The sequence below is a fragment of the Luteimonas sp. A649 genome (assembly GCF_054072735.1).
The window spans coordinates 54686-165964 of record NZ_JBSVRQ010000003.1 but is presented as its reverse complement, the minus strand read 5'-3'; the positions used below and the strand labels follow the sequence as shown (position 1 = coordinate 165964).

The window sequence follows — 111279 nt, the reverse complement described above, 5'->3', positions numbered from 1 at the left end:
GCGCCCCGCGCCTTCGCGCGCTCGTATTCCTCGATCACCAGCACGCCGGCGCCATCGCCCATGACGAAGCCGTCGCGGCCCTCGTCCCATGGACGCGAAGCGCGCTCGGGATCGTCATTGCGGGTCGACAGCGCCTTCATGGCGCAGAAGCCGCCCAGCGACGTCGGCGTGGTCGCGAACTCGGCGCCGCCGGCGATCATCGCGTCGGCATCGCCGTACTGGATCATGCGCATCGCCAGGCCGATGTTGTGCGTGGCCGTGGTGCAGGCGGTGACCGCGGCGATGTTCGGGCCCTTGGCGCCGGTCATCATCGACACCTGGCCGGCGATCATGTTGATGATCGTGCTGGGCACGTAGAACGGCGAGATCCGGCGCGGGCCGGCCTCGTGGTACTTGATCGCGGTTTCCTCGATGCCCTTCAGTCCGCCGATGCCAGCACCGATGGCGACGCCGATGCGCTCCGGATCGTCGGCCGCGACGTCAAGGCCGGCGTCGGCCAGCGCCATCATCGCCGCCGCCACGCCGTAATGGACGAAGGGATCCATCTTCTTGACGTCCTTGGCCGCGATCCACTTCGTGGGATCGAAGCCCTTGACCTCGCCCGCGATGCGCGTGGCGAAGGCCGAGGCGTCGAAATTGGTGATCGGGCCGATGCCCGAACGGCCGTCCACGATGCCCTGCCATGACGAGGCCAGGTCATTGCCGAGCGGCGACAGGATGCCGAGGCCGGAGATGACGACGCGACGCTTGGACATGTGGACTCCTGGACGGTTGTGCACGCCACGCGCGGCGCGCCGGAAACGCCCGAGGCCGCGTCAGCGGCCCCGGGTTTTGTGCTCGGTGCGGCGCCATGCGCCGCCTGGCGACTCAGGCCTTGACGTGGGCCTTGACGTAGTCGATCGCCTGCTGCACCGAAGTGATCTTCTCGGCTTCTTCGTCCGGGATCTCGCACTCGAACTCTTCTTCGAGGGCCATCACCAGTTCGACGGTGTCGAGGGAATCCGCACCCAGGTCGTCGACGAACGAGGCGCTGGCGCTGACCTCGTCTTCCTTGACGCCCAGTTGTTCGACGACGATCTTCTTGACGCGCTCTTCGATGCTGCTCATTGGTATTTGGCTCCGGTGGAGGCTGTTGCGGTGGGTAGTGTAAGGGATTCGCGTGGGGGTGGTACGGGCCGATTCCGTCCCTTTTCATTCAAGGACTTGGCGGCCGTCTCGCTTTACGGCATGTACATCCCGCCGTTGACGTGCAGGGTTTCGCCGGTGATGTAGCCGGCATCCGGACCCGCCAGGAACGCGACCGCCCGGGCGATGTCGGCAGGCTCGCCAAGGCGGCCCAGCGCGACCTGGCCAACCAGCGCGGACTTGATGTCGTCGGACAGGTCGCGGGTCATGTCGGTGGCAATGAAGCCGGGGGCGACCACGTTGACGGTCACGCCGCGGCTGCCGATTTCCTTCGCCAGCGACTTGCTGAACGCGATGACGCCGGCCTTGGCCGCCGCGTAGTTGGCCTGGCCGGCATTGCCGGTCACGCCGATCACCGAGGCGATGTTGATGATGCGGCCCCGGCGGGCCTTCATCATGCCGCGCATCACCGCCTTGCTGCTGCGGTAGACGCTGGTGAGGTTGGTATCGAGGATGGCCTGCCAGTCCTCGTCCTTCATGCGCATCAGCAGGTTGTCGCGGGTGATGCCGGCGTTGTTGACCAGGATCGAGATCGCGCCGACGTCCTTGCCGATGGCGTCGATCAGGTCTTCGATCGCACCGGCCGCGGCGACATCGAGCACGCGGCCATGGCCACCCTGCCCCGCCAGCCGCTCACCGATCGCCCTGGCACCGGCGTCGCTTGTCGCGGTACCGACCACCGTCGCGCCACGCGCGGCCAGCTCGTCGGCAATCGCCGCGCCAATGCCACGGCTTGCGCCCGTAACCAGCGCGATCTCGCCTTTCAGTTCCTGGGTCATATGGTTCTACCTGTGTCAGTCAAAGCTTTTTTGCCACGGATTTACGCGGATCTGGCCGAGGCAAGATTGTCACCGCAAATCCTTCCGTAAAAGAAGCAGATGCGGAGCGCGGTATTCGGACTGGCCTCGCTTCGATCCGCGTAATCCGCGTAAATCCGTGGCCAAATCAGCTTTTCCACTCCGCCAGCGCCGCGTCGAAGTCAGCGACGGTGCCCAGCGCGCGGGCTTCGAGGGATTTTTCGATGCGGCGGGCGAGGCCGGTGAGGACCTTGCCGGGGCCGCATTCGGCGATGCGGGTGGCGCCGCGGCCGGCCAGGGCCTGGACGCAGTCGGTCCACTGCACCGGCAGGTACAGCTGGCGCACCAGCGCGTCGCGGATGGCGTTGACGCCGTCATGCACCTCGGCGTCGACGTTCTGCACGACCGGCAGCGACGGTTCGCTCCAGGCCAAGCCGGACATCGCTTCGGAGAGGCGGTTGGCGGCTTCGCGCATCAGCGGCGTGTGCGAGGGCACGCTGACGGCGAGCTTGACCACCTTGCGCACGCCCTTGGCGGCCAGCAGCTCGAGTGCACGGTCGACGGCGGCGGCGTGGCCACCGATCACCACCTGGCCGGGGGAGTTGAAGTTGGCCGGCACCACCACCTCCTCACCCGAGGCTTCAACGCAGGTCTCGCGCACCAGCGCATCCTCGGCGCCGATGACCGCGGCCATGGCGCCGGTGCCGGCGGGCGCGGCGTCCTGCATCAGCTGGCCGCGCAGGCGCACCAGTCGCGCAGCGTCAGCCAGCGGCAGCGCGCCGGCGGCGACCAGCGCGGAGTATTCGCCCAGGCTGTGGCCGGCCAGCACCGACGGCATCGCCCCGCCAGCAGCCTGCCAGGCGCGCCATGTCGCCACGCCCGCGGCCAGGAGGGCCGGCTGAGTGAATTCCGTGCGATCCAGGCGACGGTCGACGGCGTCCTGCGACAGCCCCCAGAGGTCGACGCCGGCGCCGTCGGAGGCTTCGGCGAAAGTGTCACGCACCACCACATGCACCTCGGCCAGGTCGGCGAGCATGCCTTGCGACTGCGAGCCCTGGCCGGGAAACACGAAAGCGAGGTGGGAAGTGGTCAAGCCGGTGATCCAAATGGAAAAAGCCGGGCGATGATAATGGTGAACGGCCCGCTGCGTCTGTACCCGCCCGTATTGAGCCGTGCCCGTGCGCCGGGCACGCGGCCTACATCTGCAGCGCGGGCTCCCGCGGTGCGAGTGCCTGGGCTTCGCGTTGCTGCCCCGCCTGCAGGCGGTCCTGTGCCAGCTCCCGGTCACCGGCCTGCGCGAGCCACCGGCCTTCGTCGGATCGCGCGAACTCGCCGGCGATCCGGTCCACCTGCTCCGTATCACCCGCCATCACCGCCGCCAGGTAGCCATCGACCATCGGGTCGCCGAACACGGCCGGGTGGACCCCAGCCAGCTCGACCTCGCGCGCGGGCTCGCCGGCGGTGGATGTGAGCACGTACTGCCAACGGTCCTGTTCCGGATTGGCAGTGACCTCGCGTATGAAGCGGTCGTAGTCCTCCGGGTGGATGGTCTGGCACCCCGCCGAGTCTGTGTTGCGGCGCGAACCACTGTGGATCTTGAAGGTGTTGTTGAGCGCCTGGACGCCGTTGACGTCCGCCGCGTCGAACCAGCCATCCGCATTGGTATCGCGCTCGACGAGGGTGGCACTCGCGGGGTCGTCGATCTGGGCCAGCGTGGGCCGCAGCGAGAAGTCCGTGGCGCGCCCCCTCGCGGGATGGGTGGTCCGCAGCATCTCGATGCTGCCTTCGGCCAGCCGCCCGAGGTCGCGGTAGGAATCCGCGTTGACGTCCTCGCCCTCGATCTTCCGCCGCGACACGTCTTCGTACCCCGGGCTGGGGTCGAGGTCCCGGCGCTCCCGCCCACCGTCGCCGAAGGCCCGCGTCCCGTCGCTGCCGGCATGATGGTCGTACTGTGCGGTGGGCTCGGTGCTCGCACGATCGGCGATGAACCAGTTGCGCTCGCCGTCGGGCCCCTTCCGCAGGACCACGATATGGTCGTCGTACACGCCGGTGCCGCGGCGCGCATGCGCATCCGCCGAGGCCAGCGTGTGGGTCTCCGCGCGCAGTCCCAGCAGCACGGCATCGCCGTCATCGAGCGCGGCGCGCGCCGCAGTGCTGCCGCGCGCGGCGACCATGCTGGCGTAGACGTCGTAGGTCTGGGCATCGGTCAGGCCGACCAGCTCGTTGGGCTGCGCCGCGTCGCGCGCGTCGTAGTCGGGCTTCCTGGGCGCCGCCGTCGCCTGTTGCAACCGGTCCAGCACCGCGGAGGATGCCGACATGGTCTCCGCCATCTCCAGGCCACCAAGCCGGGTGAGCTCCTCCCTTGCGCCGGCGGCCACGTACCGGTCCAGCGCCTCCTGGACGACCGGGTGCTCACCGGCCCGATCCCGCTCGAGGCGTTCGAGCGCTTCCACCGCGCGACCGGTCTGCAGCAGTTCGATCACGGCATCGGCCGAGGCGCGGATGTCGATGGTGGTGGCTTCCACCGGGTGCGGGTTGCTCATCGGGTCGTCCCTGATCCGTCGAGGTGGAGATAGCGGTCGACGGTGACGTCATGCCCGGCCGCGCAGTTGTGGCCGTCGTGCCGCACGGTGCGGCAGGGCCATAGCGTCGCGGACACCTCATCCTGCAGTTCGAAACGCTCTCCATTCCAGACGAGGAAGCCGAAATGCGCCGCGCGCGCACGCCAGTCGGAATCCTCATAGGCGCGCGGGTCCGAGGCCGGCATCGCGGGGGGTTCGTAGTCGCCGTAGTCGACAGGCCTGAACACCCAGCGCAGCACGGGCACGTAGGCGAGCCGGCTCACGTCCAGCTTCACGTCCGTGCTGCGCGCGGCGCCCTCCGCGGCCAGGTAGCGTCCGTACCTGCGCTGCTCGTCCGGCGTCATCCCCGGTGCAGGTGGGGCGAGCTCGGCGGTCACCTCTTCGGGTGGTCCGCCCCGGTGGACGCGATACAGCACGACGTCGCGGAAATAGGCGTCATCGGAGCGGCAGATCCTCCGCGCAGGGTCATCGGGATCGCGACGGCCCGCGTCGCAGTCGGGCCCGTAGACCATGTAGACGGTGGTGTCCGGATCGGCGCCTTCGAACGAGCGGATCCAGAACGGGCTGAGGTGCTCGATCATCGCGACAATGTCGGGACGCCGGCCGTTACCCGGCACGGCCTTGTAGATCTGCGGGGCGCGGGCGGCGGCACGCTCGGCGGCCCCGACGAAACGGTGGCTGTCCGGAAGGCGTTCGATGAATTCCGCGACGTGCGCGGGGAGCGGCCCATAGCAGGCCGTGTCGGCGAGCGGAGGATCGGTGACGAACGCGCTGCGGCAATCCGCACCCATCGCGCGCTCGAGCTCGAACCATTCCGGCGCTTCGGCGCGCAAGGCCGGCGTACACGCCGGCATCGCGGCCAGCACCAGGGCCAGGACCAGTGCCGGGAACGCGGCAAGTGGACTGCGGGGCATGTACGACCTCCTGTCGAAACACCGACTCCAGGGCGGAGCACGCCACCGCCAACGCCAGTCTACAAGCGCGTCCACCCGTGCGTCTGGCTGCAATCCGTGCTGTCGGGCACAACTTGGCTGATCGATGGCGTCCCGGAATGGCTCCGCGGGCACCACCCGGGTGTGGTCCCGCGGATCAGCTGGCAGCCAACGAAAAGGCCGCGGAATTCGCGGCCTTGGTCCATCCGGGTACGGTCGCCTCAGTAGCGCAGCAGCGCCGAGCCCCAGGTAAACCCGCCGCCGAAGGCTTCCAGCAGCAGCAGCTGGCCGCGCTGGACCTTGCCCGCGCGCACCGCTTCGTCCAGCGCCAGCGGCACCGAGCCCGACGAGGTGTTGCCATGCCTGTCGACGGTGACGATGACGCGCTCCATCGGCATCTCCAGGCGCTTGGCCGTGGCTTCGATGATGCGCAGGTTGGCCTGGTGCGGGATCAGCCAGTCGATGTCGTGGCGGTCGATGCCGTTGGCTTCGAGCGTCTCCTCGACGATGGCGTCAAGCGCGCGCACCGCGTGCTTGAACACGTCGCTGCCGGCCATCTGGATGCGGACGCCGGCGTTCTTCTCGTTTTCCTTGAACCCGACCGACACGCCCACCGGGTTCCAAAGCAGTTCCTTCTTGGCGCCGTCGGCGTGCAGGTGGGTGCTGAGGATGCCGGTCTCGGTGTCGGCCTTGAGCACGACCGCGCCGGCGCCGTCGCCGAACAGCACGGCCGTGGTGCGCTCGCTCCAATCGACCATGCGCGTCAGCGTTTCCGAGCCGATCACCAGCGCGGTCTTCACCGAGCCCGAGGCGATGAATTTCTCGGCCACGCCCAGCGCGAAGATGAACCCCGAGCATGCGGCGTTGACGTCGAAGGCCGGGCAGCCAGCCACGCCCAGGCGCGCCTGCACCAGGCAGGCGGTGGACGGGAAAATGAGGTCCGGGGTGGTCGTGCCGACGATGATCAGGTCGATCTCGGAGGCATCGGTGCCCGCGGCTTCCAGCGCGCGCAGGGCGGCATGCACGGCAAGGTCGCCGGTGGTCTCGCCCTCGGCGGCAACGTGGCGCTGGCGGATGCCAGTGCGCGCGGCGATCCATTCGTCCGACGTATCGACGAACTTCGCCAGGTCGTCGTTGGTCAGGACCTTGGACGGCAGGTAGCTGCCTGTCCCTGCAATGCGCGCATAGATGCGCTGTGCGGCGGACTCACTCATGACTTGGGACGGACCTCGCGTGTTGCTGGGCGCCGATCATGGCACCTGCGGGCGCGCGGCGCACGGGGCGCCACGGCCAGGGCATCGTCCGTCACGAGGACGGACGCGCGGGGTCAATCTTCCTCGACCACCTTGCTCTTGGGCACGATGACCTGGCGGCCACGGTAGAAGCCGTCGGCGGTCATGTGGTGGCGGATGTGGGTCTCGCCCGAGGTCGGGTCGGTCGACAGCTGCTTCGCCGAGAGCGCGTCATGCGCACGACGCATGCCACGGCGGGAGGGGGAAACGCGGGACTTCTGTACAGCCATGGGATTGCTCCAGCAACGGAATGGGGTAGCTCAAACGTTCTTCTTCAGCGCCGCCAACGCCGCGAACGGGTTGGCCTGCGCTTCTTCGTCGGCGGCGACCGGCCAGTCGCGTTCGACGCTTTCCGACCCTGGCGACACCGGCACCACCGGCACGGCCAGGATCAGCTCATCTTCGACCAGGTCGACGGGGCGGACGGTTCCGTCGTCGGCCACGGCCAGGGCTTCATAGCCCGGCGGCAGCGCGGCTTCGGCAACCTCGTCCCCGTCGTCCTCGGCCCGCAGCAGCCCCAGCCGCTGCACCAGCGACACCGGGAACACGAAGCGCTGCAGCGTGCGCTGGCAAAGCAGCGGCAGCTGCGCTTCGATTGCCAGTTCGACGTAAGGCACCTGCAGCGCGTCGCGATCGAAGGACAGCGTGAACGCCACCTCGCCCGCGTCGTCGACCAGTGCCTCGCGCAGGCGTGGCAAAGCGGACAGCGGCAGGCGTCCAGCGAACTCTCGCCGGGCCGCAACCATGCGCCAAGCGTCCAGTACCTCGGGCACGTCTGCGGACATAAGCCGCGGAATGTTAGGCCTCGGATCGCCCGCTGTCAAACCGCCCCACGCCGTAAAACCCTCGCCGTGGCGGGCAATTTGCCTCGGCGGCCGGCCCCCCGGCAGACTGCGGGTCCACGAAGCGAGGCCTCCAGGTTGACCCCGACACTGCTCCTGATCGCTGCCGCCGGACTGGTCGCCGGCTTCATCCTGCACCGGCGCCGCGGCCTGCACCGCCATCAACGGGCGATGGCCGGCGTCCTGGACGCCGCCGACGCCCTCGAATCCAGGCTGCGGACCGCGCGCAGCGAGATCGAGGCCGTGGCCGGCGAAGGCCAGGACCCCGTGCGCGAGGCCCTGCAGGAAATGCTGCGCCAGCGGCTGTGGCTGCAGCAGCACGGCGCTACCGCCTCGCCCGACCAGCTCGACGCGGTGCGGGCATCGATCGACGGCGCGCGCGCCCGCATCGACCAGCAGCTCCAGCGCATCGAACGCGCCCGGGCGCCGCTGGCGTGAGCGCCACGCCCGGCCTGGTGCTGGCCTCGACCTCGCCCTACCGCCGTGAACTCCTCGCCCGGCTGCGGCTGCCGTTCGATACCGTGCGCCCAGAGGTGGACGAAGCCGCCTTCGCCGGCGAAACCCCGACCGCCCTCGCCCTGCGCCTGGCCGTGGCCAAGGCCGAAGCCGTGGCCGCGCTGCGCCCCGGGGCGCGCGTGATCGGCTCCGACCAGGTCGCGGACTTCGATGGCGTGGCCGTCGGCAAGGCTGGCGGACGGGCGGCCGCGATCGCGCAGCTCGAGACCATGTCCGGATGCACCGTGGCCTTCCGCACCGCGGTGGCCGTGGCATCGGACGGATCCGTTACCAGCGCACTGGACACGACCGTGGTGCGCTTCCGCCGCCTCGGCCGCGCCGAGATCGAGCGTTACGTCGACCTCGAGCAGCCCTTCGACTGCGCCGGCAGCTTCAAGTCCGAGGGCCTGGGCATCACCCTGTTCGAATCGATCGAAAGCCGCGACCCCACCGCGCTCGTCGGCCTGCCGCTGCTGGAAACCATCCGCCTGCTGCGCGCGTCCGGACTGGTCCTGCCCTGAGGCTCAGGGTCGGGCAGCGGTGACGACGATGCGCTGCTCGGACCAGTCTTCAACGCTGCCGTCTCGGCCATGCAGGCGCAGGCCGAGCCAGTGCGCGCCGGCGCTGCCCGGCGGCAGCGCGACGGTCGCGGAGAAACCGACGCGCGGATGGCTGGCATCGGTGGAGATGTCCCAGTAGTCGGCCACTCCGGGGCTGTGGATGCCGTAGTCGGCTTCCGCCACGACGCGACCATCCAGCGTCACTTCCACGCGCTCGATGCCGACGCCGTCCTTGAACGCCCAGCCTTCGACCGCGAAGGTCCGGTCGAGCCGCGCACCGGCCGCGGGGGTGTCGAGCCAGGCCATCGCCGGGAGCGTGCACGCATCACCGTCGGTACGGGCCTCGCTCGCATCCATCGCGAACAGCAGGAACCGCGTGCGCCCATGGTCGACGTTCAATACGCGGGGCGGTGGCAGCGGCCCGAAGCGCCTGCACAGGGCGTGGTAACGCAACAACAGGTGCTTGTATTCGACTTCGCTGGCGGCGACGACCAGCAGCACAGGCCCACCCGGGTCGGTGGCGCCCGTCGCCTCCAGGCCCCAGAGGCGCAGCTGTGGCGCGCGGCCATGCTGGCGGTTCACCGGATGCTCGAGCACTTCGATCGCGGGGTCGCCCAGCGCGAAACCGAGTTCGGCACCGACCTTGAAGTTGTCGGCCACCAGCCGCGTGCCTTCGGGCATGCCCTCGCGCACCTCGCGCACGCCATCGGCCAGCACGTCCCAGCCTGCGAAGTTCGACGGGTACCACTTCAGCGATGCGGTCCGTGCGCGCAGCTCGGGCACCGAGACCAGCGCGTAGTAACCGAGGACGGCTGCCAGCCCGGCGCCGGCGGTGGCCCAGGCCAGCACGCGCAGCCAGCGCGGCCAGCGCTGCAGCAAGGCGGGCAGCAACGGCAACAGCGCCACCAGGCCCGGCAGCGGCCAATGGAAGCTCACCCGCTCCGTGTCGGCGAAGAAGCCGAGCACGAAGAAACCGAGCACCACCAAGCCACCTGACAGCGCGATGAAGCGCACCGGCTCGGACTTCGCGAAGGCGCCGCGCCAGCCGGCCCACAGCAGGCCCGCGAACAGCAGCGGCGTGGCCAGCAGCGTCTGGATGGCGATGAACCAGGCGCCATCGGCCTGCCATGCCCAGGGGTGGCGATCAACCAGCTGGAAGCGCAGGCCGGCCTCCGCGTTCTCGAAGTTCCAGGCCAGCAGCGGGGTCCATGCCGCGGCACCGAAGGCGATGGCGATCCACAGCCGTGGATCGCGCAGGGCCTGCCGCCCCTGCGGCAGTATCAACAGCGCAAGCGCGCCCACGCCGATCACCGCCGCGAAGCGATAGTGGCTGAGCGCGCCGATGGCCAGGCCCATGGCAAGCTGCAGCGCGGCGCCATAGCCGACCTTGCGCAGCAAACGCGTGCCGGCATCCAGGCACAACAGAGTGGCCACGACCATGGGCGCGTCCGGGAGCGCCATCAGCCCGAGCGTGCCCGACAACGGCAGCAGCAGCGCGGCGATGCCCGCCAGCCAGCCCATCCGCTCGCCGTACTCGCGCGCGGTGATGCGCACCACGAGCCACGGCACGAGCGACGCCAGCAGCAGGAACGGCATGCGCAGCGCCAACGCGTCGTCGCCGAAGACCGAGGTGCCGATGCGGATCAGCCACGCCGTCAGCCCCGGCAGGTCGGAGTAGGCCCAGGCCAGGTGCCTGCTCTCCTGCCAGTAAAAGGCTTCGTCCACGAACAGTGGCAGGCGCGCCGCCACCACTGCCTTGAGCAGCAGCAGCGCGCACCACAGGGCGACGAAGGTCGCACGCGCGTCGATCTTTTCCCGCATCCGGCAACGACCTCGTTACACTTCGATGGACCCTCACGGAGCACGGCATGACAGCCCAGTCCGCAAACCCGGACATGCTACCCGACCCCCTGCGCAATGCCCTGCATGATGCGCAGGACCAGGTGAACTCACTGGTACTGGGCAAGGCGCAGGCGGTCCGGTTCGCCTTCACGGCGCTGCTCTCGGACGGCCACCTGTTGATCGAGGACCTGCCCGGACTGGGCAAGACCACGCTGGCGCATGCGCTGGCCGCGACGCTGGGCCTTGGCTTCCAGCGCGTGCAGTTCACATCCGACCTGCTGCCCTCCGACATCGTCGGCGTCTCGGTGTACGACGCGCAGGCCGCGCGCTTCACCTTCCATCCCGGCCCGGTGTTCGCGCACGTGCTGCTGGCCGACGAGATCAACCGCGCGCCGCCGCGCACGCAGAGCGCGCTGCTCGAAGCCATGGCCGAACACCAGGTCACCGTCGACGGCACCACGCACGCGCTGCCCGATCCGTTCTTCGTCATCGCCACCCAGAACCCGGTCGATCTTGCCGGCACCTATCCATTGCCCGACTCACAGCTCGACCGGTTCCTGCTCCGGCTGCAGCTGGGCTATCCGGACGCGGATGCCGAGCGCGCCCTGCTGGCCGGCATCGACCGCCGCGACCTGATCGCGCGCGCGATGCCGGTGCTTGGCGCCGACGAGGTGCTGCGCCTGCGCGAGGCGGTGATGGCAGTGCATGCCAGCGACGCGCTCGTGCGCTACGTGCAGGCGCTGCTCGAGCGCAGCCGCCACCACGCCGGGATCCGCGTCGGCCTGTCGCCGCGCGCCGGCATCGCCCTGCTGCGTGCGGCGCGTGCGCACGCGTTGCTGCTCGGGCGCGGCCACGTGCTGCCCGATGACGTGCAGACGCTGTTCGCCGCGGTCGCCGCGCATCGCCTCGTGGCCGATGCCGACGCCGGCGACGAAGCCGGACTGGCGCAGGCGATCCTGCACGCCGTCGCGGTCGACTGAACATGGTGCTCGGGTGGCTGGCCGGCCTGCGCGCGCGCCTGGGGTCGTTCGCTCGCCCGCGGCGCCCGGAGTCGCTGCCGGTCACCTTCGACCGCCGCCGCATCTACGTCCTGCCGACCGCCTTCGGCGCGTTCTTCGTCGCCCTGCTGGCGGTGATGCTGCTGGGCGCGCTGAACTACAACAACAACCCCGCCCTGCTGCTGGCCCTGCTGCTGGCCGGTGCCGGCAATACCAGTCTGTTTGCCGCGCACCTGCAGCTGTCCGCGCTGCGCGTGGTTGCCGTCGACGCCGAGCCGGTACCGGCGGGTGCGCCGTTGACGCTGCGCGTGCACCTGCGTGCGGATCCGGCGCGCGCGCGGCGCGGCCTGCGCGTGGCGGTGGGCGGCGTGGAGACCTTCGCCTCGCTGGTCGACGGCGCCGGCGAGGCGCGCCTGGCGCTGCCCACCCGGCAGCGCGGCTGGCTGCGGCCGGGACGCATCACGATCTCGACGACGCGACCGCTCGGCATCGCCCGCGCCTGGGCCTATGCCTGGCCCGTGGAGCCACTGCTGGTGTATCCGCGACCCGAGGCGGAGGCGCCGCCGCTGCCGCACGGTGCCGGGGATGCGCCCCAGGCGCGGCTGCATCCGGCGGGGGATGATGTGCACCACCTGCGCGCCTACCGCCGCGGCGACTCGCGGCGTGCGATCGCCTGGAAGCCGTCCGCGCGGCGCGGGGCATTGCTGGTGCGCGAGTACGAGCAGCCCCAGGGCGCCGACGTCGTGCTGGACTGGTCGCAGTTAACGCTTGCATACGAAGAACGCATCCGCCGCCTGGCGCGCTGGGTCGACGACGCCGAGCGCGAAGGTCGCCGTTATCGGCTGAAGCTGCCGCGGCAGGCCATCGGCCCCGGTCGCGGTGCCGCGCATCGCCACGCCTGCCTGCGCGCGCTGGCGCTGTTGCCCGCAGCGACTGACTCGGAGCCCGGCCGTGGCTGAGGCACGCCGCAGCATGGCGCTGGATCCGCAGGCGCGGGCGTGGACCCTGGGCGCGGCCGCGACCTGCCTCCTGTCCCTGCTGCTGCAGTTGCCGGGGCCGCTGGCCGCCGGCCTCGCCGCGGTCGCAGTGCTGGTCGGCGCGCTGTCGTGGCGGCGACGCCTTCCCGGTGCGCTGCGCGTGGTGCTTTCGGTGGCGCTGGTCGCGCTGGTGCTGGTCCAGTCGGGTTTCGGTTTCGGCCGCGACACCGGCTGCGCGCTGCTGGCGGCCATGCTCGCGCTCAAGCCGATGGAGCTCAGCACGCTGCGCGACGGACGCAGCCTGCTCGGCTTTGCACTGTTCGCGCCGTTCGCGACCTTCCTGCTCGACCAGGGGCCGCTGAGCCTGGTGCTGGGACTTGGCGGCGCACTGGCGGCGCTGGCCGCGATGCTGCGCCTGGCCGAACTGGAAAGCGACGAGACCCGCACCCTGCCCGCGCGCGAGCGCCTGCGTCGCGTCGCGGCCATGGCCGCCATCGGCCTGCCGCTGGCGCTGGCCGCATTCTGGCTGTTTCCGCGCATGGCGACGCCGCTGTGGGGCGTGCCCGAGCGCGTGATCTCGTTGCCCGGCCTCTCGGACAGCATGGCGCCCGGCCAGTGGCTCGACATGATGAACGACGACAGCCCGGCGCTGCGCGTCAGCTTCGACGGCCCTGTCCCTCCGACATCGGAGATGTACTGGCGCGGGCCGGTGCTGTGGAACTACGACGGCCGCGAGTGGACGACTTCGCGCTGGTTCAGCGCGCTGCCGGCCGCCACCGTCGAGCACGGCGCGCGACGCTACAGCTACGAGGTCGAGGTCGAACCCACGGAGCGCCGCATGCTGGTCGCGCTCGAGCTTCCGGTCGACGTGCCCGACGGGGTCGAGCGGACGTACGAACAGGTCCTGTCCACGCGACGCCCGCTGTCATCGGTCACGCGCTGGCGGATGACCTCGGCCGCGCCGGTCGTGTTCGAGCCCGAACTCCGGCCGTTCCTGCGCAGCGCGGCGCTGCGCCTGCCCGACGGCTTCAATCCACGCACGCTGGCCCTGGCGCAGGTCTGGCGCGCCGAGACCGGCGAAGGCGCGGCAGCGGACGCGGCCATCGCCAACCGCGCGCTGGCGTGGATCCGCGCCGAGTTCGGCTACACGCTGGGCACGCCCCTGCCCGGGCGCCACGCCGTGGACGAATTCCTGTTCGACCAGAAGCAGGGCTTCTGCGAGCACTTCAGCCAGGCCTTCGTGGTGCTGATGCGCGCGTCCGGGATTCCGGCGCGCGTAGCCACCGGCTACGTCGGCGGCTACCGCAATCCGGTCGGCGACTACTGGATCGTGCGCAACTCCGACGCCCACGCCTGGGCCGAGATCTGGCTGCCGGAGCGCGGCTGGGTGCGCGTCGACCCGACCGCGGCCGTGGCGCCCGAGCGCATCTACGACACCCTCGCCGACCGCACCGGGCGCAGCCCGGCCGGTCTCCGGGCGCTGGCCCCGATGATGGACATCGGCGACTGGATGCGGCGCGGCTGGAACGACATGGTGCTGGGCTTCGATGCCGATCGCCAGCAAAGCATCCTGCACGCAGTGACCGGCCGCGACCTCGACGGCGTCCAGCTGGCGCTGCTGTTCGCACTCGTGGCATGCGTGGCCCTGGCCGGCATGCTCTGGCTGGTCGCGCGCGGCGAACGCGAACGCGATCCGGTGCTGCGCGCCTGGCACCGGCTCGGGGCGCGCTACCGGCGCCTCGGCCTGGGGCGGCAGCCGCACGAGACCGCGACCGCATGGGCGGCGCGCGTGGTGGAGCTGCGACCCCGGTCCGCCGCGCTCACGCCCCTCACCGCGCGCTTCAGCGATTGGCGCTACGCTCCCAAGCAGGAGGACGAAGCACGCGCGCTCCTGCGCGACCTGCGCGCGCATCGCCCCTGACACCGGCACGCCGGCATCGCATCGGCACCCCATCCAACGGAGACCTCCATGCGCATCCGCACCCTGCTTGCACTGGCCGCCACCGCGCTGCTGGCGGCCTGCGCCACCCACCCGCAACCGCTGCAGGGCGACTACGCGCCACTCACCCCGCACGACGCCGCCGAGGTCGACGCCACCGGCAGCCTGGTGCGCTGGGGCGGACGCATCGTCCAGGTCGAGCCGCGCGCGGACAGCACCTGCTTCGAGATGGTCTCCACGCGCCTGGACCACTTCGGCCGCCCGTACTGGGCCGACAGCGACACCGGCGGCCGCTTCATCGCCTGTCGCTCCGGGTTCTACGATCCCGCGGTGTTCGAGGCCAATCGCGAGGTGACGTTCACCGGTCGCCTGAGCGGGCATGAGAGCCGCAGCATCGGCGGCTACAGCTATCGCTTCCCGCTGCTCGACGCCGACGTCGTGTACCTCTGGCCCGAGCGCCAGCGCGTGTTCTTCACGCGCCCGGCCCCGTGGCCATGGTGGGGCTACTGGTAGGCGTCAGGCAGGCGTCCCGAAGCGTCCCAGCGGTGCACCGGCGAGCAGGTGCAGGTGGATCTGGAACACGGTCTGGCCGCCGTCCTCGTTGCAGTTCATGACGATGCGGTAGCCGTCTTCGGCCAGGCCTTCGCGCTTGGCATACGCCGCCGCGGCCAGCGCCAGGCGGCCGACGGTTTCTGCCTGGTCGCCCGACAGGTCGTTGAGCGTGGCGACGTCCTCTTTCGGCACGAACAGCACGTGCACCGGCGCCTGCGGCGCGATGTCGCGGAAAGCGATGAGGTGCTCGTCCTCGTAGACGATGTCGGCGGGGATTTCGCGCCGGATGATCTTGTGGAAGATGGTGCTCATGGACTCTCCTAGGCCATCTCGCCGCGGCTGCCGAAGGCATGCGACAGGGTGCCGCGGTCGACGTATTCGAGTTCGCCGCCCAGCGGCAGGCCGTGCGCGGGGCGGCTGGGGCGCACGCCGTGCTGGCGCGCGAGCTGTGCCAGGTAGTGCGCAGTGGCCTCGCCCTCGACGGTGGGGTTGGTGGCGATGATCAGTTCCTGCACCTCGCCCTGCGCCAGGCGCTCGCCCAGCAGGTGCAGGCCGAGCTCGCGCGGGCCGATGCCGTCGAGCGGACTGAGCCGACCCTGCAGCACGAAGTACAGGCCGCGGTACCCGGTGGCCTGCTCGATCGCGAGGCGGTCGGCGGGCGACTCCACGGCGCACAGCAGCTGCGCGTCGCGCGAAGCGCTGGCGCAGGTCGCGCACAGCGGGGTTTCGCTGAAATCGCGGCAGCGCTCGCAGTGGCCGATCTTCTCCACCGCTTCGCCCAGCACCTCGGCCAACCGCCGGCCGCCATCGCGCCCACGCTCGAGCACGTGGTAGGCCATGCGCTGGGCAGTCTTCTGGCCAACGCCGGGAAGGACCCGGAAGGCCTCGACCAACTGTTCGAGCAGGGGAACGCTCACCGTGTGACGGACGCCGGGCGATGCCGGATCAGAACGGCATCTTCATGCCGGGCGGCAGCGGCATGCCGGCGGTGGCCGCACCCATCTTCGTCTGCGACTCGGCGTCGATCTTGTTGCTCGCGTCGTTGAAGGCGGCGGCGATCAAGTCCTCCGCCATCTCAGGATCCGACAGCACGCTCGGGTCGATGCGCACCTTGCGGCACTCCTTGCGGCCGGTCAGGGTGACTTCGACCATGCCGCCGCCGGCGCTGCCGGTCACTTCGAGGTTGGCCAGCTCGGCCTGCGCCTTCTGCAGGTTTTCCTGCATCTTCTGCGCCTGCTGCATCATCTGGGCGATATTTCCGCGCATGTCAGTGCTCCTGTTCCTGTATGGGTCTGATCGAATCCGGGACTACGCGCGCGCCCTGCTCCATCAGGCGCTGCACATGCGGATCCTTGTTGAAGGTGTTTTCGGCCGCGCTCTGGCGCTCGTCGCGCACGCGCTCGTTGCGCGCATGCAGGGTGTCGCTCACCGCGATGCCCGCTTCGAAACGGATCTGCGGCGGCGTGCCCCATGCCGTGCCCAGCGCGTCGGCGAACTGCTGCACCAGGAAGGGCGCGCGCAGATGGTCGTCGGACTCGGGCAGCGACAGGCGCAGCACGTCGCCGCCAAGCGCAACGAAGGCGCAGCTGGCCGCGAGCTCGCGCACCGGTCCGCGCAGCTCGAGTCCCGCGATGAAGTCCGGCCACGAGCCGGCATCAACATCGACTGGCGCCAGCACGCTGGTACGCGACGCCGGTGGCGGGGCGACCGGTCGCTCCGGGACAACAGGGGCCGGCACGGCGTCCTGGCGCCGTGCTTCGACGGGCGGCACGGGCATATCCATGTTCGGCGAGGGAGACTCGAGCCACGGCGGCGCGTCCTCCACCGCGGTGGTCACCGCGGGTGCCGTGGGCGCCATCATTCGAGGTGGTGCAGCCTCCTGCACTCGCTGCGGGGCCCGGGCCGGAGGCGGGGGCTGCGGCGCAGCGGTCGGCGGCACCGGTGCGGCTCCCTCCAGCGCCGCACGCGCCGCGGCCGCGGCCGAGCGGCCACCACCCTGGCCGGCAGCCGTGGTGCTCGTTCCGCCACCGCTTCCAGCCGCCGCCCGGCCCTCGCCGGGCCGGAACGCGAGCATGCGCAGCAGGCTCATCTCGAAGCCCACCCGCGCGCTTGGCGCGAGGTTGATGTCGCGGCGTCCACCCACCGCCATCTGGTACCAGAGCTGCACCAGCTCGGGCCGCAGCGTGGCGGCCAAGTCCGTGACGTCGATGCCGTCGGCCTCGGTCCCGGCGCCCGGCACCAGCTGCTTTACCTGGATGCGGTGCAGCGCTTCAGCCAGCGCGTCGAGCACACCGGCCCAGTCGGGCGAAAACCCCGCGAGCACCTCGATCGTGGCCATCAGCGCATCGCCGTCATCGTGCGCCAGCGCCGCCAGCAGCGCCGCGACCTGGGTCCGGTCCACCGAACCGAGCATGGTCGCCACCGCCTGGTCGGTCAGCGCGACATTCGCGCCGGCGCCGCTGTAGCCGATGGCCTGGTCGAGGAGCGACAGGCCATCGCGCATGCTGCCGTCGGCGGCCTTGGCCAGCTGGCGCACCGCGCCGGGCTCGGCCGAGATGCCTTCGGCAACAAGGATCTTCGCGATCTGGCCGCGGATCTGCTCTTCCTCCAGGCGCTTGAGGTTGAACTGCAGGCAGCGCGACAGCACGGTCACCAGCAGCTTCTGCGGATCGGTGGTCGCGAACAGGAACTTGACGTGCTCCGGCGGCTCCTCGAGCGTCTTCAGCAGCGCGTTGAACGCCGCCTTCGACAGCATGTGCACCTCGTCGATCAGGTACACCTTGTAGCGGCCGCGCGAGGGCATGTACTGCGCGTTGTCGATCAGGTCGCGGACATTGTCGACGCCGGTGTTGGAGGCGGCGTCGATCTCGAGCAGGTCGATGTAGCGGCCGGCGTCGATCGCCTGGCAGGTCTCGCACTCGCCGCAGGGATCGCTCGAAGCCCCGCGCTCGCAGTTGAGGCTCTTGGCGAAGATGCGCGCGATCGTGGTCTTGCCGACGCCGCGGGTGCCGGTGAACAGGAAAGCGTGGTGGACGCGGCCGGAATCGAGCGCGTTGACCAGCGCGCGAACCACGTGTTCCTGGCCCACCAACTCGGCGAACCGCTTGGGGCGCCACTTGCGGGCGAGGACGAGATAGGACATGGCGCCATTCTGCCACGTGAAGATGTGGGCGATGGCTGCGGAGGCGGAGGGCGCGCGGGGTACTCCGCCGGCGGCCTGCGGCACGGCGTCGCAAGGCGGGCTGGGGGGTGCGCAGTGGGCATAAAGGCCCGCGCAGCGGGACAGCCCACGGAGCACCCACCAGCCCGCCGTCCCGCGCGCCCACCCGCGCCCTCCCGCGCCCTCCCGCGCCCTCCCGACGCCCCCGACACCGATGTTCCTTGTCGACGCAACCACGGGAAGGCTAGAATTGCGGGTCCCGTGCGGCCGCGCCAAGGCAGGCATGACGCACGGGCAGGTGCGGAGAGGTGTCCGAGTGGTTGAAGGAGCACGCCTGGAAAGTGTGTAAGCGTCTAAACCGCGCTTCGGGGGTTCGAATCCCCCTCTCTCCGCCAGTTCCAAAGCGCGCCACGCAACGGGCCCGCTCGCAGGTTTCCATGGTGGCCCCGTCGGCCCCTCGCGACGCTAGATCGAAAACCCCGCCAGGGCCGGAAGGCAGCAACGGTATCGATCGACGCGGGTGCCGAGGCAAGTTGGCGGGGCTGCCTCCATTCAGGGCGACAGCGCCTGATGCGGCACCGGCTCGGCCAGCGCGAACGCCTCGCCGGGACGGGCCACGCGGTGCCCGCGCGCGCGCAGGGCGTCGCCGTCGGCCTCGCTGGCGTAGTGGTAGAGCACGCAGCGGGCCAGCAGCTCCGGCGTGTATTCGCGCTCCAGGTCGTCGATGCCGGTGTGCGAGGGGTTGCCGTGCAGGCCGCAGTCGTGGGCGATGAGTTCGCCCTGGTCGGCGGCTGCCGCCAGCACCTCGGGGATCGGGCGGGTGTCGCCGGTCCAGGCCAGGCTGCCCCGCAGCCGCAGCCCGAAGGCGGTGCGCGGCCAGTGATGGCGCGCTTCGAACACTTCCAGGCGCACGCCGTCGTGCCAGAAGGCATCGCCCACCGGCACCACGCGGAACGCATCCCAGAAATTGGCGCCGCCCTCGGCGAGCGCATTGGGATACGCGGCCACGCGCCGGTGCAGCAGCGGCAGCACGTCCACCGGCACGTACAGTGGCATGCGGCCGCGACGCGCGGGGTCGAAATAGTTCGCCACGAACAGGCGCTCGAAGCCGGCGACGTGGTCGAGATGGACGTGGGTGATGAACAGTGCCGGCGGCGGCGCGCCATAGCGTGCGAGATAGGCGGTCAGGCCTTCCGCGCCGCAGTCGATGGCAAGCCACGGCACGCCATCGCGCTCGATGGTGGCCATCGGGGAACCCAGCGACACCGCCGACGCGCTGCCCACCCCCTGGAACCGCAGCGCCCAGGCCATGCTCAGATACCCCGCTCCCAATGCTTGTCGTAGCCACGGCGCAGGCGGGCGAAATCCTCGCGCACCTCGGCCTCGCTGCGCGCGCCGCGGACCTTGAGCAGGGAGCGCTCCAGGCGCGACAGGTTGCGTGCACGCCAGCCGGTGGCCGGGATCTGCATGCGGCTGCGGTCGAAATCGATCAGCCAGCCGCGGCCGGCGTCGTCATAAAGGATGTTGTGCGCATTGAGGTCGGCATGGTCGAGCCCTTCGCGATGGAAGCGCGCGACCAGGCGTCCGGTGTCTTCCCACGGCACTGTGGCCGGATCGCCGGCCGCCATGTCCGCAAGCGAGCGCACATCCATGAGGCGCTGCATCAGGATCGCCGCGCGATAGGTCGGCCCCTCGCGCACATAGGAGGCCGCGATGGGCTGCGGCACCGGGAGTTTGCGCTTGCCGAGCTCACGCAGCAGCCGGAACTCGGCGAAGCTGCGCACGCGTTCGACGCCGCGCCACAGATGGCGGTCGCGACTCACCGCCGCGGCCATGCCGCCCCGCAGGTAATGGCGCAGCACGCAGGGCCCGTGGCTGGTGTCCTGGATGAACCAGGCGCCGCCGCGGCCGCTGCCCGACACCGGGACGGCACGCGGCCCCCAGGCGTCGGGGTCGAACCAGCGGGGGTCGGCTTGCCGCAGCTGCGTCTGGTCGAACAGAATCGAGCCGATACCGCGCCCGCCAGGTCCGGCGCGGAACGGCGTCAGGCTCTCGGTGGCGTCGAATTGTGCCATCCGCCGGAGTCTAGCAAGCTTGTCCAAGTCCGATAACGATCCACCGCGTGCCATCTGCCTGCTGCGCCTGTCCGCGCTCGGCGACGTGACCCATGTCCTGCCCCTGGTGCACACGCTGCAGCGGGCCTGGCCGGACGTCGCGCTGACCTGGATCATCGGCAAGGGCGAGCAGCGCCTGCTTGAAGGCCTGCCCGGCGTGGAGTTCGTGGTCTACGACAAGAAGACCGGGCGCGAGGGCATGGGGGCACTGCGCCGGGAGCTTGCCGGGCGCGACTTCGACGCCCTGCTGCTGATGCAGCTCGCGCTGCGCGCCAACCTGCTCTCACGCACGGTGCGGGCGCGGCGGCGCATCGGCTACGACCGCGCGCGCTCCAAGGAGCTGCACGGGCTGTTCGTCAACGAGCGCATTCCCGCCGATGCCGGGAGCCATGTGCTGGACGTGCTCGGCGCGTTCGTGCGACCGCTGGGCCTGCGCCAGGACCGCATCGAGTGGAACCTGCCCGTGCCCGCGGACGCCCGCGCATGGGCGCGCGCGCAATGGCCCGACGACGGCCAGCCGACGCTGGTGGTCTCGCCCTGCTCCAGCCACGCCCTGCGCAACTGGAGCCCGGAGCGCAACGCCGCGGTCGCCGCACATGCCGTGACGCAGGGCTGGCGCGTGGTGCTGTGCGGCGGCCGCAGCGAACTGGAGCGGAACACCGCCGACGCCATCCTCGCCGCGGCCGGGGTGCCGCTGCTCGACCTGGTGGGCAAGGACACGCTGAAGCAGCTGCCGGCCCTGCTCGAACGCGCCGACCTGGTGATGACGCCCGACTCCGGGCCCACCCATATCGCCAACGCCATGGGCACGAAGGTGCTGGGGCTGCATGCGGCGACCGACCCTGCCCGCAGCGGCCCGTACTCCGACCGCCGCTACTGCGTGGACCGTTACGACGACGCCGCGCGCCGCTTCCTGGGCAAGCCGTCGGCCCGGCTGCGCTGGGGCACGAAGATCGAGCGCGAAGGGGTGATGGACCTCATCACCGTGGATGAGGCGATCGGCGCGTTCGAACGCTACCGCGCCGAGCATCCGGGCTGAAGGGCACGGGCCGCGGCACGGTGGCCGCCAATGCTCAGCCGCCGGCGCCGTAGTCCTGGTACGACTTTTCCTCGACGTAGCTCGAGCCAAGCGCGAGGTTGATCGCCTTCTTGATCCGCGCGCGCTCGTCGTTTTCCAGGTAGACGCTGCGCGCCAGGCGGACGAAATCGTCGTCGAAGGCCTGGGCCTTCTCCTTCAGGCGGACGTCGTCCTCGATCTCCCAGAGCCGCTCGTTGACCGCCTTCAGGTCCGCGCGCAGGCGGGCGATGTCGTTGCCGGCGGCCGGGTGCGCCATCCAGGTGTTCTCCAGCGCCGTGAGTTCGCGGCGGACGTTGGCCAGCTTGGCTTCGTCGCTCATGCGCTCGGACTTGATCTGCAGGATCGAGGTCTTGTCGAGCAGCTCGCCAAAGGAGACGGGAACGATGATCTCGGACATGGATGCGGCCGCGGCGTCTTCGGGGCCGCACAGTGTAGCGGCTCGTCTTGTGGGCCCCGCCCCATCGCCGTATCATTGCGCCCCCGGCCCTCGTGGCCGGGACCACCGGAGAGGTGGCAGAGCGGTTGAATGTACCTGACTCGAAATCAGGCAGGCGTTTATAGCGCCTCGGGGGTTCGAATCCCCCCCTCTCCGCCAGTTTATGACTTAACGTATTGATCTTAAAGGCCATTCTTCGGAGTGGCCTTTTCGTTACTTACTTTATTCCCAACGTCCCGCACCTCGCGCTTCTAAGCAAGCCACGATTCGAGCCAGCTTCCAATTTCTCCCGCTGGGGTGCCGAGACGGAGGAAGTCCCTCTTGTCCCGGTGATGACGCGCGGAGACCGCGCCGGGGTCGAAGATCAGGTCGTAAGCAGTCGTAAGCTGCGATCACCGTGACCATGACCGCTAGCATGGCTGTTGATCCCGCAGGGCCGCCGACGCTGGATGCTACAGCGCCGCTGCCACACAGCACGGTCAAGAATGAACCGCTTGTAGTAGTTCGCCTTGGCCAGGTAGCTAAGGGCGAAGTGGAGGTTGCCCCACTTCGCATCGTCACCGCGAGCAAACGTACCAGGCCCGCGCGCGTGCAGGACTTCTTCTGCAAATTGCAATTGAAGTACCTACCGTCGCCGCTGGTAACCGTTTCCTTCCAATACTCTCCGATAATCGTTCCTAGCGTTATATCCTGCCGCACCTTCTGCCCATCGAAGAACGCGGCAAGGTGGAGGTGGCAGCCCTTCTTCAATCCTGAAATTGCAACGTCAGGACGAATTTTCAGACCTTCCCTATATCAGATCGAGCGGTTTCACCATCAAGCGAAATTGCCGCGCTGTCCAATTATGGTGTAGAAAACGCATTCGGAAGTTCCACTGCCAAGGAGCATGGCATGAAATATCTAGTCACGACTGTTGCATTGTTGCTATTCACGATTCCACCGGTCGTCTCCGCAAGCGACTCGGGTCTAATTTACGCCTCGTCAGACCCCTCCAGCGAACAGTTGTACGTGGAAATGCAGGGAGGAGTGAGCCTGCTGATAGACAAGACGACTGACCGCATCTACTTGAATCGGCCTGGTGAACCTGAGGCTTCACTAACGTTCGAGGAAGCAATAGCTGGCACCTCAGATATCCCGCAGGTTCGCGCGGCAAATCTTGTTAAATTGAGGAGCACACTCTCAGATCCTGATTTCCTTTTCACCATAACAGCCCCACGGGTCGCAGTTGACGACAGCATTTGGCAATTGCCAGAGCCCGATATGTGCGGCGATTTCATTTGCATAAGTCCGGATTCCGCAAAGTGGCATGAGGCAGACATCGAAGCTGGCTTCAACCCGGGGAATGGCGTCGGCAAACGCATGTGCGAACACTATTTGTGTCCTGTTCTACCGATGCCGTGTGAACTCGGACCTTGCGGTGTCAGTTCGTGGGAAAGTAACCTGCTCTTCTACTCAGGCTGGGGTGCCGGGTGGGGTGGCTCGGAAGGTGGCGGGTCGATCACCCAGCAGGAGTTGATTGCCCATGATCGCCACAGCTTTGAGAGATCGCGCCTCGACGCATGCGACAGGGCTAATCTAGCCACCGCTTCCTCGGCACTGGCGGGGACTGGAATGGTGGCTGCATGTGCTACATCTCCAAGCGGGGTCGGGCTTGCCCTTTGTCTAGCCGCCGGCGCGAGTTTCGGGCTCGCCATGGGTGAGCTGTCATCGACCAGTAAACAATGCAAAGCCGAGTATCCTGGCTTGGATAATTGGTGATTCCATGAATTTCTGGGTCCTAGCAATCCCCGCTGGATTTATTATCGGGGGCATCATCGCGGCCTACGTGCGATTGAGACGACCGGACTGGGCATGGCCCATCGCCTACATTGTGTTCGGCATGGTTTCGGTGATACTAGTCCAGCAGCTTGTGCGGGTGATGTCCGGATGAACTTTCCAGCAGCGCGTGTTTCTGAATCGACGAACTTTCGATTCCAGTCACTGACCGAAACTGGATTCTTTTCGTCATAGCTCGTTAGCCTCATCCTGCATTCAACCCTGGCGCTCTCGGGCGGACTTGACCTTCGGTGTGGGCGGTTCCAATGCTTGCAGATCAACAAGCCAACGGTACCCCGACATGCCTTGTCGGGGTACCGCTGGCCTTCTAGCTATCCCCAACCCTTTTAGCAGTCTTGGCCAGCCTTGTGCCGGTAGTGAGGATGTTCCAGTGGCTTGGCTCCCCACTTCGCGTTAGTCTCGCGGCCGCAGCTTTAGGTAGGCGACATCCTTGCGCTCAGCCTCACGCCTACTTTCCCCCGGAACGCGATGCGCCAGATACGCAAAGGCCCCCGCAAGGGGGTTTTCGCGTATCTGGCGGAGAGGGGGGCAGCTCGATTCAACCCTCCGATTCGACCCGAAGGCGCGCAGCGCCGAAGGGCGCCCGGCCGAAGGCCGGACAATCCCCGCAAGACGCCCCGGGCACCCACATGACCCCAGGGCTTTCCGCCATATCCACCCGACCAAAGGCCAATCCCCACACCCCCTCCACTCGCCGTATACCATCCTCTCCTCTCCTCGATCCGCGCAAAACATTCCACACCGCATGCCAGCTGACCTCTCCCGCCTGCCGCCTCCGTTCTCTCATGCAGCCCTTCTGGGAAACGCGGCAAGCGCATGATCGAGTTCGGCCATCTCACGCACGTCGGCCTGCGCCGCGAGCTCAACGAAGACACCTACTACGGCGACAGCGAGCTGGGCCTGTGGCTGGTGGCCGACGGCATGGGCGGTCATGAATATGGCGAGGTCGCCAGCGCGCTGGCGCGCGAGGCGATCGTGCGCGAGACCCGCCAGGGCACGTCGCTGGCGCAGGCGATCCGCATCGCCGACGAAGAGATCATCAGCGCCTCGCGCAAGCGCCAGGACGCCCTGCCCATGGGCACCACCGTGGTCGCCGCGCGCATCAGCGGCAACCGCTTCGAAGTGGCCTGGGTCGGCGACAGCCGCGTCTACATCTGGCGCGATGGCAAGCTGGCCCAGCTTTCGCAAGACCACAGCTACGTCCAAGAGCTCATTACCCAGGGCGCGATCAGCATCGACCAGGCCCGCAGCCACCCGCACCGCAACGTGGTGACCCAGGCGCTGGGCGTGACCGATCCCCAGGCGCTCAACGTCGAGACCATGTCCGGCGAGCTGGCGCCCGGGATGCAACTGCTGCTGTGCAGCGACGGCCTGACCGAGGAAGTCGACGACCGCGGCATCGCCCGCGTGCTTGCGCACAACGAATGCAGCGCGCAGGAATGCGTCGACGGGCTGGTGGCCGCGGCACTCGACGGCGGCGGCTCTGACAACGTCACCGTGGTGCTGGTGCGCCGCCACTGAGCGCGGCGCGCTTCTGCCTCAGGCCGTGATTGCGGCCTCCTCCACCGCCTCGTCCCACAAGGCCCGTCCCGCGCGGCTGCGGATCGCATCCACGCGTTCGCGGTGCGCCTCGAGTTCGGTCGCCGGCACCATCACGCGTGGGCGCGGACCGAGCGCCTCCGGACGCGGCCGGGCGAGTCGCGACGCGGCCGTTTCGGGCACGACAGGCCCGGCGAGCCCGAGCTCCGTCTGCCCGGCCGTCAGCGCCAGATAGACCTCGGCCAGCAGTTGGGCGTCGAGCAGCGCGCCGTGCAGCTGGCGGTGCGCGTTGTCCACACCCAGTCGGCGACACAGGGCATCCAGCGAGTTGCGCTGGCCCGGGTAGCGCTGGCGCGCCATTTCAAGCGAGTCGAGCACCGACGCGTGGTCGCGGATCTTGCCGGGACTGACGGGCAGCAGCGAAAACTCGTTGTCGAGGAAACCGACGTCGAAGGCCGCGTTGTGGATCACCAGTTCGGCGCCGGCGATGAACTCCAGGAACTCGTCGGCGATCGCCGCGAACTTCGGCTTGTCGGCGAGGAAGTCCAGCGTCAGGCCGGTGACCTCCTGCGCGCCGGGTTCGAACTCGCGCTCGGGGTGGATATAGCGGTGCCAGGTCCGGCCGGTGGGCCGGCGCTCGACCAGTTCGACGCAGCCGATCTCGACGACGCGGTTGCCCTTGCGCCATTCCAGGCCGGTGGTTTCGGTGTCGAGGACGATCTGGCGCATCTGCATCTCTGGGGTGGCGTGACGGGGCGTAGCGGTCGGGACCGGGCTCAGCGGGCGGCGGCCTTGAACTTGATGGCTTCGTTGCGCGCGAGCTCGTCGACGCGCTCGTTGTCGGGGTCGCCGGAATGCCCCTTCACCCAGCGCCAGTCGATGACGTGGCGGCCGGTGGCGGCATGCAGGCGCTCCCAGAGGTCGCGGTTCTTCACCGGGTCGCCGCCGCTGGTCTTCCAGCCGCGCCTGACCCAGTTGCGCATCCATTCGGTGATGCCCTGGCGGACGTACTGCGAGTCGGTGTGCAGGGTGACCTCGCACGCCTCGGTCAGCGTCTCCAGCGCCACGATCGCCGCCATCAGCTCCATGCGGTTGTTGGTGCTCAGCGCTTCGCCGCCGACCAACTCGCGCTCGCGCACGCCATAGCGCAGCAGCGCCGCCCAGCCGCCGGGACCGGGGTTGCCGAGACAGGCCCCGTCGGTATGCACCTCCACCGCCTTCATGCGGGAGCCGCTCCCGTCGCCACCGGCAGCAGGCGGTGCTGCCGCACCGGCGTCAGGGGCTGGCTGCGCCGCTCGGCGCGCACCAGGTAGGCGGCGCGCAGGCCGGTCCCACGCTGCAGTCGCGGATCGAGCACCGGTTCCCATCGCGGGCCCATGCCTTCCGACACCGCGTCGGGTTCCAGGCCCGCCCGGCGCAGCAGGCGACGCCAGGACAGGGGTTCAGCCGCACTCAGGCCGTGGCCCCGCCAGCGCCAGCGATAGGGAGACAGCGGATTGAGCGCGAACAGCAGGACGCGCCCGCCGGGCACCAGCACGCGCCCGACCTCGTCGAGCAGCTCGGCGCCGCGGGCGTCGGGGGTGGCCACGTGCTGCAGCACCACGGTGCCGAAGGCGCCGCTGGGCAGGGGCAGGGGCAGCGCACACGACACCTCGCCGCCGAAGCGTTCGCCGCGCGCGTACAGGGCCAGGCCGCGGCTGCCCTCGGGTCGCGCCTGGGGCAGCGGCGCAAGCCACAGCCAAGGCTGTGCAGGGCGCTCCTGGAGCGCGTGTTCGACGACGTCGCGCTCGCTGCCGAGCAGCACTGCGCCTTCGCTGGACGCGAACCAGGCCTGGGCTGCGTCGGGTTGACCGGGGCGGGAACGGAGCGGCATGGTCGCCATTCTAGACGCCCAGCCCCCGACCGGGGTCCCGCATATGACCCCGACCCTGCTTGCACTGCCCGCATTCGCCGACAACTATATCTGGCTGCTGCCGCCCGGGGACGGGCGTGGCGCAATCGTGGTCGACCCCGGCGACGCGGCACCGGTGCTGGCCGCCGCCGACGCCGGCGGCTGGCGGCCGCACGCGGTGCTGCTGACCCACCACCACGACGACCACATCGGCGGCGTGGCCGCGCTGCGCACGCGCTGGCCGGACCTGGTCGTGGTCGCGCCCGGCGATGAACGGATCCCGCTGGCGAGCCGGCGGGTCGGGGATGGCGACCCGCTCGAAGTCGCCGGCCATGCGTTCGAAGTCCTCGCCGTGCCCGGCCATACCGTGAGCCACATCGCATTCCACGGCCATGGCCTCTTGTTTTGCGGCGACACCCTCTTCAGTCTCGGCTGCGGTCGCCTGTTCGAAGGCACGCCGGCGCAGATGCTGGCGTCGCTGGACCGGCTCGCGGCCCTGCCCGGCGACACCCTGGTGTGCTGCGGGCACGAGTACACGCAGTCCAACGCCGCCTTCGCTCGGGCGGTCGACCCCGACAACCCGGCGCTGGCGCGCCGCAGCGAAGAGGTGGCCGCCTTGCGCGACGATTCCCTGCCCACGCTTCCCGTCACGCTCGACCTCGAGCGTGCCTGCAATCCCTTCCTGCGCGTGGACGCGCCCGCGATACGCGCGGCGGTCGCCGCGTGGTCGGGTGACGACGGCCTCTCCCGGGTCGGCACCTTCGCCGCACTGCGGCGCTGGAAGGACGGATTCCGCGCATGAGGGCGCGCACGTGTGCGACGGCGCTGGCGCTGCTGCTGGCGATCTTCGCGGGGCCGGCTGCCGCGGGCCAAACCGGGCAGGTCGCCGTCGACGAAGGCAGCGCTGCTGCCTCCGGAAGCCCGACCGGACCGCTCGCCATCGAGGCGGCCGGAGCTAAGCCAACTCCGGCCGCGCCCACCTCGCCCGCGCAGTCGGCGGTCGTACCCGCACCCGCCGGCGCCACGAACGGCGTGACGATCTACGAACGCTTTGTCGACGGCCTCGCGCAGCCCGGCTGCACGGACGCCAGCCCGCGCTGGCGGCAGCACTTCGCGCACGTCCCCGGCCAGCTCGTCGCCGGCGACAGCGAGGTCCTGCCGCTGTTCGGCTACGTGGTCGAGGCGCTGCGCAGCGCCCACCTGCCAACCGAATACGCGCTGATCCCTTTCGTCGAAAGCGGCTATCGCCCCGGCGCGCGCAGCAGCAGCGGACCTGCAGGCCTGTGGCAGTTCATCGCGGTCACCGCGCGCAACCACAAGATCCCGATGCGCGGCGGCTACGACGGACGCCTTTCACCCGTCGACGCCACCCGTGCGGCGGTGCGCTATCTCAAGACCCTGCACGGCATGTTCGCCGGCGACTGGCGGCTCGCGGTGATGGCCTTCAACGCAGGCGAGTACCGCGTGCTCGGCGCCCTGCGGCGCCATGACCAGCGCGCGGCCGCCGCGGATCCGGAGGCCCTTGAAAGCCTTTCCGGCATCACCCGCGCCTATGTGCGCAAGCTGCATGCACTGTCGTGCCTGATGGTGGAGGCCGGTGAAAACGAGGATTGGCGGCAGGCGCTGGACCGGCCGATCGCGCCCCTCGTGGCGATCGACCTTGCCGAGGAGCCCGCCGGCCTGGACGGCTACGCCCGTCGCACGGGCATCGATCCCGCGCGCCTCCGGCGCCTCAATCCGGCGCACGGCTCCGCAGGCGGCACGGCTGGTCGCCAGGCGCTGGTGCCGGCGGCCGCGGCCCCTTCGGTGGCACCCGTGGCAAACTAGCCAGCTCCCTTCCATAGAGTCGAACACACCATGGGATTCCTGCAGGGCAAGCGCGCACTGATCACCGGCATCGCCAGCCAGCGCTCCATCGCCAACGGCATCGCCGAAGCGATGCATCGCGAAGGCGCCGAGCTGGCCTTCACCTACCAGAATGAAAAGCTCAAGTCGCGCGTCGAAGACGTGGCCGGGCGCCTGGGCGGCGGTCCGGTCTTCCCGCTGGATGTCTCCGACGACGCCCAGATCGACGCCCTGTTCGCCGACCTCGGCACGCACTGGCCGGACGGCTTCGACATCCTGATCCACGCCATCGCGTTCGCCCCGCGCGAGGCCATCGCCGGCCAGTTCCTGGACGGCCTGTCGCGTGAAGCATTCTCGATTTCGCAGGACATCTCCGCCTACTCGCTCGCAGCGCTCGCCAAGGGCGCGCGGCCACTGATGCAAGGACGCAAGGGCGCCGTGCTGACGCTGAGCTACCTGGGCGCCGTGCGCACCCTGCCCAGCTACAACGTGATGGGCGTGGCCAAGGCCAGCCTGGAAGCCACCATGCGCTACCTGGCTTACAACCTGGGGCCCGAGGGCATCCGCGTGAACGCGATTTCCGCCGGGCCGATCAAGACCCTGGCCGCGGCGGGCATCGGCGGCTTCCGGAAGATCCTCGGCCACGTCGAATCGCATGCGCCACTGCGGCGCACGGTCAGCATCGAGGACGTCGGCAACGTCGCCGCGTTCCTGTGCTCGGACCTCGCTTCGGGCATCACCGGCGAAGTCACCTACGTCGATGCCGGCTACAACATCGTCAGCATGACCGGTCTGGAAGAGCCCGCGGGTGACGCCGCCGACTGAGCGGCACTGGCGGAAGCCTGCGCGGATGCCGCGCAGGCCCCGAACGGAAGAAGCCCGGCATGGCCGGGCTTCTTCGTTTCCAGCGAGTGCGGCGGCCGCCCCGGGTTACAGGCGCGCCTCGATCGTGGTGACGCGCACCTGCTTGCGCAGGGCGCGCAACAGGGCCATCGCGTCCTCGTCGCCTGCCAGGCGCGCGAGCTGGCCCGCGATCATGCTGCGCTCCTCGGCGCTGGCTTCGGCCACGTCGCCCGGCACCACCCTGGTCACGGCATAGATGACGATGCTGCCGTCGTCCTGCACCACGCGACCGACGGACACGCCGCCTTCCGCCGGCTCCGGGGCGGCAAAGATGGCCTCGTTGGCTTCCGCGGACGGCATCGGCATGCCGCGGCGCATGCCCGGCAGTGCCATGTGCTGCCAGCCGCGGGCCTCGGAGAGCTCGGCAAGCGCCTTGCCACCTGCAATCTCGGCCACGACCGCGTCGGCCTCGGCCAGCGCTGCCTGGCGGGCACGGTCGACGCGGATCGAGGCGACGACCTGGTCGCGGACTTCGGCCAGCGGCCGCTCGCGCTCGGGCTGGTGCTCGGTCACACGGATCAGCACGCTGTGGTTGGTACCGAGCTCGATCGGATCGCTGACGGTGCCGTCCTGCACCAGCGCGTCGGAGAACGCGGCGCGCTGCACCGCCGGATTGGCAGCGACGCCTTCACCGCCGCCGCGGACGAAGGGACCCGCCTTCTGCACCGGCAGGCCTGCCTCGCGAGCCGCCGGCCCCAGCGAGCTGGGGTTGCGGTAGACCTGGTCCACCAGGCGGCCGATCAGCTCGTTGAAGCCGCGCTCGCGGTCGGAGACGGCCTGGGCTGCGGCAAGTTCCTCGCGTGCGTCCTCGAACGGCACGTCCCTGCCCTCGCGGACGTCGCGCACGAGCAGCACGTGCCAGCCGAAGTCGGTCAGCACCGGATCGCTTGCGACGCCGGGCTGTGCCGCCTTCACTGCGCTGTCGAAGGTCTCGCCCATGATCCCCTGCTCAAGCCAGCCGAGGTCGCCACCACCGGCCTTGGAGCCTTCGTCGTCGGATTCCGCGCGCGCGATGGCCGCGAAGTCTGCGCCATCGGCGCGCGCCTGGGCCGCGAGGCCCTCCGCACGCACCTTGGCTGCATCGCGCGTGGCGGCATCGGCGCCGTCGGGCACGCGCACCAGGAGGTGCGACACCAGGTGCTGCGACGGCTCGACGAAGCGTGCCTTCTCCTGCTCGTAGCGCGTCCGCAGCGTGGCTTCGTCGGCCGCGGCCGGCTCGGGCACCGCGTCGCCGAGGATCTCGACGAACTCGATCGACACTTCTTCCGGCGCGCGGTAATCGGCGCGGTGGCTGTCGTACCAGGCCTGGATGTCGGCGGCGGCGATCGCACCGGCGTCCGGCGTGGGCGCCGGGATCATCGCCATGTCGACGTCGCGCTGCTGGCCGAGGAGCTGCATGGTGCGCTCGACCTGGCCGGGGCTCGCGAATGCGGTGCCGGCCACGCGGCTGGGCAGCAGCAGCATCTGCAGGCGCTCGCGGATCTCTTCCTGGTGCTGGAGCGGCGACTGCGCGGGCACGCGGGACTGCAGCAGCATCTGGTAGCGCTGCGGATCGAAGCGCCCGTCGACCTGGAACTCGGGCATCGACGCCACGACCTCGGCCACGCGGGCATTGCCCACCGCGACGCCGGCGCTGCGCGCGGCCAAGGCCAGCACGCTGCGGTCGACCACCTGGTCGAGCACGCGCAGCTTGTTTTCCGTCTGCTCGAACGCGCGCGCATCGAAGGCGTCGCCCTCGGTGGCCCGCGCCTGCTGGCGCGCGAGCTCGAACTCCGAGCGGAACTCGTCGACGGTGATCTCCTGCGACACCCAGAACGCCTTGCGCACCGGCCAGATGTCCGGCGCGGAGCGCCACCACGACGGCGGTGCCTCGACCTTGGCGGCGTAGTTCGCCGAGTTCTGGAACAGGTATTGCTCCATGCCGAAGAAGGCAAAGGGAATCGCCAGGATGATGACGATGACCAGTGCGATCCAGCCGGAGGTTTTTTCTCGGAGTGCTTGCAGCATGTCAGGGCACGCGTTGGACGTAGCCCGGCAGTTTAGCGCATGCCCGGCAGGCGCGGCCCCGTAGGGCCCAAAAGAAGAAAGGCGCCCTTGCGGGCGCCTTCCTGGTGTGACTGGCGGAGTGGACGGGACTCGAACCCGCGACCTCCGGCGTGACAGGCCAGCATTCTAACCAACTGAACTACCACTCCGCGTCGTCGAACCTGTTGCGAACGTCAGCCCTGACTGGTGGGTGCTGAGGGGATCGAACCCCCGACCCTCTCCGTGTAAAGGAGACGCTCTACCGCTGAGCTAAGCACCCAAGCGGGCCGCTTAGTTTACAGCATCCTTCAGCGCCTTGCCAGCCTTGAAGACAGGATTTTTCGAGGCGGCGATCGCGATCTCTTCGCCGGTGCGCGGATTGCGGCCCGTGCGGGCAGCGCGCTCCTTGACCTGGAAGGTGCCGAAGCCGACGAGGGCCACGGTGTCGCCCTGCTGCAGGGCCTTGCCCACCGAGGACAGCACGGCATCGACGGCACGTGCGGCATCGGCCTTGGACAGGTTGGCCTCTTCGGCAACGGCCGAGACCAGATCGTTCTTGTTCATGTATTCGGTGCTCCTGCGCGACCGACGGGTCGCTCGAATTGGTGGCGGGCCAGCGGGCGGCGTGACCGCCGCGGCTCCGGGATCGCGTGCGGCCCCAGGCCGTGATGCGAGCGCGAATTTATACCAGCGCCCCCGGTGGCACGCAAGAAAAACGCTGCGCCATCAGTGCTTGACATCCGCCCGCGGTGACGTCTTGCGCGACGGGCGACGCGCCACGTTCTCCACCGGGACAGGCGCCGGCAGAGGCGGAAGCGGCCGCTCGAGCGCCAGGTCGAGCACCTCGTCGATCCACTTCACGGGAACGATTTTCAGGCCCTGGGTCACGTTCTTCGGGATGTCGGCGAGGTCCTTCCGGTTCTCCTCCGGGATGATCACGGTGGTCACGCCGCCACGCAGCGCGGCCAGCAGCTTTTCCTTGAGGCCGCCGATCGCGGTGACCTTGCCGCGCAGGGTGATCTCGCCGGTCATCGCCACTTCGGCGCGCACCGGGATCCGGGTCAGCGTGGACACCAACGACGTCGCCATCGCGATGCCGGCGCTCGGGCCGTCCTTCGGCGTGGCGCCATCAGGCACGTGCACGTGGATGTCGCGCTTCTGCAGGAAGTCGAGCTCGAGGCCCAGTCGCTCGGCGCGCGCGCGCACCACCGACAACGCAGCCGATGCCGACTCCTTCATCACGTCGCCAAGCTGGCCGGTCAGCGTGAGTTGGCCCTTGCCCGGCACCAGCGTCGATTCGATCTGCAGCAGGTCGCCACCGACCTCGGTCCATGCCAACCCCGTGACCAGGCCGATCTCGTTGTCCTGTTCGGCGCGCCCGAAATCATAGCGGCGCACGCCCAGGTACTTGTCGAGGTTCTTCGCGTTGACGTTCAGCGCGCGCGCCTTCTTGGCCTGCGGCCCGGCCAGCGCGACCTCCTTGACCACCTTGCGGCAGATCTTGGCGATCTCGCGTTCGAGGTTGCGCACGCCGGACTCGCGCGTGTAGTAGCGCACGATGTCCTGGATCGCGCCCTCTGCGATCTTCAGCTCGCCGTCGCGCAGGCCGTTGGCCTTGATCTGCTTGGGCAGCAGGTAGCGCATGGCGATGTTGATCTTCTCTTCCTCGGTGTAGCCGGGGATGCGGATCACTTCCATGCGGTCGAGCAACGGCCCGGGGATGCGGAGCGAGTTCGAGGTCGCGACGAACATCACCTCCGACAGGTCGAGGTCGACCTCGAGGTAGTGGTCGTTGAAGGCGTTGTTCTGCTCGGGATCGAGCACTTCAAGCAGCGCCGAAGACGGGTCGCCCCGGAAGTCCATCGACATCTTGTCGATCTCGTCGAGCACGAACAGCGGGTTCTTCGTGCCTGCCTTGGTAAGGTTCTGCACGATGCGCCCCGGCATCGAGCCGACATAGGTCCGGCGGTGGCCGCGGATCTCGGCCTCGTCGCGCACGCCGCCCAGCGACATGCGCACGAACTTGCGGTTGGTGGCCTTGGCGATCGACTGCCCGAGCGAGGTCTTGCCCACGCCCGGCGGCCCGACCAGGCACAGGATCGGGCCCTTCATCTTCGACACCCGCGTCTGCACGGCGAGGTATTCGAGGATGCGGTCCTTCACTTTCTCCAGGCCGTAGTGGTCGGCGTCGAGCGTTTCCTGCGCGGCCTTGAGGTCCTTGCGGACCTTGCTGCGCTTCTTCCACGGCACGCCCAGCAGCCAGTCGAGGTAGTTGCGCACCACCGAGGCTTCGGCCGCCATCGGCGACATCTGCTTGAGCTTGTTGAGCTCGGACTTGGCCTTCGTCTCCACGGGCTTGGGCATGCCGGCGGCCGCGATCTTGCGCGCGAGCTCCTCGAGGTCGTTGGGCGCGTCGTCCATGTCGCCCAGTTCCTTCTGGATCGCCTTCATCTGCTCGTTGAGGTAGTACTCGCGCTGCGACTTCTCCATCTGCGACTTCACGCGGCCGCGGATGCGCTTCTCCATCTGTTGCACGTCGATCTCGCCGTCGACCAGGCCGACGAGCATCTCCAGGCGCCCGGCGATGCCGAAGGTTTCCAGGAGACGCTGCTTCTCGCCCAGGCGCACGCCCAGGTGCGCGGCGACGGTGTCGGCCAGGCGCGAGGGCTCGTCGATACCGGCAAGCGTCTGCAACAGCTCGGGCGGCAGCTTGCGGTTGGTCTTCACGTACTGCTCGAACAGGCCCATCAGCGAACGTGCGACGGCCTCGACTTCGCGCGGCTCACGGTCCTCGACCGGCTCGACCACGCTGCAGATGCCGGCCAGGGTGCCGTCGACTTCGCGCACCGCGTCGACCGTCGCGCGGGAAACGCCTTCAACCAGCACCTTGATGGTGCCGTCGGGCAGCTTCAACAGCTGCAGCACCTGCGCCACCGTGCCCACGGGATGCAGGTCCTCGACGCCCGGGTCATCGGTCTCGGCGGATTTCTGCGCGACCAGCAGCACCTGCTTGGCGCCCTCCATCGCCAGGTCGAGGGCGCGGATGGACTTGTCGCGGCCCACGAACAGGGGGATGACCATGTGCGGAAACACCACCACGTCGCGCAGGGGCAGGACCGGCAGGTCGAAGGTGGCGGGCTGGGGGGTGCTCATCGGAACTCCTGGACATGGCGGGCGGCAGGTTGGGCGCCGCATGGGTCAGGTTATGGGGTTCCGCGGCGGTGGATGCAAGCACTGGAACGGGGCGGCCGCAGGATGCTGCGGCGCGTGCTGCGTTCAGGCGGGAGCAAGGCCGCGATGCGGCCTGTCCGGGAAAGTGTCCAGGCCCGCGAGGGGCCCGGAGCGCGCCTTGGCTCAGTCGCCCGAGGCGGCCTTCGCTGGCGCGGCGGGAGCCGATTCGTAGATCAGGTAGGGCTCGGACTTGTGTTCGATCACCGACTCGTCGACCACGACCTTGCTCACGTTTTCCTGCGACGGCAGGTCGTACATGGTGTCGAGCAGCACCGATTCGACGATGGTGCGCAGGCCGCGCGCGCCGGTCTTGCGCTTGAGCGCCTTGCGCGCGATGGCAGCCAGCGCGTCGGGGCGGAACTCCAGCTCCACGCCCTCCATCTCGAACAGCTTGCGGAACTGCTTCGTGATGGCGTTCTTGGGCTCGGACAGGATCTTCACCAGGGCCGCTTCGTCGAGCTCCTCGAGCGTCGCGACCACCGGCAGGCGGCCGACGAACTCGGGGATCAGGCCGAACTTGATCAGGTCCTCGGGCTCGACTTCGGCCAGCACCTTGCCGACTTCGGCCTTGCGCTCGCTGCTCTTGAGCTTGGCGCCGAAGCCGATGCCGCCGGCCTCGGTGGACCGGGCCTGGATGATCTTGTCCAGGCCGGCGAACGCGCCGCCGACGATAAACAGGATGTTGCGGGTGTCGACCTGCAGGAACTCCTGCTGCGGGTGCTTGCGGCCGCCCTGCGGCGGCACGCTGGCGACGGTGCCTTCGATGAGCTTCAGCAGCGCCTGCTGCACGCCCTCGCCCGACACGTCGCGCGTGATCGACGGGTTCTCGCTCTTGCGCGAGATCTTGTCGATCTCGTCGATGTAGACGATGCCCTGCTGCGCCTTCTCGACGTCGTAGTCGCACTTCTGCAGCAGCTTCTGGATGATGTTCTCGACGTCCTCGCCCACGTAACCGGCTTCGGTCAGCGTGGTGGCGTCGGCCATCGTGAACGGCACGTTGAGCATCCGCGCCAGGGTCTCGGCGAGCAGCGTCTTGCCCGAACCGGTGGGGCCGACCAGGAGGATGTTCGATTTGGCCAGCTCGACCTCGTCGTTCTTCTGCCGGCTCTCGATGCGCTTGTAGTGGTTGTACACCGCCACGGCGAGGGTCTTCTTGGCGCGCGACTGCCCGATGACGTACTGATCCAGGACGTCGAGGATTTCCTTCGGCTTGGGCAGCGAGCTGCGGGCGCTCTGCGCCTTCTCCTCCAGCTCTTCGCGGATGATGTCGTTGCACAGCTCGACGCATTCATCGCAGATGAACACGCTCGGGCCCGCGATCAGCTTGCGGACCTCATGCTGGCTCTTCCCGCAAAACGAGCAGTACAGGATCTTGCTGCTGTCGCCGGAACGGCCTTGTCTATCTTCGGTCATGCGTTCGCCAATCGGTGTATCGGGGGGTCGGGGTCGAGAATAGCACCCGGGCCCCGGGTCGCAAGGGCGACGGGCCCGGACTGCCGCGGCCATGGAGCCGCGGGCGGGGGAATCCGGCGATGCCGGCCTGTTCAGGCAGGCTGGATGGACTCTTCCGGACGGCGCTCGAGGACTTCGTCGATCAGGCCGTACTCGCGCGCGGCTTCCGCGCTCTTGAAGTTGTCGCGCTCGGTGTCGTGGGCGACCGTTTCAATCGCCTGGCCGGTGTGGCGGGCCAGGATGGCGTTCAGGTTGTGCTTCATCGAGAGGATCTCGCGGGCGTGGATCTCGATGTCGGTCGCTTGGCCCTGGAAGCCGCCCAGGGGCTGGTGGATCATCACCCGCGAATTCGGCAGCGCGTAGCGCTTGCCGGCCGCGCCGGATGCCAGCAGCAGCGCGCCCATGCTGGCCGCCTGGCCGACGCAGATGGTGCTGACGTCGGGCTTGATGAACTGCATGGTGTCGTAGATCGCCATGCCCGCCGTGACGATGCCGCCCGGCGAGTTGATGTACAGGTTGATGTCCTTCTCGGGGTTTTCGGCCTCGAGGAACAGCATCTGCGCCACGATCACGTTGGCCACGTGGTCGTCGATGCCGCCGACCAGGAAGATCACCCGCTCCTTCAACAGGCGCGAATAGATGTCGTACGCGCGCTCGCCGCGGCTGGTCTGTTCGACCACCATCGGCACGAGGTTCAGGGCCTTGGTCTGGATGCTCATTTCAATCCCGTGTCAGCGGAGGCGTCACGCCTGCGGCGCGATCGCTTCCTGGAAGGTCAGCTGCGTGTCTGTGTGGTCGGCGCGCTCGGCGATCCAGTCGATCACCTGCTCCTCCATCACCCGGTTCTGCAGTCCACTCATAAGCTGGGGATCGTTGCGATACAAGTCAATGACCTGCTGCGGCTCCTCGTAGGTCGAGGCGATCAGGCGCAGGGTCTCGTCCAGGCGCTTGCGGTCCAGCATCAGCTGGTGCTTGCTGGCCACCTCGCCCACGAGCAGGCCCACCAGCACGCGCTTGCGCGCGGGCTCCATGAAGTTCTTGTGCGCATCCGCCGGCGGCTGTGCCGGACGGCCCTGGCGGCGCGCCTGCTCCGCCACCTGGGCGACCAGTGCGTGCGCTTCCTGTTCGACGAGGTTCGGCGGCAGTTCGACGTGGGCATACGCCTCGACCAGCTGCTCGCCGACGGCGCGGCGCAGGCGATTCATCAGCGCGGACTTGAGCTCGCGCTCCAGGTTGGTGCGGATGTCGGAGCGGAACTGCTCCATCTCGCCGCTCTTCACGCCGAAGCTGCGGATGAACGCGGCGTCCGCCTCGGGCAGCACCTCTTCCGAGACCTGCTCGGCGCGCAGATGGACGTTCACGGTCTTGCCGGCGAGCTGCGGCACGCGCCAGCCTTCCGGGAAGGTGACCTCGATCGCCTTCTCGTCGCCCTTGGACATGCCGACCAGCGCCGTCTCGATGTCGGCGAACATCGCGCCCGAGCCGATCACCGACACGCCACGCTCCGCGCCTTCCGCGGGCAGCCGCTGGCCGTCGACCTCGGACCAGGTCTCGACGTCGACCGCGTCGCCCACCTTCGCCGGGCGCGTCACCGCGCTCCAGCTGCGGCGCTGTTGGCGCAGGTTTTCGATCATCCGGTCGATGTCTTCCTCGGTCACCTCGGCCACCGGGCGCTCGACCTTGAGGCCGGTCACGTCGATCTCGCCGAAGTCCGGCACCACTTCGAAGGTGGCCACGTAGGCGAGATCGTCGGAACCGTCCTTGTCGGCGGGCTCGATGTGCGGGCGGCCAGCGATGCGCAGCGCGTTCTCGCGCACGGCGCTGTCGAAGCCTTCGCGCAGCAGGCCGTCGAGCACTTCGCCGCGGACCTGCGGGCCGAAGCGCTGCTCGATCACCTTCGCCGGCACCTTGCCCGGGCGGAAACCCTTGATGCGCGCGGTGCGCGCGATCTCGCGCAGGCGGCCACCCACCTGGTCCTGCAGGCGGTCGGCCGGCAGGCGGAAGGTCATCTTGCGTCCGAGGTTGCCGACGGTCTCGACTGAAGCTTGCATACCCACTCCTGCAACCGCGGCCAGGGCCGCGGGCGTTGGTTGTCTGGTTTGGCCGGCCTGCCGGGCAGAGCCCGCGTCCGGCGACGGAACGGAGCATTTTGACGGAATACCGCCGCTGCCGCCAGCGCCCCTGCGTTGACACCGCCGGAGGCGGTCCCGACAATGCCCGCGCCGACCCGTCGCGACACCGCGGGCCGCCGCAGTCGGGGTATAGCGCAGTCTGGTAGCGCGCCTGCTTTGGGAGCAGGATGTCGGGGGTTCGAATCCCTCTACCCCGACCAGTCCCAGCGCCCGTAGCTCAACCGGATAGAGCACCGGCCTTCTAAGCCGGTGGTTGCAGGTTCGAGTCCTGCCGGGCGCGCCACCCCCGCCGCGGACACGTCGCACTATCGTCCCGACCGCGCTACAATGCGCGCCCCACCGGCCCAGGCCGGCGCGGAACCCCCAATGGTGGATGTAGCTCAGTTGGTTAGAGCACCGGATTGTGATTCCGGGGGTCGCGGGTTCAAATCCCGTCTTCCACCCCAGCTTCCCGCGTGGCATGCAAGTGTTGATCCGCAGGCCCTCGCTTTGCTAAGATTTCCCGCTCGGGGCCGTTAGCTCAGTTGGTAGAGCAGTTGACTCTTAATCAATAGGTCCAAGGTTCGAATCCTTGACGGCCCACCAAACCCGAAGCGCCCGGCCCCGCCGGGCGTTTTTTGTTGCAGGATCGGGTGCGTGGCAATGCGAAAGTGGCGGAACTGGTAGACGCCCCGGCTTTAGGTGCCGGTGCCGCAAGGCGTGCGGGTTCGAGTCCCGCCTTTCGCACCATCCCCGCACGCGCGCGTCGCGTGCCGCCGTGTATCCTCCCTCGCTGGCACACGCACACCGACCCTTGGGGGGAATCCATGCGCAGCGGCAACCCGGTCCTGTCCGAATCCACCTTCCTCGACCTTGGCAGCGGCACCGTCGTGTCCCGCGACGCCGGGGCGATGACCATCAACGGCACGGTCAACAAGACCGCCTTCCTGCTGTTCCTGACCGTCCTCACCGCCGCCTTCGCCTGGAGCCGGGCCTTCACGCCGGCCGGCGAGATCGCACCCGGCTTCTCCGTGTACATGTGGGGCGGCCTGATCGGCGGCTTCATCCTCGCCATGGTCACGGTGTTCAAGAAGGAATGGGCGCCGGTCACCGCGCCGCTCTACGCACTGGTCGAGGGCTTCTTCCTCGGCGCGATCTCGGCGCTGTACAGCCACATGTACGAGGGCATCGTGGTCCACGCGGTGATGCTGACCTTCGCCACCCTGTTCGCGATGCTGTTCGCCTACCGCTCGGGCTGGATCCGGGCCACCGAGAAGTTCAAGCTCGGCGTGGTCGCGGCCACCGGCGGCATCTTCCTGGTGTACTTGGCGACCATGGTGTTGGGCTTCTTCGGCATCAACATCCCGATGATCCACGACAACGGCATCATCGGCATCGGCTTCAGCCTGTTCGTGATCGTGATCGCGGCGCTGAACCTGGTGCTCGACTTCGACTTCATCCAGGCCGGCTCCGAGCAGGGCGCGCCGAAGTACATGGAGTGGTACGGCGCCTTCGGCCTGATGGTCACCCTGGTCTGGCTGTACATCGAGTTCCTGCGCCTGCTGTCCAAGCTGCAGTCACGCAACTGACGTTCGGTTCCACGCGGCACGCATCAAGAAGGGCGCCCCACGGGGCGCCCTTCGCGCATGTGGCGTTCGTGGCAGCCAGGCCAAGAGCTTTTTTTGCCACGGATTCGCACGGATTCGCACGGATTCACGCGGATAGAGCAAATGCAGGGAGAAAGCGGAAGCTTCAGTCCCGCCACGTCCCATCCCCGCCCCTGTTCTATCCGCGTCCATCCGCGTAAATCCGTGGCACAAAAGCCGTGGCCCTATCCGCGTGAATCCGCGGCAAATCCGTGTGGATCCGTGGCAAAGGCTTCTGCTTTTTCGCAGCTATAGCTGCTCCTGCAGTTCCATCGCTACGGCGCGCGGGAGCCGGCCGGCTCCGCCGCAAGCGCGGGGGCACGCCGCGGCCAGGCCATGAAGCCGATCGCCACCAGTGCCAGGATCCAGCAATAGAACACGGTGCCCGACAGCGACAGTGGCGACACCGATGCCAGTCCCGCGGCCAGCAGGATCTGCGCGCCATAGGGCAACAGCCCCTGCGGCACGCAGGCGAAGATGTCGAGCACGCTGGCCGCGCGCCGCGGGCTGATGTCGTGGCGCTGCGCGATGTCACGCGCGACATCGCCGCTGACCAGGATCGCCACGGTGTTGTTGGCGGTGAAGACGTCGGCGGTCGCCGACAGCGCCGCGATGCTGAACTCACCGGTACGCCGGCCCTGGTGGCCGCGCGCGACGCGGGCGATCGTGCGGGCCAGCCACTCCAGCCCGCCGGCGGCCTTCATCAATGCGCCCACGCCGCCGATCAGCAGCGACAGCAGCAGGATCTCGGTCATGCCCTCGAAGCCGGTCCAGATGTCCCCGGCGTACTGCACCAGGTCGTAGTCGGGCGAAAGCGCCAGGCCGAAACCGCCCGCCAGCGCCAGCCCGATCCCGAGCACCAGGATCACGTCGAGCCCGCTCAGCGCCAGCGCCAGGACCAGCACATACGGCAGCACCAGCCAGGCCGAGACCGCCTCATCGGTGGTCACCGGCGCCGGATCACCCAGGAAGGCCAGCAGCACCATCGTCGCCAGCGCGGCCGGCAACGCGATCTTGAAGTTCTCCCGGAACTTGTCGCGCATCTCGGCGCCTTGGCTGCGGGTCGCGGCGATGGTGGTGTCCGAGATCACCGAGAGGTTGTCGCCGAACATCGCACCGCCGATCACCGCGCCGATCACCAGCGCGCGGTCGAGGCCCGAGGCATCTGCCACGCCAAGCGCGATCGGCACCACGGCCGCGATCGTCCCCATCGAGGTACCGATGGCCAGCGAGATCAGTGACGCGACGACGAACAGCCCGGGCAGCAGCAGGCTGGACGGCACCGCACCGATGCCAAGCGCCACCACCGCATCGACCGCGCCGATCGCCTGCGAGACATAGGCAAAGGCCCCTGCCAGCAGGAAGATCAGGCACATGGTCATGATGTTCGGGTCGCCCATGCCGCGCAGCAGCACCTCGCCGGGCTTCACGCCGCGCCGGTACGCGATCCACGCGGCCAGCGCCAGCGCCGGCAGGATCGCCACCGGTGCGCGCAGCTGGTAGAAGCCCATCTCTTCGCCCTGCAGGGTGAAGTACAGGCCGCTGCCGAAGAACAGCGCCAGGAACAGCAGCAGCGGTGTCAGCGCCAAGGCGCTCGGACGGGAATCCATCGCTTTATCCGCATGAAAGGATCAGCGATTGTGGGGCCCGCTCCGGGTGCTGTCGAGCGCACCGTCCGAAACAGCAATGTTCCAGAAACAAAACGGGCGCCGAAGCGCCCGTCAGTCGAGTACCGCCCGGCTCAGGCCGCCAAGCGGCTCGCAATGGCCCGGGCGAAGCCCATCGTGGTGCCGTTGCCGCCGAGGTCGGGGGTCAGCGAGTCCTTCGCCTCCAGGGTGGCGACGATGGCGGCGCGCAGCTGCGTGGCCTTGTCCGCCATGCCGATGTGCTCGAGCATCTGCGCCGCGCCCAGCAGCAGCGCGCAGGGATTGGCCACGCCCTTGCCGGCGATGTCCGGCGCCGAGCCGTGCACGGCCTCGAAGATCGCCGCGTCCTTGCCGATGTTGGCACCCGGGATCAGCCCCAGGCCACCGATCAGGCCGGCGCACAGGTCGGAGATGATGTCGCCGAACAGGTTGGTGGTCACGATCACGTCGAACTGCTCGGGGCGCATCACCAGCTGCATGCAGGTGTTGTCCACGATCATCTCGTTGCACTCGATGTCCGGATATTCCTTGGCGACGTCGCGGGCGGCGTTGAGGAACAGGCCCGAGGTCGACTTCAGGATGTTGGCCTTGTGCACCACGGTGACCTTCTTGCGCCCGGCCTTGCGTGCGAGTTCGAAGGCGTAGCGCACGATGCGCTCGGAACCCTTGCGGGTGTTGCGGGTGACCGAGACCGCCCAGCTGCCGTCGGGCGCCGTTTCCTGGCCCTCGGCGCTGTAGGCGCCCTCGGTGTTCTCGCGCACGGTAATCACGTCCACGCCCTCGGTGAAGCGCGAGCGGGTATTGGGGAACGAAGCCGCTGGACGCACGTTGGCGTAGAGGTCGAAATGACGGCGCAGCTGCACGTTGATCGACGAGAAGCCGCCGCCGACCGGCGTGGTCAGGGGGCTCTTGAGCGCGATCTTGTTGCGGCTGATCGAATCCAGGGTGGCCTGCGGCAGCAGCTCACCGTGCTTCTCGAGCGCCACGAGTCCGGCGTCGGCCTCTTCGTAGACGAGTCCGGCGCCCAGGGCGTCGAGCACGTGCAGGGTGGCGTCCATGATCTCCGGGCCGATACCATCGCCGCGGATGACCGTGATTGTCTGGGTCATTGTGTGGGGTCCATGCTGGGGGTGACGCCGGGCGCGTACGCGGGGCGTCTGGGGGGACGGGACAGCGGCCAATTATGCCAAACGCCGCCCTTTCCTGCCCGGACCCGAGGATGAACGCTGCGATCCTCGCCCTCAGTCGTGCGCGTGCTCCGCGGGGGCCGGCGCCCCGGCCTCGAGCTGGTCCAGGAAGTCCACGGCGCGCCGCAGGTGCGGAATCACGATGCTGCCGCCAACCACCAGCCCGATCGAGAACGCCTCGAACATGGCATCGCGGCCCACGCCGGCCTCGCGGCAGCGGGCAACGTGGTAGCTGATGCAGTCATCGCAGCGCAGCACCAGGGAGGCCACCAGTCCCAGCAACTCCTTGGTGGCCACGTCCAGCACGCCGGCCTGGTAGGCCTGGGTGTCGAGCGCGAAGAAGCGGCGCACGACCTGGTTGGGCTCGGCGAGGATGCGCTCGTTCATGCGCTCGCGGAACTCCGTGAAGTCCCGGATGCGGTCGCCGCCCTCGCCGCTGCCTGCGGCGCTCATGCGCCCCGGCCCGACAGCAGCGGCTCGAAGCCACCGGCGCGATGCAGCGCCATCAGGTCGTCATAGCCGCCGACATGGACATCGCCCACGAAGATCTGCGGCACCGACGTCCTGCGCGCCAGTGCGACCATGCGCTCGCGCTCGGCGGGGTCGGTATCGATGCGCACCTCGGTCCACTCCAGGCCCTTGCTGCGCAGGAAGTTCTTGGTCGCCACGCAGTACCCGCAAACGGCGCTGGTATACATGGTGATCTGGGGGGTGGCTTGCTCGTTCAATGCGGTCTCCGGAAACTCTTGCGGCCTGAGGCCGTCAATTGTGGGGGTCCGGCACACCGATTTCAGCAGGCATGATCGACCCGCTGCGTTCGACTGGTCGGATTAACGCGGTATTCACGCCCTTGGCACCCGCCACCCCCATGCTGTTCATGCGCGCCCGCGCCCCGGACCGATTGGATTTCCAGCCCCGAATGCGACTGCTTCCCGCCATCCTTGCCCTCGCCCTTGCCGTGGCCATTGCTCCGGCACCGGCGCAACAGCGGCTGCCGGATATCGGCTCGTCCGCAGACACCCTGCTGGGTCCGAGCCAGCAGCGCGAGTACGGTCAGATGCTGCTGGCCCAGCTGCGGCATTACGACTACGTGCTCGACGATCCGCTGGTCGATGCCTGGCTGCGCGGGCTGGGCAACCGCTTGGCCGCGGCCAGCGACCAGCCCGAGCAACCGTTCACCTTCTTCATGCTGAAGGACCGCTCGATCAATGCCTTCGCCACCCTGGGCGGTTACATCGGGACCAACGCCGGGCTGGTCCTCGCTGCCGAGAGCGAGGACGAAGTAGCGGGCGTGCTCGCCCATGAAGTCGCGCACGTCACCCAGGCCCACGTGCTGCGGGGCGCCGAACGTGCCCAACGCGACAGCGTCCCGATCCTGCTGGCGATGCTGGGCGCCGTGGCGGTGGCGTCGCAGACCGACAGCAGGTCCGCAGGCAACGCGGCCCTGGCCGCGATCACCAGCGCGCAGGGCCTGATGATCCAGCGCCAGATCGACTACACCCGTTCCAACGAGTCCGAGGCCGACCGGCTGGGCATGCGCACGCTCGCGCGCAGTGGTTACGACGCAGGCGCGATGGCAAGGATGTTCGAACGCATGCAGGCCATGTCGCGTACCAACCAGGGCGGCGAACGCGAACGCATGCCCGACTACATGAGCACGCATCCGGTCACCACCACGCGCATCGGCGAGACCCGCCAGCTCGCCGAGCAGTACGCCGGTGGCCAGGGCAACGCATTCGCCACCACCGGGCTCGCCGGCAACAACCCCCTGCTCCCGCCCGGGTTGCGCCCCGACGGCCTGGGCGCCGGTGCCAGCGGGACGCAGTTCGGCTGGGCGCGCGAACGTTTGCGCGCGCTCAGCGCGGACACCCCCACCCAGGCCATCACCGAGTACGGCCGCCTCGCCCGCATCGCGCCCCTGGACGATGCACAGCGTTACGGCCTGGCGGTGGCCCAGCTGGAGGCAGGCAACGGGGCCGCGGCCGCGCGCGGTTTCGAGGCGCTGCTCGATACCCACCCCGGCGACATGTGGCTGCAGCTCGGCTTCGCCCAGGCCGAGGCCCGCCGGGGCCGCCACGCGGCCGCCGACGCCGCCTTCGAAGATTTGGTCCGGCGCATGCCCCGCAACCGCGCGGTGGTGCTGGGCTATGCCGAGGCCCTGGTCGAACGCAAGGATGCCGACGCGGCGCGGCGTGCCCAGGACATCCTGCGTCCGTTGATGGCCGGCTCCACGGAAGACCCCGTCTTCCACCGCACCTTCGCCCGCGCCAGCGAGATCGCCGGCGACACGGTCCGTGCCGGTGAAGCCTGGGCGGAGACCGCCTTCCTCAACGGCCGCGCGGAACAGGCGCTGGTGCAGCTCAACACCCTGCGCAAGCGCGACGACGTCGATTATTACGCCCGCGCCCGCATCGACGCCCGCATCGCCGCGATCACGCCGACCGTGCTCGAACTCCGCCGCCAAGGCATCCGCGATCCGGACCTGCGCAAGTAGCCTCCTGGCGCGTGGGCGTTCGGTGACACTGTCACCAAAACGTCACCAAACCGTCGTCTAATGGCTGCGGTACCCCGGAACGAGCGCTGAAAGCGTGCAGAAACGCATCCTGATCGTCGACGATGAACCCGCGATCCGCGACATGGTGGCATTCGCCGTGCGCAAGGGCGATTACGAGGCGGTCCACGCCGGCGACGCCCGCCAGGCGCAGGAAGCCATCGCCGACCGCGTCCCCGACCTGATCCTGCTGGACTGGATGCTGCCCGGCACCAGCGGCATCGAACTCGCCCGCCGCTGGCGCCGGGAAGCGCTGACCCGCGACATCCCGATCATCATGCTGACCGCGCGCGGCGAGGAGAACGACCGCGTCGGCGGCCTCGAGGCCGGGGTCGACGACTATGTGGTCAAGCCCTTCTCTTCGCGCGAACTGCTGGCCCGGATCCGCGCGGTCATGCGCCGCTCGCGCGATGACGACGAGGACGGCAGCGTGACCCAGGGCGACCTGCGCATCGATGGCGCGGCGCACCGCGTGTTCGCCGGCGACGAGCCGGTTTCGATCGGGCCCACCGAGTACCGGCTGCTGCACTTTTTCATGACCCATGCCGACCGCGTGTACTCGCGCTCGCAGCTGCTCGACCACGTCTGGGGCGGCAGCGTCTACGTCGAGGAACGCACGGTCGACGTGCACATCCGCCGCCTGCGCAAGACCCTCGAACCCTTCGGGCTCGACGGCATGGTGCAGACGGTGCGCGGCGCCGGTTACCGATTCTCGGCCTCGGTCTAGACTGGCGGCATGCCGCCGACTCCCAAGACTTCATGGCAGCGGACCCTGGCCACGCTGGCCGCGGTCCTTGTCCTGGCCTTGCTGGCCGGCCTCGCCGTGGGCCAGCCCTGGCCGGCCCTCGCACTGGCGTCCCTCGCCCTGCTTGCAGCGCACCTGCTGCGCCTGCGCCGGATCATGGGCATGGTCGACGCCCGCATGCGTCTGCCACCACCGCCCGCGGGCGGCGGCGCCTGGGCAGGCATGGAACGCCTCCTGCATCGCGGCCGCAACGAGGTCCGCGGCCGCGAACGGCGGCTGGTGGAGATGATGCGCGCCTACCGCGCGGTCGCCACAGCCCTGCCCGACGCCCTGGTGGTCGTCGATCGCAACACCCAGCGGGTGATCTGGTGCAACGCCGCGGCCGACAGGCTGCTCGGCCTGAACTATCCGCGCGACAAGGGCGCGAGCCTCTGCGAGCGCCTGCAGCCGTTGCCCATCGCCCACTGGCTGAGCGCCGGCCGCCATGCCGAACCGATCGTGGATGCCGCGTCACCCGCTGATCCGGCGATCCGCATCAGCCTGCGCCTGATCCCCTATTCCGACGCGCTGTGGCTGATGGTCGCCCGCGACGTCGGCAAGCTGATGCGACTGGAGAAGATGCGCCGCGACTTCGTCGCCAACGTGTCGCACGAGCTGCGCACGCCGCTGACCGTGATCCACGGCTACCTCGACATGCTCGAGCCCGAAGAAGACACGGAGTGGGAGCCGATCATCGGCGAGATGCGCCGCCAGTCGCAGCGCATGACCCAGCTGGTGGAAGATCTGCTGACCCTGTCCCGGCTCGAGGCCCAGGACACCATCGAAGAAGACGACGTGGCGATGGCACCGATGCTCGCCACCCTGCGCCGCGAGGCCGAAGCGCTGAGCCAGCAGCGCCACGAGGTCACCGTGGAAGACACGGCCGGCGTCGACCTCCGCGGCTCCACGCGCGAGCTGCACAGTGCGTTCTCGAACCTGGTCGCCAATTCGGTCCGCTACACGCCGAGCGGCGGCCGCATCACGGTGCGCTTCGCACCCGGCGAAGGCGGCGGCGCGGTGCTGTCGGTCGAGGACAGCGGCTACGGCATCCCCGAGCCGCACCTCGTACGCCTGACCGAACGCTTCTACCGCGTGTCGAGCAGTCGCACGCGCGAAACCGGTGGCACCGGCCTCGGCCTTGCCATCGTCAAACACGTACTGCAGTTGCACCAGGCGCGGCTGGACATCGCCAGCGAGGTCGGCCGCGGCAGTACCTTCTCCTGCATTTTCGGGGCGGAGCGCATCATCGAGCGCCTGGCCGACCCGCATGAAGAGCCACATGACCAGACGCACACCGGCGAAACCGCCTGAGACCCCGGCTCCGCGCAAGGCCGCGGCACGGGCAGGCACGCGCGTAGCCGCCACCTCCGACGCCGCGGGGGAATCGCTCAGCGACCCCGGGTTGTACCTCAACCGCGAGCTGTCCCAGCTCGACTTCAACTTCCGCGTGCTGGCGCAGGCGCAGGACGCGACCGTGCCGCTGCTCGAGCGGCTGCGCTACCTGTGCATCTCCTGCACCAACCTCGACGAGTTCTTCGAGATCCGGGCCGCCACCGTGCGCCATGCCCAGGACTTCGATGTGCCCCTGCCGCCCGACGGCCTGTCGCCGGGCACCGTGCTGCGCCGCATCCACGAGCGCACCGCCGAACTGGTCCAGGGGCAGTACGCGTGCTGGAACGACATCCTGCGCCCCGCACTGGCCGACGCCGACGTCCGGGTGATGGGCCGCGAGACCTGGAACACGCGCCAGCGCCGCTGGCTGCGCGCCCTCTTCCGCGAGGACATCCTGCCGGTGCTGTCGCCGCTGGGCCTGGACCCCTCGCATCCGTTCCCGAAGATCCTCAACAAGTCGCTCAACCTCGTGGTCGTGCTGAAGGGCAAGGACGCGTTCGGCCGCAGCGGCCACCTTGCGATCGTCCGCGCGCCGCGCTCGCTGCCGCGCATCATCCGCTTGCCGCCGCGGGTCTCCGGCGGCGAGCACGACTTCGTCTTCCTCTCGGCGATGCTGTCCGAATTCGTGGAGGACCTGTTCCCGGGCATGCAGGTCGAGGGCGCGTACCAGTTCCGCGTCACCCGCAACTCCGAGCTGATCCTCGACGAGGACGAAGTCGAGAACCTGGCCCTTGCCCTGCGCGACGAGCTGCTGGGCCGCGGCTACCTGCGCGCGATGCGGCTGGAGATCGCTGCCGACTGTCCGGAGCCGATCGTGCGCGGCCTGCTGCGCAACTTCGACCTGCCGGAGAACGCGGTCTATCGCATCAACGGGCCGGTCAATCTCAACCGCGTCATCCACGTCTACAACGAAGTCGATCGCCCCGAACTGAAGTTTCCGCCGTTCCAGCCGCGCCAGCTGCCTGGGAGCGACGCGATGTTCGACCGCATCGCCGCCGCCGACGTGCTGCTGCATCATCCCTTCGACAGCTTCAGCCCGGTGCTCGAGCTGCTCAAGCAGGCCGCGACCGACCCCGGCGTGCTGGCGATCAAGCAGACGCTGTACCGCACCGGGCGCGATTCGCCGATCGTCGAGCACCTGGTGCAGGCCGCGCGCAACGGCAAGGACGTCACCGTGGTGGTGGAGCTGCGCGCGCGCTTCGACGAGGAAGCCAACCTCGGCCTCGCCGACCGCCTGCAGGACGCCGGCGTGCAGGTGGTCTACGGCGTGGTCGGCTACAAGACCCACGCCAAGATGCTGCTGGTGGTACGGCGCGAAGGTCGGCGCCTGCGCCGCTACGTGCACATGGGCACCGGCAACTATCACAACGGCACCGCGCGCGCCTACACCGATCTCGGCCTGATGACGGCCGATCCGGACATCGGCAGCGACGTGCACCAGATCTTCCAGCAGATCTCGGGACTGGCGCCGGCGATCCGCCTCAAGCGCCTGCTGCAGTCGCCGTTCACCCTGCACGCCGGGGTGCTGTCGCGCATCCGCCGCGAGGCGCAGTTCGCGGCGGCCGGCCGACCCGCGCGGATCATCGCCAAGATGAACGCGCTCAACGAACCCCAGGTGGTGCGCGCGCTGTACGCGGCCTCGCAGGCCGGCGTGCAGATCGACCTCATCGTGCGCGGCGCCTGCACCCTGCGTCCCGGTGTCCCCGGTGTGTCCGACAACATCCGCGTGCGCTCGATCGTCGGGCGCTTCCTCGAACACACGCGCGTGTACTGGTTCGCCAACGACGGCGCGCCCGAAACCTGGTGCGCCAGCGCGGACTGGCTGGAACGCAACCTGCTGCGCCGGGTTGAAACCTGCTTCCCGATCCTGGATCCGGTGGTGGCCGCGCGCGTGCGCGACGAAGCGCTGGAGACCTATCTCGCCGACAACTGCAACGCGTGGGAACTGCAGCCGGACGGCAGCTATCGCGAACTTGCCCCGGCCGCGGGCGAAACGGCGCATTCCGCGCAGTGCGCGCTGCTGGCCGGGATCTGCGGATGAGCCCGGTGCCTGCGCCCGCCGCGTCGCAGAGCCAGCCGTTGGTCGATGGCGACATGCTCGCCGCGGTCGACCTCGGCTCCAACAGCTATCACATGGTCGTCGCCCGATACACGCTGGGCCAACTGCGCGTGGTGGACCGCCTGCGCGAAACCGTGCGCATGGCCGAAGGCCTCGATGGGCGAGGCGGCCTGGATGCGGAGGTGCGCCAACGCGCACTGCGATGCCTGGCGCGTTTCGGCCAGCGCATCCGCGACATTCCGCCGCACCGCGTGCGCGCCGTCGCCACCAACACCGTGCGCCGACTGACCGCGCCGCAGGCGTTCCTGATGCCGGCCGAGACCGCGCTCGGCCATGCCATCGAGATCGTGTCCGGGCGCGAGGAGGCGCGCCTGGTGTACCTGGGCGTGGCCCACGCGCAGCCGCCCAGGGGTGGCCAGCGCCGGCTCGTGGTCGACATCGGCGGCGGCTCCACCGAATGCATCATCGGCCGCGGCTTCGAAACACTTGAACGCGACAGCGTGCAGCTCGGCGCGGTCGCCGGCACCCTGCGCTACTTCGGCAACGGCAGGCTGTCGCGGCGGAAGTGGCGCGAAGCGCTGATCGAGGCCTCGGTCGAGTTCCAGCAGTTCGCGGCAACGTATCGCAGCCTCGGCTGGCAGGAAGTCATCGGCGCCTCGGGCACCAACAAGGCCATCGGCGAGATCTGCGCCGAGATGAAGCTCACCAAGGGTGCGATCACCGCCGAAGCGCTACCGGTGGTGCGCGATCAGCTGCTGCGCGCCAGCAGCATCGACGACATCAAGCTGCCTGGCCTTTCCGACGACCGCCGCCCGATCATCGCCGGCGGCCTGCTGGTGCTGGAGGCTGCATTCGCAAGCCTGGACCTGCAGCGGATGATGGTCAGCAAGGCTGCACTGCGCGAAGGCGTGTTGTACGACATGCTCGGCCGCGCCGGCGACCAGGATCCGCGCGACACCTCGGTCGACGCCCTTGGCCAGCGCTACGGCATCGACCGCGCGCAGGCGCTTCGCGTCGAAGCGACCGCCTGCCGCCTGTTCGACCAGGTGGCCACCGCGTGGCAGCTGTCGCAGGACGACCGTGTGATGCTGTCATGGGCCGCGCAGCTGCATGAGCTCGGACTGACGATCGCGCACAGCCAGTACCAGGTGCACGGCGCCTACATCCTCGCGCAGTCGGACATCGCAGGCTTCTCGCGCCAGGAGCAGCAGTTCCTCGCCGCCCTGGTGCGCGCGCATCGGCGCAAGGTGCCCAAGAGCGTGTTCGAGGCGCTGCCCGACCGCCTGCTGCCGGCGGCGCGGCGGCTGTCGATCCTGCTGCGGCTGGCGGTGGTGCTGCACCGCGGCCATGACGATCCCGACATTCCCGGCCTGGAGGCGCGCGCCGTTGGCGACGCGCTCGCGCTGCGGCTCCCGCCGCGCTGGATGGACGAACGCCCGCTGCTGCAGGCCGATCTGGTCGGCGAGCCTGCGGAGACCGGGGCTCTTGGCATCACGCTGCACTTCGACTAGAAGGCAGGCGGGTCGCCGGAGCGGCCCGCCTCGGGTTCAGGGCGTGCCGATTTCTTCGGAGAAGATCACGCGCGAATCGTTGATCGGACGCCCGGCGCAAGTGCACAGGAAACGCTGAAAAGTCCAGCGGGAAAAGGGCCGGAGCACCCGGGAAACCGACCGCATTCCACCGCATGACATTCTGGGCCCCGGAGGCGGGCAACAGCACCGACTTGACGATGTAATGAGTTGCGCCCGTACCGGTCTGGAAGCCGCTGACGCCGGTACAGGAGAGCTCCACAGCTTCCGAGGCGTTGTTGAACCACATCTCCACTGCGCTCGGGTTCCTGGGGTCGGCAGCCCAAGCGCCCTGCGAGGTGAATGAACACGTGACGAAGGCGTTCGACGTTCCTTCGTTCTGCACGGCCAGCGGACGCTTGCGGTCGCGGTTTCAAACCAGGCAGCGCGCCCTGGCACATGCCCACCGGATCGCATACGCACCCTGGCGGGTGCGGAACAGCTGGGCGATTCGAATCCACCTCTCCCGATCCAGCAACGGCTACGCTGGCCTCAAGCGGCCACGCGCCGGATCAGGAACCCGCGACGACACCGCCGGAAGCGACTACCCCTTCGCGCGGTTGGAGTAGATCCGGACCTCGGTGCCGCCGCCCGGCTTGGGCACGAACACCATCTGCGTCTGCGACAGCACGTTGCCGCCGGCAGCGGTGATGTAGAACAGGCCCCAGTCCTGGGCATCACCCATGCGCTCGAAGCTGCCCACGATGCGGCAGCTCGACTGCTTGCAGGCGATGTCGACATTGCTCGGGCGCAGCCCGGTGCCGGCCATCGTCTCGCCGGAAATGGTCTCGACAAGAAGGTTCTCGGTGTCCGGGCCGGACACGGGATCGGGCACGTCGCTGGCGAAGCGCGCTTCGAGTTCACGCAGTTGCCGGTCACGGGCCGCGGCGATCTGCTCCGGGGTCTGAGGCTCGCCGAGCGCGCTCCGCGAATCGCCATCCGCGCCGCCACCAGCGCCAGCGTCGAACGGGCGAGCCGCCATCGCCCGCCCGCGCGGCTGCACGGGTGCTGCTTCGATGGCGTCCAGGCGCTCGGTCAGCCGGACCAGCGCCTCGTCGGCCGCGGCATCCTCGGCCTTCCTGTCCCACGCCAGGTTCGCCACCAGGGCCACCACGGCGATCGCCGCGATCGTCCATGGCAGGCGTTCCCTGAATCCCTTCCCGTTCTGACTGGCGCTCATTTCGACTCCATGGATACTGATGACAGCACTGTAAACGCTATCCGGCGACGATCCACGCCATGCAGACCAGACCATCCGCCACCGTATCGAGCGATGCTATGCTCGACCGAACCTGATGGGAGGCAGCAATGGGTCGTCGAATCCTCACACTTGTGGCCATGGTAACGGTCGTTCTGGTCGCCGCGTGCTCGAGCGGTCCGGTCCGCAGGATCTCGGAGCCCGCCGCCAGCATCCAGGAGCTCGCCGTGCAGGCCGATGGCAGCTGGCTGGTCAGCCTGCGATTGCAGAACTACAGCAGCATCCCCATGCGCTTCGAAGCGGTCGACATCAAGGTGACGGTCGGCGGACAGGCGGCCGGCGCGCTGCAGCATCGTCCGGGCCTGGAGATCGGGCCGGAGTCGGCCGACGTGGTGTCGATGGAGATGCAGCCCGAGTCGAGCGCACGCATGTTGATGGCCGATGCCCTCGCCGGCGGCCGTCGCGTGGACTACGCGTTCGACGGCACCATCGATGCCGCGCCAAGCGACCGTGGCGCGTCGCGCAGCTACAAGGTGGAGCGCAAGAGCGCACTCAGCCCGACGCCCGGCCTTCCCGGCGTGCTGCGCTGAACCCCGTACGCGCACCCGTCCCAATGCAGGAGCAGCCACGGCTGCGACCGCACAGCATCGGCAAACCCAAAGGACACGTTCCCGCACATGAGCCAGTACACCGCCCCGCTCGATGACATCCGCTTCATCCTCGACGACGTGCTCGACGCGCAGTCGCAGTTCGCGCGCCTTGGCTACACCGACGCCACGCCTGACGTGGTCGACGCCGTGCTCGATGAGGCCGCGCGCTTCGCCGGCAGCGTGCTCGCCCCCCTCAATGCGGTCGGCGACCAGCAGGGCTGCCGCCACGACCCCGCCACCGGCGACGTCACCACGCCGGAAGGATTCAAGGCCGCCTACGCGCAGTTCGTCGAGGGTGGCTGGCCCGGCCTGACCGCCGACCCGGAGTTCGGCGGGCAGGGGCTGCCGCACCTGGTCGGACTGTCGATGAGCGAGATGATCAACGCCGCCAACCTCGCCTGGGGCAATTTCCCGCTGCTGTCGCACGGCGCGGTCGAGGCACTGATCCAGCACGGCGAGGACTGGCAGCGCGAGGTCTTCCTGCCGCCGCTGGTCGAGGGCCGCTGGACCGGCACCATGTGCCTGACCGAACCGCACTGCGGCACCGACCTCGGCCTGCTGCGCACGCGCGCCGAACCCGCGGACGACGGCAGCTACGCGATCACCGGCACCAAGATCTTCATCACCGCCGGCGAGCACGATTTCACCGACAACATCGTGCACCTGGTGCTGGCCAAGCTGCCCGACGCACCGCCCGGCGCCAAGGGCATCTCCCTGTTCGCGACGCCGAAGTTCAAGGTCGCCCGCGACGGCAGCGTCGGCGAGCGCAACGCGGTGCGCTGCGGTTCGATCGAACACAAGATGGGCATCAAGGGCTCGGCCACCTGCGTCATGAACTTCGACGGCGCCCAGGGCTACCTGGTCGGCGAGAAGCACGGCGGGCTCAAGGCGATGTTCACCATGATGAATTCCGCGCGCCTGGGCGTGGGCCTGCAGGGCCTGGGGCTGTCCGAGCGCGCCTGGCAGAACGCCCTGCGCTATTCGCGCGAACGCCTGCAATCGCGCGCGCTGACCGGCCCGAAGTTCCCCGACAAGCCGGCCGACCCGATCATCGTGCACCCCGACGTGCGCCGCATGCTCCTGTCGACCAAAGCCCTGACCGAAGGCATGCGAATGCTGGCGATGCACGCCGGGTACCTGCTCGACGACGCCGCGCGCGCCTCCCATCCCGCCGTGCGCGAGCGTGCCGAAATCCTTGTCAGCTTCCTCACGCCGATCTCCAAGGCCTGCCAGACCGAATGGGGCATCGAGAACACCTACAACGCCCTCCAGTGCTTCGGCGGCCACGGCTACATCGCCGAGCACGGCATGGAGCAGTTGGCGCGCGATGCCCGCATCACCACGCTGTACGAAGGCACCACCGGCATCCAGGCGATGGACCTGATCGGACGCAAGACGGCGTTCTCGAGGGGCGCGGGGCTGAAGCTGTTCCTGGCCGAGGTCGAGGCGTTCTGCGCGGCCCACGCCGATGACGCGGAGCTCGCCGCGGATGTGGCCACCCTGCGCGCCAAGTGCGTGGAATGGGGCGCGCTGACGACCGAAGTCCTGCAGGCGTCGGCCGCCAACCCCGACGAGCTCGGCGCCGCCGCCCACGACTACCTGTTCTATTCCGGCTATGTGGTGCTGGGCTACTGGTGGCTGCGCGCGAGCGTCGCCGCGCGCACGTCATCGCGTCCAGCCGCATTCAAGGACGCCAAGCGCGAAACCTCACGCTTCTACTTCGCGCGCATCCTGCCCCGCACCCTGGCGCACGCCGCGGCGATCCGCGCCGGTGCCGGGTCACTGATGGACCTCGAGGCCGACCACTTCGGCGGCTGAGGCCGCGTCGCTACACAAGCCGTCATCGGGAGCGTATAAGCTGTTGTTCCCATGGAACCAGACAGAGCGCGGCTTCGCCTCGTCAGCGGCATGGAACCCCCGGCAGCGCCGGTGGACCGGCACGTGGCCGGCACGGGGGTCCCGGCGCTTGGGCGCGTGCGCCTGCTGGCCCTGGATGCCCACGGACGCGCACTGGACTGGATGAGCTGGCAGGAAGCGACCTGCCTGTACGTGCGCGGCGCGGTGGCCTGGACCCTCGGCGACCCCTGTCTCGCGGTCCGCGGTGGCACCAGCCGGGCCACCGGCCAGCGCAGCCTGGTCGAACTGCACCCCATCGTGGCCGCGCGCGGCCACGCCGGCACGCGGGCCCTGGACCCGACACCGGCGCTGACCAATCCGGCGCTGTTCGCCCGCGACCGGCACCTGTGCATGTACTGCGGGCAATCGTTCCCGCGCCAGCGGCTGACCCGCGACCACGTGCAGCCGGTCTCCCGCGGTGGGGTCGACACCTGGGAAAACGTGGTCGCGGCCTGTTTCTCCTGCAATTCCCGCAAGGGCGGTCGCAACCCCGCGCAGGCATCGATGCCGCTGCTCGCGATCCCGTACCGGCCCAGCTGGATCGAACACCTGATCCTGTCCAACCGCAATATCCTCGCCGACCAGATGGCCTTCCTGTCCAGCCAGCTGCCCAAGCGGCGGCGTCACTGAGGCGGCGAAGCACCGGCAGCCATCGCAGGGCAAGCGCGACGGGCGTCACCAAACGCCTCGGGTAGTGACGCAGCGCAGCCGCAAGTGCCGTCCTGCGCGCGTTGACGGCAATGGCGCGCTCCGCAACACTCGGCGTCTTCACACGTCCGGAATGCTGCGCGATGTCGCTGACCCTCGGCCTGACCGGGATGGATCCCGCCACGGAAACCGCACTCAAGGCCGCGTTCGTCGCCGCCAACGCGCGCCTTGGCGCGCGCTGGTCGCTCGTGCACGATGCCGAGGCCGGACACGTCATCGTCGACATGGACAGCATGTACGGCCCGATGAGCTGGCTGCGCCTGCACGCCGCCGGCCGGCGCGTGATCGGCCTGACCTCGGCGCCTCGCACGCAGACCGACTACAGGCTCGGCCGTCCCTTCGATCCCGAACAGCTCATGGACCTGCTTGCCGAGGTTGCACGCGCCGAGGGCATCGAGCTGCAGGCGGACGTCGTGGAAGCGGCCGCCCCGACGCCTCTCCCGCGCGCGCCGGTGCCGGTGCCCGAACCCGTTGAAGCCGTGACGCCGCCTCCGGCAGCGCCTGTCGTGGATCCGGTCGCTGCCGCGGCGCCCGCGCCCGCCGCAGCAGCGCCGTCCGCTGCAGCGCTCCTTGTGACCGGGGATGCCAACACGCCTGTCGAAGAGGCAGCCGTCGAAGAGGCAGCCGTCAAAGAGGATGTCGTCGAAGCGTCACCTGTCGCGGCCGCCGCGCCGACGCAATCCACCGTACCCGCAGCCATCCCGGGCAAGGACACCCTGGCTGCGTGGCTGCAGCCCGGCGCCCTGTCCGGCCGTGTGCGCTACCGCCGCAGCGCCGGCCCCACCCTGCTCATCGACGCGTCCGCGGAGACCTGGTTCGGTCCGACGCCGCTGAAGCCCATCGCGGGGTATTTCGAAGGCCGCGTCGCACGGTCCGACTTCGAACCCGTCGACCCCGAGGCCTGGGCGCGGGACACCGCATCCGCGGGCGCGCCCCAGCCACTGTCGCGCCTGCGCTGGCTCGGCGGCCTGCTTGCCGGCAACGGCACGCTGCTGCCGGGGCTTGATCCGCAGGAGCACTTCCAGCTCCTCAAATGGCCGCAGACCGAGCGCGAGTATCCGCGCCACTTCCGCATCGCCACCCAGATGATGAAGGGCCCGGCGACCGTCGCCGAAATCGCCCAGGCCAGCGGCGTGCCCGAGCCCGACGTCACCGACTTCGTCAACGCCAACCTGGCCACCGGCTTCGCCACGCCGGCGGTGGAAACGTCTCCCCAGGCCGAGGAATCCGCCAAGCCCCGCGGCGGCCTGCTGGGGCGACTGCGCAGTCGCTGAACAGGGCCGCCGCGCGCGGCCCCTTGGTACATGCGCCGCGGTACGCCGTGGCGTCTTACAATGCGCGCATGATCGACTCCACGCGCTATCCGCGCCTATCGCGCATCGACACACCGGCCCGCCTGCGGGAATTCGACGAGGCCGAACTGCCGGCGATCGCCGACGAACTCCGTGCCTATCTCATCGAGTCGGTGGGCAAGAGCGGCGGCCACTTCGGCGCCGGCCTGGGCGTGGTCGAACTGACCGCCGCCCTGCATTACCTCTACGACACGCCGCGCGACCGCATCGTGTGGGACGTCGGGCACCAGGCCTACCCGCACAAGATCCTGACCGGCCGCCGCGACACCATCCACACGGTCAAGCAGAAGGACGGCGTCGCACCGTTTCCCAAGCGCGAGGAAAGCGAGTACGACACCTTCGGCGTCGGCCATTCCTCCACCAGCATCTCGGCCGCGCTGGGCATGGCGGTGGCCGCCGCCCGCGCCGGCGACGACCGCAAGGTCGTGGCGGTGATCGGCGACGGTGCAATGACCGCGGGCATGGCATTCGAAGCGCTCAACCACGCCGGCGGCATGGAGCCCGAGCCCAACCTGCTGGTGGTCCTCAACGACAACCGGATGTCGATCAGCGAGAACGTCGGCGGCCTGACCAAGATGCTGGGACGCGCCACCGGCAGCCACACGCTCAACGCGCTGCGCGAGGGCGGCAAGAAGCTGCTGGGCGACAAGAAGAAGACGCCGGCGCGCTTCGTCCGGCGCTGGGAAGAGCACTGGAAGGGCATGTTCGTGCCCTCCACCCTGTTCGAGGAAATGGGTTTCCACTACACCGGCCCCATCGACGGCAACGACATCAGGGCGCTGGTCTCCGCGCTGAAGCTGGTGCGGACGCTGAAGGGCCCGCAGCTGCTGCACGTCATCACCACCAAGGGCAAGGGTTACGAGCGCGCCGAAGGCGACCAGATCGGCTACCACGCGGTGTCGCCCTTCGACCCCACCCAAGGCCTGGTGCCGAAGCCGGGCGCGGTGAAGAAGCCGACCTATACCGATATCTTCGGCGACTGGCTGTGCGACATGGCCGCCGCCGACGACACGCTGATGGGCATCACGCCGGCCATGCGCGAAGGCTCCGGCCTGGTGCGCTTCAGCAGGGAGTACCCGGAACGCTACTTCGACGTCGCCATCGCCGAGCAGCACGCGGTGACGCTGGCCGCCGGCATGGCCTGCGAGGGCGCGAAGCCGGTGGTGGCGATCTATTCGACCTTCCTGCAGCGCGGCTACGACCAGCTCGTGCATGACGTCGCCCTGCAGGAACTCGACGTGCTGTTCGCGATCGACCGCGGCGGCGTGGTGGGGCCCGACGGCGCCACCCATGCGGGCAACCTCGACCTGAGCTACCTGCGCTGCGTGCCGAACATGGTGGTGATGGCACCGGCCGACGAGAACGAGTGCCGGCAGATGCTGAGCACCGGCTTCCGCCACCGGGGTCCTGCGGCGGTGCGTTACCCGCGCGGCAGCGGCACCGGGATCGCCGTGCAGCCCGCGCTCGACACCCTGCCCGTCGGCAAGGCGCAGCTGCGCCGCCAGGGTGCGGGCATCGCGCTGCTGGCCTTCGGCGCCACCGTGCCGGCGGCCGAAGCCGTGGGCGCGGAGCTGGGCTTGACGGTGGTCAACATGCGCTTCGTGAAGCCGCTGGACCGCGACCTCGTGCTCGAGCTGGCGCGCAGCCACGAAGGCTTCGTGACCATCGAGGACAACGTGGTGATGGGCGGCGCCGGTTCGGCTGTGTCCGAGTTGCTTGCCGCCGAGGGTGTCCTGCTGCAGGTACTGCACCTGGGGCTGCCCGACGCCTTCCAGCACCACGCAAGCCGCGAGGACCTGCTGGCCGAAGCGGGGATCGATGCCGCCGGCATCCGCGGCGCCGTGCTGGCGCGGTGGCCGCGGTTCGCACCGGAAGCGGCGACCGCCGCGCGCACTGCCGCGGGCTAGGAAGCCCGGGATACACGTAGACGACGCCTATACTCACGCCAGGTCGGCATGCGCCAGCCTTGTCCGCACAGGGGGACACCAGCGTTGCAGGAACCAGGCACAGCCGACGCGCCGCGCGCGCATGTGACGATACTCGGCTCCGAGCGCGCGCGCGCCGCACTGCCCGGGCGCATCTATCGCTATCGCATGCTCGGCATGGGACTGGGAGCGCTTGCGATGGCGATGGTGCTGCTCGAGATGCGCGCCGGCCCGGTACGCTGGACGCTGTGCGTACTCACCGGCCTGGCCTGGCCCCAGCTCGCCTACCAGTTGGCCCGGCGCAGCGCGTCACCGTTCCATGCCGAGCAGCGCAACCTGATCGTGGATTCGGCGATCGCCGCGCTGTGGGTGCCGCTGCTGCACTTCAACCTGCTGCCCAGCGTACTGCTACTGGCGCTTTCAGCCGCCGACAAGATCAACACCGACATCCCGGGGCTGTTCCGGCGCAGCTTGCCGGTCTCGCTGGCCGCCCTGCTGGTCGGTGGCCTGGCCACGGGTTTCGCCTTCCAGCCCGAGTCGAGCACGGCGGTGATCCTGGCCTGCCTGCCGATGCTGCTGATCCACACGCTGGTGGTCGGCCTTGCACGCCTGCGGCTGGTGCGGAAGGTCATGGAGAAGAACCAAGAGCTTGACCGGCTCGGGCGCACCGACATGCTCACCGGGCTGGGCCTGCGCAGGCACTGGGAGCACCATGCCGCCGTCGCGCTGCACCAGGTCCATGCGGAGGCGCGTCCGGCGACGCTGGTGCTCATCGACATCGACCGCTTCAAGCAGACCAACGACCGCCACGGACACCTCGCCGGCGACGCCCTGCTGCGCGAGGCGGGCGCCGTACTTCGCGGCGTGCTGCGTCCCGGAGACATCGCCGGGCGTTACGGCGGCGACGAGTTCGCGGTGGTCTGCCCGGGCACGGGACTCGAAGATGCGCTGGCATTGGCGGAGGCCTACCGTGCGGCGGTCGAAGGCATCTCGCTGTCGCAGGCGCCGGGGCTCAGCTACTCGGTGAGCATCGGCATCGCTCCGGCGCAGGCGAACCACGCGCGTATCGAGGACTGGATCCACGCCGCCGATGCGGCGCTGTACGAAGCCAAGCGCCGCGGTCGCAACTGCCTGATGGTGGCTCAGGGCGACTCGATCGCGTAGCCGCGCGCGGCCAACGTCGCCAGCATCCCGTCATCGCCAAGCAGGTGGTGCATCGGCAGCAGCGCGAAGCTTGCGGGATGCTCGGCCAGGGCCTCCTCCACGTTCGACAGCCAGGCCTCCTTCGCGCGACGCGGCAGGTCGTCGATGCCCAACCTCTGCGCCAGCGCACTGCCGGTCACCGCGTCCTGGCAGGTCGCGTAATGGTTTTCCCAGGGCAGCGCACGCAGCCCCTCGATGTCCCCCACCGCCCAGGCATTGGCGCGTGCACGCATGTTGTCGAGGTCGGTTTCGATCCTGTCCAGGGTGCCCGCGAAGCACTCGCGGTCGGCGAGGTCGCTTTCGTTGAGCTCCTTCAGCACGCCTTTCGGATCTTCCAACTTCAGGCGGACCGTGGTGTCGACCAGCGGCACGCCGGCGGCCTTCCGCGCCTTGGCCACCACGGGTCCCACCACGCCGGCCATACGTAGCCCGGACTTGCGCAGCGCCGCTTCGTACAGCTCCTGGGCCGCGAGCAGCGGGCGGCGCTTCTCGACGCCGCGGTCGCGGCCCATGTAGCGCGCCTTGAGCACCTCCCAGCGCGCGTACAGCTCCGGGGACACCATCTCGCGCAGCGGCCGCTTGCCCGGGTTGTTGCGCGCGCGCAGCATCGATGGCAGCAATGCCATGCCGCGGAAGATGCCGATGTCGGCATCCACCACCACCGCCGGCGACGAGATCACCACCCTGGCATCCGCGATCACGGCCTCGACATCGTCCGACATCCACTCCATGCGCCGCGGCAGCGGGGACACCGTGCCCAGGATGTAGAGCACGTTGTCGCCGCTGGAGACCTTCCACATGCCGGGACCGGGCTGTGCGCCGGAGACGACCATGGCTTCGAGGTCGACGATGCCGTCGTCGGCCTCGGCCGCGACGGGGACGGCTTCCGGTTCATCCATTCCAGCGGCGGCAGGAACAGCCACCAGCGCGGACAACAACAGCGTCGCAACGATTGATCGTGCCGGCTTTGCAAACATGCAGCGCCCTCCCTCGGGTACGCGGTGGATGATCCTTGGAGCGTGATGCGTGCGCTTTGTTCCCCTGTTGCGGAGAAGCGAAGCTGGCAACGGGTTTACCACCATTGCCGCAAGAAGAAGGCCCCCGGAATACGGGGGCCGCGAGTGGAGCAGACGGGGCCGTGACGTCAGGCCCCGTCGTCAACTACGGGGGCGCTATTCCTCTTCTTCACCGCCCTGGCCCTTTTGACCCGGCTGGTTCTGCTCGCGCTGGCCGCCTTGGCCTTGCTGGCCTTGCTGGCTCTGCTCGCGCTGGCTGCCTTGGCCCTGCTGGCCCTGCTGGCCCTGCTTTTGATCGTTGTTGCCCATCTGAGCCTCTCCAATCCGACGATGTGTCGGGAGTAGGTTCAAGGTGCGCGCCGCGCCGTCAAGGTGATGTCACATATTGCTGAATGTGCACAACGAAAAAGCCCCGGTTTCCCGGGGCTCTTCGTCTGGATGATCTTGCACCATCCTGGTATTTGGTCGGGGTAGCCGGATTCGAACCGACGACCACTTGTCCCCCAGACAAGTGCGCTACCAGGCTGCGCTATACCCCGGTCGGAGAATTATAGCGGCAGCGGCCGCACTTGGGGAGGTTCAGCGCCGCAGCAGCTGCAGCACTTCTTCCAGCTCCATCCGCACCTGGCGGATGATCTGGCTGCTGAGCGCGGACTCATCCTTCGCGCCCTCGCCCTCCAGGCGCAGGCGGGCGCCGCCGATGGTGTAGCCCTGCTCGTACAGCAGGCCGCGGATCTGGCGCACCATCAGCACGTCGTGGCGCTGGTAATAGCGGCGGTTGCCGCGGCGCTTGACCGGACTGAGGCTCGGGAATTCGGTTTCCCAATAGCGCAGGACGTGCGGCTTCACGTCGCACAGCTCGCTCACCTCACCGATGGTGAAGTAGCGCTTGGCCGGGATCGGCGGCAGTTCGCGGTTGCTTCCGGGGTCAAGCACGGCTGACTCCTGCGTAGGCCTCGACGCGCTCCTTGAGCTTCTGCCCCGGGCGGAACGTGACCACGGTGCGTGCGGAGATCGGGATCTCCTCGCCGGTCTTGGGGTTGCGGCCGGGGCGCTGGTTCTTGCGGCGCAGGTCGAAGTTGCCGAAGCCCGAAAGCTTGACCTGGCGTCCACCCTGCAGCGCTTCGCGCAGCGCAGTGAAAAACGCATCGACGAATTCCTTCGCCTCGCGCTTGTTCAGGCCCACCTCTTCGTACAGCCGCTCTGCCATTTCCGCCTTCGTCAACGCCATGCCAGCCCCCTGGTCAGCTCCTGATCCGTGCGCCGTGCGCACCCGCGACCGCGTCGGTGACCGAGGCCACGACCGCATCCACATCGCGGTCTGTCAGCGTGCGCGAATCATCCTGCAGAATCAAGCCCATGGCGACACTCTTGAATCCCGTTTCCACGCCCTTTCCGGCGTAGACATCGAACAGGCGCAGGCTGCGCAGGAACGGTCCGGCGGCCGCGGAAGCGGTGGCTTCAAGCGCACGCCACGCGACGTTGTCGGCGACGATGAATGCGAGGTCCCGACGCACCGACGGAAATTTCGAAAGCGGCTGCGCACGCGGCAGGTCGCGCATGACCAGCGCGGCCAGGTCGAGCTCGAACGCCACCACGGCGTGATCCAGGCCAAGCGCCTGCTGCAGGCGCGGATGCAGCTCGGCGATCGCACCGACCACGACGCCGTCGCGCAGCACGTCGGCCGCGCGACCGGGGTGCGCCCAGGACGGCGCGGCCGGGCGGAACTCGAGCCGTGCACCGGACAGCGCAGCGAGCGCCTCGAGGTCACCCTTGAGATCGTGGAAGTCGACGCGCCGCGCGGCAATGCCCCACTGCTCGGCGACCACGTCGCCGCTGGCGACCGCGGCGATGCGCGGCGTCTCGCGCGGGGCGTCGCCGGCGGTGTCGGCCTTGGCGAACACCTTGCCGAGTTCGAACAGGCGCACGCGCCCCTGCTGCCGGGCGGCGTTGCGCGCCAGAGCGTCGACCAGCCCGGGCAGCAGCCGCGGCCGCATCACGCCCAGCTCGGCGCTCAGCGGATTGGCCAGCGGCACCAGGGCCTCGTCGGCCTGCCAGCGTTCGAGCAGGCCGGCATCGACGAAGGCGTAGTTGATCGCTTCCAGATAGCCGCGACCGGCCAGGGCGCGACGCAGGTCGTGCTCGGGCACCTTGCCTTCCGGCGGCGACACCAGGCGGGTGGACCCGCCCGGCAGCGTCGTGGGCACGGCGTCGTAGCCGTGGATGCGCGCGATCTCTTCGATCAGGTCTTCCTCGATCGCGAGGTCGAAGCGGCGGGTCGGCGCGGTCACCGTCCAGCCATCGGCGACGGCCTCCACGCCCAGGCCCAGCGCGCGCAGGATGCGCTCGACTTCGGTGTCATCGACCTGCACGCCCAGCACGCGCGCGAGGCGGTCGCGACGCAGCATGATAGCTGCAGGCACGGGCAGCGCGTCGGCCAGCACGGCCTCGGTGACGGGGCCTGGCGTACCGCCGGCGATGTCGAGGATGAGACGGGTCGCGCGTTCGATCGCGGTGCGCGGCAGTTCCGGGTCCACGCCGCGCTCGAAGCGGTGGCCGGCGTCGGTGTGCAGGCCAAGGCGGCGGCCGCGGCCGATGATCGCGGCCGGGGCGAAGTGCGCGGCTTCCAGGAACACGCTGCGCGTGGCGTCGGTGACGCGGGTATCGAAGCCGCCCATCAGGCCGGCCAGGCCCACCGGGCGATCGGCGTCGGTGATCACCAGGAAGCCGTCGTCGAGCGCGGCCTCGCGGCTATCGAGCAGCAGCAGGGATTCACCCTTGCGGCCGCGGCGCACGCCCACGGAACCCTTGAGCAGGTCGCGGTCGTAGGCATGCATCGGCTGGCCGAGTTCGAGCATCACATACTGGGTGACGTCGACCAGCAGCGACAGCGGCCGGATGCCGCTGCGGCGCAGGCACTCGGCCATCCACACCGGCGTGGCTCGGGTGGCGTCGATGCCCTCGATCACGCGACCGAGGTAGCGCGGCGCGTCGGCACCGGCACCGGCGTCGAGCATCACCTCCACGGTGGCATCGCTGGCGGCCGGCACCGGCGCGGCGTCCAGGTCGGCGACCGCGCCGCCGCAGGCCGCGGCGACGTCGTAGGCGATGCCACGCACGCTGAAGCAGTCGGCGCGGTTGGGGGTGAGCTTGAGCTCGAAGCTGGCGTCGGGCAGGCCGAGGTAAGCGGCCAGCGGCGCGCCCACCGGCGCATCGTCCGGCAGTTCCAGCAGCCCGGAGGCGTCGGCGTCGATGCCGAGCTCCTTCGCCGAGCACAGCATGCCGTTGGACTCGACGCCGCGCAGCTTCGCGGCCTGGATGGTCAGGTCGCCCACCTGCGTGCCGATGGTCGCCAGCGGCGCCACAAGGCCCGGGCGCGCGTTGGGCGCGCCGCAGACGATCTGCAGCATGCCCGCGGCGCCGGCGTCGACCTGGCAGACCTGCAGGCGGTCGGCCTCGGGATGCTTTTCCGCCGACACGATGCGCGCGACCACGACGCCGTCGAGCGCGGCACCCAGCACCACCACCTCTTCGACCTCGAGGCCGATCGCGGTCAGGGTCGCGGCGAGCTCATCGCGCGTGGCCCCGGTGGGGACGTGCTGGCGCAGCCAGTTCTCGGAGAATTTCATCGATCGGGCCTCAGGCGAACTGGCGCAGGAAGCGCAGGTCGTTGTCGAAGAAGCTGCGCAGGTCGTCGACGCCGTAGCGCAGCATCGCGAAGCGCTCGACGCCCATGCCGAAGGCGAAGCCGGTGTAGCGCTCGGGGTCGATGCCGACGTTGGCCAGCACCTGCGGATGCACCATGCCGCAGCCCAGCACCTCCAGCCACCGGGCGCTGCCGTCGGGCTGTGCCCAGGCGATGTCGACCTCGGCCGAGGGCTCGGTGAAGGGGAAGTAGCTCGGGCGGAAGCGCATCTCGAAGTCACGCTCGAAGAACGCGCGCACGAACTCCGTGAGCGTGCCCTTGAGGTCGGCGAAGCTCGCGCGCTCCTCCACCAGCAGGCCTTCGCACTGGTGGAACATCGGCGTGTGGGTCTGGTCGGAATCGCTGCGGTAGACCTTGCCCAGCGCGATCATGCGCAGTGGCGGCGTGCCGCCGGCAGCGAGCAGGTCCTGCATGTAACGGATCTGCACGCCCGAGGTGTGGGTGCGCAGCAGGCGGCCATCGCCAAAATAGAACGTGTCGTGCATGGCCCGCGCCGGATGGTGCGGCGGGAAGTTCAGGGCCTCGAAGTTGTGCCAGTCGTCCTCGATCTCGGGGCCGTCGGCGATCTCGTAGCCCAGGCGCCCGAAGATGTCGGCGATGCGCTCGATGGTGCGGCTGACCGGGTGCAGTCCACCCGCGTCGCCATTGCGGCCGGGCAGGCTCACGTCGATGGTTTCCGAAGCCAGCCGGGCCTCCAGCGCCGCGGCATCCAGCCCCGCCTTGCGCTCGAGCAGCGCGGCTCCAAGGGCGTCGCGGGCGCGGTTGATGGCCTCGCCGGCCGCCTTGCGCTGGTCGGCGGGCAGCCCGCCAAGCGACTTCAGCTGCGCGGTCACGCTGCCGCTCTTGCCGAGCAGGGCCACGCGCAGCGCCTCGACGGCATCGGGCGTGGCGGCGGCGGCAATGTCGGCGAGCGCCTGCTCGCGGATGTGTTCGATCTGGGTCATCGGGGCACCATCGAAGGCCAAAACGAAACATGGGGAAGGACTTGCGCCCTTCCCCATGCGTGTATCGCGATGTCCGCCTGGCGGCGGTGCCCAGGGCACCGCGCACCGGCGACACGTCTTACGCTGCGAGCGCGCCCTTCGCCTTCTCGGCAAGCGCGGCAAAACCCGTCGCGTCGTGCACGGCGATGTCCGCCAGCACCTTGCGGTCAAGGGTGATGCCGGCCTTCATCAGGCCGTTCATGAAGCGGCTGTAGCTCAGGCCGTTGATGCGGGCCGCCGCGTTGATGCGGACGATCCACAGCGAGCGGAAATTACGCTTCTTCTGCTTGCGACCGATATAGGCGTACTGCAGGGCCTTGGTGACGGCCTGCTTGGCAACGCGGAACACCTTGCGGCGCGCGTTGTAGTAACCCTTGGCCTGCTTGAGGACCTTCTTGTGACGGCGGCGCGCCTGCACGCCACGCTTTACTCGTGCCATTGTTCAGTCCTCCTCAGAGATACGGCAGCATGCGATCGAGACGACCGCTGTCGCATGCAGGAATGTGGTTCGTCTGGCGGAGGTTGCGCTTCCGCTTCGTCGCCTTCTTCGTGAGGATGTGGCTGCGGTTGGCATGGCCCGCCTTGTACTTGCCGGAAGCGGTCTTCCGGAAGCGCTTGGCCGCGCCCCGATGCGTCTTGATCTTGGGCATTGCTGTGTCCTTGTCGGTACGTCTTCTACTGGCCCGGGCGGTGGCCTGCGCCACGCTTTCCGTCCTGCCCTTGCCTGTTTGATGGCCCCGGGTCCCTTGGGGAAGCCGAGGCGGGTCCAACCGGCCCACCCGCATTGCGGGCGAACCGAGCCGCGCATTATGCACGCGGATTGCTTACCGTTGCAAATCATGGGCTTCGCGGCGGGATCGCCCCCGCCCTGCCCCCCCCGTGGCCTACTTCTTCTTGGGCGCGATCATCATCACCATCTGCCGGCCTTCGAGGCGGGGCCTGGACTCGATGACGATGTCCTCGCCGAGGTCGGCTTCGATGCGCGCAGCCATGCCACGACCGAGCTCCTGGTGGCTCATCTCACGGCCACGGAAGCGGATATTGACCTTGATCTTGTCGCCTTCCTCGAGGAAGCCACGCATCTTGCGGAGCTTGATCTGGTAGTCGCCCTCGTCGGTCACCGGACGGAACTTGACTTCCTTGATCTCGACCTGCTTGGTCTTCTTCTTGGCTTCGTTCGCCTTCTTCTGCGCCTCGAACTTGAACTTGCCGAAGTCCATGATCTTGCACACCGGCGGATCTGCATTGGGCTGGATCTCGACGAGATCCAAGGCCTCTTCCTCGGCCATGGCAATGGCCTCGTCGCGCGTGAGCACGCCGATCATTTCACCATCCGAGCCGATCACGCGCACGCGCGGCACGCGGATTTCTAGGTTCCTGCGGTTCTGCTTGTCCGGGGTACTGATATTGCAATCTCCGTGGGTGGAACGTCCTGGCAGGGTCCCGGATCCGGAACCCACGGCGCCTGCCGCATGGCAGGCAACCGGGCTACATGATACTCAGGGACCCCGCTCTGCGTGCATCCGGGCCGTGAAATCGACCAGCGGCATCGAGCCCAGGTCCTCCCCGGCACGCGTGCGCACGGCGACCGTGCCCTGTTCTTTCTCGCGGTCCCCCACCACGAGCAGGTACGGCACGCGCTGCAGCGTGTGCTCGCGGATCTTATAGCCGATCTTCTCGTTCCGCAAATCCGATTCCACCCGGAGGCCTTGATCCGCAAGGGTTTTCCGGACGTCGTCGGCCCAGTCGGCCTGGGCGTCGGTGATGTTCATGACCACCGCCTGGACCGGAGCCAGCCAGGCCGGGAAGGCGCCGGCGTGCTGTTCGATCAGGATCCCGATGAAGCGCTCCATCGAGCCCACGATGGCGCGGTGCAACATGACCGGCGTGCGCTTCTGGCTGGCCTCGTCCACGTATTCCGCGCCAAGACGGCCCGGCATCATGAAGTCGACCTGCATCGTGCCCAGCTGCCAGGTGCGGCCGATGGCGTCGCGCAGGTGGTATTCCACCTTGGGGCCGTAGAACGCGCCCTCGCCCGGCAGTTCCTGCCATTCGACGCCGGCGGCGGACAGCGCGGCGCGCAGGGCAGCCTCGGCCTTGTCCCAGGTGGCGTCGTCGCCCAGGCGCGATTCCGGGCGCAGGGCCAGCTTCACCTGGACCTCGGTGAAGCCGAAATCGGCGTAGACCTTCATCGCCTGGGCGTGGAAGGCGGTCACTTCGGACTCGATCTGGGCCTCGGTGCAGAACACGTGGCCATCGTCCTGGGTGAAGCCGCGCACCCGCAGGATGCCGTGCAGCGCGCCAGACGGCTCATTGCGGTGGCAGGCGCCGAACTCGCCGTAGCGGATCGGCAGGTCGCGGTAGCTGTGCAGGCCCTGGTTGAACACCTGCACGTGGCCCGGACAGTTCATGGGCTTCACCGCATAGGTCCGCTTCTCGGACTCGGTGAAGAACATGTTTTCCTTGTAGTTGTCCCAGTGGCCGGACTTCTGCCACATGCTGACGTCCAGGATCTGCGGGCAGCGCACCTCGCCGTAGCCGCTCGAGCGGTAGACGCCGCGCATGTACTGCTCGACCACCTGCCACAGCGCCCAGCCCTTCGGGTGCCAGAACACCAGGCCCGGCGCCTCTTCCTGGAGGTGGAACAGCTCCTGCTGCTTACCGATGCGGCGGTGGTCGCGCTTCTCGGCCTCCTCGATGCGCAGCACATAGGCCTTGAGCTGCTTCGCGTCGGCCCAGGCGGTGCCGTAGATGCGCTGCAACTGCTCGTTCTTGGCATCGCCGCGCCAGTAGGCACCCGAGGTGCGCAACAGCTTGAAGGCCTTCAGGAAGCGCGTGTTCGGCACGTGCGGGCCGCGGCACATGTCGACGTATTCCAGGTGGTGGTACAGGCCCATGGCCGTGACCTCGGGACCCATGTCATCGATCAGGCGCAGCTTGTAGTCCTCGCCGCGGGCCTTGAACGTGGCGACCACCTCATCGCGCGGCGTCATGCGCTTGATGACGTCGTACTCGGTGTCGATCAGCTCGCGCATGCGCTGCTCGATCGCCGCCATGTCGTCGGGGGTGAAGGGCTGCTCGCGCCAGATGTCGTAGTAGAAGCCTTCATCGATCACCGGGCCGATCACCATCTTGGCGTCCGGATAGAGCTGCTTCACCGCGTGCCCGACCAGGTGGGCGCAGGAGTGGCGGATGATCTCGACGCCCTCGGGGTCCTTCGGGGTCAGGATCTGCAGGCTGGCGTCGTGGTCGATGATGTCGGAGGCATCGACCTGCCGGCCGTCGACCTTGCCGGCCACGGTGGCCTTGGCCAGGCCCGGGCCGATCGACTCGGCGACCTGCATGACGGTGACGGGGGCTTCGAACTCGCGGCGGCTGCCGTCGGGGAGGGTGATCGTGATCATGGTGATGGGGTGTCTGGTGGGTGCGGGGCCGCCTCGCGCGGACGGACCCGGAGGCATGAAAAAAGACGCCACGCGGGCGCCTTCCGGATCGGGCCGCGGGCGGGTTCAGCAGTAATCGGTGGTAGTCGCCATGTCGCACGCTCGGCCGGCGCTCTCACGCGGGCCACCTTTGCCAGGGGAGTCTCCGGCCGATTCCAGCCGCCCGCCCCGTATTGTGCCAGATCGCCCGCCCCAGACCCGGCCTGCCGCGCCGGACACGAGGCCGGGCGCGTCAGCCGCCCAGCTCCATCTGTGCCGCCTGCCGCGCCGGCATGTGATTCACCTGTGCCTGCGCATGCCGCTCGCGGTGCTCCGCCACGTCGTGGTCCCACTGCGCACGCACCACGGGATCAACCTCCCCCACGATCAGTTTGTCCAGGCGTTCGCCTGGTGCGCTCGCAGAAGCGCCCTCGCGCGCCTCGCGGGCCGCAGGTTCGCCGGCGGGCAGAGGGCCCCGGATCGCGTCCACGCCATCCCGGATCAGCCCAGCCCCGCCACGACTGCCGATGGTCACACCGCGACGGATGTCGTTCATGTCGTCGCGGTAGTTGTCGATCAAGCGCGCATGCTCCCCCGCAAGCCACTGCGTCGCAGGATTCCGGACGACTGAAACGTCAGGCCTGCCCTGCCCGTCAACGTCGAGGAAGTTGTGCATGCTGTGCGCCCCGAACGAACGCGCGGCCACCACCAGCGTCAGGTCCGGCGTCACCGCATCCAGGATGCGGTTGTCGTGGTAGCCGCCGGCACGCAGCCGCCCGATCTCTTCGGGCAGCGCGTAGACACGCACCTGGCCGTAATGCGGGCTGGCCGCGCTCACCGGGTCGGTCGCCATCACGTGGTTCAGCACATCGTGCCCGCCCTCCGGGATGCGGCGGTCCAGGCTGGCGGCCCCGTAAGCGTTGAAGGTCTCGCCGCGAAGCCCGAAGTGGTGCGCCGTGGCCTGGGCCAGGGTGCCACCGAGGGAGTGGCCGGTGACGGTCACCTCGGGCGCATGTCCATAGGTGCCCACGACATCCTCGCTGCGCGACTGGTCGACTGCCCAGCGCGTGAGCTCGACGGCATCCTTGATCTGGACGTTGTGCCGCGCCATCGCCATCCCGGCGTCGGCCAGGCCGTCGCGAAATGGTTCGCGGTCGAACTCGGTGCCGCGGTGGGCGACGACGATGGCGCCCGTATCGAGCTGCTGGTAGACCGTTCCCTGGTAGCCGGTGCGCGGATTGTCGACGTGCTTGAGCAGGTTGTACGCCACGCCGTCGAGGTCGACGGTCTCGTTTCTCCGCGCACGCAGGGCGAGGTCGCCCTCACGGTCGTACGTATGGTCCGCGAGCACGGCATGCTGGCGGGTGCCGGGCTTCATGGCGTCGGCCCCAGGACACTGAGCGTCACTTTGAACACCTCGTCGTCGCCGAGGTGGGCCATGGACGCGCGACCGGGCCGGCCGATCAGCAACGGGTCGTCCATGGTCGAACGGGGATGCCGGGGATAGGCGGCCTTCAGAAAGTAGAGTTCCACCCGGCCACCGGCGGCAGCCACATCGCCCCTCGAGTTGGCGATGAACCGCGTCTCGCCCTCCGCGCCAGTGGCCATGAGCTGCGCCTGCACGTTCACCAGTGCCCAGTGGCACACGCCGCGGCCGTGGTAGTCCTCGTCGACCATGCCATCCGCGACAACGGTACCGCGCCAGACCCCGTCGTCGCCCTTCTCCAGCGCGAAGGGGATCGTCCGCGTCGGCACGGGCGAGGTATGCCCGCCGGGGTTGGCGTCCGGCGGCGGCAGGCAGGTCCGGTTGGTGACGTTGAACTGCATGGCCCCCTGGACATATCCGAAGTCCCCGGGCAAACCTTCGATGCGGACTTCGATGCCTTGGGCGAGGCGGGGAGCGGGATTTTCCCTGTACTCGGGCTTGACGGTTTCATTCATGGCGGCACTGCAGGCAAGGGTGGACGAGAAAAGGATCGCGGCGAGAAGCAGGCTGCCGCTTCCCCGGGAAAGCCCCGCACCGCGTGCGCATGGCGGATCTTGCATTGTGGATACCTCGTTCATGGTCGAATCACTTCGTCTGGATCCAGATGCTGGCGGGTGCCGGGCCTCATGGCGTCGGCTCCGAGGCACTGAGCGTCACCTTGAACACCTCGTCGTCGCCGAGGTGGGCCACGGACGCGCGACCGGGGCGGCCGATCACAAACGGGTCATCCGTGATCGAGCGGGGATGCCGTGGATAGGTGACCTTCGGGAAATAGAGTTCCGCGCGCCCACCCGCGGCCGCCACGTCGCCCTCCATGTCCGCCATGAACAGCGTCTCTCCCTCCGCGCCAGTGGCCTTCAGCTGCACCTGCACGTTCACCAGCGCCCAGTGGCACACGCCGCGGCCGTGGTAGTCCTCGTCGACCATGCCATCCGCGACAACGGTGCCGCGCCAGACCCCGTCGTCGCCCTGCTCCAGCGCGAAGGGGATCGTCCGCGTCGGCACGGGCGAGGTATGCCCGCCGGGGTTGGCGTCCGGCGGCGGCAGGCAGGTCCGGTTGGTGACGTCGAACTGCATGGCCCCCTGGACATACCCGAAGTCCCCGGGCACACCCTCGATGCGGACTTCGATGTCCCGGGCGAGGCGGGGCGCCGGGTTTTCCCTGTACTCGGGCTTGACGGTCTTGTTCGCATCAACGCTGCAGGAAACGGTGGATGAGACGAGGAGCGCGGCGAACAACAGTCCGCCGCGTCCCAGGAAAGGCCCGGCTCCGCGCGCGCATGGCAGGGAGGGTTTCAGCGCTCCCACCAGTTGCTACCGATACCCCGCCCGCCGTTCCCGCCGTTCCGGCGCTCGGCGTCCTCGCGCTGGATGCGCGTGTTGTAGGCCGCCAGGGCGCGATCGTAGTCGCCGGCCTCGACCCAGTGGCCTCCGCGCCCCGGGTCGCCGACGTAGCGGGCCTGGCCATCACCGAGATCGGTGTACTGGTGCCTGGTGTACTGGTTGCAGTACTCGGGCAGCTGGTTGCCGATGTACACCTGGCCGTCGTCGCCACCGCTCCAGAACGTCAGGGTGCGGTTGAGCGACGCCGCATCGCAGCGACCGGCGCCTCGCGAGATCGCCTGTACGAGGCTTGCCATCTCCGGCGTCTGGTTCGAGGCCGGGCACATCTCGAGGAAGTCGAGGCGGGCCTTCAGCGTATCCGACAGCTTTCGCTTCTGGATGTTGAAGTACCGCGAGAGCGAAGGACTGCATTCGCTGGGCCGGGTACCGGAAGACAGGCACACGACGGCCTCGCAGGCGAGGCGCGTGTCGCCGGTGAGCAGGTCGTCGCCGACCTGTGCCCGGGCCTCGCCAGTCGAGGCGAGGGCGAGGACGAGGCCCAAAGTGAGTGCAATGGCAAGCAGGGCATTCTTCATGATCGGTCAGCTCCATTTCCCGGACGGGTGTGTCCCAACTGTGCCGGCGCGCCCCAGCGCGCCAGTTCCATCTGTTGCGGTTCCTGCGCATGGCGCGCCCGTGCACGGCTTGGAGGACAGGCATCAGCGTTCCAGCCCAGCCTGCCGGTAATGATCCGGCTCACCCCCCCCGCCCCATGACCCGTACCGGAATCGTGCAATCGATGTGCACGACCTCGCAATCCGGCCCCGCGCACTCCTCCAGCACCATCTGCGATGCCAGCGCAGTCGTTTCAGCGGCCCGCGCCCCGAATCGCCGCCCCGATGCAAGCGTCGGCAGCGCAAGCGCCGCGCACTGCCCCGCATACCAGAGCACGACCTTGCATGCCTGGGCACCGGTGGCCTCGCATTTCTCCTGCGCCAGGCGTTTTGCCTCGCGCCGTGAGTACGCTCCGTTCACTGCGCCGAAAACGCCAGGCTGGCCATCGGTGGCGATATCGATCGCGATCGCCCCCCAGGTCCGCTTCCATTCGGGCTGCGGCGGCGGCGGGACATAGAAGCCGACGCCGGTGCCACAGCGTGCACTGGAGACACCCTGGCATGTCTGCGCCCAGACCGGAGCCACCAAGCCCAGCAGGACGAGACCCAACGCCAGCCGCAGCCCACGACCAGTGCGCGGCCGAGGGCCCTCCAACGAATCCATTCGGGTAAACGTGTTCATCGAACCTCCTTGATTCGGACCCGCCCCCCCGGGCCGGTCTGGCAGCGTTTCCGCTGCGATTCCTAGTACGTCGCCCGGGACTCGGCGACACGATGGCCCGCGGGGGGCGCTTCCTCCGGCACGGCACGACTGGCCTGGGCCGTCTGCCCCGTATAGCCTCCCTGGCCAGGTTGGCTGCCTGGCGCCACCCCTCCCATCTGGGTGAATGCGTTCGCACCGTAGAACTGGCCGAGCGTGCCCTGGAACAGCATCGCCGCCATCGGCGGCGCGCTCACGATCAGGGCGGTCATGATCAGTCCGAGGCCGCCCTGCTGCATCGCCATGTTGGTCATGCTTTCGGCGCTGCCGCCGAATCCGAGGGTATTGGTGATCCAGAATGCCGCGCCGACCGCCATCACGATGTCCAGCGCGAGCGTGGTCATCACGCTGAGCAGGGCCATCGAGAAAAGCGCCCCGATGCCGTAGAGCAACCACTTCTGGAACAGCGGCTTGACCGGCTCCCACAGCAGGCAAAGGATGAAGAGCGGACCCAGCCCCAGGATCAGCCCGATGGCGATCTTGTTCAGCATCAGTGCGATGGCGCCCATGATCGCGGGGCTGCCGAGCCCGACCCCGACGAACCACATCGCGCGCTCGCGCTCCTTGGACAGCACGTCGTCGCCGTCGGTGTTGACCGAATCGATGCTCTGCAGGGCGACCTGCATGATTCCAAGGGTACGGTCGATGTTTTCGTAGGGCGATGTCCCGTCGCCGTCGCCCGTCATCGTGCTGTTGACCGTCCGTGCGAGCCCGTCGGTGAGGGTTCCGTAGATATCGCCCCAGCCCACCGCCACCCCCAGCGCCACGCCGACGATGAACGTGGCGCGCAGGGAATTCACCATCAGCGCCATCATCGACTCGCGCGACTGCCCGGTGACGATCCGGTAGCCCTGGATCATGATCCAGAGCGTCAGCAGCAGGATGCCCAGACCGCCGAGGACCTGGATCACCCGCCTGCCGAGGTTGGGCAGGTACTCGTTCATCAACTCGTCGTCGATGAACGCGTTGATCTCCGAGAAAAACGTCATGTTCGAGAGATCTGCAAGCGGGAGGCTGGTCCAGTCCGAAGCGGCACCGGCCAGCTGGAGAACGCTATCCATCGAGGTCATCCATAGTGGTGGAAACGGGCCGCTCAGCGATCGCGCTGACGGGCCGCCTGCAACGCAAGCTTGAGCGTGCCATGGGAGACGATCTGGCCCACCAGCGTGTCGCCGCGGCCACTCTCACCCCTCAACACCACGGCAGCAACGCGCTGGTTCTCCTCGCGCAGGCCCAGGAGGAAGGTGTTGTAGGCCTCGAGCGTGGTGGCCTTGGCCTGCAGGTCCGCCTGGATCTGCGCCTCGATCACCTTGATGTCGTAGTCGATGACGCCGAGCCGGCCGAACTCGTCGTCGCCCAGCGAGTTCCGCTCGGCGATAAGGGCCTGGATCTCAGCATCCTTCGTGCGAATGTTCTCGAGCACCTTGCGCATCATGTTGAAGCGGCGGTTCTCCGTCTGGACGATCCGGACGCACAGCGTGTACTGCTGCTTGCGCGCATCGATGTTCGCGCCTCCGGTAGGCGCAGCGGCGCCGCATTTCTCTGCGGCGCCTTCGTTCACTCCACGCTCGGGGAACGTGGAATCGATGTCTTCGCGGAAGCTGGTCTGGCTGGAGAACGCGGCCATCTTCAGCTTCATCTGGTCGTACTGCTTCATCTGTGTCTGCAGCTGCTCCTTCTGCTTCTGGAGCTCGTCAAGCATCTGCCGGTACTGCTCGACCCACGCGAACTTGCTGATGCCCAGGTGCACACCGTCGACCACGGGAATACCCGAAGCCGAGGCGCCCTGCGTGACGAGGACCAGCGCTGCGACGAGGACGACGACGAGGCCCCGCCGGCCGCTTGCTTTCTGTGGAAGACGATCGTTCATTGCGTTCCTCCTGGTGCTTCGATATCGGAGCCCCCCGCATGGGAGACCCGGGGACTGCCGTGCTGCGCCCGCGCGGGTGCACTCCGGCCTCTCATGCCAGCGTCGTCCTGCGACGATGGCCACCCACCTGCTCCTCCGTCCGGGCACGCGAGCCCTTGCGCTCTTCATAGAAGCGCGGAAGCCACTGCTCCGGTCGCAGTTCGCTTGCCTCAACGCCCAGGCGCGCGGCCTGCTCGGCAAGGATGCGATGCATGATCTCGATGTTGTCGGTGCTGGCGGAAATGACGGCCAGCGCGTCGTCCTGCCCACCCAGGTTGAGCTGGCACACCGTCGAGGCATGTCCCTGCTTGACCAGGAAGCATCGCGACCGCTCATCGAGCCCCTTCACCACGCGGTACTCCGCGTCGGTGAGCTTCAGGCCCTCGATGTAGTCCTCGCGGCTGGCATTCGGGTTGGGCAGCAGGATCAGGGTGGCGGTCTGCTCCACGAGCGCCGCGGAGATGTCGCTGTTCAACGCATCCTCCGGGCTCTGGGTGGCGAAGATGCCGAGACCGTTCTGCTTCCGGATCGTCTTCTGCTTGTTCTTCGCGAATTCCTTGAGACCGCCACCGCCATCCAGGATTTTCCAGAACTCGTCCATCACGTAGATCAGCGGGCGTCCGTCGATCAGCGACTCCAGCCGATGCAGCAGGTAGTTGATCACCGGCACCCGGACCTCGGGATTGTCGATCACTTCGGTGTAGTCGAAGCCGATGATGCTCGCGCGGCCCAGGTCGATGGTATCCACGGGGTTGTCGAACACCCAGCCCAGGGCGTTGCCCGCGGTCCACTTGCGCAGCCTGGCGAACAGCCCGTCGTCGCCCATGTTGGGCAGGCTCTTCTGGAAGTTCGTCATCGACCGGAGCGGCATCGGCGTGTCGAGGATGTTCTCGACCGCGCGGAAGATCTCTTCGTCCTCGCGCGCGGTGTAGTGCAGCTTGCCGGCGAGCACCTTGACCAGGTCCGCCAGGAACTGGATGTTGGCCTCGGTGCGCTCGCACTGGAAGGGATTGAAGCCCGAAGGCGCGCCGTTCTCCAGGGCCAGGTAGTTCCCGCCACAGGCGCGCACGAAGATCTCCGCGCCGCGGTCCTTGTCGAAGAAGAAGATCGTCGGCACGGGATCGAGCTTCTGAACCTGGCTGAGGAGGAAATTGATCAGCGCGGTCTTGCCCGTACCCGACTTGCCGATGACCATCGTGTTGGCGATGGCCTTTTCGCCGAGCGAGTTCTCGGATGGGTGCGTGGCGTGGAAATTGAAGTAATAGGGCTGGCCGTTCGTGGTCTGGAGCACGGTGACGCACTCGCCCCAGGGGTTGTTGCCGGGCTTGCCGGTGGCGAAATTGTGCAGCGGCGACAGCCCGAGGAAATTCAGGGAGCTGACGTTGGCCAGGCGGGTCCGGTACTTCCAGTTGCCCGGGAGCTGCGAGTAGAAGGACGACGACACGGCGAGGTCCTCCTTGGCCGAGACGAAGCCGGCGTTGGACAGCTCTGCGCGCGCCGTCGCGATCTGGTGCGTGAGCTTCTCCTGCGTGTCGGCGTACAGGCTCAGGATGAAGTGGTACTCGCCAAGCACGAAGTTGCCCGATGCCAGCTCATCCATCGCCACGTCCAGCTCGACGATCTGGCTGACCGCCTTGTCGCCGGAGGAGATCATCATGCCCTTGGTACGGTCGAGCACCTTCAGCGCGTCCTGGCGCCCCATGGGGCTGAATGAGTGGGTGATGACGTACTCGAAATCCAGGTACTTCAGGCCGTTGAGGATGCCCGGCCAGGTCCCGTCGGTGTACTCCTTGATGTTCAGCACCGCACCGAAGTGGTTGGTTCCATCCGGCGCCCTGACGACGAAGTCGCCGGTTTTCGAAGAGAACAGATGGCTGCTGACCGGGAGATAGTCGTAGACGGGTGCGTCCAGCACCGGCACCGGCTCGGTGATCCGGTTGAGCAGGTAGCCATAGAACTGGAGTGCTTCGGAGAACACCACGCCGTTCGGGCCCTCGTACATCCCCAGCCGGACCGGCGAGTAGTCCTTGAGCACGGCCTCGACGTTGCCCGCAAGCTCAAGCAGCTTCTCGACCGCCTGCTCCTGCTCCGAGCGGAGTCGCTCGACGCTGGTCGACTTCTCGATGAAGCGCTTGCCGGCGACGACGGGCCGGTAGATCAAGGTCAGGTAGAGCTCGTTGACCATGATCTTGCGCGACGACAGCGCCTGGAAGTACTCGTCGGAGAGCTGCTGGTTGAAGGCCTGGTCGAAGTTGCTCTCCACGTCCACGCGGCCGCGCCTGCGGATGTCGTGGACCCAGAACGCGACGTTGACGAAGTCCGGCGCGCGCAGCGTCTGCAACATCCGGTTGAATGTGTTGTGCCGGTGTTCGAGGTCCCATTCCTCCCGCCCGACGAACGGCAGCCCGGCCAGTCGCCAGACCAGCAGGAAGTCGCCCTCGCGGGTCTTGATGACTTCCGGCGCGACATGCGTCGAAAGCGGGATGAACTCGGCGATGGGGGCATCTGGCAACGACATGGTCAATCCAGGCGCGAACCGTGGATGCGGCTGCGGTAGAGGTTGGGCGAGAACACCCACATCCCGGCGTGCAGGTCGCGGTTCCTGGCTTTCACCAGGAACCGCAGCCGCAGTCCGAGCAGGCGGAAGATCATCTCGTCACGCCTGGCCATCTGCCGCATGACGACGATCACCATGGGCAGCAGGACCAGGCAGAACATGTTGATGTAGAACGTCAGCAGGATGCAGACGCCGGCTCCGATGGTGAAGGGCACGTACGGCACCCCCATGAACATCGGTGGCCGCGTGCACCCCCTGAACAGCACGTTCTTCCGCATGGGTGGTCAGGCGACGTACGGAAGCATGTTGTTGAGCAGCGAGGTCCCGACGCCCGAACCCACGGTGTCGGGAACCAGCATCTTCGCGATCTGCGCCGCGGCGCCGATCAGGAAGCCGCCCAGCAGCACCGGTGCGACATCGCTGATGCGCTTGTGGTTGAACGCGATCTGGTAGCCGGCAAAGATGATCGCGATCGTCACCACCGCGATCGACGCGAGGTTCAGCAGCGAGTTGAGGTTGTTGAGGAAGGTCGACACCCTCCCCTGCGCCTCGGCGGCGTCCTGCGCCAGTGCCAGTTCCGGCATCGCGACGCAGGTGACGAAGGCGACGGCCATGAACAGGGCCCGTCCCAGCTGCTTGGTCTGATCGGTCATTTCGGATTTCATTCCTCTACTCCTCGCTTGGTCGTGGTTGACGCGGTGGTGTCGAACGGGCTTCGCACGGCTGGCCCATCAAAAAACGAATGCTTCGTCGCGGCCGCCCCTGGCCGCCTCGGGCGCGCTCCGGCGAACGCCGTGCGCGCCGGTGCTCGTGTTGGTGTCCTGGACGCTGGTGTCCGCGCGTGGCGCCGAAGGGGCCGCGGCTCTCGCGCCCGTGAACTGCACGACGACGGGGCCTTCGGCCGATGCCGCAGGTGCAAGTGCGCGCGCAGGCGATGGCGCCGTGGCGGCGACAGGCTCCGGCCGTTCGGTCGCCTGCGGTATCGCAAACTCGGGCAGGGCCCTTCGTTCCATGAGATCCCGGGCGGGACCGTCCGTGCGCCGCGCCCAGTCCAGGGCTTCGGGCCGCTCGATGCCTTCGATGCCGATCGCGGCAGCGCCCGCCTGGACGGCGCCCGCCAGCGAGGCCATGACTTTCTGGACATAGCCGTGGCGGAAGCCGGTGACGAAATTGCCGGAGTAGTAGCAACTGAAGGCCTTGCCCCAGTCACCGCCTGCGCGGGTGTGGCAATCAGCAAGGATCCGCGAACCCGCTTCCAGGTTCGGACAGGCCTGGAAGGCACGCGCATAGTCGGAGAGCCCGTACGTGGCGAGGTTGTGCCGGTTCACCTGCGCCAGCCCGACCGAGAAGTTGTATCCCTTCCCCTCGAGCATGCGCGCGGTCGCCACCGCCTCCGGGAGCGAGCGCGGCTGGCGTACGAGCCGGCCACCCACGACCCCGATCGCGTAGGGATTGGACGAGGATTCGATCCTGACGACGTGCTGCATCACCTCGGCGGGGACCGCCAGGTCCGCACAGCCCATCAGTTCCATCCCTGGCAACATGCCATCACCTCCCCGGTCACTGGACACCCCCGGTTCCGGCCATGGCCCGGCGCGGATCGAAATCGATCCCGGTGATATAGCGGCGCCCGGCATGGGCCTTGATGTGCACCATGATGTCGATCGTCATCATCAGCAGGCGCTTGATCACGGCGAACTCCAGCCCGGCGCCCTCGCTGGATGCCTTCACCATCAGCGCGAGCTGGTCCCATGCCTGCGAGGTGCTGCCGGCGTGGCAGCTGGTGATCGAGCCGGGATGCCCGGATGCGCAGTTGCGGATGAAGTAGAACGATTCGTCGCCGCGCAGCTCCGCCAGGATGATCCTGTCAGGCTTCATGCGCAGGCACGCTTCCATGCAGGTTTTCGCGGACACGTTGCTGATGCTCTGCCCACCCTTCGAATACAGCAGGTGCACCACGTTGGGCTGCGGAATGAACAGCTCCCTCGCATCCTCGATGGTCACCAGGCGCTCGCTGTGCGCGATGTGGTTGACCAGCGATTTCATGAACGTGGTCTTGCCGCTTCCGGTCGCACCGGCCACCACGATGTTCTTGTGGTAGGTCACGGCCTTGCGGAAAAAGCCGGCGTAATCACGCTTCTCGCGCAGCTCGAGCAGCTCGCGATCGTGGTCGTCGACGTCGCCGTCCTGTTCGAGGATCTCCGCGAAGAAGCCGTCGCGCTCGTACTGCTCCAGCGACTTGCTGAACTTGGCCGGCAGCCGGATCGTGATCGACACCTTGCCCGGGTCGCAGGCGGGCGGCATCACGAACTGGGCCCGCTGGCCGGTCGGAAACGTGAGCGAGACCATCGGGTCGGCGTCCGTGATCCGCTGGCCGGTGTTGCTCTCGTTGACCACCGCCGTGCAGAACTGCCGCGCGCGCTCGAACGTAAGCTGCGGCGCTTCGACGCGCCGCCAGCCGTCGCTGACCGTCTCCAGGTACAGCTCGCCCGGCCTGTTGACGCAGATCTCGGTGACGTCGTCGGACTGGAGGAACTCGCCGATCCCGAGCACCTGGTACTGGTACTCGAGGAAGTCGTTGGAGACCTTGACAGCGGTGGCGTCCATTCGCGATGGCTGCGTCAGAGGAGCACGGACGAGAAGTCGACGTCCTGCGCGACGTACACGTTGACGACCTCACCCTGGTTGATCGTCACCGTGGCCGGCCGGCTCATGCTCTTGTCGAGCGCGAGGTTCGCGAGGCGCTCCATGGTCCTGGCGGTGTTGCTCTCATAGGGGCTCTGCACCACCGTGCCGTTGGTGATGTCCACCTGCTGCGGACCATGCTTCGCACCCGCGTACTTGAACGCGTCGCTGAGCAGGCTGATCAGGAGCGCCGAGCTGATGCGCTGCGGCCAGTGCGCGTCATAGTGGCCGGGATGGCCGGCGCTTCCGAGGTTGTCGACGCCGGGGCTGCTCATGTTGATGTCGAGCCCGTTGGGCGTGGTGATCCTGTCCCAGACGACAGCGACACGGTTGCCGCCGATCGCATCGGAACCGTAGGTCCCGAGCACCTTCGCGCCCTTGGGCAGCAGCATCCGCCGGCCATTGATGGAGTACACCGGCTCGGTCACGATGCAGGACGTGAAGCCCGGCACGTCGGTGACAACGCGAGTCTCCAGCACGCAGCGGATGAGGGTGCCGCGCACCATCAGCGAATCCGGCCGGTACAGTGGCCTGACGCTGGCGTCGCCTCCGAAGCCGTTGCCGGTCTGGCCCTGTGCCTGGAACGCATCCGCCTGCGACGCGATGGCATCCATGCGCGACGCGTAGTCGTCCACGGAGTCGGAGCCTCCACCGGCACCGAATCCTCCGCCGTTCTGCATCCTGCGCTCCAGCAGGCTCGGACCGCTGAAGCCGGACGCGAGGTTCTGCGGCAAGGGGATCGACGGAGCAGGCGCCGGCGCCTGGGCCAGCGGGAGCGGCATGACCGGATCCGGGTAGATTTCCGGAGGCAACGGCGGCAGCGGCATGTCGTTGGGCGCGTCGGGAATCACCACCCGCTCTTCCGCTCCCTGCCTCGCGCCCTGGTCGGACGCACCGAAGCCACCCAGCAACCAGAAGGCCGCGACCATCAGCAGGGCGACGATGCCCACCAGGAATACCAGCGCCTTGCGGTTGAGCCTTTGGACGTCGGCCGAGCGCAGGACGGGGGCGCCTGCGTCGAGATCGGGAGCCCCCGATTGCCTCGCGTAGTACGGGTTGGCCGCGGCATCATGCGAACCGGCCTGGCTGTTGGGCGTGTTCTCGTTCACTTCTGCAGCCTCCTGCGCAGGCCAACGGTGTTCTTGCCGTGGCGGATCACGAGGTACGGGTACGTGCCGTGGACGATGATGGTGTTGCCCTCGACCGTCGTGTTGACCATGAAGTCGTCACCATGCTCGCGCTCGCGCCCGAACACCGCAGGGAAATTACCGGTCGGGAACTCGTCCACGTCGCCCATCCGCACGTAGGTGAAACGGCTGTCGTCGTAGACGGTCGCCGGCACCAGCCATTTCGGCGCTTTCCGTGGCGCGGAGAAGTCGTAATCGAAGTTGTAGCTGCGTTCGGGATGGATCCCGGTGTGCAACTCGTTCAGTGGCTCGTCCACCACGGCCGCTGCCGCCGCGAACTCGGTGCCATTGGGATAGACGAACCTCACCTTGTACTGCACGCCTGCGCGTTTGGCCTGGTCCAGCGCGCGCCAGTCGGTCGCCACCACCTTGAGCTCGAAGATGTACGAGTTGCTACCGGTACGCACCATCATGTTGGTGTCGACGTCGACGTTCTTGGGACGCAGGTAGAACACGTTCCCGCGGCGCGTGAGTTCCCACCCGCTGCTGAAGCCGGTGCTGTAATCGAGGATCTCCTCGTGCGGGCTGAGTTCGATCTGCGTCGTGATCCCGAGCCCCGTGCGGATCTGGTAGATCGCATCGGGGCGGTACTCGTACTCCTCGATCGCCTGCGCGGCCACCGGAAGCGCGAGCAGCGCCAGCAGGATCGCAATGCAAAGGCGCGGAATCAGGTCTTTCAAACGGCTCATCGTGTGTTGGCTCCATTGGCCGGGGCAGGCTGGACGGCACCACTGGCGGGGATTGCGGAATCCACGCCGGCAGCGGGCGCGCCGGCCACGTCCGGGTCTCCTTCGACGGACAGCGGCTCGGATGCCTCGCCGGCAGGCACCATCGGCATGCTGTACCCGGGCGCCTGCTGCGGCATCGAGGGATCGGGGAACATCGGATCGGCTGGCGGGACAGCCGCGTAGTCGTTCTCGACGCGGTAGTTGTTCACGCGGAAGCCGAGGGGGTTGAGCAGGCGATCCTCGTCGCTCAGCCTCAGGTTTGCGTTGTAGCTGAACTCCACGGTCGCGATCTTGCTGTCCACCGGCTCCGAGCGTCCGCGGCTCTTGTCGTAGAGGCTTCGCTGGAAGCGCACGGTCGCACCCGTATAGGGCTGGTCCTGCCCGCCGATCAGCGTGATGCTGAGGATGCGCACGTGCATCGACCGGCTGGCCCCGTAGATCGCCGCGGGGCGCCGCGGGTTGTCCACCGCGTGCGCAGCGATGTAGGCGGGCGACACGCGTCCACCGGCCATCGACAGCACGGTGCGCCAGTTACGCTGTCCAACCAGGCCCGAATCATAGGATTCGCGTGCCAGTACGAACTGGGCGACGTTGCTCTTGCTGATGGCTTCCTGGCGCGTGATGCCGGTGTCGTCCAGGCTGCCCTGCAGGCGCGCGACGGTCGCGGTACCGGTGTACGGATCCGCCATCACCAGGTAGGGCACCTTCTCCTTCAGCGGAAGGAACACGAAGTAGCCGCCAGCCAGGATCAGCGACATCGTCACTGCGCACCAGGCGACCAGCCACGCGCGGCGCTGGCTCCTGCGGGCCATGTCGGCAACGGTCAACTCGAAGTTGACCGACCTCGAGACCGCGCTCTCGACCTGCGGCGTGGGTGTCTTGCGTCCGAACATGATGCGGCCCGGTCAGCTTTCAGATTCGACCGTGGCGCTCGCGGCGCGCACGACGATCTGGTTGTCCTGGACCGCGACGTGGACGCCCTGTGCAGCGTAGGCGTCGCTCAGCGCGCGAACGGCGGCATGCATGTCGGCGGTATGGATCCGCGCCACTGGTTCATGCAGCGTGTAGTCGTTCGGGTGCAGGTAGGACAGGCTCATCTTCCGGTCGCGCGCCCAACGGCCCAGCATGGTCTTCAGCGTGGCGTCCGCCGGATGCGCGCGATAGAGGTACATTTCCTGGAGCGGGATCGCCTGCGGGGCCTGTGCAAATCCGTTGACAGGCTTCCACCGTCCGCGCACACCGGGCGCCTCGGGCGTGGTGCACGCCGAGAGCAGCGCCAGCGAAGCAAGCATGACAAGCAAACAGCGGACGAAGACTGGTTTCACGATTCTGCTCTTCCGTTGGTGTGCGCGTACGCGTGATCCAGGGCAACCGAGGCGCCGGGAACGATTCGAAGCGGTGAGGAGCGGGAGCGGCGCAAGCGACACGGGAACGACGACCCCGCCGCGACGGACACCCGCCTGGCGGAACCTGTTCGTTCGATTGCAACCTTCGCGGCATCGCGATGTGCGAAGCAGCGCCAGTCCTTGGCCTTCATGCCCTTGGCATCCCCTGTCCCTTTGACCCCGATGCAGTGCTGTCGATGGCACGACCGGTGCGCATGTCCACGTTGGACCGCCGCGCCAGCTCCATCGAAAAGCGACTTCATCTCCCCTGTCGCTTGACCTCCATGACTGCGGTCAGCGCGATGAACCGTAGCGAGCAATGCAACATTTCGTCAAGCAGTTCGCGTCACTTTATGCTCTGCTGTAGGGAGTCGTAGACGTTGTTGGTCACGCGTTCAAACAAGAACAGTGACAGGCATCACATTGGCTCAAGACATTGGCGGATTATCTGACGGTGCAAGGATGCATTTCACTACAGGGGTTTCGTACTTCAGACGCACGTTGTTGTTGTTCGCGGTGCTGGTCTTGCCGGCACATGCGCTCGACATCGATGCGATTCGCGTCCACTCCGCGCTCGGGGAGCGCTTGCAGGCGGACATCCCCGTGCAGGCCAGCGCGGATGAACTGCGCGCACTGCAGGTGGAGCTTGCACCGGCGGTGGTGTTCGCGCGCGTGGGACTGGAAAGACCTGCGGGGGCTGTCGCGGGCCTGCGGTTCAACGTAGTCCAGATGCAGGACCGCGCGGTGATACGCGTGACGACCGATGCGCCGGTGCAGGAAGATTTCTTCAGCTTCCTGGTCCAGCTCGACTGGGCCACGGGCCGGATGATCCGCGAGTTCTCCGTGGCCCTCCATGAGCGCGCCCCCGATTCACCTGGCCTCGTCACGGCCATCTCACTCGCGGAGCCGCCGACGGGTGATGTCGTTGCTCTGGATGAACCGGTGGATACCGCAATTGATTCGACGGCGAGCACTGCGGACGTCGCAACGCCGATCGCACTGGCGACACCGGTGCCTGTCAATGCGGGAACTCCCAATGCGACATCTGCAAGTACGGCACCGACAAGCGTGACTACGTCACGCATCGAGCCGGCAGCACGAAGGGAGGCCAGCGACGACATCCGTCGCATCACGGTTGCGCCGGGCGACACGCTGTCGGCAATCGCATCCCGCACGCGCCCTGACGGTGCGCTGCACGAACAGGCCCTCGCTGCATTGCTCGTGTCCAATCCGCACGCGTTCGTCTCCGGCAACATCAACCGACTGCGGCTTGGCGCCGAGCTTGAGATGCCCTCCGTGGCCGTCGTCGCCGGCATCCCCGTCGACGACGCGCGAACGCTGGTGGCCGTCCACGCGCGCGCGTGGCGCGATGGCCCGCTGGCGGCGGAAATGGAGGCCGCCCTCGCTGCCGTGCAGTCCGCCGCGGCCGCGGCGGCAGGCGCCACGACTGCGACTGCGACTGCGACCGCTGCGACGCCCAGCCGCCTGGAAATCACACCGCATGGCGTCACGGCGATGGACTTGCCACCACCGATTGCCCTGGCCGGCAGCGCCGCTTCCCTTGGCGCGTCCGGCCCGGTGATCGAGCTGGTCGCGAGCCAGGAGGCCGAACTGCAACACCTGCGTGCCCGGGTCGTGGAACTGGAAGCCGCAAGCGACGAAATGCGGCGGGTCGTGCTGGCGCAGGACCAGGCACTCGCGCGGGCGCAGGCGCGACTCTCGCAGCCGGACGCCACGTCGGCACGCACCGGATGGTGGTGGGCGCTGCTGGCCTTGGCGCTCCCGGCCAGCGCCCTTGCCATCCACCGCTACCGCGGCACGACGCGAGCTGCGCGCGTAGCCGCCACCGATGCCCCTCGCCCGGGCTGGCACCGCCTCGCCACCCAACCTTCCGGACAACCGACATGAATGCCACCCAGTACGACGAGATGGTGCAGTTCCTCGAAAAGGCGACCCTGCTGGCGGCGACGCTCGAGCGCCGCTGCGAGGATGCCGCGCAGCAGAGCTCGGCAAGCGCGCGTGACCTGGGACTCATGCTGCAGCGTGTGGAAGGCGAGGTGGGCAGCATCGTGTCCGCGGGCCGCGACGAACTCCTGCAGCATGCGGAGACGGCGGTCCGGCAGGCGATCGCGCGCGAGGTGGGCATGGCCACGGCAGCCATCGGTGAAAGCGCCCGGGAGCTACAGCGCGCCGCCGACCAGCTCGGTCGCGAGCAGGCCATGGTGGGCGGCCGGATGCGGGCAATGGCATGGAAGTCGATCGTCGCGGTCGGTGCCGCCGCGTTCCTCACCATCGCCGGCTCCAGCTTCATCGTCTGGAACAACGCGCAGCGCATCCAGCACACGCAGGTGCAGGCCGATGTCCTGGAGGCGCTCAGGCACGTCACCGTCACGTCCTGCGATGGCCGCCCGTGCATGAAGCTCGCCCAGGGCCAACCGCGCTGGTCGAAGAACGCCGACTACATCCTGGTCGACGTATCCGCGCCTGCAGGCGACCAGGCGGCGCGATGAAACGCATCCGATACACACATCCGACACCTTGCCAACGGCCGATGCCATGACCAGACCAAAACTCGCGATCACACTCATCTTCGCCATCGCGGCCTTCGTGGCCGGGCTTTACGCTTCGGGCTGGCTTGCGCTGGTGCTGATGAAACTCGACACCGCCACGCTCGCGCCCAACACCTGGTGGGCGTACATGCAGATGCTCGACCACCCGCGGATGCAGCCCTTCGCCACCCGGGTCCGGCTTGCCGGCGCCGTCGGCTTTGGACTCCCGGCGCTGGCGTGGCTGGCGCTCGCCGTGGTGGTGTTCCGCTTCGGCCGCGGCAAGTACCTGCACGGCAGGGCGCGCTTCGCGAACATGGTCGACCTCGTCTCGAAGGGCTTCCTGAAGTCCGCCAGCGACGGCATCGTGGTGGGCAAGATGCACGGCAAGCTGCTGCGCCTGTCGGGGCAGCAGTTCGCGGTACTGGCGGCGCCGACGCGCTCGGGCAAGGGCGTGGGCGTGGTGATCCCGAACCTGCTGGAGTACGGCGAATCGGTGGTGGTGCTCGACATCAAGCAGGAGAACTTCAACCTGACGTCGGGCTGGCGCGCGCAGCAGGGACAGGCCGTCTACCTGTTCAATCCCTTCGCCGAGGACCGGCGCACCCATCGCTGGAACCCGCTGAGCTATGTGTCGGCTGATCCCGCGTTCCGGGTGTCCGACCTCATGAGCATCGCCGCCATGCTGTACCCCGACGGCGACGACAAGGACAAGTTCTGGACCAGCCAGGCGCGCAATGCGTTCATGGCCTTCACCCTGTACCTGTTCGAGCAGGCCGACCACGAGGGTACGGTGGGCACCATGCCGACGCTGGGACGCATCTACCGGCTGTCCTCGGATACCGGCGGACTTGAACTCAAGCCCTACCTCGAGTCCCTGTCGCGTGCGTCATTCCTCAGTGCGAACGCGCGCACCGCGTTCGCCGGGCTGCTGTCGCAGGCCGACGTCACCTTCGCGTCGATCGTCGGCACCTTCAAGGAGCCGTTGAACGCCTGGATCAACCCCGTCCTCGACGCCGCCACCAGTGACGACGATTTCCGCCTCGATGACGTCCGCAAGCGGAAGATGACGATCTACATCGGCATCCAGCCGAACAAGCTCGCCGAAAGCCGGCTGATCGTGAACCTCTTCTTCAGCCAGCTCATCAACGTCAACACCAGGGAGCTGCCACAGGCCAACCCCGAGCTGCGCCACCAGTGCCTGTTGCTGATGGACGAGTTCACCTCGCTGGGCAGGGTCGACATCATCGCCAAGTCCGTCGCCTACATGGCCGGCTACAACCTGCGCCTGTTCCCGATCATCCAGTCCATGGCACAGCTCGATGCCGTCTACGGGAAGGAGCTTTCAAGGACGATCATCACCAACCACGCGCTGCAGATCCTGTACGCGCCCCGCGAGCAGCAGGATGCCAACGACTATTCTGAAATGCTCGGTTACACGACCGTGCACCGCAAGAACCGGACGCAGTCGCGTGCGCGCGGCCAGGGCCGCAACACCTCGTACAGCGATGCGCAGGAGAAGCGCGCGCTGATGCTTCCCCAGGAGTTGAAGGCCATGGGACCGAAGAAGGAAATCTTCCTGTACGAGGGCCTGTCGCACCCGGTGATGTGCGACAAGATCCGCTACTACGAGGATCGCCATTTCACCAGGCGCCTGCTGCCGAAGGTGGTGGTGCCACCGGTGTCGCTGCAGGAACACCGGCCGCAGGCGTTCACCGCACCTACCCCGCAGCCGGAGAGCGTCCCGCGGGCCATGCTTACCCCCTGAGAAGCGGCACCGGTATCCTGCGTGCTCGCCGGCGACCCCGCCGGCGCGCCGGAATACCGGTGCAACACTTCTCCGCTACCGTTGGCCGCATGACACCGCCTTCTCCGATCCCGCTCGCCCTCCTCCTTGCATCCCTCCTTGCACTCTCCGCCTGTGCCGGCCCAGCGGCCGTTGGCACCGGGCGCACGGCGTCGGCAGCCGGTTCCGCTCTACACGCGCCCACGGCCGCGGTGGTGCTGATCTCGGTCGACGGCCTGCATCCCGACCGCATCAATCCCGTGGACTCGCCCGCTATCGCCCGGCTCGCCACCGCCGGGGTGCAGGCGCGCTGGATGACGCCCTCCTACCCCTCGCTTACCTTCCCCAACCACTACACCATCGTCACCGGCCTGCGCCCGGATCGCCACGGCATCGTCCACAACTCGATGCATGACGACGACCTCGGCACCTTCCGCCTCTCCGATCGCGACGCGGTCGGCCACGGCGGCTGGTGGGGCGGCGAGCCGCTCTGGGTGACCCTGGAGAAGGCCGGCACCCCCACCGCCACCATGTTCTGGCCGGGCTCCGAGGCCGAGATCACCGGGGTACGACCGACGCGCTGGAACCTGTACGACGAGACGGTCACCGCCGCCGAGCGCGCCGCCACGGTGGCCGGCTGGCTGCTGGAAGACGATGCAACGCGTCCGCGCCTGGCCACGCTGTACTTCCACGCGGTGGACACGGCCGCGCATACCTTCGGGCCGGATTCCGACGAGGCGCGCGAAGCGCTGGTCGAGATCGATGCCGCCATCGGCAGCCTGCTCGACACGCTCGAGCGCGGCGGCCGGCTGCAGGACACCAACATCGTGCTGGTATCCGACCACGGCATGGCCGCGGTGCCGCCGGGCAACCAGGTGTCCGTCAGCGACATGGTGACGATGGAGCAGGCGCGGCTGACCAGCATCGGCCAGGTGGTGCAGGTGCAGCCCAATCCCGGCTTCGAGTCGGAGGTGGAGGCGCGCCTGCTCGGTCGCCATGACCATTACGAGTGCTGGCGCCGGGACGAACTGCCCGCCCGCTGGCACTACGGCACCCATCCGCGCGTGCCGGCCATCGTCTGCCAGATGGACGAAGGCTGGGATGCCTTGCTGCCACGGATGCTGGAAGGACGTGCCCAGGGCGGCACGCGTGGTTCGCACGGCTATGACCCGGCGCTGCCATCGATGCGAGCGGTGTTCATTGCCTCGGGTCCCGCCTTCCGAGAAGGCGCCGTGATCGATCCCATCGACAACGTCGACGTGTATCCGCTGCTCACGCGCCTGCTTGGCATCCCGGCTGCCGACAACGACGGCGATCCGGCGGCGCTGCTGCCGGCGCTGGCGCCCGCGGCGGCCGACTGAGCGCCGCGGTCGTGGCGCGGCCTACTCGCCGCGCATACCGCTGAGGACCTGCCCGCCCTGGTGCAGGTCCAGCGATGCCACGGCATCGTCATCCCCGCGCTTGAACACGAGCCTGATGCCGAAGGCGGGCGCCTCGAAGGTGTCGGCTGCGGTCGGGTCCAGCGGGAACTCGCCCTGTCCCGTGGCCTGGGCGTACAACCTGCCGTCGCGTGCACGCACCGACAGCACGAAGCCCGGCATCAGCGCGTACTCGCCCGCGTAGGCGCCGAGCTCGGCATCCGACAGTGCGGTCGCAGGCGCGGCATCGCCGCCCACGCCCCGCCGCGTGGCCGGGATGGCGCCACCACCCTGCATCCAGGTGAAGGCGTACTCGCCGTTGGCCTGCTTTTGCGGCCGCAGCAGGGCGTCGACCACGGTCGGGAAGAAGTCGCCGGCGTCGTCATAGGACAGCGCGTGTTCGCCCTGCCCCGCGGGTTCGAAGAACAGCTGCCCATCGCGCTGGCGCAGGCTCATGGCCATCGCGCCCTGCAGCTGGTATTCGCCCGCGAGTCCGTCGAGGAGATCCTGCGGTGGCGAGGCCAGCTTGCGCGGCGCGCCCAGCGGGAACGAGGCGTCCACCAGGTGCATGCCCAGGCTGCCGAGGCCGTCGATGGAGCTCCAGGCAGTGTCGGACAGGATCACCACGCCGCGCTGGCGCGCCTTGTCCACGGCGACGAACGACGAGAAGCCGCCCGTGCCGCCTTCATGCACCAGCACCGTGCGTTCGGCCACCGGCATCAGCATCCAGTTCATCGCCATCGGTGGCTGTTCGCTGACCGGTTGCTGCACCATCGTGATGGCTGCTTCCAGCGGCGTAGTCGAGGGATCGAGGTTGCCCTCCACGTAACGCACCATGTCGTCGAGCGTGGCGCGCACGCCGCCGACGCCCGCGAGATCGGTGGCGAAGTTCCACGCCGGCGTCACCGCGGCGTTCGGCAGATGGCCAAGGGCTGCGCGCACGGCCCCGGGCTTCTGGTTGACGTAGGCGTGCTCCATGCCCAACGGCGTGAACAGCGTCTGCCGCAGCAGTGCTTCGAAATCGGTGCCGGCCCGGTGCGCGACCGCGTAAGACAGCAGCATCGATGCGAAGTTGGAGTATTCGAAGGCCGTGCCCGGCGCCTGCGAGATCTCTGCCTGCCCCAGCGAGTCCAGGAGCGCCCGCGTGGTCATGCCGGCATAGGGATCGGCGAGGTTCGTCACGGCGATACCGGGCGGCAGCGCGGGCAGGCCGCTGGTGTGCGTGACCACGTGGCGCAGCAGGATCGGCTGGCCCTCGAAGTCGGGCACCACGCTGCCTTCGGGCAGATGGCCGGCCAACGGGTCGTCCAGCGAGGCCTTGCCCTGCACGATCAGATCCGCGAGCAGGGTGGCGGTCATCGTCTTGGAAACGGAGCCGATCTCGAACGCGCTATCCGGACCGATGCGTCCGGCGTCCGCCGGATCGGCGCAGCGGAACGCCCGTGCCACCGCGTCCTTCTCGATCACCGCCACCGCCATGCAGGCACCGGTGCGGTCGCCGGACAGGCGCTGGTCGACGACCGCGGCCAGGCTGGCGTCATCGCCGGCATGGACGGTGCCGGACACCGCCAGCGCCAGGGCGGCAAGCGCCGGAAGGATGCGAGGGACGCGCTTGGTCATGGAGATCTCCTTGTCATGTAAGGCAGTCGGTCAATCAATGTCGTTGCCAAGGCGCTCGATGTGACCCTGGAGCTGTTCGGCGTGGGCGCGGAACTGCGTCCTCGCCACGCGGCGGTTGACCCATGCCAGTCCCCCGTACAGCGCCACGACGCACGCCAGGTAGGCCATCGAGCGCGTCGTGACGCCGCTCATGGCCAGCGTCAGGCCGAAGATGCCGACCGCGGGCGGCGTCAGGTACCAGAGCCAGACCCGCTCCAGGAGTCGCGCCTGCACCAGCGCCGCATCGCGCTGTCGCGTCAGGTACAGCAGCTGCGGCATGCGCGGATCGGCGGCGGGCACTGCGCGCCGGGCCCGGCGGAAGGCGAACGGAAGCCATACCGCCCAGGCGACCACGACCAGGCCGAAGGCCACCGCGATCCAGCGCCCCTGCATCCCGGCGACGACACAGCTGAACGAAAAGAATGCGGCCACCAGCACCGCCGCCACGGTCTCGATGCGATCGCGCCTCCGGACCGCCCTCGCCAACCTGTCATCGGTGCGCTGGAGTTCCTCGATCGACACGAGGGGCGCGTGCGTCACGTCTTCGCGCCAGCGGCTCCGGATGTCATCCCAGTCCATCATCAGTCCTCCAGGAAACGGCGTTCGAAAAGTTGGCGCAGGCGCGTCATGCGCACGGCGACCGCGTTGGGCGTCAGACCAAGGACTTCGGCCACCTGTTCGCGCGGCAATCCTTCGAGGTCGAGCAGGAGGATCCCGCGCTGCACGGGATCCAGCAGGGACAGGAAGTCGTCGAGCACGTCCATTGGATCCACGGCGTGGCCGGTATCGCCGCGCTCGGGCGCCACGTCCAGCGGAACGTGCTCCCGGCGGGGCTTGCGCAAATGGCTCATGGCGGTGTTCAGGGCCACGCGGTAGACCCACGTGGACACCAGGGCGCGACCGTCGAAGTCGCGGAAGCTCCGCCAGAGCTGGAGCTGCATGTCCTGCGCCAGGTCCTGCCAGTCGTCGGGACCGGCATAGCGACGCGCAAGGCGCGTGATCGCTGCATGGTTGTCGCGAAGCATGGCCGTGAACGCCGCTTCGATGTCTGTTCCCCGCATGTCGCCTTCCGTTGGACGCCTTACAAGATTAGTCGCAGTCCAATGCGGAAATTTTCATGGGCGGAACCGGTCGGGCAGCCGGCATGGTTGCCGACTGCCCGACGAGGCGGTGCTCAGTCCGTCCAGACGCCCCGTTCCGGCGTCCAGTAGAACGTCCTGCGCTCGAAGCGCTGCTTGCGGCCGTTGCTGCCGTGCGACTCTTCATCCGCGACCGGGTAGCCGTGCGCCGCCTCGCGCCCGCTGGTTTCGAAGTGGGCCAGGATCGCACCGTGGATCGCATGCACGTCCGTAGCCGGAGTCCACAGGAACAGCCCGCGCTCGAAGTACTGGAATCGCCCACGCTGCCCCGAGACCGGTGACACCGCCGCGTCGAGCTCGTCGATCATCGCGAAGCCCCAGCGCGTTTCCGAACCGGTCGCGGCGAAGTGATCGAGGATGCGGCCGTGGATCGCCGAGGCGCCGGTACGCGGATGCCACAGGATGATGCCCCTCGCGAACTGCTGGAAGCGGCCGCCCGCCTGCGACGCCATCTCGGCCAGCATCGGTACCCCGAGCACGCTGCGCACCCCGCCGATCGCGTAGTACTTCCTGCCGATCTCGCCGTGCGGGAGGACTTCGCAACGCGGCAGGTCGTAGCCATCGTTGTCGCGCGCCTCATCGTTCCCCCAGCGGCCCAAGTAGTACGCCGACACCCATTGCCCCGCCGGACCCACGTCGAGATCGGTCTTCATCCACCAGCGGTTGAAGGACGAGCCGTTGCGGATCTCGCGACCCCAGGTCTTGCAATACACGTAGTGCGTGCCTGCGTGCAGCGTGCCGGTCTGCGAGCCACCGGTGGGCGAGGAATAACCCGGCGCGCTGGCGAACGTGTCCACCAGGTACGTCGGCGTCGCGACGGGCGGCGGCGCGCCGTTGTTGATCAGGCCGTGGAAGTGGGCCCACGGGAAATACCGGCCGGGGTCGTAGCGGTTCTGGTTGCTGGTAAGCATCCCGTGGCCCTTGATGCGCACGCTGTCGGGAACCACCTGCCAATGGTCGTAGCCGGGGCCCTGCCAGGCGGATGCGCAATTGACAGGCTGCCGCGCGCAGATGCTCCGGGTGAGGCGTGCGGATGCGTTGATCATCGCCGCGGTCCAGTTCCCGGGGTCGGCCGCGCGGCCGTCATGCTCGATGCCGATCGTGTAGTGGTTGTGGTACGCGGCGTGCCATGCCTGGTGCTGCTCGCGGACCATCTGCGTGATCTGGCCGTCGGACCTGCGGATCACGTAGTGCGCGGACACGTTGGACGCCGGGTTCTTGAACCAGGAGATGCCGCCGGCATAACTGCCTTCGATGGTGTGCATGATCACGGCGGAGCGTGCGTTGCCGGCGGTGCTGTAGTTGCTTGAGTGCGCCGGGTTCCAGATCGCCTCGCCGAAATCCAGCGCGGTGACGCGCGCGCCGGGTGTCTTCACGCCTACGCGTGCCGGCTGCGCGTTCGCGGGCCCGTCCGTGGCGCCAATGGTGTCGGTGTCGAAGTCCATCCTGAGCGCGGGTGCGCCGAGCAGTTCCAGGCGTTCGATCGGGAAGGCAAGCGCCATCTCCACAGGCTGGGCCGGGATACGTATGCCGCTTTCCGACACGCCGCGCGACAGCGTCTGCAGCACCTCGTAGGCGAAGCTCTGGCGCGCGAAGCCCTGGATATTGCCGTCACCCGGACCGTAGCCCGCGTAGCGCGCAAGTGCGCCGGTCCACGCCTCGACGCCGCCGTGTGGTCGGGCGCCCGGACCGCCGCCCTGCTTTGCCGCACGGTCGAGCAGCGCTGCCGCGGCGAGGATGTTGATTTCAGGATCGACGATGACCAGGCGCTCGCTGACGCCGAGCAGCTCGCCGCCCGCGGCCACCTGGTCGTCGAAACCGCCGCCGCGATACAGGCCCATCACGCCGTGGGACGCGGGCATGTGGCGGTGCCCTTCACCCCCATGCGGCTCGGCTTCGACGTGGATCCAGTTGGTTTCCACGTAGGCGATGGCCTCGAGCAACCCGCGCGGGATGGTGGGGTAGCGCTGGTAGGCGCTTTCGAACCAGAGCGGGTAGTCCGCCCGTTCCCTGGCCAACGCGGCCTCGGCGGACAGCCGCTCCTGCTCCACCGCCAGGCGACCATCCTGCGCGGCAACACCCGCGGCCACGCTTCCGGCCACTCCAAGAGCGACCAGCAGCGTGGCCGCCGTCGACAGCATCAACTTCTTCATCGGACTCTCCCGTCTGTTCGTATTGGACATGCCCCCGGCTTCACACCTGGCCACATCCGTTCCAGGCGCACCACTTGGGGGCGTCCCCATGTCGCCGGCGCCCGGCTGTCGCGCACCTAGCGGGCGCCCCAGCTTGTTGCGTCTTCAGGCGGCGGGAAGACTTCGTGCGGTCAGCGTCCAATGCCACCGACGGAGGTCGATCGCACCATGCTCCCGCCCATCAACGACGCACTGCGCGCAGTCGATCTGTTCCTTCGCCAGGTCCACCAGGCCCTGGCGCCCGCCGCGGGCCATGTGCCCGATCGCGACGTCGGATTCGACCGGTCCGTCGCCGGCAGCGAGCCGCACTGGGGTTTCGACGCTGCGATGGCCGACGTTGCCGGTGCGGTCTACCAGCGTGCCGACGCGCCGGGATGGCAGCGGGTAGGTGACGGCGAACTCGCGAGCGCCGGAATCGATCCCGGCCTGCAGTACCGCGATGGCATGGAGGCGGGCGTCTATACCGAAGGCAACGGACACTACGTCGTGGCCTACGCCGGCAACAACACCGGTGGCGTGGAGGACGTCGGCACCGTCATCGCGCAGTCGGCGGGATTCCAGACGCGGCAGTACGACAACGCGGTGGCGTTCGCGCACCAGGTCGAGAACGCTTTCGGTGGCGACAACGTCGTCTATACCGGGCATTCGCTGGGCGGCGGCCTGGCCTCGGTCGCCGCTGCTGCAACGGGCAGCACCGCAGTCACCTTCAACGGCCAGGGCGTGCACGACAACACGCTGCGCCAGCTCGGGCTGGACCCGGGTGCCGTGCGCGGGAACGCGGAGAACGGCCAGATGCGTCATTACAGCGTCGATGGCGACTGGGCGACCCTCGTGCAGCGCCAGCTTCCGATCGCCGACATGCTCCCCGACCCGCTGGGAACGCACCTCCAGCTCCGCAATCCCGAGGGCATTTCGAACCTGGCCAACGCCCACAACATCGGTCCCGTAAAGGCCGCCATCGAGCAGCGCCTGCCGTACTCCATCGAACGGGCCGACCCGCTGGAGCGGGCGCTGCAGGATGTCTACAGCGCGGTCACCGCAACCATCGCGAACGCATGGCGCGCGGTGGCGCCCCCGATCATCTGAGTACTTCCGCCGGTCCCCGCCAGCGGAACCCAGTCGCGTCAGTACGCGCTGCTTCCCGCACCCAGCAGGAGCTGCATGGCGTCGCCGTAGCGCGAGAGCACGCGGTCCCTGTCCGCGTGGCAACCACTGGCCACCACGGTGCGGCCCGCAACCCGGACCTCCGCCACGCATGGCCGGTTGCCGCTGAACAGCCAGCGGTCGGCGACGTCCCCCGCGGTCGCGCCAGCCAGCAGTGGCGCTTGTGCGTCGAGCACCACGACGTCGTCCGTGGCGTCGAAGCCGGTGGCGTTAGCCGCCGTCGCATGCACCCCGCCCAACAGCGTCTGGCCCACGCTGGGCGAGTCCGGGCGCACAGCGATATTGCGATGGCGGCTCACCAGCCGCTGTCCATACTCGAGCCAGCGCAGCTCCTCCACCGGTGACACCGAGATGTGAGAGTCCGAGCCGATGCCCCAGGCGCCGCCGGCCGCGAGGTAATCACGCAGGCGGAACAGGCCGTCGCCGAGGTTGGCCTCTGTGGTGGGGCAGATGGCGACGGTCGCGCCACTCTTGGCGATGCCCGCGACTTCCCAGTCGTTGAGGTGGGTCGCGTGCACGAGCGTCCAGCGTGCATCCACGTCCGCGTTCTGCAATAGCCATTCCACCGGGCGACGGTCGCGGATGGCGAGGCAGTCCTGCACCTCGCCCACCTGCTCGGCGATGTGGATGTGGATGCGCGCATCGGGGGGGAGCACTGCGAGCACCGCCTGCATCGCATCCGCCGGAACCGCACGCAGGCTGTGCAGGGCACAGCCGACGCGGAGCATGTCGTCGGACTGCGCGCGCAGCGTTTCGAACAGGCGCAGGTAGCCGTCGACGTCATGGCCGAAGCGCTTCTGGCGCACGCCCAGCGCGCGGCCGTCGAAGCCACCGGTCATGTACAGCACCGGCAGCAGGGTCAGGCGGATGCCGGTGTCACGCGCGGCCGCGATCAGGGCCTGCGACATCGCCGTCGGATCGGCGTAGGGCCGGCCGTCGGGCGCGTGATGCAGGTAATGGAATTCGCACACGGTGGTGTAGCCGGCTTCCAGCATCTCGACGTAGAGCTGGCTGGCGACCGCGTGCAGCGATTCCGGGTCGAAGCGCGCGGCCATGCGGTACATGGTGTCGCGCCAGGTCCAGAACGAATCCTCGGGATGGGTCTGGCGCTCGGCCAGCCCGGCCATGGCGCGCTGGAAGGCGTGCGAGTGCAGGTTGGCGATGCCGGGCAGCTGCCAGCCGCCGTCCACCTGTCGGACGAAGGGCGCGGGCGTGGCGGGGCTGGCAGGCATGGCGGAACGCTCCGGCGGAGGGTGCGATAGGCTACCGCGTCGACGCCCAGAGAGGTTTGGTCCATGCCGCGCAACGCCATTCATACCGTGTCGATGCCGGAGGCCGCTGCCCTTGGCCGCTGAGCGCTGGGACGGCCTGCTGGTCAACGCGCGCCTGGCCACGCTCGATGCCGCCAATGGCTACGGCTTGGTGGACGACGGCGCACTGGGCTGGCGCGGCGGGCGCATCGTGTTCGTGGGAACCAGCGACAGCCTGCCGGCCGCGCCTGCCGACCTGGCCGATGAGGTCATCGATGGAGGCGGCGACCTCGTCACGCCCGGCCTGGTCGACTGCCATACCCACCTGGTGTTCGCCGGCGACCGCGCGGCCGAGTTCGAACAGCGCCTGATGGGCGCGAACTACGAAGCCATCGCGCGCGCCGGCGGCGGCATCGTTTCGACCGTGCGCGCCACCCGCGCCGCGGATGCGCAGGCGCTGCTGGCCGAGTCGCTGCCACGCGCCCGCGCCCTGGTCGCCGACGGCGTGACCACGCTCGAGGTGAAGTCCGGCTACGGCCTGGACTTGGAGAACGAACGCAAGATGCTGCGCACCGCGCGCGAGCTGGGCGAGACGCTCGGCATCCCCGTGCACACGACCTTCCTCGGCGCGCATGCGCTTCCGCCGGAGTTCGCAGGCAACGCGGACGGCTACATCGACGCGGTCTGCGACTGGCTGCCGCGCCTGCATGCCGAGGGCCTGGTCGACGCCGTCGATGCGTTCTGCGAGCGCATCGGCTTCACGGCCGCGCAGACGCGGCGCGTCTTCGAAGCCGCGCGCGCGCTCGGGCTGCCGGTGAAGCTGCACGCCGACCAGCTCAGCGACGGCGAAGGTGCGGCGCTGGTGGCGGAATTCGGCGGCCTGTCCGCCGACCATGTCGAGCACACGTCCGAGGCCGGCGTCCGCGCCATGGCGGCCGCCGGCACCGTCGCCGTGCTGCTGCCCGGTGCCTTCCACGTGCTGCGCGAAACCACCTTGCCGCCCATCGATGCCTTCCGCACCCATGGCGTGGCGATGGCCGTGGCCACCGACTGCAACCCGGGCACCTCGCCGCTGCTGTCGCTGCGCCAGGCGATGCAGCTGGCCTGCACGCACTTCCGCCTGACACCCGCCGAAGCGCTGCGTGGCGCGACCGTGCATGCCGCGCGGGCGCTCGGGCTCGACGACCGCGGCGTGTTGCGGGCCGGCCTGCGCGCGGACTTCGTGCGCTGGCGGGTCCGCGAGCCCGCGGCCCTGTGCTACTGGCTCGGCGGCGACCTCGCCGCGTCCGTCCATTCCAGCGGCCATCGCGTCGCATGACCCCGGAGATGATCCGCATGACACCTGCCCTGCCGCTTGCCGCCCTCGCCTTCGTCCTGTCGCTCGCCCTGGCTGCGCCGGCGGCAGCACAGGCCACCGATGCCGCGCGCGCGCTGGCCGCCGATGCGCTGATCGTCGATACCCATATCGATGCGCCCGGCGTGCTGGTCGACACCTGGGCCGACCTCGGCGTGGCCGCGCCCGATCGCGAGTTCGACTACCCCCGCGCACGCGAAGGCGGCCTGGACGTGGCCTTCATGTCGATCTACACCTCGGCGCGTCAGGACGAATCCGGCACCGCATGGCAGGCGGCCAACATCCAGATCGACGCGATCGAGGCGCTGGCCGCGCGCCACCCCGACCGCTTCGCCATCCTCACCTCGCCTCGCGATGTCGAGCGCCTGATGGCGGGCGGGCGCGTCCTGCTGCCCTTGGGCATGGAAAACGGCGCGCCGCTCGGCGACGACCTCGCGCAGCTGGCCTTCTTCCATGACCGCGGCGTGCGCTACATCACCCTCGCGCACAGTGCCAACAACCGCCTGGCGGACTCTTCGTACACGGTCGAGAAGCGCTGGAACGGCTTGAGCCCGTTCGGCCGCGAAGTCGTGCGCGAGATGAACCGGCTCGGGATCATGGTCGACGTCTCGCACCTTTCCGATGACGCCGTGCGCCAGGCGGTCGAACTCAGCAGCGTGCCGGTGATCGCCAGCCATTCGGCGCTGCGCCACTTCACGCCCGACTTCGAGCGCAACCTCACCGACGAACTGGCCAAGGCGATCGCGGCCAAGGGCGGCGTGGTGCAGATCCCGTTCGGTACCGCCTTCGTCAATGCGCAGGCCGCGGCCAATACGCGCGACTGGTTCCGCGAGTCGCTCCGCTTCGACCGCGAGAGCGCCGCGCGCGTGGCCGCCGGCGAACCGGCGCTGGACCGCAAAGCGTTCTCCGAGCAGTGGCAGCGCGACCATCCGCGCGTGGAGGCGCCCATCAGTGACGTGCTCGACCAGATCGACTACGCGGTGAAGCTGATCGGCGTCGACCACGTGGGCATCGGTTCGGACTTCGACGGCGTCGACGGCGAACTGCCGGAAGGACTGCGCACGGTCGCCGACTTCCCCAACCTCGTGGCCGGGCTGCAGGCGCGCGGTCATTCGGACGAAGCCATCCGCAAGATCCTTGGCGGCAACCTGATGCGGGCCTGGCTTGCAATCGAGGCGGGGGCGGAAGTCCGCTGAAGCCGGCGGCGACGCCGATAACGACGAAGCCCCGCATTGGCGGGGCTTCGCTGCGTGGAACCGGCGCGAGGCTCAGTCCTTGGCGACGGTCTTCTTGGCCACGACCTTCTTCGCCGGGGCCTTGGCCACGGTCTTGGCGCCGGCCTTCTTCGCGACTGGCGCCGCGGCCGAACCGGTCGTCTTCGCGGTGACCTGGCTGCGGGCGTTACCGTAGCTGGAGTTGTAGCGCTTGCCCTTGGCCGTCTTGCGATCGCCCTTGCCCATCGGTTGCTCCTGGTGTTCGTTGCGGTGGCGCGCCCTTGCACGCCATAGGGCGCGAATCCTATCACGGGCGCCGGTTTCAGCGCGTGGAACGGACCTCTGCGGCATGGCTCAAGCGCAGGTTCAGCAGGTGTGCGCCGGCGATCATCAGGCCGCCCACGGTCATCACCACCGCGTGCAGCAGGCCGTGGTCGTGGAGCGCGCTGAACGCGCCCAGCCACACCAGTCCCAGGCCGGGCAGCAGCAGGGCCCAGGCACGGAAGGCACGATGGCGACGGAAGCCGATCGCAAGCGTGGTGGCGCCCAGCAGCGTGGCGAACACGGTGAACGCCTGGTCGATGTCGACCTGCCCGCCCAGGGACAGGCCGAGCGTGGGCAGCACGGCCAGCACCAGCGGCAGCAGTGCGCAGTGGACGGCGCACAGGAATGACGCCGCGAAGCCGATCCGGTCTGCTCGATGGAGCTTGCACGATGTGGCCATGACGTTCGTTGGGGTGGCGTCGAAGTTGGAACAGTATAACATTCCATTCGAATTCCCCACCATCCCCCGAAGATGCCCCTGACAACGCCGCCCCACCCCCGACCCTTCCTCCGCCCCACCGCCCTCGCCGGCGCCATCCTGCTCACACTGCTGGCCGGCCCTGCCGCGGCCCAGGACCCCGCCGCCGCCCCGGCAACGGATCCGGAGAGGGGCCACGGCCATGGCGTCACCGACCTCGACGCGCTCACGGTCCGCGCCAACCCCATCGCCCGCACTGCCGAGGACCTCGCGCGTCCGGTGGCGGTACTGGCCGGCGAGCGCCTGGACGAGGCCAAGGCCAGCTCCATTGGCGAGACGGTCGCGCGCCTGCCCGGCGTGCAGTCCTCGTTCTTCGGCGCCGGCGTCGGGCGTCCGATCATCCGCGGGCTCGAAGGCGCGCGCGTGCAGGTGCTCAGCGACGGCATGGCCGCGGGCGACGTGTCCACGGTCAGCGCCGACCACGCCGTCAGCATCGAGCCGTTCCTCGCCAACCAGATCGAGGTGCTGAAGGGACCGGCCAGCCTGCTGTACGGCAACGGCGCCATCGGCGGCGCGGTCAACGTGGTCGACGGCCGCATCCCCGAGTTCGCCACGGCGCGGCCGCTCGAGGGACGCGCCGAGCTGCGCGCGGGCAGCGTCAACGACGAGCGCACCGGCATGCTCCGCCTGGACGGCACCTCGGCCTCGGGCCGCCTCGTGTTCCACATCGACGCGCTGCATCGCGAAACCGGCGACGTCGACATTCCCGGTTACGCGGAAAGCGCCGCGCTGCGGGGTGAGCACGGCCACGACGACCACGACCATGGGGAGGACGCGCACGACGAGGACGCGCACGGCTACCTGCCCAACAGCTTCGTGCGCACCGACAGTGGCGCGCTCGGGCTGTCGTGGATCGGCGACAGCGGCTTCATCGGCGTTGGCCAGAGCCTGTTCAACACCCGCTACGGCGTGCCCGGCCACGTCCATGTCGAAGACGGCGGGCATGGCCATGATGATGATGATGATGATGATGATGATCATGATCACGATCACGACCCTGGGCATGGCGGCGACCATGGCGTCCGCATCGTGATGGACCAGCGCCGCACCGAAGTGCGCGGCGGCCTCGACGACATCGGTCCCTTCCAGAGTCTGCGCGCGCGCCTGGCGCGTACCGACTACACCCACACCGAGTACGAGGGCGATGCAGTCGGCACCGTGTTCGAGAACGAAACCGTCGAAGGCCGCCTGGAGCTGGCCCACCACCCGCTGGCGGGCTGGGACGGCGCCTTCGGCCTGCAATGGTCCCAGCGTGACTTCAGCGCGATGGGTGCGGAAGCGTTCGTGCCGGATTCCGACTCGCGTGACGCCGGCCTGTTCTGGATCGGCGAACGCGACTTCGGCCCCGCCAACCTCGAGCTCGGCCTGCGCCACGACCGCAACCGCATCGACATCGCCGCCGACGCCGGCCCCTCGCGCGACTTCGACACCACCAGCCTCTCGCTGGCCTCGCGCTGGAACCTGACGCCCGATGTCCATCTGTCGCTCGGGCTCGATCGCGCGCAGCGCTCGCCTACGGCGGAGGAGCTGTATTCCAGCGGCGCCCACGTCGCGACGCAGAGCCACGAGTTCGGCGACGCCGGCCTCGACGTCGAAACCGCGAACCGCGCCGAGATCGGCCTGCACTGGCACCGCGGCCCGCTGCGCCTGGAGGCGTCGCTGTACCACGTGCGCTACGACGACTTCATCCATCTCGCCGACACTGGCATCGTCGACGGCGGCCTGCCTGTGCGCGCCTGGCACCAGGCCGACGCCCGCTTCAGCGGCGGCGAGGTGGAAGCGGAGTGGACCTTCATCGACAACGGCAGCGGCGCTTGGACCCTGCGCGCCTTCGGCGACGTGGTGCGCGGCAGGCTCGACGGCCGCGGCACCCGGACGGTCGAGATTTCGGTACCGCACGGCGAGCACAGCCACGACCATGTGGCCGAGTTGCCGCTCTCCGGCAACCTGCCGCGACTCGCGCCATCGCGCTTCGGCGGCGACCTGCGCTGGACCAGCGACCACTGGCGCGCGGGCATCGGCGCGGTGCGCCATGCGCGCCAGGACGACGTCGCCGCGTTCGAACGGCCCACGCCCGGCTACACGCTGGTGCACGCCAACCTCGCCTGGCACCTGGATACCGCCAGCGGCAACGCCGTCGAACTGTTCCTCAACGGCAACAACCTGCTCAACAAGGAGGCGCGCGTACACACCTCATTCCTGAAGGACCTTGCGCCCCTGGCTGGACGCGGGGCGACGGCCGGAGTGCGCGTGCTGTTCTAGCCTCGGGGTGCCGGCCCTCGGATACGTTGCTCGGGCTTCGGGGCAACGAGGCTGCTTTCAGGACCCCCCGGCCACCGCCCGTCGGGCCCCGGTGCTGATGTCCGAATCCGGCCAGTCACACGCTGGGCGCGGTGCTAGCCTGCGCCCATGCCCTGCCCCGTCCTGCCCACCGCCGACACCTGCGACCAGGCGCGCCGAAGCCGCGATCCGCGCTTCGACGGCCTGTTCTTCACCGGTGTGCACAGCACGCGCATCTACTGCCGCCCGGTGTGCCCGGCGCCGTACGCGAAGCGCGTGACCTACTTCGCCAACCCGGCTGCGGCGGAAGCCGCCGGGTACCGGCCGTGCCTGCGCTGCCGCCCGGAACTGTCGCCGTCCGACGGCGCCTGGCGGCGCGGTGACGCGGCGCTTGCGCGTGCGCTGAAGCTGATCGATCAGGGCGCGCTGGCGGATGCGCCGCTGGCCGCACTCGCCGAACGCGTGGGACTGGGCGAACGCCAGCTGCGGCGGGTCTTCGTCGAACGCCTCGGCGCGCCGCCGATCGGCGTCCACGGCACCCGCCGGCTCCTGTTCGCCAAGCAACTGCTGACCGAAACCGCGCTGCCGATCACCGAAGTGGCGATGGCCGCGGGCTTCGGCAGCCTGCGCCGCTTCAACGCCACCTTCCAGGACGCCTACCGGATGGCCCCCCGCGACCTGCGCCGGCAGCCGGGCGCAGCGACGCACAGCGGCGGCGACACCCTGGCGCTGCGCCTGGGCTACCGCCCGCCCTACGACTTCGCGGCCATGCTGGCCTTCCTGCGCGGGCGCGCCCTGCCGGGCGTGGAAGCCGTGGACGACACCAGTTATGCCCGCGTCATCGCCGGCGACAACGGGTCCGCCCATGGCTGGCTGCGCGTGTCGGCCTGGCCGGGCGGCGAGCACGCGCTGAAGCTGGAGCTGCACGCACCGCTGGCCTCGCGCCTGCTGGACATCGTGCAGCGCCTGCGCCGCATGTTCGACCTCGACGCCGACCCGCATGCGATCGCAGCCGCGTTGTCCGCGGACCCGCGGCTGCGGCCGTTGCTGGACAAGCGCCCCGGCCTGCGGCTGCCCAGCGGCTGGGACGGCTTCGAGATCGCGGTGCGTGCCGTGCTCGGCCAGCAGGTGAGCGTGGCCGCCGCGCGCACGCTCGCCAACCGCCTGGCGCAGCGTTTCGGCGAAGCCTTGCCGACACCGTTCCATGACGGGCTCGAACACCTGTTCCCGACGCCCGCTGCGCTGGCCGAGGCCGACCTGTCGACGATCGGCCTGACCCGTGCGCGCGCCGACACCGTCCGCACCGTGGCCCGCGCCCTGCTCGACGGCCGCGTCGACTTCCGGCCCGAGCGCACGCTGGAGGACTTCGCCGCGCGCTGGGTGGGACTGCCCGGCATCGGGCCGTGGACGGCGCAGTACATCGCGATGCGCGCATTGGGGCATCCCGACGCCTTCCCGGCCGAAGACCTGGTGCTGCAGAAGGCCCTGCCCGGCGACGGCACCCGCGTCACGGCCAAGGCCCTCACCGCGCATGCGCAGGCATGGCGGCCCTGGCGCGCCTACGCCGTGATCCATCTCTGGAAGGAGTCCCTGGCACCCGCTGCTGCCGGGGGCATGCGAACCGGCAACACGGTTTCGCGCGAACACGCACGTACTGGAAGGCGAGAGGTAACCGCACCGTGAAGAATTTCATGCACATGGACACGCCCATCGGCGTGCTGACGCTGGCCGCCGACGACATCGGCCTTTGCCGCATCGACTTCCCGCCACCGCGCCCCCCGCCGGCGGGTGACGGGTGGCTTGAAGGCAGCAACGAGGTGCTGGTCGAAACCCGGCGCCAGCTCGAGGAATATTTCGCCGGCAAGCGCCGCGATTTCGACCTGCCGCTGTCACCCCGCGGCACGGACTTCCAGCGCAACGTGTGGACCACGCTTGCCGCGATCCCCTACGGCAGGACGTGGAGCTACCGCGACCTCGCGCAGCGCATTGGAAAACCGTCGGCGATGCGCGCGGTCGGCGCGGCCAACGGGCGCAATCCGCTGCCGATCGTGCTGCCCTGCCATCGCGTGATCGGCGCGGACGGTTCGCTCACGGGATTCGGTGGCGGGCTGCCCACCAAGGCGTTCCTGCTGCGGCTGGAGGGATCGCTGCCAGACGGCAGCAGGGACCTGTTTCCGGCCTGAGCCGACGCTCGGCAGATGGCCTGGCGTCCGGCGGACCCTGGCGCACTCCCGGGTCCGCACGTTGCACGGCCCGAATGGCAACGCAGGATGCGAACTCAAGGCGGGCCGGTGGCTTCCTCTGCGGCGCAGTCAGCACACGTGCCATGCACCTCCAGCGTCTGCGCCCGCGGCCGGAAGCCGAGCGCGAGCGCGCGTTCGTCGAGCGCGGCCACGATCTTGCTGTCCTCGAGTTCGACCGCCGTGTGGCAGCTGTCGCAGATCAGGAACGGCACCGAGTGCTGCGCGGTGCTGGGATGGTGGCAGGCCACGAAGGCGTTCACCGACTGCAGCTTGTGGATGAAGCCGTTGGCCAGCAGGAAATCGAGCGCGCGGTACACCGTTGGCGGTCCGGCGGCGCCGGGGCCGTTGCCCTCGCGCACGCGGTCCAGCAGGTCGTAGGCCTTGATCGGCTGCTCGGCCTCGGCGATCAGGCCCAGCACGTGCGCGCGGATCGGCGTCAGGCGCAGGCCGCGCTCGCGGCAGGCGCGCTCCACCGCGGCCACGAAGGCGGGGCCGTCATGGACGTGGTGCTTGGGATCGGTACAGGCGTGGGCATGCGCAGGCATATATGGATGATGGTGCCGAACGTGCGGCGACTCAAGCCGGCACGCCCACTGCCATCACCAGATGTGGGAGCCGCTATAGCGGCGATCGCTCCGCGGTTGGCCAACAAGAACACTGGTGCCCATCGCGGCCATGGCCGCTCCCACAGGTGGGGTCAGGCGGGAATGCGCGCGATCGCGGCGTCGATGCGCCCCAGGGCTTCATCGCGCCCGGCCAGGTAGACCGTGTGCGCGATGTCCGGGCTCACCTGGGTGCCGGTGATCGCCACCCGCAGCGGCTGCGCGACCTTGCCCATGCCCAGCCCCAGCGTTTCCGCCGTGCCCTGGAGGGCTTCTGCAATGGCCTCGACTGTCCAGCCCGGCAGCGCCTGCAGGCGATGGCGGGCTTCGGCCAGCGGCGCCTGCGCCTCGGGCTTCAGGTGCTTGGCCACGGCCTTGTCGTCGTAATCCGTGAGCGGCTGGTACCAGACCGCGGCGCGTTCAGCCATGTCCTTCAGCGTCTGCACGCGGTCGCGCAGGGCGAGCACGACGTCGGCCGGCGCGGGGCCGGCGGCGAGGTCGTAGCCGGCGTCGCGCAGGTGCCACTCGAGATGCTTCGCGACGTCCGCAGGCGCGTCGTCCTTCAGGTACTGCTGGTTCAGCCAGCCCAGCTTCGCCATGTCCAGGCGCGCGGCCTTGGCATTGACGTCCTTGAGGTCGAACAGCTGCTGCATCTCGTCGATGGAGAAGATCTCCTGGTCGCCGTGCGACCAGCCCAGGCGCACCAGGTAGTTGAGCAGCGCGTGCGGCAAATAGCCCGCATCGCGGTACTGCATGACGTCGGCCGCGCCGGTGCGCTTCGAGAGCTTCGCGCCCAGCTCGTCGAGGATCATCGGCAGGTGCGAGAACGCCGGCACCTCGGCGCCCAGCGCGAGGTAGATGTTGATCTGGCGCGGGGTGTTGTTGACGTGGTCGTCGCCGCGCACCACGTCGCTGATGCCCATGTCGAGGTCGTCGACGACCACGGCGAAGTTGTAGGTCGGGTAGCCGTCGGGGCGGAAGATGACGAGATCGTCGAGTTCCGTGTTGCTGATCTCGATGCGGCCCTTGACCTTGTCCTCCCACGCGACCACGCCATCGAGCGGATTCTTCAGGCGGATGACGCGGTTGGGATCGTCGCGGTACGGCGCGCCCTGGTCGCGGTACGCGCCGTTGTAGCGCGGCTTCTCGCCGGCGGCCATGGCGGCCTCGCGCATGGCGTCGAGCTCGTCCTTCGACTCGTAGGCGTAATAGGCCTGCCCGGCCGCCACCAGCTGCTCGGCGACTTCGCGATAGCGCTCCACGCGCGAGGTCTGGTAGATCGGGCCTTCGTCGTAGTCGAGGCCGAGCCACTCCATCGCCTCGAGGATGGCGTCGATCGCGGCCTGGGTGCTGCGCTCGCGATCGGTGTCCTCGATGCGCAGGATGAAGCTGCCGCCGCGGCGGCGCGCCTCCAGCCAGCAGTACAGGGCGGTGCGGGCACCGCCGATGTGCAGGTAGCCGGTGGGGCTGGGGGCGAAGCGGGTGCGGACGGTCATGGCGTATCGATGCAGGCGGGAGCCGCGCATTTTAGCCCGGCGGCAGGACCGGGACGGGCCGCAGCGCCGGAACCGCCCAAACGCCCTGCCGCACTCAGGATGCGCGGTGCAGGACCAGCAGTGTGATGTCATCGAACTGGGGCGCGGTCCCCATCGCTGTTTCCACGTCCTCCCGGACCGCCGCCATGGTCGCGTCCGCCCGGCCGCCGGCGGAGGCCAGCCGCGCCAGCAGGCTCTGCTCGGAGTAGGCGGCACCGTCGGCATCGGTCGCGTCGGTCACGCCGTCGGTGAAGGCGACCAGGGAATCGCCCCGGCCGATGTCGATGTGCGCCGCGGTGAAGACCGCGCCTGGCATCAACCCGACCGCGGGCCCGGTCGGCATGAGCCGCGCACGCACGCCGCCCGGCCCACTGACCATGGGCGCCTCGTGTCCGCCGTTGACATAGACCAGCTCGCCCGACAGTGGATCGAGGACCGCCAGGAACACGGTGGCGAACATGCTGTCGCGCTCGTGGACGCGTGCGATGTAGTCGTTGACGCCGGCCATCAGTTCGCAGGCCTGGGCCGCAACGTTGCCTTCGCCTTGCAGGATCCGCTCCGCCTGCGCGCGCAGCAGGCTGCGGAACAGCGCCATGAACAGCGCCGCGCCCACGCCCTTGTCGCAGACATCGGCCACGACAAGGACCATGCGTCCGTCCTGCAGCGCATAGGCATCGTAGAAATCGCCGCCGACGTGGCGCGCCGGCTGGAACCAGGCCGCGACGTCCCAGCCTGCGGCCTCCGGCAGCGCATGCGGCAGGAAGCCCGCCTGGATCGTGCGCGCGATATCCATCTCGCGCTGCAGGCTGCGCGCATGCAGCTGTTCGCGATCGCGCAGGCGCTTGCGCGCGAGGCTGGCGTCGACGCGCGCGCGCAGGATGTGCGGGTTGAAGGGCTTGGGAAGGTGGTCGTCCGCACCCAGCTCGATGCCCTTGATCACGCTGTCGGTGTCGTCCAGCGCGGAAATCAGGATCACCGGCACGTGGCACAGCTCGGCGTCGTCGCGCACGCGTTCCAGCAGCTCGTAGCCGTTCATCCCCGGCATCATGATGTCGAGCAGCATCAGGTCGAATCCGCCCGCACGCAGCCATTGCAGGGCTTCGTGGCCATTGGCCGCGACCTCGGTGGCATGGCCCTCGCGCTGCAGGCGCCGCACCAGCAGGTCGCGGTTGGCCTCGGTGTCGTCCACCACCAGGATGCGGGCCGGCTCGCTCACCGCGCGCACGCTGTTCATGCTGCCGCACTCGCCGTGCCGCGCGCCGCGTCGCCCAACCCGAGCTGCCGCAGGTAGGGCACTGCCGCCAGCATGGCCTGCTCGCCCTGCTCGATGATGTACGGGATCAGGTGGCTGTCGCCGATTTCGATGGGACGGTCGAAGGTCGGCATGATCGGCACGATCTCGGCGTGGTGGACCGCGCTGTAGAAGGCGTAGGTCGAATGCAGCAGGTTGTTGATGGTGACCGAGATCGCCTGGTTGGCGATGCCGAGCAGCGAATCGATGCGCGTCATCGGCGGCCGCGCGAAGCCCATCGCCAGGATGATCTCCGCGCCCTCGCGGATGGCAAGGCTGATCGGCAGCGGGTCGGACACGCCGCCGTCGACCAGCAGCCGGCCGTCCACCGGCCACGGCCGCAGCAGCAGCGGCATCGCGACGCTGGCGCGCACCGCATCGACGATGGAACCCGAACTCAAGGCCACCTTCCCGCCGGAGTGCAGGTCGGTGGCGGCGATGTGCAGCGGGATGCGGGTATCGGCGAAGGTCTTGCCGCCGAACAGCCTGGCGATGTTGGCGCCCACCGCCGCGTCATCGATCAGGCCGATGCGTTCGCTGGATCCGAAGCGCCCCGGCAGCAGGCTGCGCAGCACGGAGCGGTAGTGCACGCGCTTGAACAGGCCGGTCCACATTTCGTGGCTGTAGCGCTCGGCGTCGGCCGCCGTCCTGCCGAGCGCCATGCCGGCCATGTAGATGCTGCCGCCGCTGCAGCCGACCACCATGTCGGGATGGATGCCTTCGCGCTCGAGCACCTTCCACATGCCGGCCGCGGCGGCGCACTTGACGCCGCCGGAGCCCACCACCAGCGCGACGCGCGGGCGCTTGGGCACGGCGACGGCGGGCGATGCGTCAGGCACCCACGGCCTCCAGCGCCTGGCGGATATGCGGCAGCTGCGCTTCGGTGGCCCGCTCGCCCTGCTCGATGACGTGCGGGATCTCGGCGGTGTCGAACAGCCGGATCGGCCGGCCGAAGTCCGGCATCATCGGGATGATCTCGGCGTGGTGCGCCAGGTTGTGGAAGGCGTAGTTCGCGCGCAGCAGGTTGTTCGTATAGACGCTGTTGACCTGGAACGCGAAGCGCGTCGCAGAACGGATCCGGCTCGGATACGGACTCTCGAAACCCATCGCCAGGATCACGTCCGCGCCTTCCCGGATCGCGACATCGATCGGCAGCGGGTCGGACGCGCAGCCATCCATCAGCCAGCGGCCGTCGATCTTCGCCGGCTTCCAGACGTAGGGGATCGCGATGCTCGCGCGGATCGCATCGCGTACCCGGCCCTTTCCCAGCACCACCTTCTGCCCGTTCTCGAGGTCGGTCGCGACGATATGCAGCGGGGTGCGCGCGTCCTCGAAGCGCCGGTCGCCGAAGATCTCTTCCAGCGCCGACATCATCGGCCGGTCGTCGACCAGGCCGAAGGCACCGTCGAACTTGAACAGGCGTGGCAGGAACGCGCTGAGCATCGAGCGCACGTCCCGGCGCCGGGTCAGCGACGGCGTCCACAGTCCGCGGGTCAGGCGCTCGCAGGACGCCAGGTCGTAACCCAGCGCCATCACCGAGGCATACAGGCTGCCGCCGCTGCAGCCGACCAGCAGGTCGATGCCGATCCCCTCGCGCTGCAGCACCTTCCACATGCCCAGGGCCGCCGCGCACTGCACGCTGCCCGCCCCGATCACCACCGCCACCCGCTTGCGTCCGGCCGTCCTGGTCATAGCGTCCATCCCGTATCCCCTTCGGGCCTCAGCCCGCGTAGCTGTCCATGGCGCTGGCGACGTCGTCGTAGCACTTCATGATCGTGGTGAAGCCGCTCAGTTCGAGCACCTTCAGCACGGGAGGATTGATGCTTGCCAGGCGCAGGTCGCCGCCGCCCTGGCGGGCCTGCTTCACCGTGGCGAGCAGCGCGCGCAGCCCGGCGCTGCTGGTGTAGAGCACCCCGGCAAGGTCGGCCACCAACCGCGTCTGGCCGGCATCGACATAGCCCTGCAGGGTGCCGAGCAGGCGCTCGGCGGTCAGCCCGTCCACGCTGCCGGAAATGACGACGACCGCGGCATGCCGGCCGGTTTGAAGTTCGATGTTCATGTATGCGTGCTCCTCTCTCTTTGCCTTGGATCCGTCGTGCCTGCCGCGACGTGCTTGACCAGCAGGTACACGTTGCCGCCCTCCATCCCGGGCGCCCATCCGACTTCGTCGATGACGCTTCGCACCAGGTGCCATCCCAGCCCGCCCACCGTGCGTTCGCTGCAGTCCGCATCAAGGTCTGGCGTGGGCACCGCAGCCGGATCGAACGCCGGCGCCGCGTCCGCGATCGCCACCGTGACCCGCGCCGGCGCATGGCTGACGCGGATGTCGACCGGGCCGGAGTCGCTGCCATAGCCATGCGCGAAGATGTTGACGAAGACCTCTTCGATGGCCAGTCGCAGATCGCTCCGCGCCTCGTCGTCGATGCCGGCGCAGGCGCTGTCGAGGAACGTCTCCAACCGGGCGAGGTCCTGCAGGCGGCTGGCCCGGAACTCCATGAGTCCGGTGGTGGCCGGGCCGCTCACTGCGACACGCCGTCCCACAGCAGCGCGCCGGCCTTGCCCAGCAGCCGGTCGATGTCGACGGGCTTGGTGTCGAAGTCGTCGCAGCCGGCTTCCAGCGCGCGCATGCGGTCGTCCACCATCGCGTGCGCGGTGAGCGCGATC

Annotated in this window: 105 protein-coding genes, 10 tRNA genes, 1 other RNA gene and 1 pseudogene (2 of these 117 only partly in view); 42 read left to right on the top strand and 75 right to left on the bottom strand. The window is 68.7% G+C overall.

Annotated features, from left to right (window positions below; all coding sequences use genetic code 11):
* The 9 genes from fabF to ACW5E8_RS12695 form a co-directional block, all read right to left on the bottom strand.
* Positions 1-755, bottom strand: the 5' portion of a protein-coding gene (gene fabF / locus ACW5E8_RS12735; protein WP_456965890.1) for a beta-ketoacyl-ACP synthase II. Its footprint begins 484 nt before the window's first position; 755 of the gene's 1239 nt are visible here — the first part of the coding sequence; its start codon is at positions 753-755; its stop codon lies off the left edge, out of view.
* A gap of 112 nt (positions 756-867) precedes the next feature.
* On the bottom strand, positions 868-1107 hold the full coding sequence (acpP, locus tag ACW5E8_RS12730) for an acyl carrier protein (protein ID WP_132985143.1): 240 nt from the start codon (positions 1105-1107) through the stop codon (positions 868-870).
* 113 nt (positions 1108-1220) lie between these two features.
* A complete protein-coding gene (gene fabG, locus ACW5E8_RS12725; RefSeq protein ID WP_456965889.1) occupies positions 1221-1964 on the bottom strand; it encodes a 3-oxoacyl-ACP reductase FabG in 744 nt (247 codons plus the stop codon).
* Between the two features lie 166 nt (positions 1965-2130).
* Entirely contained in the window at positions 2131-3075 is a 945-nt protein-coding gene (gene fabD / locus ACW5E8_RS12720) for an ACP S-malonyltransferase (RefSeq protein WP_456965888.1), read from the bottom strand.
* Positions 3076-3178: 103 nt separating this feature from the next.
* Positions 3179-4525 (bottom strand): hypothetical protein, encoded by a 1347-nt coding sequence (locus tag ACW5E8_RS12715; RefSeq protein ID WP_456965887.1) that lies wholly within the window; start codon positions 4523-4525, stop codon positions 3179-3181.
* Positions 4522-5478 (bottom strand): hypothetical protein, encoded by a 957-nt coding sequence (locus tag ACW5E8_RS12710; RefSeq protein WP_456965886.1) that lies wholly within the window; start codon positions 5476-5478, stop codon positions 4522-4524. Before ACW5E8_RS12710 ends, ACW5E8_RS12715 begins: the two co-directional genes overlap by 4 nt.
* A gap of 239 nt (positions 5479-5717) precedes the next feature.
* The gene (locus ACW5E8_RS12705; RefSeq protein WP_456965885.1) at positions 5718-6710 is read right to left on the bottom strand and encodes a beta-ketoacyl-ACP synthase III; all 993 of its coding nucleotides are present in this window, start codon (positions 6708-6710) and stop codon (positions 5718-5720) included.
* Between the two features lie 113 nt (positions 6711-6823).
* Complete coding sequence (gene rpmF / locus ACW5E8_RS12700) at positions 6824-7018, bottom strand: 50S ribosomal protein L32 (RefSeq protein WP_456965884.1); 195 nt, start codon at positions 7016-7018, stop codon at positions 6824-6826.
* A 30-nt stretch (positions 7019-7048) separates the two neighbouring features.
* Complete coding sequence (locus tag ACW5E8_RS12695) at positions 7049-7573, bottom strand: YceD family protein (RefSeq protein ID WP_456965883.1); 525 nt, start codon at positions 7571-7573, stop codon at positions 7049-7051.
* 135 nt (positions 7574-7708) lie between these two features.
* Between ACW5E8_RS12695 and ACW5E8_RS12690 the strand changes: the two genes are divergently transcribed.
* Both ACW5E8_RS12690 and ACW5E8_RS12685 read left to right on the top strand, forming a co-directional pair.
* Entirely contained in the window at positions 7709-8068 is a 360-nt protein-coding gene (locus ACW5E8_RS12690; protein ID WP_456965882.1) for a hypothetical protein, read from the top strand.
* On the top strand, positions 8065-8646 hold the full coding sequence (locus ACW5E8_RS12685; protein WP_456965881.1) for a Maf family protein: 582 nt from the start codon (positions 8065-8067) through the stop codon (positions 8644-8646). The genes ACW5E8_RS12690 and ACW5E8_RS12685 overlap by 4 nt, the downstream gene beginning before the upstream one ends.
* A gap of 3 nt (positions 8647-8649) precedes the next feature.
* Here ACW5E8_RS12685 and ACW5E8_RS12680 read toward each other — a convergent pair whose 3' ends face one another.
* Positions 8650-10506: a glycosyltransferase family 39 protein gene (locus tag ACW5E8_RS12680; protein WP_456965880.1), complete on the bottom strand. Its 1857-nt coding sequence runs from the start codon at positions 10504-10506 to the stop codon at positions 8650-8652.
* A 47-nt stretch (positions 10507-10553) separates the two neighbouring features.
* Between ACW5E8_RS12680 and ACW5E8_RS12675 the strand changes: the two genes are divergently transcribed.
* Genes ACW5E8_RS12675 through ACW5E8_RS12660 form a run of 4 tightly spaced genes read left to right on the top strand, consistent with a single transcriptional unit; the run spans position 10554 to position 14954 of the window.
* The gene (locus ACW5E8_RS12675) at positions 10554-11507 is read left to right on the top strand and encodes an AAA family ATPase (RefSeq protein ID WP_456965879.1); all 954 of its coding nucleotides are present in this window, start codon (positions 10554-10556) and stop codon (positions 11505-11507) included.
* A gap of 2 nt (positions 11508-11509) precedes the next feature.
* Complete coding sequence (locus ACW5E8_RS12670; RefSeq protein ID WP_456965878.1) at positions 11510-12484, top strand: DUF58 domain-containing protein; 975 nt, start codon at positions 11510-11512, stop codon at positions 12482-12484.
* Between the two features lie 13 nt (positions 12485-12497).
* The gene (locus ACW5E8_RS12665) at positions 12498-14423 is read left to right on the top strand and encodes a transglutaminase TgpA family protein (protein ID WP_456966019.1); all 1926 of its coding nucleotides are present in this window, start codon (positions 12498-12500) and stop codon (positions 14421-14423) included.
* Between the two features lie 48 nt (positions 14424-14471).
* The gene (locus tag ACW5E8_RS12660) at positions 14472-14954 is read left to right on the top strand and encodes a Slp family lipoprotein (RefSeq protein WP_456965877.1); all 483 of its coding nucleotides are present in this window, start codon (positions 14472-14474) and stop codon (positions 14952-14954) included.
* 3 nt (positions 14955-14957) lie between these two features.
* On the opposite strand, the gene ACW5E8_RS12655 is transcribed toward ACW5E8_RS12660, so the two are convergent.
* From ACW5E8_RS12655 to dnaX, 4 genes are read right to left on the bottom strand one after another with little or no spacing between them, the layout of a single operon-like run.
* Positions 14958-15305 carry a histidine triad nucleotide-binding protein gene (locus ACW5E8_RS12655; protein WP_456965876.1) on the bottom strand — a complete coding sequence of 116 codons (348 nt, stop codon included), beginning with the start codon at positions 15303-15305 and terminating at the stop codon, positions 14958-14960.
* An 8-nt stretch (positions 15306-15313) separates the two neighbouring features.
* On the bottom strand, positions 15314-15910 hold the full coding sequence (gene recR / locus ACW5E8_RS12650; protein WP_456965875.1) for a recombination mediator RecR: 597 nt from the start codon (positions 15908-15910) through the stop codon (positions 15314-15316).
* A 28-nt stretch (positions 15911-15938) separates the two neighbouring features.
* Entirely contained in the window at positions 15939-16259 is a 321-nt protein-coding gene (locus ACW5E8_RS12645; RefSeq protein WP_456965874.1) for a YbaB/EbfC family nucleoid-associated protein, read from the bottom strand.
* Position 16260: 1 nt separating this feature from the next.
* Positions 16261-18135 carry a DNA polymerase III subunit gamma/tau gene (gene dnaX, locus ACW5E8_RS12640; protein ID WP_456965873.1) on the bottom strand — a complete coding sequence of 625 codons (1875 nt, stop codon included), beginning with the start codon at positions 18133-18135 and terminating at the stop codon, positions 16261-16263.
* A 320-nt stretch (positions 18136-18455) separates the two neighbouring features.
* Between dnaX and ACW5E8_RS12635 the strand changes: the two genes are divergently transcribed.
* Positions 18456-18548, top strand: a tRNA-Ser gene (locus tag ACW5E8_RS12635).
* Positions 18549-18599: 51 nt separating this feature from the next.
* Positions 18600-18696: signal recognition particle sRNA small type (gene ffs, locus ACW5E8_RS12630), an RNA gene on the top strand.
* Between the two features lie 9 nt (positions 18697-18705).
* Here the strand turns inward: ffs and ACW5E8_RS12625 are convergent.
* A complete protein-coding gene (locus ACW5E8_RS12625; protein ID WP_456965872.1) occupies positions 18706-19464 on the bottom strand; it encodes an MBL fold metallo-hydrolase in 759 nt (252 codons plus the stop codon).
* Positions 19465-19466: 2 nt separating this feature from the next.
* Complete coding sequence (locus ACW5E8_RS12620; protein WP_456965871.1) at positions 19467-20228, bottom strand: 3-deoxy-D-manno-octulosonic acid kinase; 762 nt, start codon at positions 20226-20228, stop codon at positions 19467-19469.
* A gap of 19 nt (positions 20229-20247) precedes the next feature.
* Between ACW5E8_RS12620 and ACW5E8_RS12615 the strand changes: the two genes are divergently transcribed.
* Positions 20248-21306, top strand: coding sequence for a glycosyltransferase family 9 protein (locus tag ACW5E8_RS12615; RefSeq protein WP_456965870.1), 1059 nt, complete (start codon positions 20248-20250; stop codon positions 21304-21306).
* Positions 21307-21340: 34 nt separating this feature from the next.
* Here ACW5E8_RS12615 and ACW5E8_RS12610 read toward each other — a convergent pair whose 3' ends face one another.
* Positions 21341-21742 carry a DUF6165 family protein gene (locus ACW5E8_RS12610; protein ID WP_456965869.1) on the bottom strand — a complete coding sequence of 134 codons (402 nt, stop codon included), beginning with the start codon at positions 21740-21742 and terminating at the stop codon, positions 21341-21343.
* 107 nt (positions 21743-21849) lie between these two features.
* Between ACW5E8_RS12610 and ACW5E8_RS12605 the strand changes: the two genes are divergently transcribed.
* The 3 genes from ACW5E8_RS12605 to ACW5E8_RS12595 all read left to right on the top strand — a co-directional run bounded on the left by ACW5E8_RS12605 (position 21850) and on the right by ACW5E8_RS12595 (position 25138).
* A tRNA-Ser gene (locus ACW5E8_RS12605) sits at positions 21850-21940 on the top strand.
* A gap of 732 nt (positions 21941-22672) precedes the next feature.
* Positions 22673-23539, top strand: coding sequence for a hypothetical protein (locus ACW5E8_RS12600; RefSeq protein ID WP_456965868.1), 867 nt, complete (start codon positions 22673-22675; stop codon positions 23537-23539).
* Positions 23540-24433: 894 nt separating this feature from the next.
* Positions 24434-25138 carry a PP2C family protein-serine/threonine phosphatase gene (locus tag ACW5E8_RS12595; protein WP_456965867.1) on the top strand — a complete coding sequence of 235 codons (705 nt, stop codon included), beginning with the start codon at positions 24434-24436 and terminating at the stop codon, positions 25136-25138.
* Positions 25139-25156: 18 nt separating this feature from the next.
* Here the strand turns inward: ACW5E8_RS12595 and dnaQ are convergent, their stop codons facing one another.
* The 3 genes from dnaQ to ACW5E8_RS12580 are packed head-to-tail and all read right to left on the bottom strand — an operon-like array spanning position 25157 to position 27029.
* Positions 25157-25885, bottom strand: a complete 729-nt coding sequence (gene dnaQ, locus ACW5E8_RS12590) for a DNA polymerase III subunit epsilon (RefSeq protein ID WP_456965866.1) — start codon at positions 25883-25885, stop codon at positions 25157-25159.
* Between the two features lie 47 nt (positions 25886-25932).
* Positions 25933-26379, bottom strand: coding sequence for a ribonuclease HI (rnhA, locus tag ACW5E8_RS12585; protein ID WP_456965865.1), 447 nt, complete (start codon positions 26377-26379; stop codon positions 25933-25935).
* The gene (locus ACW5E8_RS12580; protein ID WP_456965864.1) at positions 26376-27029 is read right to left on the bottom strand and encodes a hypothetical protein; all 654 of its coding nucleotides are present in this window, start codon (positions 27027-27029) and stop codon (positions 26376-26378) included. Before ACW5E8_RS12580 ends, rnhA begins: the two co-directional genes overlap by 4 nt.
* A 43-nt stretch (positions 27030-27072) precedes the next feature.
* Between ACW5E8_RS12580 and gloB the strand changes: the two genes are divergently transcribed.
* From gloB to ACW5E8_RS12565, 3 genes are read left to right on the top strand one after another with little or no spacing between them, the layout of a single operon-like run.
* Complete coding sequence (gene gloB, locus ACW5E8_RS12575; RefSeq protein ID WP_456965863.1) at positions 27073-27849, top strand: hydroxyacylglutathione hydrolase; 777 nt, start codon at positions 27073-27075, stop codon at positions 27847-27849.
* Positions 27846-28874, top strand: coding sequence for a lytic transglycosylase domain-containing protein (locus tag ACW5E8_RS12570; protein ID WP_456965862.1), 1029 nt, complete (start codon positions 27846-27848; stop codon positions 28872-28874). The genes gloB and ACW5E8_RS12570 overlap by 4 nt, the downstream gene beginning before the upstream one ends.
* A 30-nt stretch (positions 28875-28904) precedes the next feature.
* Entirely contained in the window at positions 28905-29717 is an 813-nt protein-coding gene (locus tag ACW5E8_RS12565; protein WP_456965861.1) for an enoyl-ACP reductase FabI, read from the top strand.
* A gap of 105 nt (positions 29718-29822) precedes the next feature.
* Here the strand turns inward: ACW5E8_RS12565 and ACW5E8_RS12560 are convergent, their stop codons facing one another.
* The 8 genes from ACW5E8_RS12560 to tig all read right to left on the bottom strand — a co-directional run bounded on the left by ACW5E8_RS12560 (position 29823) and on the right by tig (position 38554).
* On the bottom strand, positions 29823-31802 hold the full coding sequence (locus ACW5E8_RS12560) for a peptidyl-prolyl cis-trans isomerase (protein WP_456965860.1): 1980 nt from the start codon (positions 31800-31802) through the stop codon (positions 29823-29825).
* 111 nt (positions 31803-31913) lie between these two features.
* Positions 31914-31990, bottom strand: a tRNA-Asp gene (locus tag ACW5E8_RS12555).
* Between the two features lie 35 nt (positions 31991-32025).
* Positions 32026-32100: transfer RNA gene (locus ACW5E8_RS12550), tRNA-Val, on the bottom strand.
* An 11-nt stretch (positions 32101-32111) separates the two neighbouring features.
* On the bottom strand, positions 32112-32384 hold the full coding sequence (locus ACW5E8_RS12545; RefSeq protein ID WP_456965859.1) for an HU family DNA-binding protein: 273 nt from the start codon (positions 32382-32384) through the stop codon (positions 32112-32114).
* Between the two features lie 162 nt (positions 32385-32546).
* Positions 32547-34973, bottom strand: coding sequence for an endopeptidase La (lon, locus tag ACW5E8_RS12540; RefSeq protein WP_456965858.1), 2427 nt, complete (start codon positions 34971-34973; stop codon positions 32547-32549).
* Positions 34974-35174: 201 nt separating this feature from the next.
* Entirely contained in the window at positions 35175-36464 is a 1290-nt protein-coding gene (gene clpX / locus ACW5E8_RS12535; protein WP_456965857.1) for an ATP-dependent Clp protease ATP-binding subunit ClpX, read from the bottom strand.
* A 131-nt stretch (positions 36465-36595) separates the two neighbouring features.
* The gene (clpP, locus tag ACW5E8_RS12530; protein ID WP_456965856.1) at positions 36596-37222 is read right to left on the bottom strand and encodes an ATP-dependent Clp endopeptidase proteolytic subunit ClpP; all 627 of its coding nucleotides are present in this window, start codon (positions 37220-37222) and stop codon (positions 36596-36598) included.
* A 24-nt stretch (positions 37223-37246) separates the two neighbouring features.
* Positions 37247-38554: a trigger factor gene (gene tig / locus ACW5E8_RS12525; protein ID WP_456965855.1), complete on the bottom strand. Its 1308-nt coding sequence runs from the start codon at positions 38552-38554 to the stop codon at positions 37247-37249.
* Between the two features lie 204 nt (positions 38555-38758).
* On the opposite strand from tig, the gene ACW5E8_RS12520 reads away from it, so the two are divergent.
* The 6 genes from ACW5E8_RS12520 (at position 38759) to ACW5E8_RS12495 (ending at position 40203) form a co-directional block, all read left to right on the top strand.
* A tRNA-Pro gene (locus tag ACW5E8_RS12520) sits at positions 38759-38835 on the top strand.
* Positions 38836-38841: 6 nt separating this feature from the next.
* Positions 38842-38918 (top strand) — tRNA-Arg (locus ACW5E8_RS12515).
* An 86-nt stretch (positions 38919-39004) separates the two neighbouring features.
* Positions 39005-39081 (top strand) — tRNA-His (locus tag ACW5E8_RS12510).
* Positions 39082-39144: 63 nt separating this feature from the next.
* Positions 39145-39220: transfer RNA gene (locus tag ACW5E8_RS12505), tRNA-Lys, on the top strand.
* A 59-nt stretch (positions 39221-39279) separates the two neighbouring features.
* Positions 39280-39364 (top strand) — tRNA-Leu (locus tag ACW5E8_RS12500).
* Positions 39365-39441: 77 nt separating this feature from the next.
* Entirely contained in the window at positions 39442-40203 is a 762-nt protein-coding gene (locus ACW5E8_RS12495) for a Bax inhibitor-1/YccA family protein (protein WP_456965854.1), read from the top strand.
* Between the two features lie 332 nt (positions 40204-40535).
* Here ACW5E8_RS12495 and ACW5E8_RS12490 read toward each other — a convergent pair whose 3' ends face one another.
* The 4 genes from ACW5E8_RS12490 to grxC form a co-directional block, all read right to left on the bottom strand.
* On the bottom strand, positions 40536-41870 hold the full coding sequence (locus tag ACW5E8_RS12490; protein WP_456965853.1) for a Na+/H+ antiporter NhaC family protein: 1335 nt from the start codon (positions 41868-41870) through the stop codon (positions 40536-40538).
* Positions 41871-42001: 131 nt separating this feature from the next.
* Positions 42002-43015, bottom strand: coding sequence for an isocitrate dehydrogenase (locus tag ACW5E8_RS12485; RefSeq protein WP_456965852.1), 1014 nt, complete (start codon positions 43013-43015; stop codon positions 42002-42004).
* 132 nt (positions 43016-43147) lie between these two features.
* Entirely contained in the window at positions 43148-43546 is a 399-nt protein-coding gene (locus ACW5E8_RS12480) for a carboxymuconolactone decarboxylase family protein (protein ID WP_456965851.1), read from the bottom strand.
* Entirely contained in the window at positions 43543-43791 is a 249-nt protein-coding gene (gene grxC / locus ACW5E8_RS12475; RefSeq protein WP_456966018.1) for a glutaredoxin 3, read from the bottom strand. Before grxC ends, ACW5E8_RS12480 begins: the two co-directional genes overlap by 4 nt.
* A gap of 221 nt (positions 43792-44012) precedes the next feature.
* Between grxC and ACW5E8_RS12470 the strand changes: the two genes are divergently transcribed.
* The 5 genes from ACW5E8_RS12470 (at position 44013) to ACW5E8_RS12450 (ending at position 51390) form a co-directional block, all read left to right on the top strand.
* The gene (locus ACW5E8_RS12470) at positions 44013-45587 is read left to right on the top strand and encodes a M48 family metalloprotease (protein ID WP_456965850.1); all 1575 of its coding nucleotides are present in this window, start codon (positions 44013-44015) and stop codon (positions 45585-45587) included.
* Between the two features lie 94 nt (positions 45588-45681).
* Entirely contained in the window at positions 45682-46371 is a 690-nt protein-coding gene (gene phoB, locus ACW5E8_RS12465) for a phosphate regulon transcriptional regulator PhoB (protein WP_456965849.1), read from the top strand.
* A 9-nt stretch (positions 46372-46380) separates the two neighbouring features.
* Positions 46381-47739: a phosphate regulon sensor histidine kinase PhoR gene (gene phoR, locus ACW5E8_RS12460; RefSeq protein WP_456965848.1), complete on the top strand. Its 1359-nt coding sequence runs from the start codon at positions 46381-46383 to the stop codon at positions 47737-47739.
* Positions 47708-49861 (top strand): polyphosphate kinase 1, encoded by a 2154-nt coding sequence (ppk1, locus tag ACW5E8_RS12455; protein ID WP_456965847.1) that lies wholly within the window; start codon positions 47708-47710, stop codon positions 49859-49861. Before phoR ends, ppk1 begins: the two co-directional genes overlap by 32 nt.
* 5 nt (positions 49862-49866) lie before the next feature.
* Positions 49867-51390 (top strand): Ppx/GppA phosphatase family protein, encoded by a 1524-nt coding sequence (locus ACW5E8_RS12450; protein ID WP_456966017.1) that lies wholly within the window; start codon positions 49867-49869, stop codon positions 51388-51390.
* 601 nt (positions 51391-51991) lie between these two features.
* Here ACW5E8_RS12450 and ACW5E8_RS12445 read toward each other — a convergent pair.
* Positions 51992-52627, bottom strand: coding sequence for a hypothetical protein (locus ACW5E8_RS12445; protein WP_456965846.1), 636 nt, complete (start codon positions 52625-52627; stop codon positions 51992-51994).
* A gap of 128 nt (positions 52628-52755) precedes the next feature.
* On the opposite strand from ACW5E8_RS12445, the gene ACW5E8_RS12440 reads away from it, so the two are divergent.
* The 6 genes from ACW5E8_RS12440 to ACW5E8_RS12415 all read left to right on the top strand — a co-directional run bounded on the left by ACW5E8_RS12440 (position 52756) and on the right by ACW5E8_RS12415 (position 60340).
* Positions 52756-53235, top strand: a complete 480-nt coding sequence (locus ACW5E8_RS12440; protein WP_456965845.1) for an NDR1/HIN1-like protein — start codon at positions 52756-52758, stop codon at positions 53233-53235.
* An 87-nt stretch (positions 53236-53322) separates the two neighbouring features.
* Complete coding sequence (locus tag ACW5E8_RS12435) at positions 53323-55113, top strand: acyl-CoA dehydrogenase C-terminal domain-containing protein (RefSeq protein WP_456965844.1); 1791 nt, start codon at positions 53323-53325, stop codon at positions 55111-55113.
* Positions 55114-55203: 90 nt separating this feature from the next.
* Positions 55204-55821: an HNH endonuclease gene (locus ACW5E8_RS12430; protein ID WP_456966016.1), complete on the top strand. Its 618-nt coding sequence runs from the start codon at positions 55204-55206 to the stop codon at positions 55819-55821.
* A gap of 161 nt (positions 55822-55982) precedes the next feature.
* A complete protein-coding gene (locus ACW5E8_RS12425) occupies positions 55983-57173 on the top strand; it encodes a hypothetical protein (RefSeq protein ID WP_456965843.1) in 1191 nt (396 codons plus the stop codon).
* 68 nt (positions 57174-57241) lie between these two features.
* Positions 57242-59158 (top strand): 1-deoxy-D-xylulose-5-phosphate synthase, encoded by a 1917-nt coding sequence (gene dxs, locus ACW5E8_RS12420; RefSeq protein ID WP_456965842.1) that lies wholly within the window; start codon positions 57242-57244, stop codon positions 59156-59158.
* 123 nt (positions 59159-59281) lie between these two features.
* Positions 59282-60340: a diguanylate cyclase gene (locus tag ACW5E8_RS12415; RefSeq protein ID WP_456965841.1), complete on the top strand. Its 1059-nt coding sequence runs from the start codon at positions 59282-59284 to the stop codon at positions 60338-60340.
* On the opposite strand, the gene ACW5E8_RS12410 is transcribed toward ACW5E8_RS12415, so the two are convergent.
* The 27 genes from ACW5E8_RS12410 to ACW5E8_RS12280 form a co-directional block, all read right to left on the bottom strand.
* On the bottom strand, positions 60319-61356 hold the full coding sequence (locus tag ACW5E8_RS12410) for a TraB/GumN family protein (RefSeq protein WP_456965840.1): 1038 nt from the start codon (positions 61354-61356) through the stop codon (positions 60319-60321). The two genes, ACW5E8_RS12415 and ACW5E8_RS12410, sit on opposite strands and share 22 nt — an antisense overlap.
* Before the next feature lie 195 nt (positions 61357-61551).
* Positions 61552-61704, bottom strand: a complete 153-nt coding sequence (locus tag ACW5E8_RS12405) for a hypothetical protein (protein WP_456965839.1) — start codon at positions 61702-61704, stop codon at positions 61552-61554.
* A 153-nt stretch (positions 61705-61857) separates the two neighbouring features.
* Positions 61858-61934 (bottom strand) — tRNA-Pro (locus ACW5E8_RS12400).
* Between the two features lie 40 nt (positions 61935-61974).
* On the bottom strand, positions 61975-62331 hold the full coding sequence (locus ACW5E8_RS12395; protein WP_456965838.1) for a MerR family transcriptional regulator: 357 nt from the start codon (positions 62329-62331) through the stop codon (positions 61975-61977).
* Entirely contained in the window at positions 62324-62626 is a 303-nt protein-coding gene (ihfA, locus tag ACW5E8_RS12390; RefSeq protein WP_456965837.1) for an integration host factor subunit alpha, read from the bottom strand. Before ihfA ends, ACW5E8_RS12395 begins: the two co-directional genes overlap by 8 nt.
* A 13-nt stretch (positions 62627-62639) precedes the next feature.
* Positions 62640-65024: a phenylalanine--tRNA ligase subunit beta gene (gene pheT / locus ACW5E8_RS12385; RefSeq protein WP_456965836.1), complete on the bottom strand. Its 2385-nt coding sequence runs from the start codon at positions 65022-65024 to the stop codon at positions 62640-62642.
* A gap of 10 nt (positions 65025-65034) precedes the next feature.
* Entirely contained in the window at positions 65035-66045 is a 1011-nt protein-coding gene (gene pheS / locus ACW5E8_RS12380; RefSeq protein ID WP_456965835.1) for a phenylalanine--tRNA ligase subunit alpha, read from the bottom strand.
* 118 nt (positions 66046-66163) lie between these two features.
* Positions 66164-66523: a 50S ribosomal protein L20 gene (gene rplT / locus ACW5E8_RS12375; protein WP_456965834.1), complete on the bottom strand. Its 360-nt coding sequence runs from the start codon at positions 66521-66523 to the stop codon at positions 66164-66166.
* Between the two features lie 13 nt (positions 66524-66536).
* Positions 66537-66734, bottom strand: a complete 198-nt coding sequence (rpmI, locus tag ACW5E8_RS12370) for a 50S ribosomal protein L35 (protein ID WP_055249161.1) — start codon at positions 66732-66734, stop codon at positions 66537-66539.
* Between the two features lie 234 nt (positions 66735-66968).
* A complete protein-coding gene (gene infC, locus ACW5E8_RS12365; protein WP_456966015.1) occupies positions 66969-67490 on the bottom strand; it encodes a translation initiation factor IF-3 in 522 nt (173 codons plus the stop codon).
* A gap of 93 nt (positions 67491-67583) precedes the next feature.
* On the bottom strand, positions 67584-69488 hold the full coding sequence (thrS, locus tag ACW5E8_RS12360) for a threonine--tRNA ligase (RefSeq protein ID WP_456965833.1): 1905 nt from the start codon (positions 69486-69488) through the stop codon (positions 67584-67586).
* A gap of 271 nt (positions 69489-69759) precedes the next feature.
* The gene (locus ACW5E8_RS12355) at positions 69760-70884 is read right to left on the bottom strand and encodes a DUF6792 domain-containing protein (protein ID WP_456965832.1); all 1125 of its coding nucleotides are present in this window, start codon (positions 70882-70884) and stop codon (positions 69760-69762) included.
* Complete coding sequence (locus ACW5E8_RS12350) at positions 70881-71570, bottom strand: hypothetical protein (protein ID WP_456965831.1); 690 nt, start codon at positions 71568-71570, stop codon at positions 70881-70883. The genes ACW5E8_RS12355 and ACW5E8_RS12350 overlap by 4 nt, the downstream gene beginning before the upstream one ends.
* Before the next feature lie 46 nt (positions 71571-71616).
* Entirely contained in the window at positions 71617-72231 is a 615-nt protein-coding gene (locus tag ACW5E8_RS12345) for a hypothetical protein (RefSeq protein ID WP_456965830.1), read from the bottom strand.
* A gap of 56 nt (positions 72232-72287) precedes the next feature.
* Positions 72288-72911: a TrbM/KikA/MpfK family conjugal transfer protein gene (locus ACW5E8_RS12340; RefSeq protein WP_456965829.1), complete on the bottom strand. Its 624-nt coding sequence runs from the start codon at positions 72909-72911 to the stop codon at positions 72288-72290.
* Between the two features lie 160 nt (positions 72912-73071).
* Entirely contained in the window at positions 73072-73611 is a 540-nt protein-coding gene (locus ACW5E8_RS12335) for a DUF4189 domain-containing protein (protein ID WP_456965828.1), read from the bottom strand.
* 62 nt (positions 73612-73673) lie between these two features.
* On the bottom strand, positions 73674-74750 hold the full coding sequence (locus ACW5E8_RS12330; RefSeq protein WP_456965827.1) for a type IV secretion system protein: 1077 nt from the start codon (positions 74748-74750) through the stop codon (positions 73674-73676).
* 32 nt (positions 74751-74782) lie between these two features.
* Positions 74783-75559 carry a flagellar cap protein FliD N-terminal domain-containing protein gene (locus ACW5E8_RS12325; protein WP_456965826.1) on the bottom strand — a complete coding sequence of 259 codons (777 nt, stop codon included), beginning with the start codon at positions 75557-75559 and terminating at the stop codon, positions 74783-74785.
* A 91-nt stretch (positions 75560-75650) separates the two neighbouring features.
* Positions 75651-78116 (bottom strand): VirB4 family type IV secretion/conjugal transfer ATPase, encoded by a 2466-nt coding sequence (locus ACW5E8_RS12320; protein WP_456965825.1) that lies wholly within the window; start codon positions 78114-78116, stop codon positions 75651-75653.
* Positions 78117-78118: 2 nt separating this feature from the next.
* Complete coding sequence (locus ACW5E8_RS12315; RefSeq protein WP_456965824.1) at positions 78119-78433, bottom strand: type IV secretion system protein VirB3; 315 nt, start codon at positions 78431-78433, stop codon at positions 78119-78121.
* 6 nt (positions 78434-78439) lie between these two features.
* Entirely contained in the window at positions 78440-78808 is a 369-nt protein-coding gene (locus tag ACW5E8_RS12310; RefSeq protein ID WP_456965823.1) for a TrbC/VirB2 family protein, read from the bottom strand.
* A 78-nt stretch (positions 78809-78886) separates the two neighbouring features.
* Entirely contained in the window at positions 78887-79699 is an 813-nt protein-coding gene (locus tag ACW5E8_RS12305; RefSeq protein WP_456965822.1) for a lytic transglycosylase domain-containing protein, read from the bottom strand.
* Positions 79700-79715: 16 nt separating this feature from the next.
* The gene (gene virB11 / locus ACW5E8_RS12300; protein ID WP_456965821.1) at positions 79716-80762 is read right to left on the bottom strand and encodes a P-type DNA transfer ATPase VirB11; all 1047 of its coding nucleotides are present in this window, start codon (positions 80760-80762) and stop codon (positions 79716-79718) included.
* 14 nt (positions 80763-80776) lie between these two features.
* On the bottom strand, positions 80777-81949 hold the full coding sequence (locus ACW5E8_RS12295) for a TrbI/VirB10 family protein (protein ID WP_456965820.1): 1173 nt from the start codon (positions 81947-81949) through the stop codon (positions 80777-80779).
* The gene (locus ACW5E8_RS12290) at positions 81946-82716 is read right to left on the bottom strand and encodes a TrbG/VirB9 family P-type conjugative transfer protein (RefSeq protein WP_456965819.1); all 771 of its coding nucleotides are present in this window, start codon (positions 82714-82716) and stop codon (positions 81946-81948) included. Before ACW5E8_RS12290 ends, ACW5E8_RS12295 begins: the two co-directional genes overlap by 4 nt.
* Complete coding sequence (locus tag ACW5E8_RS12285; RefSeq protein WP_456965818.1) at positions 82713-83648, bottom strand: virB8 family protein; 936 nt, start codon at positions 83646-83648, stop codon at positions 82713-82715. The genes ACW5E8_RS12290 and ACW5E8_RS12285 overlap by 4 nt, the downstream gene beginning before the upstream one ends.
* A 12-nt stretch (positions 83649-83660) precedes the next feature.
* A complete protein-coding gene (locus ACW5E8_RS12280; RefSeq protein ID WP_456965817.1) occupies positions 83661-84047 on the bottom strand; it encodes a hypothetical protein in 387 nt (128 codons plus the stop codon).
* A gap of 555 nt (positions 84048-84602) precedes the next feature.
* On the opposite strand from ACW5E8_RS12280, the gene ACW5E8_RS12275 reads away from it, so the two are divergent.
* The 4 genes and pseudogenes from ACW5E8_RS12275 to ACW5E8_RS12260 all read left to right on the top strand — a co-directional run bounded on the left by ACW5E8_RS12275 (position 84603) and on the right by ACW5E8_RS12260 (position 89833).
* Positions 84603-86048: a type IV pilus assembly protein FimV gene (locus ACW5E8_RS12275; RefSeq protein WP_456965816.1), complete on the top strand. Its 1446-nt coding sequence runs from the start codon at positions 84603-84605 to the stop codon at positions 86046-86048.
* A complete protein-coding gene (locus tag ACW5E8_RS12270; protein ID WP_456965815.1) occupies positions 86045-86650 on the top strand; it encodes a hypothetical protein in 606 nt (201 codons plus the stop codon). The genes ACW5E8_RS12275 and ACW5E8_RS12270 overlap by 4 nt, the downstream gene beginning before the upstream one ends.
* Before the next feature lie 46 nt (positions 86651-86696).
* Positions 86697-88379: pseudogene (locus ACW5E8_RS12265) on the top strand (type IV secretory system conjugative DNA transfer family protein); the annotation flags it as partial.
* Positions 88380-88543: 164 nt separating this feature from the next.
* Positions 88544-89833, top strand: a complete 1290-nt coding sequence (locus tag ACW5E8_RS12260; RefSeq protein WP_456965814.1) for an alkaline phosphatase family protein — start codon at positions 88544-88546, stop codon at positions 89831-89833.
* 21 nt (positions 89834-89854) lie between these two features.
* On the opposite strand, the gene ACW5E8_RS12255 is transcribed toward ACW5E8_RS12260, so the two are convergent.
* The 4 genes from ACW5E8_RS12255 to ACW5E8_RS12240 all read right to left on the bottom strand — a co-directional run bounded on the left by ACW5E8_RS12255 (position 89855) and on the right by ACW5E8_RS12240 (position 94841).
* A complete protein-coding gene (locus ACW5E8_RS12255; protein ID WP_456965813.1) occupies positions 89855-91510 on the bottom strand; it encodes a serine hydrolase in 1656 nt (551 codons plus the stop codon).
* A 30-nt stretch (positions 91511-91540) separates the two neighbouring features.
* On the bottom strand, positions 91541-92131 hold the full coding sequence (locus tag ACW5E8_RS12250; protein ID WP_456965812.1) for a hypothetical protein: 591 nt from the start codon (positions 92129-92131) through the stop codon (positions 91541-91543).
* Complete coding sequence (locus tag ACW5E8_RS12245) at positions 92131-92610, bottom strand: RNA polymerase sigma factor (protein ID WP_456965811.1); 480 nt, start codon at positions 92608-92610, stop codon at positions 92131-92133. The genes ACW5E8_RS12250 and ACW5E8_RS12245 overlap by 1 nt, the downstream gene beginning before the upstream one ends.
* Positions 92611-92723: 113 nt before the next feature.
* Positions 92724-94841 (bottom strand): N-acetylmuramoyl-L-alanine amidase, encoded by a 2118-nt coding sequence (locus ACW5E8_RS12240; protein ID WP_456965810.1) that lies wholly within the window; start codon positions 94839-94841, stop codon positions 92724-92726.
* A gap of 207 nt (positions 94842-95048) precedes the next feature.
* Between ACW5E8_RS12240 and ACW5E8_RS12235 the strand changes: the two genes are divergently transcribed.
* Positions 95049-95966 carry a hypothetical protein gene (locus ACW5E8_RS12235; RefSeq protein ID WP_456965809.1) on the top strand — a complete coding sequence of 306 codons (918 nt, stop codon included), beginning with the start codon at positions 95049-95051 and terminating at the stop codon, positions 95964-95966.
* A 38-nt stretch (positions 95967-96004) separates the two neighbouring features.
* On the opposite strand, the gene ACW5E8_RS12230 is transcribed toward ACW5E8_RS12235, so the two are convergent.
* Entirely contained in the window at positions 96005-97276 is a 1272-nt protein-coding gene (locus ACW5E8_RS12230) for a formimidoylglutamate deiminase (protein WP_456965808.1), read from the bottom strand.
* Positions 97277-97388: 112 nt separating this feature from the next.
* Here ACW5E8_RS12230 and hutI point away from each other — a divergent pair, with 112 nt between their 5' ends.
* Together hutI and ACW5E8_RS12220 are read left to right on the top strand one after the other, a co-directional pair.
* Positions 97389-98612: an imidazolonepropionase gene (hutI, locus tag ACW5E8_RS12225; protein ID WP_456965807.1), complete on the top strand. Its 1224-nt coding sequence runs from the start codon at positions 97389-97391 to the stop codon at positions 98610-98612.
* Between the two features lie 17 nt (positions 98613-98629).
* Positions 98630-99844 (top strand): dipeptidase, encoded by a 1215-nt coding sequence (locus ACW5E8_RS12220; protein ID WP_456965806.1) that lies wholly within the window; start codon positions 98630-98632, stop codon positions 99842-99844.
* A 72-nt stretch (positions 99845-99916) separates the two neighbouring features.
* Here the strand turns inward: ACW5E8_RS12220 and ACW5E8_RS12215 are convergent, their stop codons facing one another.
* Both ACW5E8_RS12215 and ACW5E8_RS12210 read right to left on the bottom strand, forming a co-directional pair.
* Positions 99917-100108 (bottom strand): 30S ribosomal protein THX, encoded by a 192-nt coding sequence (locus tag ACW5E8_RS12215; RefSeq protein ID WP_456965805.1) that lies wholly within the window; start codon positions 100106-100108, stop codon positions 99917-99919.
* 76 nt (positions 100109-100184) lie between these two features.
* Positions 100185-100586 carry a MerC domain-containing protein gene (locus tag ACW5E8_RS12210; protein ID WP_456966014.1) on the bottom strand — a complete coding sequence of 134 codons (402 nt, stop codon included), beginning with the start codon at positions 100584-100586 and terminating at the stop codon, positions 100185-100187.
* Between the two features lie 72 nt (positions 100587-100658).
* Between ACW5E8_RS12210 and ACW5E8_RS12205 the strand changes: the two genes are divergently transcribed.
* The 3 genes from ACW5E8_RS12205 to ACW5E8_RS12195 all read left to right on the top strand — a co-directional run bounded on the left by ACW5E8_RS12205 (position 100659) and on the right by ACW5E8_RS12195 (position 105127).
* Entirely contained in the window at positions 100659-102926 is a 2268-nt protein-coding gene (locus ACW5E8_RS12205; RefSeq protein WP_456965804.1) for a TonB-dependent receptor domain-containing protein, read from the top strand.
* Positions 102927-103073: 147 nt separating this feature from the next.
* A complete protein-coding gene (locus tag ACW5E8_RS12200; protein ID WP_456965803.1) occupies positions 103074-104627 on the top strand; it encodes an AlkA N-terminal domain-containing protein in 1554 nt (517 codons plus the stop codon).
* An 8-nt stretch (positions 104628-104635) separates the two neighbouring features.
* The gene (locus tag ACW5E8_RS12195) at positions 104636-105127 is read left to right on the top strand and encodes a methylated-DNA--[protein]-cysteine S-methyltransferase (RefSeq protein ID WP_456966013.1); all 492 of its coding nucleotides are present in this window, start codon (positions 104636-104638) and stop codon (positions 105125-105127) included.
* Positions 105128-105222: 95 nt separating this feature from the next.
* Here the strand turns inward: ACW5E8_RS12195 and ACW5E8_RS12190 are convergent, their stop codons facing one another.
* From ACW5E8_RS12190 to ACW5E8_RS12155, 8 genes are all read right to left on the bottom strand, one after another.
* A complete protein-coding gene (locus ACW5E8_RS12190; protein WP_456965802.1) occupies positions 105223-105732 on the bottom strand; it encodes a transcriptional repressor in 510 nt (169 codons plus the stop codon).
* A gap of 152 nt (positions 105733-105884) precedes the next feature.
* On the bottom strand, positions 105885-107285 hold the full coding sequence (gltX, locus tag ACW5E8_RS12185; protein WP_456965801.1) for a glutamate--tRNA ligase: 1401 nt from the start codon (positions 107283-107285) through the stop codon (positions 105885-105887).
* Between the two features lie 94 nt (positions 107286-107379).
* A complete protein-coding gene (locus ACW5E8_RS12180) occupies positions 107380-108558 on the bottom strand; it encodes a PP2C family protein-serine/threonine phosphatase (protein WP_456965800.1) in 1179 nt (392 codons plus the stop codon).
* Complete coding sequence (locus ACW5E8_RS12175; protein ID WP_456965799.1) at positions 108555-109454, bottom strand: patatin-like phospholipase family protein; 900 nt, start codon at positions 109452-109454, stop codon at positions 108555-108557. The genes ACW5E8_RS12180 and ACW5E8_RS12175 overlap by 4 nt, the downstream gene beginning before the upstream one ends.
* Entirely contained in the window at positions 109447-110307 is an 861-nt protein-coding gene (locus ACW5E8_RS12170; RefSeq protein ID WP_456965798.1) for a patatin-like phospholipase family protein, read from the bottom strand. The genes ACW5E8_RS12175 and ACW5E8_RS12170 overlap by 8 nt, the downstream gene beginning before the upstream one ends.
* 28 nt (positions 110308-110335) lie before the next feature.
* Entirely contained in the window at positions 110336-110674 is a 339-nt protein-coding gene (locus ACW5E8_RS12165) for an STAS domain-containing protein (protein ID WP_456965797.1), read from the bottom strand.
* Positions 110671-111138, bottom strand: a complete 468-nt coding sequence (locus ACW5E8_RS12160) for an ATP-binding protein (RefSeq protein ID WP_456965796.1) — start codon at positions 111136-111138, stop codon at positions 110671-110673. The genes ACW5E8_RS12165 and ACW5E8_RS12160 overlap by 4 nt, the downstream gene beginning before the upstream one ends.
* Positions 111135-111279, bottom strand: the final stretch of a protein-coding gene (locus ACW5E8_RS12155) for a response regulator (protein ID WP_456965795.1). Its footprint extends 230 nt past the window's final position; the window shows 145 of its 375 coding nt (coding positions 231-375); its start codon lies beyond the right edge, outside the window; the stop codon is at positions 111135-111137. The genes ACW5E8_RS12160 and ACW5E8_RS12155 overlap by 4 nt, the downstream gene beginning before the upstream one ends.

Coding starts and splice junctions, on each gene's coding strand:
- acpP (WP_132985143.1), bottom strand. CDS start 1,107: ATGAGCAGCATCGAAGAGCGCGTCAAGAAGATCGTCGTCGAACAACTG.
- fabG (WP_456965889.1), bottom strand. CDS start 1,964: ATGACCCAGGAACTGAAAGGCGAGATCGCGCTGGTTACGGGCGCAAGC.
- ACW5E8_RS12715 (WP_456965887.1), bottom strand. CDS start 4,525: ATGAGCAACCCGCACCCGGTGGAAGCCACCACCATCGACATCCGCGCC.
- ACW5E8_RS12710 (WP_456965886.1), bottom strand. CDS start 5,478: ATGCCCCGCAGTCCACTTGCCGCGTTCCCGGCACTGGTCCTGGCCCTG.
- ACW5E8_RS12705 (WP_456965885.1), bottom strand. CDS start 6,710: ATGAGTGAGTCCGCCGCACAGCGCATCTATGCGCGCATTGCAGGGACA.
- rpmF (WP_456965884.1), bottom strand. CDS start 7,018: ATGGCTGTACAGAAGTCCCGCGTTTCCCCCTCCCGCCGTGGCATGCGT.
- ACW5E8_RS12695 (WP_456965883.1), bottom strand. CDS start 7,573: ATGTCCGCAGACGTGCCCGAGGTACTGGACGCTTGGCGCATGGTTGCG.
- ACW5E8_RS12680 (WP_456965880.1), bottom strand. CDS start 10,506: ATGCGGGAAAAGATCGACGCGCGTGCGACCTTCGTCGCCCTGTGGTGC.
- ACW5E8_RS12675 (WP_456965879.1), top strand. CDS start 10,554: ATGACAGCCCAGTCCGCAAACCCGGACATGCTACCCGACCCCCTGCGC.
- ACW5E8_RS12670 (WP_456965878.1), top strand. CDS start 11,510: ATGGTGCTCGGGTGGCTGGCCGGCCTGCGCGCGCGCCTGGGGTCGTTC.
- ACW5E8_RS12665 (WP_456966019.1), top strand. CDS start 12,498: ATGGCGCTGGATCCGCAGGCGCGGGCGTGGACCCTGGGCGCGGCCGCG.
- ACW5E8_RS12660 (WP_456965877.1), top strand. CDS start 14,472: ATGCGCATCCGCACCCTGCTTGCACTGGCCGCCACCGCGCTGCTGGCG.
- ACW5E8_RS12655 (WP_456965876.1), bottom strand. CDS start 15,305: ATGAGCACCATCTTCCACAAGATCATCCGGCGCGAAATCCCCGCCGAC.
- ACW5E8_RS12645 (WP_456965874.1), bottom strand. CDS start 16,259: ATGCGCGGAAATATCGCCCAGATGATGCAGCAGGCGCAGAAGATGCAG.
- dnaX (WP_456965873.1), bottom strand. CDS start 18,135: ATGTCCTATCTCGTCCTCGCCCGCAAGTGGCGCCCCAAGCGGTTCGCC.
- ACW5E8_RS12625 (WP_456965872.1), bottom strand. CDS start 19,464: ATGGCCTGGGCGCTGCGGTTCCAGGGGGTGGGCAGCGCGTCGGCGGTG.
- ACW5E8_RS12620 (WP_456965871.1), bottom strand. CDS start 20,228: ATGGCACAATTCGACGCCACCGAGAGCCTGACGCCGTTCCGCGCCGGA.
- ACW5E8_RS12610 (WP_456965869.1), bottom strand. CDS start 21,742: ATGTCCGAGATCATCGTTCCCGTCTCCTTTGGCGAGCTGCTCGACAAG.
- ACW5E8_RS12600 (WP_456965868.1), top strand. CDS start 22,673: ATGAAATATCTAGTCACGACTGTTGCATTGTTGCTATTCACGATTCCA.
- ACW5E8_RS12595 (WP_456965867.1), top strand. CDS start 24,434: ATGATCGAGTTCGGCCATCTCACGCACGTCGGCCTGCGCCGCGAGCTC.
- dnaQ (WP_456965866.1), bottom strand. CDS start 25,885: ATGCGCCAGATCGTCCTCGACACCGAAACCACCGGCCTGGAATGGCGC.
- rnhA (WP_456965865.1), bottom strand. CDS start 26,379: ATGAAGGCGGTGGAGGTGCATACCGACGGGGCCTGTCTCGGCAACCCC.
- ACW5E8_RS12580 (WP_456965864.1), bottom strand. CDS start 27,029: ATGCCGCTCCGTTCCCGCCCCGGTCAACCCGACGCAGCCCAGGCCTGG.
- gloB (WP_456965863.1), top strand. CDS start 27,073: ATGACCCCGACCCTGCTTGCACTGCCCGCATTCGCCGACAACTATATC.
- ACW5E8_RS12570 (WP_456965862.1), top strand. CDS start 27,846: ATGAGGGCGCGCACGTGTGCGACGGCGCTGGCGCTGCTGCTGGCGATC.
- ACW5E8_RS12565 (WP_456965861.1), top strand. CDS start 28,905: ATGGGATTCCTGCAGGGCAAGCGCGCACTGATCACCGGCATCGCCAGC.
- ACW5E8_RS12560 (WP_456965860.1), bottom strand. CDS start 31,802: ATGCTGCAAGCACTCCGAGAAAAAACCTCCGGCTGGATCGCACTGGTC.
- ACW5E8_RS12545 (WP_456965859.1), bottom strand. CDS start 32,384: ATGAACAAGAACGATCTGGTCTCGGCCGTTGCCGAAGAGGCCAACCTG.
- lon (WP_456965858.1), bottom strand. CDS start 34,973: ATGAGCACCCCCCAGCCCGCCACCTTCGACCTGCCGGTCCTGCCCCTG.
- clpX (WP_456965857.1), bottom strand. CDS start 36,464: ATGACCGAAGATAGACAAGGCCGTTCCGGCGACAGCAGCAAGATCCTG.
- clpP (WP_456965856.1), bottom strand. CDS start 37,222: ATGAGCATCCAGACCAAGGCCCTGAACCTCGTGCCGATGGTGGTCGAA.
- tig (WP_456965855.1), bottom strand. CDS start 38,554: ATGCAAGCTTCAGTCGAGACCGTCGGCAACCTCGGACGCAAGATGACC.
- ACW5E8_RS12495 (WP_456965854.1), top strand. CDS start 39,442: ATGCGCAGCGGCAACCCGGTCCTGTCCGAATCCACCTTCCTCGACCTT.
- ACW5E8_RS12490 (WP_456965853.1), bottom strand. CDS start 41,870: ATGGATTCCCGTCCGAGCGCCTTGGCGCTGACACCGCTGCTGCTGTTC.
- ACW5E8_RS12485 (WP_456965852.1), bottom strand. CDS start 43,015: ATGACCCAGACAATCACGGTCATCCGCGGCGATGGTATCGGCCCGGAG.
- ACW5E8_RS12480 (WP_456965851.1), bottom strand. CDS start 43,546: ATGAGCGCCGCAGGCAGCGGCGAGGGCGGCGACCGCATCCGGGACTTC.
- grxC (WP_456966018.1), bottom strand. CDS start 43,791: ATGTATACCAGCGCCGTTTGCGGGTACTGCGTGGCGACCAAGAACTTC.
- ACW5E8_RS12470 (WP_456965850.1), top strand. CDS start 44,013: ATGCGACTGCTTCCCGCCATCCTTGCCCTCGCCCTTGCCGTGGCCATT.
- phoR (WP_456965848.1), top strand. CDS start 46,381: ATGCCGCCGACTCCCAAGACTTCATGGCAGCGGACCCTGGCCACGCTG.
- ppk1 (WP_456965847.1), top strand. CDS start 47,708: ATGACCAGACGCACACCGGCGAAACCGCCTGAGACCCCGGCTCCGCGC.
- ACW5E8_RS12445 (WP_456965846.1), bottom strand. CDS start 52,627: ATGAGCGCCAGTCAGAACGGGAAGGGATTCAGGGAACGCCTGCCATGG.
- ACW5E8_RS12440 (WP_456965845.1), top strand. CDS start 52,756: ATGGGTCGTCGAATCCTCACACTTGTGGCCATGGTAACGGTCGTTCTG.
- ACW5E8_RS12435 (WP_456965844.1), top strand. CDS start 53,323: ATGAGCCAGTACACCGCCCCGCTCGATGACATCCGCTTCATCCTCGAC.
- ACW5E8_RS12430 (WP_456966016.1), top strand. CDS start 55,204: ATGGAACCCCCGGCAGCGCCGGTGGACCGGCACGTGGCCGGCACGGGG.
- ACW5E8_RS12425 (WP_456965843.1), top strand. CDS start 55,983: ATGTCGCTGACCCTCGGCCTGACCGGGATGGATCCCGCCACGGAAACC.
- dxs (WP_456965842.1), top strand. CDS start 57,242: ATGATCGACTCCACGCGCTATCCGCGCCTATCGCGCATCGACACACCG.
- ACW5E8_RS12410 (WP_456965840.1), bottom strand. CDS start 61,356: ATGTTTGCAAAGCCGGCACGATCAATCGTTGCGACGCTGTTGTTGTCC.
- ACW5E8_RS12405 (WP_456965839.1), bottom strand. CDS start 61,704: ATGGGCAACAACGATCAAAAGCAGGGCCAGCAGGGCCAGCAGGGCCAA.
- ihfA (WP_456965837.1), bottom strand. CDS start 62,626: ATGGCGTTGACGAAGGCGGAAATGGCAGAGCGGCTGTACGAAGAGGTG.
- pheT (WP_456965836.1), bottom strand. CDS start 65,024: ATGAAATTCTCCGAGAACTGGCTGCGCCAGCACGTCCCCACCGGGGCC.
- pheS (WP_456965835.1), bottom strand. CDS start 66,045: ATGACCCAGATCGAACACATCCGCGAGCAGGCGCTCGCCGACATTGCC.
- rplT (WP_456965834.1), bottom strand. CDS start 66,523: ATGGCACGAGTAAAGCGTGGCGTGCAGGCGCGCCGCCGTCACAAGAAG.
- rpmI (WP_055249161.1), bottom strand. CDS start 66,734: ATGCCCAAGATCAAGACGCATCGGGGCGCGGCCAAGCGCTTCCGGAAG.
- thrS (WP_456965833.1), bottom strand. CDS start 69,488: ATGATCACGATCACCCTCCCCGACGGCAGCCGCCGCGAGTTCGAAGCC.
- ACW5E8_RS12355 (WP_456965832.1), bottom strand. CDS start 70,884: ATGAAGCCCGGCACCCGCCAGCATGCCGTGCTCGCGGACCATACGTAC.
- ACW5E8_RS12350 (WP_456965831.1), bottom strand. CDS start 71,570: ATGAACGAGGTATCCACAATGCAAGATCCGCCATGCGCACGCGGTGCG.
- ACW5E8_RS12340 (WP_456965829.1), bottom strand. CDS start 72,911: ATGAAGAATGCCCTGCTTGCCATTGCACTCACTTTGGGCCTCGTCCTC.
- ACW5E8_RS12335 (WP_456965828.1), bottom strand. CDS start 73,611: ATGAACACGTTTACCCGAATGGATTCGTTGGAGGGCCCTCGGCCGCGC.
- ACW5E8_RS12330 (WP_456965827.1), bottom strand. CDS start 74,750: ATGGATAGCGTTCTCCAGCTGGCCGGTGCCGCTTCGGACTGGACCAGC.
- ACW5E8_RS12325 (WP_456965826.1), bottom strand. CDS start 75,559: ATGAACGATCGTCTTCCACAGAAAGCAAGCGGCCGGCGGGGCCTCGTC.
- ACW5E8_RS12320 (WP_456965825.1), bottom strand. CDS start 78,116: ATGTCGTTGCCAGATGCCCCCATCGCCGAGTTCATCCCGCTTTCGACG.
- ACW5E8_RS12315 (WP_456965824.1), bottom strand. CDS start 78,433: ATGCGGAAGAACGTGCTGTTCAGGGGGTGCACGCGGCCACCGATGTTC.
- ACW5E8_RS12310 (WP_456965823.1), bottom strand. CDS start 78,808: ATGACCGATCAGACCAAGCAGCTGGGACGGGCCCTGTTCATGGCCGTC.
- ACW5E8_RS12305 (WP_456965822.1), bottom strand. CDS start 79,699: ATGTTGCCAGGGATGGAACTGATGGGCTGTGCGGACCTGGCGGTCCCC.
- virB11 (WP_456965821.1), bottom strand. CDS start 80,762: ATGGACGCCACCGCTGTCAAGGTCTCCAACGACTTCCTCGAGTACCAG.
- ACW5E8_RS12290 (WP_456965819.1), bottom strand. CDS start 82,716: ATGAGCCGTTTGAAAGACCTGATTCCGCGCCTTTGCATTGCGATCCTG.
- ACW5E8_RS12285 (WP_456965818.1), bottom strand. CDS start 83,648: ATGTTCGGACGCAAGACACCCACGCCGCAGGTCGAGAGCGCGGTCTCG.
- ACW5E8_RS12280 (WP_456965817.1), bottom strand. CDS start 84,047: ATGCTTGCTTCGCTGGCGCTGCTCTCGGCGTGCACCACGCCCGAGGCG.
- ACW5E8_RS12275 (WP_456965816.1), top strand. CDS start 84,603: ATGCATTTCACTACAGGGGTTTCGTACTTCAGACGCACGTTGTTGTTG.
- ACW5E8_RS12270 (WP_456965815.1), top strand. CDS start 86,045: ATGAATGCCACCCAGTACGACGAGATGGTGCAGTTCCTCGAAAAGGCG.
- ACW5E8_RS12260 (WP_456965814.1), top strand. CDS start 88,544: ATGACACCGCCTTCTCCGATCCCGCTCGCCCTCCTCCTTGCATCCCTC.
- ACW5E8_RS12255 (WP_456965813.1), bottom strand. CDS start 91,510: ATGACCAAGCGCGTCCCTCGCATCCTTCCGGCGCTTGCCGCCCTGGCG.
- ACW5E8_RS12250 (WP_456965812.1), bottom strand. CDS start 92,131: ATGATGGACTGGGATGACATCCGGAGCCGCTGGCGCGAAGACGTGACG.
- ACW5E8_RS12245 (WP_456965811.1), bottom strand. CDS start 92,610: ATGCGGGGAACAGACATCGAAGCGGCGTTCACGGCCATGCTTCGCGAC.
- ACW5E8_RS12240 (WP_456965810.1), bottom strand. CDS start 94,841: ATGAAGAAGTTGATGCTGTCGACGGCGGCCACGCTGCTGGTCGCTCTT.
- ACW5E8_RS12235 (WP_456965809.1), top strand. CDS start 95,049: ATGCTCCCGCCCATCAACGACGCACTGCGCGCAGTCGATCTGTTCCTT.
- ACW5E8_RS12230 (WP_456965808.1), bottom strand. CDS start 97,276: ATGCCTGCCAGCCCCGCCACGCCCGCGCCCTTCGTCCGACAGGTGGAC.
- ACW5E8_RS12220 (WP_456965806.1), top strand. CDS start 98,630: ATGACACCTGCCCTGCCGCTTGCCGCCCTCGCCTTCGTCCTGTCGCTC.
- ACW5E8_RS12215 (WP_456965805.1), bottom strand. CDS start 100,108: ATGGGCAAGGGCGATCGCAAGACGGCCAAGGGCAAGCGCTACAACTCC.
- ACW5E8_RS12210 (WP_456966014.1), bottom strand. CDS start 100,586: ATGGCCACATCGTGCAAGCTCCATCGAGCAGACCGGATCGGCTTCGCG.
- ACW5E8_RS12205 (WP_456965804.1), top strand. CDS start 100,659: ATGCCCCTGACAACGCCGCCCCACCCCCGACCCTTCCTCCGCCCCACC.
- ACW5E8_RS12200 (WP_456965803.1), top strand. CDS start 103,074: ATGCCCTGCCCCGTCCTGCCCACCGCCGACACCTGCGACCAGGCGCGC.
- ACW5E8_RS12195 (WP_456966013.1), top strand. CDS start 104,636: ATGCACATGGACACGCCCATCGGCGTGCTGACGCTGGCCGCCGACGAC.
- ACW5E8_RS12190 (WP_456965802.1), bottom strand. CDS start 105,732: ATGCCTGCGCATGCCCACGCCTGTACCGATCCCAAGCACCACGTCCAT.
- gltX (WP_456965801.1), bottom strand. CDS start 107,285: ATGACCGTCCGCACCCGCTTCGCCCCCAGCCCCACCGGCTACCTGCAC.
- ACW5E8_RS12180 (WP_456965800.1), bottom strand. CDS start 108,558: ATGAACAGCGTGCGCGCGGTGAGCGAGCCGGCCCGCATCCTGGTGGTG.
- ACW5E8_RS12170 (WP_456965798.1), bottom strand. CDS start 110,307: ATGACCAGGACGGCCGGACGCAAGCGGGTGGCGGTGGTGATCGGGGCG.
- ACW5E8_RS12165 (WP_456965797.1), bottom strand. CDS start 110,674: ATGAACATCGAACTTCAAACCGGCCGGCATGCCGCGGTCGTCGTCATT.